Source organism: Ihubacter massiliensis (assembly GCF_024125305.1).
Taxonomy (GTDB): Bacteria; Bacillota; Clostridia; order Peptostreptococcales; family Anaerovoracaceae; genus Hominibacterium; species Hominibacterium faecale.
On sequence record NZ_JAMXVH010000001.1, the window covers coordinates 172,235 to 287,577 of the forward strand.

Here is a 115,343-nt window from a genome sequence, read left to right on the forward strand (position 1 = left end):
ACTGAAGCGGTGTACTGCGGGGTAAAGCCAACGAACCATGCGTCGAAGTTATCACTAGTGGTTCCAGTTTTGCCCGCTACCGGCTGTCCGCTGAAGGATGCGTTCGATCCCAGACCATTGGTGACAACGCTGCGCAGAATATCGGTCATAATGAATGCAACGCCTTTATCCAGTACCTGTTCTGTTTTCGGTGTCTTATCAAAGAGCACTTCGTCGTTGCTGTTGGTGATCTTGGTATAAGCAACTGGCTCTGTATAAGTTCCTTCATTAGGGAAGATGCCGTAGGCCGCAGCCATTTCAATTGGTTTGATTCCGCGAGTCATACCTCCAAGAGCAAGGGCGGCCGGATTCATATCATTGGTATTTCCATCTTCTACCAGAGTGGTAACACCCATCTTTTTCAGCTGTGAAGTTGGGAATTCCGGACCCATCTGCTGATAAACCTTAACCGCACACACGTTTACAGATTGCTGTACGGCTGTACGCAGCGTCATGTGTCCACGATATCCGGTATACCAGTTTTTCGGCCAGGTTCTGCCGTTTACCACCATCGGCGCATCGTTGATTACGCTGCCTGCGGTAATGTATTTTCCCCAGTTGCTTCCGTCCGAATTGGAAAGACTCATGCTCTCGCCTTTTTCAGCCGCATTATAGGAACTTTGCAGAGCGGATGAGTAAATGGCAATCGGTTTGATGGAGGAGCCCGGCTGACGAGGCTGTACAGCGCGGTTGTAAATCTGTTTTCCTTCGGTGCCCCGGCCGCCGACCATGGCTTTTACTCCGCCGGTCTTGTAATCCATAATAACGATTGCCGCCTGAGGCTGAACAACCTTTTGCTTTAAAGCACAGTTCTCGGAACTTACAATCAGCTTTCCATCTTTTTCTTTGAAAAATTTGGGATAATCCTTGAAGAACTTAGCGGAAATAATGCAGTTGCCGCTGGCGTCCTTGCTTTTGTATCCCTGCGGTACAGAGATGGCGCCGTCTTCGATAGTATAATACTTACCGTCCTTTTGCTGGTACATAGGCTTGAAGGTAAGACCGATGTCGCTCTTGCCGCTTACCGTTATATCGAAGAATTTTAACCGTTTATCTTTGTAGATGGTGATACTGCCGTCGCTGTTTTTCTTGTATTCATTCTTTTTGAGCACGAACTGATCTTTGCTGTTGAAATAATCGTCGTAATCATAAAGTACAATTTTTCCTGTTTTACTGTTGAGAATATTTCCGTCGCCGTCCTTTCGAACGTTGGTCACTCTCGGGAAATGAGAACTCTTTTCGAATTCCTTTTCAGCGATCTTTTGAGCACTCTTATTCATGGTCGTGTAGATCTTCAGGCCCCGTCGATAGATAAATTCTCTGGCTTCCGATTTGGGCCAACCATATTCTTCCATAATGTCAGCTGTAATCTGATCAATAGCATAATCGGTAAAATAGGAAGAGAAGCCGCTGCCTTTGTCAGCAGAGATTTTCATGCTCTTCTTTAAATTTTCATCCAATGCTTTGTCTGCTTCCGCCTGGGTTATGTATCCTTGATCCACCATATTGCGCAGAGTTGCCTTACGCCGGTCACTGGACAAATCTCCATTGTATGCGTAGACGATACTGTCCGTTTCGGCCAAGATATTTTTCTTCTCTACTTCTACGGTGCCTACAGGATAGGATTTCACTAAAGCAAAAGCATCCGGTGATTGGGGGAGAGAAGCTAGTGCCGCGCATTCCAGCAGATCGAGCTTTTTCACGCTCTTGCCAAAATAAGCCTGCGAAGCAGATTCTACACCATAGCAGTTGAAGCCCAGATAAATGGTGTTCAGGTACGCCTCCACAATCTGTTCTTTAGACATACTCTTTTCGATCAGTACGGTATAATACGCCTCCAGAATCTTTCGATTGAGAGATCGTTTGCTCTTGGTCTCACTCAAATATACGTTTCGGGCAAGCTGCTGGCTGAGAGTACTGGTACCGCTGATCTGGCCGCCTCCGAAAACGCTGTCTTTGATGGCGCCCATAATTCGCACGAAGTTGAAACCGTGATGCTTCCAGAAGGTCTTATCTTCGATAGCCACGATGGCATTGACCAGATTTTCAGGCAGGTCTTCGTAAGCCACATTAGCCCGGTTACCCTCTTCAGAGAACACACTTTCAATCTCTTTGCCTTCATCGTCGTAGATGGTAGAACGCTGATAGAGGCGCGTATAAATATTATCAGCATCAATGCTGTGTGTTCCTGCGGTCAAAATGAGTGCGCCCACATAAATCACGCCAATCAGGATCAGAGCAAGAATCGCCAGTCCAATGATAGTAAAGACTTTTTTCTTTTTGCTCATGGGCTTTTTCTCTTTTTTCTTTCCTTTTTTCTTGCTTTTCTTTGATGATGCTTCGGAAGCTGCTTTTTCTTTGCTCCTTTTCGCACGGGAATTTTCCGCGGCGCGAGCGGTGCGCGAGGGAGCCGGTGTCGGTTCGCTTTCCGGGTTTTTCGGTTTTTCTGGTGTCTGCGGCTTTTGCGGCTGGGGATCAGCGGCCTCATCTACCTTATCAAACTCGGCGAAAAACTCGTTTATATCATCAGAGCTTGAATTTTTATTGAATTTATCTGCCAAAATCTTATCCTCCTGTAACCAATATATTCAGTCTGAATTATAACATAGAAGAAGGGAAAAGTTAAACGTTTTATCCGATTCTTTCGATTTCCGTAAGAGAAAATTAAGTTTATTGGGTTGTGAATTTCCATATTTTGTAATATAATAGGTCCTGTGTTACCGTAAGCAAAGAGTGAAGCCGAATGTCTTTGGGGGGAGAGACATTTGAGAAGACCGATGATTTTTATTGCCATCGCCTTCGGCAGCGGGATTGCAGCTGCCTTTTTTTCGCAAGCCCATCAGGCGATTTGGATCGGCATACTGGCCGCGGCCGCAGCGCTTGGGCAGGTGGGAAACCGGCTGCAGGTCCGCTTGCAGCTGACAAAGGTTTGTTTGTTCGTATGTGTGTTTTCCATGGGCGGATGGTGGAATCAGACCTGTGCAGACCAGCCTGACTCCATGGTGCAGCAGGTGGGAAGACAGGTCCGGATAGAGGGGCTGGTGACGGATATTCAGCAAAAGGACCAGGGGTATGCTATGACAGTAAAAACAGAGGACAGCCGCACCTTGGTTCACTATTATGGAAAGCTGGATGATTATCGGGATTTGACCGGGTCCTGGGCTGCATTTTGCGGCACGCCTGAATTGGCGCAGGAACGGAGGAATCCGGGATGCTTCGATTATAGACTATATCTTCAAAGTTGCGGGATTGGCACGGTTATGACGACTTCCAGTGTGGAACTGCTTGCGATAAAGCCGGCGGCGTTCCTGCGCCTTACGAGCCGGATCAAAGGCGGATTGGAACATAAACTGGAGCGCTTTACTGACCAGGAAGTAAAAGCAATGGCATTGGCCATGCTCTTCGGCGATCGTTCGGCTATGTCTGAGGATACTTATGAAGATTTTCAGAGAAACGGTACTGCTCACATTTTGGCGGTCAGCGGTCTGCACATTGGAGTTGTCTATGGATTTTTTGCATTTTTGTGGCGGGGGAGAAAAGGTGCTCTTTTCTATATTGGAGCATTGTTTTTCTTACTGTCTTATATGGCGCTGGCTAGTTTTTCGCCTTCCGTGGTGCGGGCAGGCACGATGATTATCCTTCATTTGGGGGCCGGGCTCCTCCACCGCCGGTACGATCTGCTTTCTGCGGCGTCCTTTACCTTTGTGCTGATGCTTTGTTATAATCCGATCCAGCTTTTTCATGTAGGCTTTCAATTGTCCTTCCTGGCCGTTGCCTCTCTGGGGGTAATCCTTCCTTTTGTTCAGCGGTTTTATCAGGGAGTGTTCCTTTCCTCGCTGGCCATTCAAGCGGGAATGGCTCCCTTTACGGCATATGTGTTCAACTATGTGTCTCTGGGGGCCCTTTTAGCCAACCTGCCGATTATTTTTCTGGCGGGAATCCTGCTGCCTGTGGGGATCGTCATGCTGGTTTTATCGGGCGTTTCGGACCGCATATTTGAATTCTGCGCCTTTTTCTTTGAACAGGGGTGCCGTCTGCTGGTATGGATCAACGACTTTTTTTACGCCGGAGGAAAGACTTCCTTTGATGTAGCAAGCCCGCCGGTCTTTCTTCTGGCATTCTATTATGGGATTTTGTTTTTCTTTGTTTGTGAAAAGGGCAGGATTCTGTTTATTCGAAGAAAGAAAGCCCGTCTTATAGCAGGCGCTGCGGTAATTCTTATTACAGCCATGACAGCGGCGGCAGCAGTGGATGACGGCTTTTCAAAAGCGCAGATTGTTTTTGTTGATGTAGGGCAGGGAGATTGCATCCATGTCCGTACACCGGAAGGGAAGAACTACCTTTTTGATGGAGGCGGGAGCATCCGTTATGATGTGGGGAAGAAGATTTTAAAACCCTATCTTCTCAAAAACGGCGTCAAAAAGGTAGATGCAGCTTTTGTGACCCATCTCCATGAGGACCATTATGGGGGAATCCGTTCTCTGGCAAGAGAGGGGCTGGTGGAGACCATCGGCGTTTTTGAAGGCAATCGCTTAAAAGAAAAAGAACTCAAACATGAAACCGGCGCCCGGATGCTTTATCTCTATGAGGGTCAGAGTGTAAAATTAGGCGAAGGCGTGTATGTGGATATTTTGGCGCCGGAGCGGGCCAGCGGGAAAGAATATGAAAAGCTGGCCGCTGATGAGGAAGACGAAAATGCTTCCAGTCTGATTATGAAGCTGCGATGGGGTCAGGTTTCCCTTCTCATAACCGGGGATATCGATCAGGAGGGAGAGCGCCTTTTGCTGGACCGTTATTCCGGCAGCACCACCCTTACCGCCACCATTTTAAAAGTGGCCCATCATGGCAGCAAATACAGCTCATCGGGTGATTTTCTTCAGGCCGTATCTCCGCGGGCTGCCGTGATTCAAGTGGGGAAAAATAATTTCGGCCACCCTGCGAAGGCTGTTATTGAAAAATGCGGGGAAAAGGATATAATGGTATATAGGAACGATACCTCCGGCGCCATTGGCATTTGCCTGGAAAAAGGCGGCAGGGGTATTTCTATACAAAAAATGATTGAATAGAGGGTGAAATGGCATATCAGAATTATAAGAAAAAAGAGCATGCTTTCCAGACGATCGGCAAGGATTTGAAAACGGGGGATATCCCCAATCTGGTGCTGCTGTGCGGAGAGGAGCAGTATCTGGTGCATTGGGCGACGGAACAGCTGCTGGAAAAATATATAAATAAGGCCTGTCAAACGCTTGACTTTACCCGCCTGGAGCCGGAAAGCCTGACCATCGATTCGATTCGGGAAAGCTGCGAAACGCTGAGCATGATGTCTGAGCGGAGAGTGGTACTGATCCCGGAATTTCCGCCGGCCCTGGGGCAAAAGCTGAAGGGCTTTTCTGAAAGCGATGAAAAGGAACTGTTGGAATACCTGAAAAATATTCCCGATACCTGCCTGTTAATCATAACGGCAGGCGTACCCGACCCGAAGAATAAGAAAAAGAGCAAGCTTCTGACCGCTGCCGCTAAGCTGGGGCGGGTCTATGATTTCGGCCCTCTGAGCGGCGCCCAGCTCAAGTCGTTTATTGTGAAACGGTTCAAGGCGTCGGGAAAGCTTTGCCGCAATTCTGTGGTCGAGCTGCTGATCGAGGACAGCGGATACGGAAACAAAGAAATCGACTATAATTTATATAATCTAGAGAACGATATTAAAAAGATAATCGCCCACAGCAGCGGCGATGAGATTGTATCCGCAGATGTGGCCCTGACCATTTCCACCAATCTGGAGACCAATGTCTTTGCCATGCTGGATGCCATCAGCCGAAACCGCAAAGATGAAGCCTATCGCCTGCTGCACAATCTGCTGGTCAGCGGTGAAGGGGTCTATCGCTTGCTGGCTCTCATTTCTTCCCAGCTGGAGCTGATTTTGGAGGTGAAGGAAATGCGGGAGGAGGGCCTGGGCCTGGCTCAAATACAAAAACATCTGGGCATCCATGAATTTCGTATCAAGAAAGCCATGAGCGTGACAGAAAAGTATTCTACGGAAGGCCTGAAGCGGATTTTATCAAAGGCCTATGAGATCGATGGTAATATAAAAACCGGCCTTCTTGATCAGATGCTGGCTTTGGAGCTGTTTGTGGCTGAAATATGATGTATGGTGGGGAGTGGATATGACGAAGCAAGTAAAAGCGGACCTGATGCTGGTCCTGGTTACCCTGTGCTGGGGTGTTTCCTATTTTTTAATGGATCTGAGCCTGGGAGACTTAGGTCCTTTTACGTTGAACGCTTTTCGCTTTCTGGGCGCGTTTTTAATCGCCTTTGCCGCTGCGTTCCCGAGACTGAAAACGGTCAATAAAACGACATTGAAATACAGCTTGTTCATTGGGGTGGCGCTGGTGCTGGTTTACATAGGGGCAACTTTTGGTGTTATGCATACCAGTTTGTCCAACTCTGGCTTTCTGTGCGCGCTGACGGTGGTCTTTACTCCGGTTTTCGCTTTTTTCTTTAAAAAGCAGGTGCCGGATAAAAAGCTGGCGCTTGTGGTGGTCATGTGCCTCATCGGCATCGGCCTTTTGACGCTCAATGATCAGCTAAAGCCGGCGCTGGGCGATTTGCTGTGCATAATGTGCGCTGCCGCCTATGCGGTGGATCTGCTGCTCACGGAAACTGCTGTGGCAAAGGAAGAAGTAGATGCTTTTCAGCTGGGCGTCTTCCAACTGGGGTTTACGGGAATGTTTAATTTGATTCTGGCTTTTTTCGCAGAAGAACCCCATTTTCCCGCCAGCGGGAAGGTTTGGGGCGCGGTAATTTTCCTTTCGGTGTTTTGTACGGGCGTTGCTTTTATCGTGCAGGCCATCGCTCAGCAGTATACCAGCGCATCCCATGTGGGCGTCATCTTTGCCATGGAGCCGGTATTCGCCGGCGTCGTGGCTTTCCTTTTCGCGGGGGAAGTCCTCCTTCCGCGGGCTTATGCCGGAGCAATTCTTTTGGTCGGCTCCCTCTTTGTTATGGAGCTGGATTTGAAAAAGCTGTTTAAAAGAGATGAAGACTAAGGATTCTCATTGAGTACGGCTTCCCCGCAGAGTAGGCAGTGGTTCTTTGGGTCGTTTCCCAGTCCGCTTTGTCAAGTCGGGCATAACCTTGAAACAAATATCGGAAACAGTCCTTGCCCTGAGAAATTTTGATCGTTTACTGGCGCTAATACCGGATATTCCCGCAGGCTTCATACGGCAATGTCAGTACTGGAGAACCAAACTACCTTTTACCGATACTTTTTTATGCGAGTTTATGCGAGGCCGGGCCGCCGGGGAATGCCGCCCAAGAATGACATTCGGCACCTTTCCAAAGAGGCAGGAGCCGCACGCCGAAGAATCCCTCCGGCAGCGACAGACAGCCCACCAAATACTTTCCTTGTTAAAACCCTGTCACACCGCTCTTTTTTAGCTGGATTTCTCATACCTCAAATCCAATATCGTGCAGATTTGCACAGCATATTTCTTCCGATCAGTATTCCGTGTTTGATTCAATTTTCAACATTGTAACTGGTTTCTGAAAGAAAAGAGAAAAAATTGATATTTTTCTGACATTAATTCCAACTCTTCTAATTGCTTTTATGTCCTATCTTTGATACAATGACTATATTGCACGTTGTAAAGGTATGACGATGAAATTAATTAGGAGGTTACTAACATGAGTGAAAAAGGTTGCTGCTGTGGTCAGAATCAAGTCGACCAGTTTACGGAACTAGCACCGGTGCTGGACAAATACGCAAAAGTACCCGGCAGCTTAATCACAATTCTTCAGAAAGCTCAGGATATTTACGGGTATCTGTCTTTTGACGCTATCAATTACATATCCGAGGCAACAGGCATTAAACCGGCCAAAATTTACGGCGTTGCCACTTTCTATTCCCAGTTCAGGCTGAAGCCGATCGGAAAATATCTGATCATGCTCTGCAAGGGAACCGCCTGCCACGTAAATGGAGCGGATACCATTGAAGAATCGATCTGTGAATATTTAAATATCCAGGACGGAGAGACGACGGAGGACGGCTTGTTCACCCTGAACAACGTAGCCTGCCTGGGATGCTGCTCGCTGGCTCCTGTTATGATGGTAAAAAGTGCCGACGGCGACGAGACCTACGGCAATCTGACAAAGGATTCTGTCAAGGAAGTTCTGGCAGAGATTCGGGAAAGAGCATAGGAGGTGAAGAGTAGTATGAAGGTAATAATCGGACAGGGCAGCTGCGGCGTTGCTACAGGTGCCAAAAAGACAGCCGCTGAATTTGAAAAACAAATCGCGGATAAAAACCTGAAAGTAGACGTCGACATTACGGGCTGCGTAGGCACATGCTATTTGGAGCCGATCGTAGATGTATATGAAGATAACGGCGATTTGACCAGATACGTCCAGGTACAGCCGGACAAGGTAGAGGCTATCGTAGACAGCCACCTGGCAAAAGGCGAGCCTGTAAAGGACATGGCTATTTCCGACGAAGATAAACAGTTTGTGGAAAAACAGCAGAGAGTCGTGCTGCGCAACTGCGGTGTCATCAACCCGGAAAACATAGACGAATACATAGCGGTAGACGGATATAAAGCGATTGAAAAAGTCGTGACCTCCATGACACCGGATGAAGTAATCGAAGAAATCAAGATTTCAGGACTGCGGGGCAGAGGCGGCGCGGGATTCCCGACTTGGTTCAAGTGGAATGCTGCAAAACAGAGCCCTGGCACTGAGAAATATCTGGTCTGCAATGCAGACGAAGGCGACCCGGGCGCATTCATGGACCGCTCTGTTCTCGAAGGCGACCCCCACTCCCTACTGGAGGGGATGATCATTGCCGGGTACGCAATGGGCGCCAATGAAGGAGTTATTTACTGCCGTGCTGAGTATCCGCTGGCGATCAGAAGACTGGAAATCGCCATGGATCAGGCCAGAGAAAAGGGATATTTGGGCAAGAACCTCTTTGGAAGCGGTTTTGATTTCGACATCCGGATCAAAGCCGGAGCAGGAGCTTTCGTATGCGGTGAAGAAACTGCTTTGATCGCTTCCTTGGAAGGCGAAAGAGGTATGCCGAGACTGAAGCCTCCTTTCCCTGCCGCAAAGGGCTATTGGCAGAAACCGACCGATATTAATAATGTAGAGACTTTGGCCAACGTACCGTGGATCCTCTTTAACGGCGGAGCTGCTTTCGGCGCGATGGGCACGGAAAAATCCAAGGGTACCAAAGTATTTGCTCTGGCCGGAAAGATTAAAAAAGGCGGACTGGTGGAAGTTCCCATGGGACTGCCCCTCAGAGAAGTCATCTATGGAATCGGCGGCGGTATCAAAAACGATAAGGAATTCAAAGCAGTTCAGATGGGCGGACCATCCGGCGGCTGTATTCCCGCCAGCCTGATCGATACACCGGTAGATTATGAAAATATCACTAAGACAGGCGCCATCGTGGGATCCGGCGGTATGATCGTCATGGATGAAACCACCTGTATGGTCGATATGGCTAGATATTTCCTGGATTTCACCAGAAAAGAATCCTGCGGAAAGTGCAACTACTGCCGGATCGGAACCAAGAGAATGCTGGAGATTCTGGAAAGAATCACAAACGGCGAGGGACGCGACGGCGATATCGAGCTTCTGGAAGAACTGGCTGTTAAGATCAAAGACGGTTCACTGTGCGGTCTGGGACAGACTGCGCCCAATCCTGTATTGACAACCATTAAGTATTTCAGAAACGAATACGAAGACCATATTTACAAGAAAAAATGTACAGCAAAATCCTGCAAGGCACTGATCACTTACGAGATCACCGATGCCTGCAAAGGATGTACTCTCTGCTCCAAGAAATGTCCTGTGGACGCAATTTCCGGAGAAGTTAAAGGAAAACACGTTATTGATCAGGATAAGTGCGTGAAGTGCGGCAGATGTCTGGAAAGCTGCAAGTTTGACGCCATTACAGTAGAGTAAGAGAGGAGGAAAAGACCAATGAATAAATTCAGATTAAATATTGACGGTAAAGAAGTTTTGGGCCTTCCGGGTCAGACGATCCTGGAAGTTGCCAGAGAAAACGATATCTATATACCGACTCTGTGTTTTGACGAACGGACCAAGATTTACGGCTCCTGCGGTCTGTGTATGTGCGAGGCTGAGGGGAATCCCAAGCTTCTCAAGGCATGTGCCACCGAGATCGCGCCCAACATGGTCGTTCGCACCAATACCAAGAGAGTCATTGAATCGAGAAAGACCAACCTGGAGCTGCTGCTTTCCAATCACGTGGGCGACTGCAGACCTCCCTGCGTTCTGGCATGCCCGGCTCAGACCGACTGCCAGGGGTATGTGGGACTGATCGCCAACGGAGAATACGGCGAGGCGCTGGAACTGGTGAAGGATAAGATTCCTCTCCCAGCATCTCTGGGCAGAGTGTGCCCTCATCCTTGTGAGGAAGAATGCCGCAGAGGACTCATCGACGAGCCTATCTCCATTCAGATGCTCAAGCGTTTTGCCGCAGACCAGGATCTGATGGAGGATGAAATGTTCCTGCCGGAATGCGAACCAGCTACCGGAAAGAGCGTCGCTGTCATCGGCGGAGGCCCCATGGGCTTGTCAGCTGCGTATTTCCTAAAGCAGATGGGCCATGATGTGACTGTATTTGAATCCATGCCCAAAGCCGGCGGTATGCTCCGCTATGGCATCCCGGAATATCGTCTTCCCAAGGAAGTGCTCGATATGGAAATCTCCGCAATTGAAAAGCTGGGCGTGAACATCATAACCAATACCAAAATCGGCGTTGATATCCCCTTTGATACCGTTCGTGCAGATCACGACGCGGTACTGCTGGGAATCGGAGCCTGGATTTCCACAGGCGTCGGATGTAAGGGAGAAGATGCTGACGGTGTAATCGGCGGTATCGATTTCCTGAGAAAAGTAGTTCGAAACGAAGAAATTGAACTGGGCGAAAAGGTTGCCATCGTCGGCGGCGGAAACACGGCTATGGATGCCTGCAGAACCGCAGTCAGACTGGGAGCCAAGGAAGTTTATAATATCTACAGACGTACCAAGGATGAGATGCCGGCCGATATGCTGGAAATTGAAGAGGCGGAAGAAGAAGGCGTTATCTTTAAAAATCTGACCAATCCGCTGGAAGTCGTGGCTGATGAAAACGGACACGTAAAACAGGTTGTTCTGCAGATTATGGAACTGGGCGAACCGGATGAGTCCGGCAGAAGAAGGCCGATTCCGGTAGAAGGAAAGACTGAAACCATTGATATCGATACGATGATTCTGGCCATCGGCCAGGCGGTAGATGCTAGCATCTTTGACTGCGATAAGACGAGAAAGAATGCCATCGCATACGATGAAGACACCTTCATGACCAGCATGCCAGGCGTATTTGCAGGCGGCGACTGCGGAAACGACAAGATTTCCATCGCAGTTGAAGCCATCGCTGACGCGAAAAAGGCTTCCGCTGTGATCGACGCTTACCTGAACGGCGAGTCGGTGAAATATGAAAAGCCGTACGTTGTGACAAGGGACGATATCACAGAAAAGACCTTTGAAGACAGAGAGCGCCAGTGCAGACCTAAATATGACGTTCTGCCTGCGGAAGAAAGAAAAGACAACTTCACAGAAGTCGTTCCCGTCGGCTTTACGGAAGAACAGGCGGAAGAAGAAGCACACAGATGTCTGGAGTGCGGCTGCCACGATTATTTTGAATGTAAGTTGATCGATCTGGCCAACCAGTATGATGTAAAACCGGATCGTCTGTCGGGTGACATCAATAAAATTGATTTCGAAGACGACCATCCGTTTATTGTCCGTGATCCCAACAAGTGTATTCTCTGCGGCCTTTGCGTGAGAGTCTGCGATGAAGTAATGGGAATCGGCGCCCTTGGATTGGTACATAGAGGATTTGACACGGTTGTAAAACCAAATCTGGAAAAGCCGCTGGTTGAATCCGGCTGCGTATCCTGCGGCCAGTGCGTCAGCGTTTGTCCGACCGGAGCGCTGCAGGAGAGAACGACAATGGTTAAAGAAGTTCCTCTGGAAAACGACGTGACGGAAACCACATGTTCCTACTGCTCGGTAGGATGCAGCCTGCTGCTGGAAAGCTATGGCGACATGCTGATCAAGGCCAATCCGGACAAGGAAGGCCCTGTCAATCAGGGTCTGGCCTGCGGAAAAGGTAAATGGGGATTCGACTGCTCACTGCTGGAGGATAAACTGACCGATCCGCTGATCAAGGATGCGGAAGGCTTTAGAGAAACCGATTATCACGAAGCGCTGGTGCTGGTAGCTAAGAAATGCCAGTCCATTGCCGCAAAATACGGCAAGGATGCGGTAGCGGTAGCGATTTCAGACAGATATACCAATGAAGAAGCTTACGCAATGAAGAAGATGGCCTCGGTCATGGGCGCTAAAACCCTCTGCTTTAACAACAGAGCCAGCGGCCTTGCGCCGGTGCTGGGATTTGATGCTTCTCCCAACACCATCGATGAACTGCTGTCTACAGATGTCATTCTGGCGACCGGATTTGATACCGTATCCAATCCGGTAATGCAGCTGAAGCTGAAACAGGCGGCGGAAAATGGAGCCAAAGTGATTCTGGTAAATCCGCAGGGCTATGAACAGCATTTTGACTTTGCGGAAAAGGTGATTTATGTAGATAACGAGCTGACTTTCTTAAAGGGCGTCGCCAAATCTCTGCTGGATATGGGCAAGACTTCCGATGCAGAAGGGTTTGATGCCTTCGCAAAGAGCCTGGCAGATGCGCCGACCTGCGACCAGTGCGGCGGTGTTGCCGAGCTGTACGCAAATGCCAAGAAAGCGATGATCGTCTTTACTCAGAACTTTGTGACTACCGAAGCAGCATCGATGATCGCGAATATCGCGATGCTTTCTGGACACATTGGTGCGCCTCGTGACGGCATCGTTCAAGTCAAATCCAAGAACAACTCACAGGGCCTGATTGATCTGGGCGTTCGTGCAGGAGCGGAAGCACTGGATGGCGTGAAAGCACTGCTGATCTTCGGCGAAGAGCCGCAGGCCGATCTTTCCGGACTGGAATTCCTGATGGTTTCCGACACACATATGACGGAAACGGCGGCTAAGGCTGATGTGGTGATTCCTGCCACTGGATTTGCCAGCACAGAAGGTACTTATACCAACACTGAAAGAAGACTGCAGCCGGTTGATAAGGCGATCTTTGAGGATGTGGACTTCTCCAACTGGGAGATCGCAGCAGAAATCGCCCATGTCTATGAAGTGGATTTCGACTGGGATGATGAATACGATATTTCTGATGAAATGGACGATATGCTGCCCAAGTATAAATATGCGGAAGCGGGCGAAATTCTGGGCGGAGCGCTGGCTCCTACCGATGACGCGGCCTTTGCCGTAATCGGCGACGCCAAATTCGTTGATCCGCTGCCTTGCACAGACAGCTTGATGAACGTGATTGCTGAAAGACTGCCTAAAATGGCTGAATAAAAAAGTTTCCTTTGGAAACGTTATTCGCGCTTCGCGCTCACTTTCACAAGGTGAACTTTTTTGAAATACAGGAAATGCTGCGCAATCGATATTTCCTGTATTATAAAAAAGGTTAGGATGGATTGCCGGACTTGAAAAGGTCCGGCTTTCTTTTTGCCTGCAGATCCGGGGCGCGCAACTACAAGTGGAATCCGTGTCAGCTCCAGTTGGTGGAGAATCCGGGGAATTCGCGTATAATAGATGGTATGAAAGGTAGGAAAAATATGATAAGTGCGAATTTACAAAGGCTTAGAAAACTCAATCAATATACCCAGGAAGAACTGGCGGAAAAATTAAATGTATCCCGCCAGGCTGTGGCAAAGTGGGAAAGCGGCGAATCCATGCCGGATCTGAACACCTGCAGCAATATTGCCCGGCTGTTCAATGTCAGCCTGGATGATTTGGTGAATTATCGGGAAGAAGACTCGGGTGTTGTGATTCCGCCCAAAGGCAAGTACCTCTTTGGAAGCGTGACCGTTGGAGAGCGGGGTCAGATCGTGATTCCCAAAAAAGCAAGAGAAATCTTTCATATAAAAGCCGGCGATCAATTATTAATACTTGGCGACGAAGAGCGCGGCATCGCCATTGTCGCTCAAACGGATCTGCAAAAATTCTTTGATGCCATCGCGCTTGTTCCTGATTTTCCGGAAAAATAAAGGAGGAAAAACATGGATTCGACAATTCAAATCTGCAGGCTTACCAAGATCTATGACAAAAAAGTCGCGGTGGATCATCTAACCCTGTCAATCAGGCGGGGTGAAATTTTTGCGCTACTGGGGGTGAACGGCGCGGGAAAAACGACTACAATACGGATGCTTTCGTGCCTGACCAGACCCGACGACGGCGATGCGTATCTCCTGGGAAACAGCATTAAGACTGGGGAGAAAAGGGTGAAAGGCTGTATTGGCGTATCGCCGCAGGAAACGGCCATTGCCAGGAACCTGTCGGTCAGAGAAAACCTGGAGCTGATGGCAGGCGTTCACGGAATTGGTAGATCCGATGCAAAAGAAAAGGTATCGGAAATGATCCGGCTCTGCTCCTTAGAGGAAATGGAAAGAAAAAAGGCCAAAACGCTTTCCGGAGGCTGGCAGAGAAGGCTGAGCATCGCGATGGCCCTGATCGGCGATCCCCAGATTCTGTTTCTGGATGAGCCGACTTTAGGTCTGGATGTTCTTGCAAGACGGGAACTGTGGTCGGTGATCCGCGGGTTGAAAGGCCGGGCAACCATCATTTTGACAACTCATTACCTGGAAGAAGCCGAATCCCTTTCTGATCGAATCGGTATTATGAAGGATGGAAAATTGTGCGCGGTTGGTACGGATGTGGAGCTAAAACAAAAATCCGGAACTTCCAATTTTGAAGAGGCCTTTGTACGCCTGGCCAAAGGAGGTGATCTGCAATGAAAGCGAAAGTGTTTGCTGACCGAACGGCTAAGGAAATCCTGCGCGATCCCATTTCTCTTATCTTTGGAATCGGCTTTCCCGTGGTCCTGCTCTTGCTGCTGACCGCGATTAACCGCAGCACGCCGCAGCCAATTTTCCCCCTGGACCGTTTGGCCCCTGGGATCGCCGTATTCGGCCTTTCCTTTATGGCGCTTTTTTCAGCCCAGCTCGTTGCCCGCGACCGGGAAACTTCCATGCTGGACAGACTCCTGACGACTCCCATGTCAGCAGGGGATTTTATTATGGGTTATACCCTGCCGCTGCTTCCAATGGCATTGGCTCAAAGTGTGATTTGCTATCTTGTGGCATTTCTTCTGGGAATGGAGGTGACGATCTCAGCCTTTGTTTCCCTGATTATGATGCTGCCGGTATCGCTGACTTTCATTGGTATGGGGCTTTTGTGCGGCAGCATGTTCAATGAAAAAGCGGCTACCGGCATATGCGGCGCGCTGCTCACCAATCTGACCGCCTGGCTTTCAGGAACCTGGTTCAGTCTGGATTTGGTTGGAGGAGCCTTTAAAACAGCCGCTTACTGGCTGCCCTTCGCCCATGCGGTGGATATGGGGCAGGCTGCTGCCAACGGGACTTACAGCGCAATGCTGCCGCATATTTGGTGGGTGGCTGGGTATGGGATTATATTGGTGGCTGCGGCGATCGCTGTTTTCTGGCGGAAGATGAAGACCGCCTGAGCCTGCTTGGATGCAGGAAAACCGATAGGTGTTTGTGATTGCATGAATTTTGTGGCTCTGATCAAAATTCATGCAATTTTTTGTGCTGTAAAAGATTGCACACTTGATAGTTTACAAATAATGTAATATAATGTTAAAAAATGTTATATTATATTCAAAAGGGAGAACTATGAAAAAAGCAAAACAAACTTATAAAGACAGCGTATTCCGCAAGTTGTTCCATGACAAAGAAAAAATCCTAGAGCTATACAATGCCTTATCGGGCAGGAACTATTCTTCGGACACCGAAATACAAATCGTCACCTTAGAGGATGTGATTTTCGGTGACCGTAAGAACGACCTGGCCTTTATCATCGATGGGCGGCTGATCATCCTGATCGAACACCAATCGACGATCAACCCCAACATGCCGCTGAGGATGCTGGTGTACATCGCCAAAGAGTATGAAAAATTCTATTTTTCCAAGGCCATTTACAGTAAGCAGCTGGTCAAAATACCCACACCAGAGCTCTACGTTTTCTATAACGGAAAAGAAGACCTTCCGCTTGAAGAAAACTTAAAACTTTCCGACGCATTTCTTGAAAAATGTGCTACACTATCGGTAGAAGCAGTTGTAAAGGTCATCAATGTCAATTATAAACAGGGAGCTGAAATTCTGGAGCGCTGTAAGGTTTTGAACGAATACAGCAGATTCATATACCTGGTACGGAAAAACTGGGAGAAAACGAATGACCTGGAAGCTGCCATCAAACAATCCATAGACACCTGCATTAAAGAAGGAGTCTTACGAGATTTTCTAAAGAAGAACGGTGGTGATGTTATGAGTTTTTTGTATGATGAACTGAGCAGAGAAGAGTGCGAAACGATTCGGGAGCAGGACGGCTATCAGAAGGGGTTATCGGAAGGCATCGACAAGGGAATCAAACAAGGCATTGAACAGGGAATCGAACAGGGAATTGCAGCCCTGATAGAGCTCTGTCAGGATATGGAGCTTTCCAGAGCAGAAACGAAGGCCCGGATTGTGCGGAAATTTTCCCTTTCGGAAGAGAAGGCAGAAAGCTATATGCAGCAATATTGGAAATAACACCTGCGCAAAGGCTGCCCAGCCAAAGGGAGCTCTGCAGTTGACATTCAGGTTTTTGCGAAATAGACATGAAGGAGGCAGCAATGTTTGCCAGTTGTTTGGAACAAATGAGCGGTATCTACGATAATATGGATTCGATCCTGATTACAGACCGCAATGGAATCATCGAGTACTGCGCGCTGATCGATCTGGAGGACCATTCCATAACAAATGAAGGGTTCACGGGAAGGCCGCTGTTGGAGATTTACCCGGAGCTGACCGAAGAGGAGAGCACAATTTTTCGCGTTATGAAAACGGGAGAACCGATCATTGATGAAGTACAGACTCTTACGGACTGCAACGGGAAGACCTTGACTTTTTCCTGCAGCACCTATCCCATAGAGCTCAACGGCGAGATCATCGGCGCTGTGGAAGGGACCATTATGCTGAGCCCTGACGGCGAGCCGGCCAGCAAACGAATCAACAAGCGGGAAAAGCCGCAGGGCAGCGAGGATGGATACTACTGTCTGGATGACATGGTAACACAGGATCCCCATATGATAGAAGTTAAGGAGCAGATTCTGCGGGCAGCTGCCGGTGAATCCCCGGTCATGGTCATCGGCGATACGGGTACAGGCAAAGAACTGGCAGCTCAGGCCATTCACAGCCACAGCATGCGGGCAAAAGGACCCTTTGTTTCCCAAAACTGTTCGGCGATCCCTGCAGGACTTCTGGAAAGCACCTTGTTTGGGACGGTCAGAGGCAGTTATACAGGTGCGGAAAACAGAAAAGGGCTGTTGGAAACGGCCCACACCGGGACACTGTTTTTGGACGAACTCAATTCCATGGATATCGCCCTCCAGGGAAAAATTCTAAAGGCTGTGGAAGAACATAAGATTCGGCGGGTTGGAGAAGAAACAGAACGGCGAATCGACGTGCGCATTGTATCGGCGGTAAACCGGGAACCGAAAGATATTTTGGAAGCACAGGAGCTTCGCCGCGACCTCTATTACCGGCTGGGCGTAATTCAGATTCGCCTGCCGCTTCTGCGAGATCGGAAGAAAGATATCCCTCTGCTGGCGGATTATTATATAAACTATTACAACAGCCACAACGGCAAACAGATTCGAGGCTGCAGCGAGCTGGCGATGCAGATGTTGATGAGCTACCATTGGCCCGGTAACGTGCGGGAACTGCGCAATGTGATTGAATACGGTTTTCATATGGCAAAATCCGATGAGATTACGGTCCGGGATATTCCGGAACATCTCATCTATGATAAAAAAACGCCGGAAGCCGGAAGTGCGGAAACGAGCAAGTGGCGAAAAGAGCTGGCGCAAAACAGAAACATCAATGAGATTGTGGGCGATTTTGAGAAAGCCATTTTACATCAAATCCTCAGTGAGACATCCAGCGTAACCCAAGCGGCCAAGCAGCTCCATATCAGCAGGCAGGCGCTGAGATATAAAATGGAGAAATATCAAATTGAAAAGAATTCTTACTAAAACGAAAGAAATTTTGCGTTGATGCGCAAGATTTTTTTCGTTTTTGATCTTTCAAGATTTTGTTAAAGAGGAAAAAACCGCTATATTAGGGGAATTGGGGCTGTTTTGCAAGTGTGCGGAAGTTGGCATAGAACTTGTATATAGTATATAAAAAAACATTTGGAGGTATAAAAATGAAATACGGTTGTCAATCTATGGTAGGAAAAATAGAGTCGATTTTAATTAAGAAACCAGAACAAGCCTTTATCAGCCAGGAAAATCTCAACAAAACCTGGGAGGAGTTCAAGTATTTCGGCTGTCCCGATTATGAAACAGTGTTGAAAGAATATGCAGTATTTGAGAAATATATCAAAGAAAATGTAGAAAATGTCTACTACCTTCCCCAGGATGAGCGCACGGGATTGGATTCTATCTATACCCATGACCCGCTGAAGATCACCAAGAAAGGCGCCATTTATTTCCCGATGGGAAAAGCGCTCCGCAGCAAAGAATACCTGGCCACGAAGGCATATTTGGAGAGCATCGGCGTTCCCACTCTGGGCGAAATTAAAGCACCTGGAAAAATGGAGGGGGGAGATGTTCTGTGGATCGATGAAAAGACAGTCGCCATCGGCAGAGGCTATCGGACCAATGATGAAGGAATCCGCCAGTTCAAAGAACTGACAAAAGATATCGTCGATGAGTACATCATCGTTCCCATGCCTCATGGAGAAGGGGAAGATGCCTGTCTCCACCTGATGAGCATCATCAGCTTTGTAGACACGGATAAGGCCGTGGTATACTCCAAGTTCATGCCTGTTTTCTTCAGAGAATATCTGTTGGAAAAAGGATTCATGCTCATTGAAGCCGACGATGATGAATACGACTATCTGGGGACCAATTTGCTGGCTCTGGAACCGGGAAAAGTGATCCTCATCAAGGGCTGTTCCAAAATAGAGAAAAAGCTCAAGGATCTGGGTCTTACGGTTATGACCTATGAGGGAAAAGAACTTTCCTATCGGGGTACCGGCGGTCCGACCTGCCTGACCTGCCCGATTACAAGACTATAATAGAAAGGCAAAATTGCGTAATGGGAGATAAAAAAGACATTTTACAAGAAATCGATCAGGACATCCGCGATCTTCTGTATCGCTACATAAAGACACAAAGCTTTACTTGTACAGAGCGGGAAAAAGAGGCGGAACAATTCCTCATGGACCATCTATCGGAAATCCCATATTTTAAGACACATCCTAAGTATTTCGGCACCTGGCCCATACCGGGAGATTCCTTCGATCGTGCGGTATGCTACGGCATGGTCAAAGGAACGGGGGATGACACGGTTGTTTTCGTGCACCACAATGACGTGGTGGAGGTCGAGGATTTTAAATTGCTGAAATCCTATGCATTTTCCCCCGACGAGCTGGAACAGGAGCTGTATAAAATAAAGGATTCCCTGCCAAAGGATGCAAAAAAAGATCTGGAAGAAGGGACCTTCCTCTTTGGCCGGGGAACGGCTGATATGAAAGGCGGAGGCTCCATACAGCTTGCCCTTTTGCAGCGCTACAGCGAGATAAAGGACTTTAAAGGCAACGTGATTGTCATCGCAGTTCCTGATGAAGAAAACCTTTCCGCAGGGATGCGGGCTGCCGTAAAGCTTCTGGCTGAACTGAAGGAAACCTATCATCTCAATTATAAGATCATGATCAATTCAGAGCCCCATCAGCGGAAAGATTTCACAAAAGGGATTTTTTCCGAAGGCTCGGTAGGCAAGGTGATGCCTTTCGTTTATGTGCGGGGTTACCTTTCCCACATTGGAAAAGTATTCGAAGGCTTTAACCCATTGAACCTGATGAGCGAGATCGTAAGAAATACCGAATTGAATATGGACTTCAGCGATGTGGTAGGAAAAGAAAGCGCGCCGCCGCCGACCTGGCTCTACCTGAAAGACAGCAAGAAGCAGTACGACGTTTCCATGCCCCTTTCTGCATCTGGATGCTTCAGCATTCTCACGCTGAATCAGACTCCGGCGGAGGTGATGGAGAAAGTAGAGCATGTGTGTACGCAGGCGTTTTGCAAGGTTTTGGATGAGATGAACGAAAGCTATGCCCGCTTTTGCCAAGTGGCGGAGCCTGTAGCAAAAGAGCTGCCCTGGAACGTTCGGGTCATGGACTTTCACAGTCTGTGCGAAGAAGCGGCTGCCGCGTATGGCGACACATTCCGCGGTCATTATCAGAAAAAGGTCGCCCATCTTTCCCAGAGCATGCGGGAAGGAACGATAAATTTAATTGAAAGCAATTTCGCTCTGGTGGAATTCGTATTCGACTACATTGAAGATTTGTCCCCGCGGGTTGTATACGGCTTGATCCCCCCCTATTATCCCAATGTTTCCAACTTGTATTTTGACCGGCTGGACGAATCGGTGAAAAACCTGGCGGACGATCTGGACGATTACACCTGGAAGAACTATGGACAGCACTATACAAAAGAATATTTTTACACGGGAATATCCGATTTGAGTTATACCAGCATCAGAGAAGGCAGCAAAACATTGGAGGCCCTGGAGAATTCCATGCCCCTGCTGGGAGAATTCTACAGCATACCGGTGGCAGAGATTGAACAGATCTCCATGCCTTGCATGAACATCGGCCCCTGGGGCAAAGACTTTCACAAATTGACAGAGCGGGTCTGCAAAGAGGACCTGTTCCAGCGGACGCCGCGGATTCTCAATAAAGCGGTCTCGCTGATCCTGGATGATCCGTCCCTGGTGCAAGATGACGGGCTCTCACAGAAAGGAGAACTTATATGAGTGAGAACAAAGAAAACAACAAATTGCAGCGAAAGCTGAAGCCGAGGCAGATGAACATGATTGCCATCGGCGGAGCGATCGGGACCGGACTCTTTGTCGCCACCGGATCGTCCATCAGTACGGCCGGACCGGGAGGCAGCATGGTGGCTTATGCCATCATCGGAATCGCGGTCTACTTCGTAATGACGGCCCTGGGTGAGATGGCCACCTACCGGCCGGTTCCGGGAGCTTTTGAAACCTATTCCACGGATTACATCGACCCGGCCTTTGGCTTTGCCATGGGCTGGAATTATTGGTATTGCAGCGCAATGACGGTTGCAACCGAGCTGGTGGCTTCGGCGATCGTCATGAAATTCTGGTTCCCCAACAGCTCTTCTGTTATGTGGAGCGCAATCTTTATCGTTTTATTATTGGCGCTGAATATGTTTTCCGCCGGGATTTTCGGAGAAGCTGAATTTTGGTTCGCCGGAATCAAGGTAGTAACCATCATTATTTTCCTGGTCGTAGGCGTGCTGATGATCATCGGCGTATTTCAGTCTGAAAGCCCGGGCTTCAGCAACTGGACCCTGGATGAAGCACCCTTTGTTGGAGGAGGCTTTGCAGTATTCAGCATTTTCATGGTAGCCGGATTTTCTTTTGTCGGTGTAGAGGCTACGGCCATTGCAGCCGGAGAATGCGTCAACCCGGAAAAGACCGTTCCCAAAGCGATCAACAGTGTATTCTGGCGGATTCTGCTGTTTTACATAGGAGCAATTTTTGTCGTAGCGACATTGATTCCTTACACCAACCCGGATCTGCTCAATGCAGACATCGATAACGTAGCCGTAAGCCCCTTTACCATTATCTTTGAAAAGAGCGGCATCGCAATGGCGGCTTCAGTGATGAACGCAGTCATCCTCACATCGATCCTATCCTGCGGAAACTCCACGCTGTATTCGGCAAGCCGGCTGTTGTATTCCATGTCCGAGTCGGGCAAATCACCAAAGTTCCTGGGAAAGGTCAGCAAAAGCGGCGTGCCTGTATTTGCGGTGTTCTTTACTGCGCTTACCGCCTGCCTGTGTTTCCTCACTTCCCTGGACAGCGACAGCGCCGTATACACCTGGCTTTATAATGCCACCGGTCTGACCGGATTTTTAACCTGGTTCGGAGTCTGCATCTGCCACCTGAGGTTCAGGAAAGGATTCAAGGTGCAGGGAAAAGACCTGGCAGAACTGAAGTACAAGAGCAAATTATATCCTTTCGGAACCTGGTATTCGCTCATCATCTGCACGGCGGTTATTTTGGGTCAGGGCTACTATGCCTTTACTTCTTCCGGGGTCGATTGGTACGGAGTGCTGGTAGCTTATATCGGACTGCCGATCTTTATCGCCCTGTATGTGATCCGCAAGATCGTGAAAAAGACCAAGATTATACCTGCGGACAAGATGGATTTGTCAAAGAACCCGATTCAGCAGGATGGGCAGCCAAAAGTAGGGTGAAAACAAAAAAGACGTGCTTCTGGCTGAATTATACACTGCAAAAGAATTGACAATCCAGGTTCAGGGAATATATACTGAAAGGGTCGGAAAAAATATGATAGATTAAGTAAAAGGAGAACTTTGCATGTTTAATTCACTCGTAGAAGCAAAACGATTTATAGAAGAAAAGCGAATTCAGATGGTCGATTTTATGATGATCGACTTAAACGGCAGATGGAGGCACCTGACAATTCCTGTAGATCGTTTTACAGAAGATACCTTTAAAAACGGTATTGGGTTTGACGGAAGCAACTATGGTTTTGCGCCGGTAGAAAAGAGCGATATGGTATTTATCCCGGATCTTTCGACTTCTTATGTCGATCCTTTCATGGAAATCCCGACTCTGGCCATGATCGGCGATGTATATGTGATCGATGTGCCCAACAACCGGCCCTTTGACCAGGACCCAAGAAATGTAGCCAAACACGCAGAAAACTATCTGATGGAGTCGGGCATTGCTGATGAGATGAAAATCGGACCGGAATATGAGTTCCATGTATTTGACCACGTAAGCTATTCCACCGCGCCCAATGAATCCAGCTATTATATTGATACGGAGCAGGCCGAATGGAATAAAGAGGACCGGGACTTTAACCTGGGATACAAGATGCCCCACAAGGGCGGCTATCACATGGCGCCCCCGCAGGACGTGCTTTATGATTTCAGAAGCAGGGTCTGCATGCTGATGGAAAAGCAGGGAATCCGCGTCAAGTACCACCATCACGAAGTTGGAGGACCGGGACAACTTGAGATCGAAGTGGAATTCGGTTCTGTAACGGAAATGGCCGATAAGACAATGATGACCAAATATCTCATTAAAAATGAAGCCATTGCTGAGGGAAAAACAGCGACTTTCATGCCCAAGCCAATCTTTGATGAGGCCGGCAACGGTATGCACGTCCACATGCAGCTGTTCAAAGGAGGAGAACCGCTCTTCTACGATAAAGACGGGTATTCCCAGCTTTCCCAGGAAGCGCTCTATTTCATGGGTGGTATTTTAAGACATATTCGCGCGCTGTGCGCCTTCACCAACCCCAGCACCAACTCCTTCAAGCGTCTGGTACCGGGATATGAAGCTCCGGTTACCATCGGTTTTGCCACGGCCAACAGAAGCTCGGTCATCCGTGTTCCTGCATACGCCAAGGATCCGGACAAAAAGCGCTTTGAAATCCGCAACCCGGACGGCACCTGCAACCCGTATTACGCCTTCTCTGCCATTCTGATGGCGGGATGCGACGGAATCAAGAACAAAATCGATCCGGTAGCGGAAGGGTATGGTCCATATGACATCAACCTTTACAATCTGACCGAAGAAGAAAAGAAAAAGATCAAGAGCCTGCCGAGAACTCTGGACGAAGCACTGGATGCTCTGGAAGAAGACCACGCTTTCCTCACCGAAGGCGGCGTGTTCCCGGAAAAGCTCATCGAAATCTGGCTGATCAATAAGCGGGCGGAGACCAAAAAGCACAGCTTAATGCCGACACCGATGGAATTTGACATGTATTACGATCTTTAATTTATAATCCGATCAACCCAAGCAGGGCTGCCGCTGGCAGCCTTGTATTTTTTTTCACAAAATCCAGAGAAAAATAAAAATCACTCTTTACATGAAAGAAAAAAGAAGATATGATATAAAGCAATATATTCTGATAATTATGTATTTTGGGAATAATGCGAAAATGAAAGGAGTTTTGATGAGCAGACTTGATATTAAAACGAGAGACCAGTCACAAATGGTAATAGAGGGCCTGTATCAGGACCTGGAGCGGAGAATTGTTGCCAGTCCGCCGGGACAGTGCCCGGTGGATATGGCAGCATCTTTTTTAAAGCTGTGCCACGCACAAACCTGCGGCAAATGCGTTCCCTGCAGAGTGGGACTGGGGCAGATGCTGAACCTGATCGATGACCTTTTGGACTTGAGCGAAGAAACTTCTTTGGATACACTGGATTTAATTGAAAATACGGCTGTCGCCATACGCGATTCTGCTGACTGTGCCATCGGCACGGAGGCAGCCAATATGGTGCTGCGGGGACTTTCTGGTTTTCGGGACGACTATGAGGAGCACGCCCTGCGCAACCGCTGCACCGAAGACATACAGAAGGGAAAACAGCCGGTGCCCTGCGTGGCTCTCTGCCCGGCCGGCGTGGACGTTCCGGGATACAGCGCGCTGGTACTGGAAGGCCGATACGAGGACGCAGTGAGGCTGATTCGGAAAGACAATCCCTTTCCCACCGTATGCGCATTGATCTGCGAGCATCCGTGCGAAGCCAGATGCAGAAGAAATCTGATCGATGCGCCCATCAATATCAGGGGCTTGAAGCGTTATGCGGTTGATAACAGCGGACCGGTAGAAGTACCGGAAAAAATGGACGATACCGGAAAACGGGTGGCTATTATCGGCGGCGGACCCACAGGACTTTCGGCGGCATATTTTCTTTCCATCATGGGGCATAAAGCGACAGTGTTTGAAAAACGCAGTCAGCTGGGAGGGATGCTCCGATATGGAATTCCCAATTACCGGCTGCCGAGGGAGCGTCTCCAGTATGACATCGATGCGATCCTTTCTGCGGGCGTTGAAGTCAAGACAGATTTTGATGTAAATGACGCAGAAAACATTCAGGCCATCCGGGCAGAATATGATGCCGTATATATCGGAATCGGAGCACATACCTATAAGGAAATGGGAATTGAAGGCGAATTCTCAAAAGGAGTCATTCCGGCCGTGGAGATGCTGCGGGGCATCGGCGATGATGCGATGCCGGATTTTAAAAACAAAGCGGTCGCCGTAATCGGCGGCGGCAATGTAGCAATGGATGTGGCACGGACAGCAAAACGGCTGGGAGCATCAGAAGTGACTATTGTATATCGGCGCCGGCGAAACGATATGACCGCCTTGGATGAGGAGATCGAAGGCGCCATTGCCGAAGGCTGCGATCTTCTTCAGCTGAAAGCTCCGGCAAAAATCGAATCCACCCAGGAAGGCAGAGTCAAAGCCTTGTGGGTAAAACCCCAGCTTGCCGGGGAAGCGGACAACTCCGGGCGTCCCAGACCTATCGACGCGCAGGCGGAAGAGGAATGTATCCCCTGCCAGATTATCATTTCCGCCATTGGACAAGGAATTGAATCGCACAGTTTCGAAAACTGCGGCGTTCCAGTAGCGAAAGGCAGTATTTCCGCCAGCAGCTCCAGCCAGATCGAGACCATGGAAGGGGTCTTTGCCGGCGGGGACTGCGTAACAGGACCATCCACTGCGATCAATGCCATTGCCGCGGGAAAAGTCGCGGCAGCCAATATCGATAATTATCTGGGTTACCATCATGAGATCGAGGTAGATGTTCAGATTCCGGAACCGCGGATCATGGACAAAAAACCTTGCGGAAGAATGGAACTGAAGCTGCGCTATGCAAGAGAACGGGGCAATGACTTCCTGGCGATTGAACAGGGTATGACTGCGGAAGAAGCTGCCCAAGAGGCATCCCGCTGCCTGCGGTGCGATTACTTCGGCTTCGGATCTTTTAAAGGGGGGAGAGTGGAAAAATGGTAAAATTGACGATAAACGACCAAAAGGTAACCGTGCCGGAAGGTACTACCATCATGCAGGCTGCCCGGGAAGTGGGCATTGAGATTCCGCACCTGTGCTACCTGAAGGATATCAACGACATCGGAGCATGCAGAGTTTGCATCGTGGAGCTGGAAGGCATGGAAAAGCTGGTTACAGCATGCAATACACCGGCAGAAGAGGGAATGGTGATCTACACCAACAGCCCCAGAGTCCGCGCGACACGAAAAATCAATGTGCAGCTGATCCTTTCCGACCACGACGGCAAATGCGCGACTTGTGTCCGCAGCGGAAACTGTTCTTTGCAGACAATCGCCAATGATTTGGGAATTTTGGAAATCCCCTACGAATTGATTGCGGAGCGCAACCGGTGGGACAAGCGGTTCCCCATGATCCGGGAAGCTTCCAAATGTATCAAGTGCATGCGCTGCATCCAAGTATGCGATAAGATCCAGGACATGCAGGTGTGGAATGTGTCGGGAAGCGGCTTTCGGACTACCGTGGAAGTGAGCGGCAATATACCTATTCAGGAAGCGGATTGCTCTCTGTGCGGCCAATGCATTACCCATTGTCCGGTGGGCGCGCTGCGGGCAAGAGATGATGTGGATAAAGTCTTTGAAGCTCTGGCGGATCCTGAAAAAATCACCATGGTCCAGATTGCTCCGGCTGTGCGCACAGCCTGGGGAGAAGGAATCGGACTGGGCAAAGAGGAGAGTACCACTGGAAAATTGGTCAGTGCGCTGCGCCAAGTGGGATTTGATTACATATTCGATACCGTCTACACAGCCGATCTGACGATCATGGAAGAAGGAAGCGAATTTCTGGAAAAATTCCAAAATAAGAACGACAATAAATGGCCCATGTTCACTTCCTGCTGCCCGGGATGGCTGCGTTTCGTGCGCAGTCAGTATCCGGAATTCGTGGAATACTTGTCAACGGCCAAGTCGCCGCAGCAGATGTTCGGAGCTATGTCCAAGACGTACATCGCCCGAAAGCTGGGGCTGGATCCGGAGAAAATATTCTGCGTTTCCATCATGCCTTGTGTTTCGAAAAAATTCGAATGCGATGTAAGGCAGGTTAACGATACAGGAATGGAAAAAGATGTGGATCTGGTGCTGACAACAAGGGAGCTGAGCCGGATGATCCGCGCCGACCGAATCAAAGCAGAGGATCTGAAAGACGAAACCTTTGATGAAATGTTTGGACAGGGAACAGGCGCCGGTCTGATATTCGGAGCCAGCGGCGGAGTCATGGAAGCTGCTTTGCGCAGCGCCTATTATCTGATTACCGGCAAAAACTCAAAGCCGGATGCCTTTAAAAGAGTCCGAGGCCCGAAAGGATGGAAATCTTCCGTCTTTGAAATTGAAGGCGTGCCGGTGCATGTGGCTGTTGTCAGCGGTCTGGGCAATGCCAGAAAACTGCTGGAATCCATCAAGAGCGGCCAGGTCAGCTACGATTTTGTGGAAATCATGGCCTGCCCGGGCGGCTGCGCCGGCGGCGGCGGTCAGCCGATTCAAGACGGTGCGGACATGGCTGCGGACAGAGGAAAAATTCTTTACGGCCTGGACAGTGTGGCTGATAGCCGTTTTTCCCATGAGAACCCTGCAGTACAGATGACGTACGAGGAATATCTGGGCAAACCTCTATCCAAACGGTCCCATGAATTGCTCCATACAAGTTTGGAACAGTAGGAGATCGAGTAAAAAAACCAAAAATGAAAACCAGTATTCATAATAATGACAAAGCGAACCTTTCGCTTTGTCATATTTTTTGGTAAAATAAAGGGCGGAGGTGCCATAAATGAAACAATTTCTCAGGAATGAAATCCAAGGATTCATCGGTCGTTATGAAAAAAAGATCGAAACAAAATGGGGAGAGCCGCTTGCAGGCTTCGCGGATGCGGATCTGAGCCGGCTCAAGCAGGTAATTTCGCCGCAGCATGCCTCCGGAAGCGACGTGATCCCAAATCCGACGGTGATCCTGGCATATTTTGTTCCCTTTCAAAAGGAAATGGCAGAGACCAATATTGGACATGGAATCGCATCGCCCCAGTGGGCCCTTGCCTACGAAGAAACCAACGCCATGTTTGTGGAACTGAACCGCTATCTGATTAAAATTCTGGCGGATAAAGGCTATCGGGCCGCCGTTTCCCAGGAAGCGGGAGCATTCAACCGGGAGCAGCTGATCAGCAATTGGTCGCAGCGACATATCGCCTATGAGGCTGGCCTCGGTACCTTTGGGCTCAACAATATGCTGATCACCAAAAAAGGCTGCTGCGGCCGAATTAACACGATTGTCACCGACCTGGACGTCCCGCCTGACCGTCCGATGGAAGAAGAACTTTGCCTTTACAAACGATCTGGAAAATGCGGGCTTTGTGTGGACCGATGCCCGTCGGGAGCTCTGACCCGGGAAGGATTTGATCGGGAGCGGTGCTTTCAAGTCTGCCGGGAAAACGCCCAAATCTATACTGGATACGGAAATTCCTACGCTTCCGCCGCCGGACAGCCTGCTGAAGATACAGGCAGCGAAGTCTGTGGAAAATGCGTAGCAGGCATGCCTTGTGCGTTTCTCTAATGAGCGGCTTTACAGACTGAAAATAGAAAGGTTAGCAGTGTATGACCAAAAAAGCCATTGTCTTTAATATACAGCGTTTTACCATCCACGACGGCCCTGGAATTCGCACAGAACTGTTTCTGAAAGGCTGCCCGCTGTCCTGCAGATGGTGCGGCAACCCGGAAAGCCAGTCGGGATCCATTGTTCCGGGAGTCTATGCTTCCAAATGTCTGGGAGCTGACAAATGCGGGTTTTGTGAAAGGGTTTGTCCGGTTCCGGGCAGCCTGGTATTCAAAGAAAACAAACTGGTTTCCATTGACCGCACCAAGTGTATCAACTGTATGGAATGCGGCGGCCAGTGTCCAGCGGATGCCATCAAGCAATGGGGACAGGAAATGACCGTGGATGAAGCCATGGATATCATTCTGCGGGATGAAGAGTATTACCGCAGTTCCCGGGGCGGGGTGACGGTTTCCGGCGGCGAGCCCCTGCTCCATAGCCAATTTGTTGCCGAACTCTTTGAGCGCTGCCATGAAAATCAGATACATACCTGTCTGGAATCCACTTTTTGTACGGACTGGAGGGTGATCGAAAGGGTTCTGCCCCATACGGACCTGGTGATTACCGATCTCAAGCATATGGATGCCCGGATTCACGAGCAGCATACAGGAATTTCCAACGAAAGGATTCTGGAAAACTTAAAAAAATTGTCTCAGCAGGGAAAAGAACTGATAATTCGTATTCCGGTGATCCCGGGAGTCAATGACCATTGGGAGAATATTCGAGCAACCTGCGATTTTATACAAAATGAGCTGGGAAACCGGGTCATGCTGCTCCAACTGCTGGCCTTCATGCGCCTGGGAGAAGAAAAATACGCTTCCCTGGGCAGGCCTTATCCCATGAGCGGTGTGGATTTGGACCGGAATCAGTTCCAGCAGCATATAGAAGAATTAGCGAAGTATTTTAATGGCAGAGGCGTCAAATGTATGGTCGGAACGACTGCCAAAGAGATAGGAGAATGATAAAATGAACCAAGTGAAACCGTGCGGTACAGAGCGCTACGACCAGAGCTACGGAGTTGGCTACCGGGTAGGCCACGACGATTTTTCCCCTTACGGACGGGTAAACCGGCTCCGGAAACAATTCCTCGACCGGGAATTCAATATCGATATACAAAGGGCCCGGCTGATTACACAAGTATACAAAAACAACCCTGATATGTCCGCAAAGCTGAAAACCGCTTATGCGCTGGAAAATATACTGGAGCATGTGGCCATCGATCTTTACGATGAAGAACTGATCGTAGGGGAAGTAGCCGCTCCAGCCAAAGCAGCACCCATTTATCCGGAGTTTTCCGTAAAATGGATCATCGATGAATTGAAGCATCACCCCTTCGACCAGCGGGCCCACGATAAATTCTATATCACAGACGAGGACCGGGACGAGCTTCTGGAGATCTTAGAATTTTGGAGAGGCAAAACGGTAGAAGACTTGGTGAATGCCCGTCTGACCGAGGATGAGAAAAAGGGCAGCGAACTGGGCAAAAAGGTTTACATGACCAATCTTTACCACTTTGCGGGAGTAGGTCATTTTGTTCTGGATTATCCTCAGCTGCTGGAACAAGGTTATGACGGTTATCTGGCCCAGGTGCGGCAGAAACTGGAAACCCTGGACTCCGGCGATGCCGATTTTGAGGAAAAACGTGACTTTTACCAGGCCATGGAGATCGAGCTGAAGGCGGCCTGCGCATATATTAGGCGGTACGCCCAATTAGCCGCCTCACGTGCGGAAAGGGAGCAAAACCCCGGCAGAAAACAAGAGCTGCTGCAAATCGCGGAAAACTGCAATCAGATCGCGGGCGGACCGGCCAGGACCATGTGGCAGGCCGTCCAGCTGTGGCATTTTGCTACCACCATTACCCAGATCGAATCCAACGGCCATTCCATCTCCTATGGAAGAATGGACCAATGGCTGTATCCCTACTACAAAAAAGATATGGAGCAGGGTGTGATCACCAAGGAATTCGCCCAAGAGCTTTTGGAAACAGCCTATGTTAAGACCGGAAATCCGTCCAAGCTGAAGGATAAGATGACGGTAGAGGTGAGAAGCGGCCGCGGCTGGGGCGGAGAAAGCCTGACCATTGGAGGCGTAAACGAGGATGGAAACGACGCTTCCAACGACCTGACCTTCATGCTTTTGGAGGCATCGGCTCACACCAGAATGATGAACCCGTGGGTATGCGTTAGAATGCATGAAAACACACCGTATGAGTTGAAAGTAAAGGCTGTGGAATGCATCCGGGCCGGATACGGACATCCCAAGCTCTTCAATGACGTGCCTACCATTGAGGTCATGCTCAAAAAAGGCATGACTTTGAAAGAAGCGCGAAATTATGAAGTGGTTGGATGCGTGGAGCCGGATCTGCCCGGTTATGAATACGGATTCCATGATTCTGCCTATATGAATATCGCCAAAGTCATGGAGCTGGCTCTCAACGGCGGAGCCTGCATCGATTGCAGCGACCAGTGTCCCAGATATGCCAAATGCGCTGCCATAGGAAGGACCCTGGGGCCCGATACCGGCAGCCTGGCGGATTTCCAGAATATCGGCCAAGTGCTGGAGAGCTTTGATAAACAGATGAAATTCTGGACAGACCAGATGTGTCAGGGAATTAATGTGATCGACGAGGCCCACAGAGAGCGAAAGCCGCTTCCATACGCGTCGGCATTTTTCAATGATTGCATTGATAAGGGCAAAGACCTTTCCGAAGGGGGAGCCAGATATAATTTCACCGGACCCCAGGCCAGCGGAATCGCCACTTGCGCCGACACCCTGTCCGTAATCAGCCAGCTGGTCTTTGATGAAGGCAGATATACCGGCCAAGAGCTGCTGCAGGCAATCCGGGATAACTGGGACGGCCACGACGTGCTCTATGCCCTTGTTAACAGCAGCAAGGTTCATCACTATGGCAATGATGATGATTATGCGGATAACTTCTTTAAAGAAGTATTCAACTGCTACTGCCGCAACATTGAAGGGCGGAAAAATCCCAGAGGCGGAACCTTCTGCCCGGGCGTATATACGGTAAACGCCAACGTGGGACTGGGCCTGGATCTGGGAGCATCTCTGGACGGAAGAAAAAGCCGGGAACCTCTTTCCGACAATATGGGGCCGGTGCATACCAGCGCCGCTTCCCACGATATCTACGGACCCACCGCCATTTCCAACTCGGTGACAAAGGTAGACCACAGCAGAGCCACCAACGGGACGTTGCTCAACTGGAAGTTTCCGCCTGAATGCGTGGCGGGCAAAACAGGCCGGGAAAACCTGATCAGTTTTATTGATACCTATTTCGCCAAAAAAGCCATGCATTGCCAGTTCAATATCATGAGTACGGAAATGATGAGAGCGGCGATGAAAAAACCGGAGGACTACAAGGATATGCTGGTTCGGGTAGCCGGATACAGCGCATACTTCGTAGAGCTGGGAAAACCGCTTCAGATGGATTTGATCAATCGGACGGAGCTATCGTTTTAAGCCGGTGTGAAGGACAAAGTATGAGGAAATCGGAAACAGATCAAACCGCCGCCGGGGAAAGAGCAGCACTAAATCTTTTGGTGGTAGAAGATAATTACGATGATATGGAATATGTATGTGATAGTTTGAAAGAACTGGACACGGGGCTGAACATTTATAAAGCGGGAAAAGCCTTTAAAGCGCTGGAAATGATCCACGAAAGCCAGATCGACCTTGTTCTGCTGGATGTGGAACTTCCGGATATGAACGGATTTTCTCTGGCCAACCGAATCAGAAATATGGAAGAAGGTTCGCTGCTGCCAATCGTATTCATTACAGGGACCGACGCCAACCCGCTGATGGCCCACAGAAAATACCACTGCTATGATTATATTAAAAAACCCTTTATGCGGAGCACCTTCAATCAGGTGATGAAACCTCTGCTTAAAGGGCTCGCCCGGCAAAAGAACAGAAATAGTAGGCCGGCTTTGGAGAAAGAGAAAGTTGTTTTTCTCGAAACAAAAGAAGATATTTTTATCGTAAAATACGATGATATTTTATTCGCAGAAATAAGCGGGAGGACGATCACTGTCTATCTGGCGGATCGAACGATAAGCGGCGTCAAAATGAAATTTGACGCTTTTATCGAAACGGTAGATTCGCCTGATTTCCTGCGATGCCATAAATCCTATGCGGTGAATATCCGGAAAGTTGATCAAATTAAAAAGATCGATTACCGGTCCTGGGATATCCTTTTTAAAGATATCAAACAAACAGACAGCACGAAATGCATGCTGTCAAAGACTTATAAGGACAGTGTTTTTGCTGCAATAAATGACAGAAAGGATGATGAAGGATGATCGACCTTTCTGTCAGCTGGTGCATTTATTGGCTGCGCTCCTTTTTAGAAGTGTTGTCCATCTTCAGTTTCAGCAGCATCCTTGGCGGGGAAGGCCGGATAAAAGTCAGGACCCTGCTGCTAGGGAGCCTGTGCGTATCATTTCTTGTTTCTGTTTTGGACTATTTTGAAGCTTCTTTTATCCCTGTCATTTTTTTATTTCTATGCGTAGTTATGCTCAAACTATCATCACCGGCAAAGCTTTCTGAGCTGGTGGGCAATTTAATATTTGGGACTGCCGCCACCTTTTTACTGGAATTGATTGTTACAGGCATCCTCTGGCTCCTTGGCAGAAATTATGACATGGAGGGAATTTCCTATGTCATGTCGGGCCTTCTTGCCATAATAATCCTCTGCAACTTGATTCTGCATACGGATAACCGTCTTGCCAGGAAAGTCAGCGCCACCCTGCAGAACAAACGAAACTATGTCATGATCGTCTCCATAAGCATGGCTGTCCCCATCGTGATGCTGTCAAATATATTTTTAGACAACTCGATGATGTTCTGGGAAGGGTATTATAAAACCTCGTTTTTAGCTGTTCTCTACTTTATCATGAATTTGTTTTTGATCAAATATTTTGTGGATATTTTACATAAAGAGAAGGAAATCAAAGTCATTCGTGAGTACGGGGAGCATTTGAAAGACTTGGCGGAAGAGCTGAATAAACGGGAGCATGAGTACAAAAACCAACTCAATGCAATCATCGGCATCGCAGAAAGAAACGGCCCTGAATGCAGGGAGCAGATTATTGAATACGCGGAAAGCATCACTGAGGCAAATAAAAGCCGCAAAAGCCGAAGAAGCATTATCAGCGATAATTCCGTTGTTGCCGCGTATATTCTGAAAATGTCACGAATTGCCAAAGACCGCGATATCAAGTTTGATTACTATATAACAAGGCCTTTTCCCGTCTATGATCTGTCCGAAAGCGAGCTGAACCAACTGTTGGCAAACCTTTTAAACAACGCCTTTGAAGCGGCAGAAGAATTAACGGGATATAAAAGGTATGCAGCAATTTGTCTGGAAGAGGACTACCTAGAAGTAACCAACTATGTAAAGGATGATTTCAGCAAAAGCATGATAAAGAAAGCAACTAAACAGGGGTTCAGCACAAAGGGCCGCAATCGAGGCTACGGGATGGCCAATATTTGGAATATTGTGAAAAGGCGTAATCTTACGTTGGAATCTTACTTGGAGGATGATTTACTTACCTTTATGATCCGCATGAAATGATGTATTTATTGATGAAATGTGATTTTTAAATTAGAATCAACATTTAAAAGCGCAATGTATCATCATATGAAAGAAATATTGTCAAAAAATTTTGAAAGCTCTATAATCCTATTGTGTTTTAAATATATTGTCAGGAGGTTAGAGCTATGTCGGAAGTTCAAAAAAAGATGGCAGCTGAAGTGGGAGATCATGGGCTGAAGAAACATGACATAAAAGTTTCGACGGTGGTATTTATGATTTTTTGCTTAGTGGCTGCCGGGTGCTATGGAATTGAGGAAATCATTCCCGCCTGCGGTCCGGGCTTGACGATTGTAATCCTTTGTGTTCTGCCTTTGATTTGGGCGCTGCCCTTTAGTCTTGTGGCATCGGAGCTGGGTTCGGCCAGGCCCCAGGAAGGCGGGTATTACAAATGGGTACAGGAAGCCCTTGGAGAATTTTGGGGGTTTCAAGCAGGTTGGTGGAGGACGGTTTCGATTTATATTGATATGGTTTCTTATGTGGTGCTGGCCGGCGGCTATGCCTCTTCACAATGGAATTTCAGCAGGCCGGAAGAATTTTTATTGAAAGCCACAATCATTCTTGTTTTCGTTTATATCAATATCCGAGGTGTGAAAGATATCGGAGTTGTAAGCACGATCCTGTCCATTCTGGTCATGGCAGCCTTTGGACTGGTTGCGATCTGTGGATTCCTCCATTGGGGAGAGGGAACCGACGTTTCCTTCCAGATGACGGCCACAGAAACAAACGGTATCAGCGATTGGTTTTTCCTGATTGCCGGAGGCATTTCCATCGGCATGTGGATGTATTCGGGCTATGAATCCATGTCAACCATTGCGGGAGAAGTTTCCAATCCACAGGTCATTCCCAAGGCAACCTTGATTACAGTGCCGCTGATCGCGGCCGTTTATATCATCCCTACGATTGCCAGCCTGGGTTCGCTGGGACAGTGGCAAAACTGGACACCTGACGGCGACGGCGTCGGATACGGTGATGTGGTGGCGACTTTCTGGGGACCGGCCTTTGGTGTAATTTTCGTCATCATTGCCATTTTAGCCCAGTGTTCCATTTTCAATACATACATCGCATCCGGGTCGAGGGGATTTTTCTCTTTGGCAGATGACTATCTCGCCCCGCAGATACTGGTCAAATGTGACAAAAAGCATGGCGTTCCATATGTTGCGATCTCGACCGTTGCTGTTGTGTGCCTGCTTCTGTGCATGCTGCCCTTTGGTTTTATTATCATATTGGACGTGACCATGCTGGTAGCATCCTATATCCTGGTTTATATCTCTGCAATTGTATTGAGAAAGAAAATCCCCCAGGAAGACTATAAATTCAAGATTCCGGGCGGATCGGGATTATTGGCGGTCATCTGTATCGTGCCGATTTGCGTCGCTGTGTTCTCCTTCTTTATAAACGGGTCTGATTGTTATCTGGCCGGCGCCATTGGAATGGTGTCAGGAACGATTCTGTACTACATTTGGAGAAGGCGGTACGGCGGGCTCACCAAGAAAAATCCCCAGCTGTTCCCGGCAAACAAAAAGACCAAGCTGGCTGTCGGTGATACGAGAAAGATAACCTTTATGCTTCTGTTGTTATCCATCTTCAATGTGATTGCCTGTTTCTTCATGCCTTGGTATGAGAACGGCTGGGAAGCCGGCGACTATTTCGATGGAATGCTGCCGGATGCCAATGTGGATACGATTACCACGATTATCGATACAGGTCTTCACGTATTTACAGCAGTATGCGCCATTGCGACCGTAGTATTCTTCGTTATTTCTAAGAAGGTAGAGCCACAGAGAAAGTAAAGAGGGCAACAAATTTTTTTGAAAATTCAAAGACCATGAAGCTATATTAGAAAGCTCATGGTCTTTTTTACAAAAGAATGCTGGCATAAATGGGGATCGTTACCAAGCTGATCAGCGTGGACAGGCTCACCAGATTGGAAGCGTACTCTCCCTCCAGATCGTAATATTCCGCCATGATCGCGGTCTGTGCGTGGCATGGCAAGGAGGCGGTGAGAATGAACACCTTCAGCGGCAGCCCATAGATGCCCAGCAGGGAGAAGGCTCCCCAGATGATCAACGGGTGAAGGATGAATTTCCCCAACAGAATGACCACTTGGTCCTTGGTGACTTTGGCCACGCCCCGCGACACGGACTTGGCGAGATTGGAGCCGATGACCAAAAGGGAAAGGGGCACGCAGATATCTCCAAGATAGGTGAGGGACGTCTCCAGAATCACAGGAAGATGCCATTCCATTTCCACCAATAAGCATCCGATCAAAACGCCGATCAGGCCAGGGCTGAAAATCTTTTTTGCGGAAAAAGATTTTCCACCCATATTAGATGCTTTACATAATGTATAGGCGCCTAAGCTCCAGAAGAGAACGATGGTCACCAGATAAAAGGTGAACAGATAGGGCAGCCCCTCATGGCCGAAGACGATTTGGTTGATAGGCAGACCGATAAACATGGTATTGTTGAAGGTAAAGGTCGTTTCAAAGACTGCCCGTTTTTTTGGAGGCAGTTTTAACAATCTGGACAGAAGTTTCCCCAAAACGTACATAAAAAACAGGCTGGCGGCGATTATGAGCAGGTTCCAGAATGCCGCCCGCAGCATGTCGGGCGTAAAACGGTTCTCAATGCTGACAATAGCAAGGGAAGGGGCTGCGATCTGTACGACCGTGGTAGAGAATACTTTATTGGTGTTATCGGGCCACTTTTTTCTTTTTGTAAAATAAAAGCCCACGCCTAAAATAATAAATACAACTAATACACTGATAATTCCATTTAACAAAGTTGTCACCTCACAATTTGGGATACGGTATCATCTCATCTTTTTTTTGAATTTCTCGCATGAAAATCTTTTAAAACATTGTACATGGTTTTTTCCATCAATGGATCCAGCCCCATGGCGGAAGGATCCAGCTTATTTAAATTTTTTCCGATCAGTTCCGGGAAGGGAACCACTTTTGCAGGTTTGAAAATAAATGCGGCTTTCAGAATGCGGGCATCTACGATGGTGCCGGAATTTGTGGCCGCAGCAAAGGCGATTCTCCTGGTCCGCGGGAAGCCGGCGTTCTTTCCGCTGTACAGGCGGTCCGCTTTTTCTCCCAATTCGTGGACCACTTTGTTGAGTTTGATGGTCTGCATGTAGGTAAAGTATCCTGCTATAATCCAGATTACGCCGATAATAATTAAAATATTTGATAGTAGAGTAGTTGTCATGATCATCCATCCTTTCTTTCATCGATCACAAAATATTTATATGTATGTATTACAAGAGTCTGAAATCGTCAATGTTAATCTTATATTTCTTAATCCTTCGATATAGCGTTCTTTTGGGTATGCCCAGACGTATGGAAGGCTTGGAAACATTGCCCCGTTCAGCTCGAAGAGCCTCTACCAGCAGGTCGTAAGTTTTGTTTTCGCCGGGCGGCTGTTCCTTCTGAAGTTCAGTATCTGATGATACCTCAAGGGAAGGAGCATCTTCATAAGACGTAATGGCTGCCGGTAGATCATTGAGGGTGATCTCTCCCGTCTGTGTCAGATTGACCGCCCGCTCGATCACATTTTCCAGCTCCCGGATGTTCCCTGGCCAAGAGTAGCTTGTCAGCGCTTTTTTTACGTTGGAGTCCAGTATGACGGCCTGCTTTCCCAGAATCTTATTTTGCTGGTTTATGAAATGATCAGCCAATGGCAGAATGTCTTCCGGCCTTTTTCTCAGAGGGGGAATTTGAATGGACAGTACATCCAGACGATAATATAAATCATCGCGAAACTCTTTTTTCTGTACGGATTTATAGAGATCCACATTGGTTGCCGCGATAATCCGCACATCAATCTGTTTCTTTTGCTTTCCACCAATCCTTACAATTTCTTTGGTCTGCAGAACGCGGAGCAGCGAGGCCTGCAGGTCCAGCGGCATATCGCCAATCTCATCAAGAAAGATTGTGCCACCGTCAGCCAGTTCGAATTTTCCAGGATGACCTTCTCTGCTGGCTCCGGTGAAAGCGCCCTTTTCGTAGCCAAACAATTCGCTTTCCACTAAACCTTTCGGCAGGGAGCCGCAGTTGATGGCGATAAACGGTCCGTTGGCCCGCTGGCTGGCGTTGTGGATCGAGTGTGCCAAAAGTTCTTTCCCTGTACCGCTTTCTCCCAGGATCAGCACATTGGAAGTACTTCCTGCCGCCGCCTGGGCGACGCCTTTTACCGCTGTAATCGCTTGGGAATCACCCAGGATGGAATTAAAGGTGTAGGTTGCGGAAAAGCCGCTTATCTTATTTACCAATTTATGAATTCGTTTCAGCTCATCTATGACCAGTACAGTGCCGGTTCGTTCCTGCTGGTCGTTGTTGACACAGGATGCGGATAAGGATAAAGAAAGCTTTCTTCCGGCCTTGGTGATCAGTGTTACCTCATTGTTTTGAAAATCCCTCTCAATTCGTGTCAGATCAATGCCTGAACTCTCCATGTTTATGATATCTGAAATATTCTTGTGGGCAAGGGAACTGTATTCCAGGCCGAGGATATCGCAGGCGCGTTTGTTATTCTGTGTAATGATCCCCAGGTTATCGATCATGATGATTCCAGAGGAGATGGATTGTATGGTGCTGGACATCTGGTTATTGATGACTGCAATTTTTTCGTAAGCCTTTTTCATCTTAATTTCTTTTTCAATCCCATCGGTAGAAGCGCTGACCATGGCCAGTGTGTGGGTGTGGGGCAGGTCAAAGGGCCCCACCACATCCAGACATCCAATAATTTTCCCGGTTTCGTTTCGTATAGGCGCTGCGGAACAAAGATAATTGTGATGGGGTTTTATGTAATGCTCTGCGCCCCAGATCTGGATGGGATGACCGACGGTGAGACAGGTGCCGATGCCATTTGTACCCGCATATTGTTCGCTGCGGCAGCATCCCACAGTTAGTCCGCTCTTTTTTGTCCGGGCCTGGATCATGTTATCATCACCGACCAAGTCCAACACGTATCCGTTTGCATCGGTCAAGGCAAGGACAAAGTTTGTGCCTTTGACGAAGGTGTAGAGATGCTGGATATAGGGATGGGCGATTTGTATCAGATTGTCATTTTTCCTCAAAACCAAATTTAATTCTTCTGGAGAGAGTGTTTTGTTTTTTACTTCAAAGGGGTCAATTCCCTGCTTTTTTGACCGTTTCCACGACTCATAGATAAAATCACGAATCTGGGAGTCCGTATCCGGAAAAGGCACACCTTCTATTATATATTTGTGCCATTTTTGTTGTAACAGCGATTGATATTCCTTTGTAAATTCTGCCATGGCAATACCTCCATAAGCTCGCATTCAGTAGTATTCCAACGGTCCTCATTATACCATGCACAGCAGATAATAACAACGAAAATGTGTGTCATGAAAAGCATAATTTGGCACAAAAATTCAGTGTGGCACAAGGCGGCATGATTTGGCACAAATTGGCGTGGCGCACACCTACTGGAATTTTGAAAATTTAGAATGACAATCGGATATGGATACAAATATAGATAAAAGAAAAAATTTTGAAGAGCTTGAAATTTACAGAATTTAAAGCTCTTTTGGGTGCAGGGTAAACATTTTTTTCACAAATATGGCACGGCCTTTGCGTTACATAAGGGCGTGAACGGAAAACAAATACCGGCACAATTATATTCAATAACCATTATTTTAATAAAAAGGAGTGATAACAAATGCCAAGAGGAGGATACCAGGGTATCGACTGGGAATCTAACATCGATTATTCGAGAATGAAAAAAGAAAGGCTGGAAAGAGCCAAAAAGAGCATGAAAGAAAAAGGACTTTCCGCTATCATCTGCTACGACTTTGATAATATCCGCTACATTACAGGAACCCATATCGGGGAGTGGAATCGGGACAAGATGAACCGTTACTGCATCTTAATAGACGGCGTAGATCAGCCCTTCCTGTTCGACTCAGCGGCACCGTCCAAGCGGCTACGGGTAGACTGGCTGGACAAAGATCACATCATGCCGGCAGTGGGCTCTATGCGGGGCGGCATTCCCAAGGAAGTGGGCATGGTCGAGCAGGTGGTCGAAGAAGTGACCGGCTATCTGAGAGAGTATGGCGCTGATAAAGGCAAGGTGGGCATGGACATTACCGATATCCCGCTGATCCGCGGCTTTGAGTCAAAAGGCATCGAAATCGTAGACGGACAGGAGGCCATGGTGGATGCGAGAATCATCAAGACAGAAGATGAAATCCAGCTGCTCAAGCAGAGCGCGGCCATGGTGGATGCCGTATACTACGATATCGCAAAAGCCATCCGCCCGGGCGTTCTGGAAAACGAGCTGGTGGCCCTGGCCAACTACAAGCTGTTCAACTGGGGCGCGGAGCGAGTCATGTTTGTAAACAGCATCTCCGGAGAGCGGGGCAACCCCCATTCCCACACCTTCTCCAACCGTATGGTAAGACCGGGAGAAATTATCTACATGGATATCGGAAACTGTGTAAACGGATATATGACTTGTTACTACAGGACTTTCGTATGCGGCAAACCCAACGCGGACCAGAGAAAAGCTTACGAAAAAGCCCATAAGTGGATCTACGATGCCATCGGACAGATTAAAGCGGGAAATACAACAGCTGATGTGGCAAAGATGTTTCCGGCGGCAACCGACATGGGATTCAAGAACGAGGAAGAAGCCTTCCTGCTACAGTTCGCTCACGGAATCGGCCTGGGGCTTTGGGAAAAACCGGTCATCTCCAGACTGTTCTCACTGGACAAACCGTTTACATTGGAAGAAGGGATGACCTTCGCCATCGAGACCTGGTGCCCATCGGAAGACGGGTCAGGGTCGGCGAGAATTGAAGAAGAGATCGTAGTAAGAAAAGACGGAGCGGAAATCATCACCAAGTTCCCGTCGGAAGAGCTTACTTCCTGCGGACTTCCGGGATGTCAGTTCTTGTAAAACATTGTTAAATTAAAAAAAATAGATATAGGAGGATTTAAAAATGGCTAAAGTTGGTTGGATTGGACTGGGTAACATGGGTAACCCGATGAGCCAGAACCTGGTAAAGGCTGGACACGACGTAGTAGTATGGAACAGAACAAAATCAAAGGCTGATGAAGTTCTGGCAGCAGGTGCGACTTGGGCGGATTCCCCAAAAGAAGTTGCGGAAAAAGCGGATTTCATATTTACAATGGTAGCGGATGGACCTACGCTCCACGCAGTAGCATTTGGCGACAACGGCTATATCGCAGGTCTCTCGGCCGGAAAAATTGCCATTGATATGAGTACGGTATCCGTAGCGGAATCCGTAAAGGTAAACGAAGCAGTTGAAGCTGCAGGATGCAAACTGATCAGAGGACCTGTAACGGGAAGTACCGTTCTTGCTCAGAGCGCTACTTTAGGTATTCTGGCATCCGGAGACAAAGCTACATACGATAAGGTTCTGCCTTTGTTCGAATCTTTGGGCGCAAACCAGTTCTATGTTGGCGGCGCTGACGAAGCGAGAGTATTAAAGCTTGCAATCAATACCATGATCGCAACGACCATGCAGATGGAAGCTGAAGCAGTTGTACTCTGCGAAAAGGCTGGTCTGGACGTTGGGCAGGTTACAGAAGTAATCGCAGGTTCCGCGGTTGGTTCCGGCATCTGCAAATACAAAGCGTCTACCATCACCGAAGGTACATATCCTGCTGCCTTCAGCGTAAAACTGATGATGAAAGATTTGGACCTAGCTCTGGATGTGGCAAAACAGTACGGCGTTCCCATGCTCTCCACTTCTCTCACCAGACAGCAGCTGGCAGCGGCCGCGGCAACCGGAAGAGAAGAGAAAGACTTCGCGGTATTGACTGAGGTATTAGAAGACGCAAGCGGATATACAAGATAACGATTGGTTAATGAAAGAATTTTTATCGATTCAGGAGGTATTAAAATGTTTAAAGCTTATGTTCAGAATTACTATGATATGAGATCAATGTGTCCGGTACAGCACGTTGGAGCCCATTCCGCGCCTTTTGCAAATGCTGTAAAAATGGGATATGACCCAGCTGGTCCTGATTGGACATATCAATATTTCTCAACTTGTGAAATCGGCTATGGCGGAGCGGCCCTCAACGCGAACCACGGACCTGCGGACCACGTGTTCTACATCCTGGAAGGCGAAGGCTACTCCATGATCAACGGTAAGCGTTTTGCTTACAAAGCAGGGGATATCATGTGGACTCCGGGCAACGCTGACCACGAAATGTATCCTGATGGAACTGCAAACCTTAAGTTCCTGGTAACTCTTTGCCCCCGCGGATTTAAAGAATCTCAGCCATACATCAAGAACGTAAACGACGCGAAAGTTACAGAGCAGGAAGGCGTAACCTTCTTTACTCTGGCTGATGAAGAAATTACCGGATCTGCTACGCAGGAATTCCACATTGTCGATGTATACCCCGGCGCAAAGCTGACCCTGGACACTCCCAAGTCAGACGTGATCGCTTATATGTACAACGGTCAGTGCGTAGCTACAGTTAATGGCGAAAAGCTGGAAATGAACAGACAGGAAGATGCTGTTGTTATTCCCATGGGAGCAAAATGGGAGATTGAAAATGTCAGCAAGCAGTGCGTACGTTTCGCTCTGTCCCTGAGCCCTTGCCGTTAAGCGTCGAGTTGGGTTTGTAAACACAGAATAAATACATAGATATGGCGCATAAATGGAGATTCACGGCAAAACCTTTTGAAATTTATGCGCCTGCCTATGTTCGCAATTATACGATTCATTTAATTAGTGGGAGGATTTTTCATATGCAATATGGAGTAATCATTGCAGTAGTCATTTATGAATTAGCAGTAATACTTGGCTGTGCTGCATTTCTGAAGGTAAAAGAAAAAAAGGCTGCTGTTGCCGGCGCAAGTGAAGCGGATTTCGCGCTGGGCGGCAGAAATATGGGCGTGCTGACCCTGGCACCGACCATTGCGCTGACCGTATTGGGTTCTGCGCACATCACGGGTGTTTTCGAAATGTCTTACGGCATGGGCGCCATCGCCATCTGGTTCAGTCTGGCGCATGTAATCATGATCGTCGTGGCTTGCTTTGGTACTGGCCTTTGGGTACGCAGATTGGGTGTCACCACGGTTCCGCAGGCCATCAAAGATATGTACGGCCCCGGAGTTGCTATTGCCATCAGCTGTGTAATGGCCGGTCAGGTTTGGGGCGTGCTGACCCTGGAATGCCAGGGCCTGGGGATCGTTGTATCATCCCTCACCGGATGGTCCATTGAGAAGGCTGTAATCCTGGGCGGTGTTCTGGGTATCCTGTATGTAGTATTTGCTGGAATGAAACAGGTCGGCGCTGTCAATGTGATCAACGCCACCGTTATGTACATTGGCCTGATCATCGCTACCATTTTCGTGGCTGCGAAAATGCCGGGCGGAGACTTTGACTTTATCAAAGAAGCGCTGCCATCTTCCGAAGGAGGAGCTGATTTCATGCTCAGCATCTTTGGCAACGCTGACCTGATGATTACCTTTGCCGTGGGTAATATTATCGCCGTAACATTCTGTCAGTCCATTTCACAGATGCTGATGCAGACCATGATGTCAGCAAAGAATGAAAAAACCATCAAAAAGTCCGTATGGATCGCGGCTCCGTTAAATGGTATGTTCGGTGTATTTGCTGTAATCCTTGGCCTGGCTGCAAGATCCATTCCAGAATACGCCGAATACGGCGCAAAGCTGGCCGCTACCAACATGTTAGTAGACTTGCTGCCGATGTGGCTGGCCGCACTGCTTTTGGCCGCGCTGCTCGCTGCGATTCTGTCAACCTTTGCCATGACTTCTCTGACAACAGCTACAATCTGGGTACATGATATTTACAAAGGTTATATCAATCCGGATGCAAGCGAAAAGAAACTGGCAAATATGACAAGAGTCATGATCGTGGTTTTCGCCATCGCGGCACTCTGCATTTCCATCGCTCTGCCGACCATTCTGGATGCAATCAACTGGGTATTCGCATGGATCGTACCGGTATTCTTCATCGTAGTGTTCGGACTCTTCTGGAAGAGGAACAGCAAGGTTGCCGGCACTGCCCTGGCGGTATCCTGGATCCTCAACGTATTCTGGTCACTGACGCCTCTGCCTGTTGCAATTGGCGGTATTATCGGCGGCCTTACCAATCCGTATGTTACATTGATCGTATCCGTAGTAATCCTTGTGATCGGAAATCTGACTTGCAAGGGAGAACCGGGATATTTCAAAGCAAAAGGCATTGTGCCGGAGGACTAAGGAGGTATTAGAATATGTTTTTTCAGCTATTTATCAGTACGTTAATTACCATTCTGGTTTGCTGCGCAGTTGGGCAGATTGTCTCCACTGCGACTCATAAAGCCAGCAAAGCGAAGAAATAAAGGAGGAATATCATGGGTGTAGCTCAGGTATACATGTTAGGTGTTATGGGAGTTATGATTTTCTTTGGAATCAGCGCGTTCATCGGCTTCCAGAAAGCAAAAGAACGAAAAGAGAATAAGTAGTTACCATACATAGAAAAGGGGGGCTGTCACATTCGTGTGAACCGCCCCCTGTTAAGTAGACAGATAAAAAAAAGATTTCTATCTCCAGCCGTAGTTGTTCGGCTGGAGATATTTTTATGCAGCTATTGTTTGCAGGTAGTGCCTGTATTCTAAAGGCGTCATGCAGTTGAGTCGTTTTTGATATCGTGAGCCATTATAGTAATCTATATACTCGGTTACTACCTGTTTTAGTTCTTCATAGGTATGAAACGTTTTTAAGTAATACATTTCAGATTTTAGCATCCCCCAGAAGCCTTCCATTGGACCATTACCAATGCAGCGAGACACTCTGGACATACTCTGGGTTATACCGGCATTATCCAACTTTTTCTTAAATGATTTTGAGGTATACTGGTATCCACGATCACTGTGAAAAATCGGTTTTGCGTCCGGGTACTGCTCATGGGCAAGGTCAAAGGTCTCGAATACCAGCGCATGGTTATTAGAATGACCTATCACAAATGAACCAATGCTCTTATCACCCAAATCCAATCTAGCACTTAAATACGCCTTGCTGCTGACACCATATTTCATTTCCGTTACATCGGTAAGCCATTTCTCTCTGAAATTTTCAGACGTAAATTCCCGGTTCAACACATTTTCTGCAGTAACATGTGGCGTCGATTTAATATAATTTTTCCTGTTTCTGCGGCATATGGATCTCAAACCTAAAATCCCACTCTTTTCCTCATAAGCTTCTTTTATCAGTGGCAGAAGCTGCCCGTTAAACCGCTCGTTTTTGCTCTCCTTACGATTTAACCACTTATAATATGCGGAACGTGGAATGCCTGAAAAAACACATAATTCAGAAATAGAACAGCCTGTTTCGTCATGTGTCTCCTGCATTGCCAAATAAATCGTCTCATTCTGTATCTGGCTTAAAACCGCCTCCTTTCTATTTCGTCGAGTTTTTTAAGAATGCCATCTCTATTCCTGACGCTTATTTTGAGCCTTTAAAAGCCTGTTTTCCGCACGGAGTTTTTCCAGCTCTGTCATTTTCCGTTTCTGGCTTTGTTCGCCCACGTTTATCCGTCAATGCCTCTGCTCCCCGGGTCTCATATTTTTTTACCTAGGAATCGATTTGCTGATAGGTATCAACGGTCAACTGGTAATCCTTTTGATTCTCTATACAAAAAGAAACCTTTTCTATTCTTGCCTCATATGTTGTTTTGCGTCCCTTTGTCATGATTGTAGTTCCTCCCGTTCCAGCGCCTCGAATCGTACTACACTCATTATACTGCAAAACCCACTTTCTGATAGTATCAAAAGAAGGGATATTATAGCGGACACAAAGTTCTGCATAGCTGCCTTCACCAGCCAGATAACCGCATATCACTTCCTGTTTAAAAGATTTGCTATAATGCTTCTTTGTATGGTTTGGAAGAAGCGCCGCATCTCCTCCGGCGTTATATTTTGCAATCTACTTGCGGACACTGGTGTCTCCGACACCATACTTTCGTGCGATATCCCGTAAAGACATTGCTCCCTGTAAATGCTCATGGACAGCTCTGAGCTTCTCCTCCTGTGACAGGGAGGAGGTCAGAGGCTTTTTGTCAAAGGTCATTTCCCCATCTATCTTGTAACGATCAACCCATCTTCGGATACTGGTATCTGTAACTCCATATTTATCTGCAATGGAGTAGGTGCTGCCTTTCCCTGAAAGATATTCCTTTACCGCCCAAAGTTTTTGTTCTGGTAATAGTTCTTTTACTTTTTCAGACATAAAATATGCTCCCACCTAAGTGACAAGTTTTTGTTATTTCACTTGTCTACCTAGAAGGGAGCATATCAAACTACTGCGGCAGCCCACCCTTTTTTTCCTTCTAAATTATTAACTAACGATTTCGGTATTTTCCGTAATCGATGTTGTATTTATCCAGCTTTCTGTACAGCGTTCTTCGACTGACGCCTAAAAACTTGGCAGCTTCCGTAACATTACCGCCGCATTTTTCCAGGCCGTCCAGAATCACGTTTTCGCTATTGATATCTTTTGGACCATGGGGGCGGCTCAGACTGGATGCAGAAGCGGCCATACGCTCTGAAGATAAGGGCGATGCCGAGCCTTCGACAGGATCGGCCTGCTGTATTTCTAGTGGAAGATGGGCAGGTTCGATGAGATTTGTATCCGTAATATTGACTGCTCGTTCAATGACGTTTTCCAGCTGGCGGATATTTCCCGGCCAGTTGTATTTCCGTAGCAGCGTGTAGACAGATGGGTTGATTTTAATGCCCCTGTGTGAACCATAGAGCTTAACGAAATAATCCGCCAGCTGACACACATCATTGCCTCGTTCGGCCAGGGTAGGAACTTGGATATTGAGGACATTGAGGCGATAGTAAAGATCTTCCCGGAAGGTTTTTTCTTCGATAGCCTGGTTGAGATCTTTATTTGTCGCGGCAATAATGCGCACGTTGACCGCCTTGGGATATTTCCCCCCTACTCGGACAATCTCCTTGGTTTGGATAACCCGGAGCAGGGATACCTGCACATCCAAAGGCATATCACCGATTTCATCGAGGAAAATCGTTCCTCCGTCCGCCAGCTCAAATTTCCCGGGATTTCCAGATTTACCAGCACCGGTAAACGCCCCTTTTTCGTAGCCGAACAATTCGCTTTCTACCAAGCCTTTTGGCAAAGCCGCACAGTTAATCGCCACAAAAGGGCCTGAAGAGAAAGGACTCATATTGTGCATGGATTGGGCGATCAGTTCCTTTCCGGTACCGCTTTTGCCGATGATGAGAACGTTGGAGCTGCTCTGAGCCGCGCATTTGCAGGTTTCGATGAGTTCGCGGGTTACCGGCGAGTCGCCGATGATGGAGTCAAAGGTATATTTGGACTTATATCCGCTGATGGTATTTACCAGGTTATTGATCACCCTTGGCTGGTTAAAACGAATGACGGTGCCGCTGTACCTTCCATTGCTGTCTTTGACAAAATTGACAGACATGTTAAAGCGTATAGGCGGAGATGCCGAGCCTACCTGATGGATATTCATTTCCTTATTATACACTTCATTTTCAATCAATGAAAAGTTCCGATCGCGATCGTTATTCTCATCAAAACTGATAAAATCGAAGATACTTTTCCCGATGATATTATCGTATTTCAGATCCAGCATCTGCAACGCCGCATCGTTAACTTGAATAATACGGGCGGACTTGTTGAGCAGGAAGAGACCGAAGGTCATGGACTGGATAATGCTGTTTCTCTGCGCGCTGATCAATTCAATATCAGCGTAGGCCTTTCGAATTTTCACTTCTTTTGTAATTCCGTCAACTGCACTGATCACCAGTCCCAGCGTATGGGGATGCACGTTTTCAGAGAGGCCGGTGATATTCAGACAACCTAGTATATTTCCGCTGGAATCAAAAAAAGGCGCTCCGGAACAAACGTACCCCTTATGTGCCTCTAAGTAGTGTTCCGCGCCCCAAATCTGTATCGGTTTTTGCAGCGCAAGACAAGTGCCGATGGCATTGGTACCTGCAGAGCTTTCTTGACGGTTGGCCCCTACCACCAGCATAGATTTGTTCTTTCCATGCTCAATGATGCTGCGGTCGCCGATTAAATCCAAAATATATCCATCCTTGTCACAGAAAAGAAGATAAAAGCCGGAGCCCTGGACGATGGAATATAATTTTTCCATATAAGGACGGACTACTTCAATCAGATCCAAATTGGAATTAATGCGGATTGTTAATTCGTCACTGCTTAGAATCTTGGCCGCTGTGTTATGGGGAGAAACGCCCGCGGCGCGGGACCGATTCCAAGATTCCAGGATTTCAGGGCGAATCAAAGAATAATCGGCGTCTTCATAGTGAATGAATTTTTTCCAGGCATCGATTAACTGAGCCTGATATTCCGGTGTAAATTTTTTATACATAATGAATACCTCTTTTGCCAGAATAATTTGCACATGTGTCATATGTTGTGTAACTGCTCTTATTATATACGTTTTTTTCGTTACAGCAAACCTAAATTTGTGAAATATCTGTTTGGGATTGTGTCGGGTGACACATGCCATGACACGGAATGGCACGGTGCTTGTCACATTATGTGCCAAAAGAAAAAGGGTGGAGGCTATTTAAAAGGGGACCTATAAAAATAATATAAGTAAAAAAGGTTGAAATTTTAAAGCTTAAATCGGTTGAGTCAAAAGTTCGCGCCCATTTGGCACAAAGTTTGCTCTTAATACAAATGACCGTGAAAAAGTGTAATAGTATGCGCTTTCATCAATTTATAAAGTTAAATAAAAAATAAACATATCAGGGAGGTTATTATGAAAGTAAAGGATTACAGCAAAGAACAGCTCATGGCGTTCTACGAAACCATGTTCAAAATGAGACGATTTGAAGAAGAGACCTTTGAGTTTTATAAGAAGGGTATGATGGCAGGTCTTGCCCACTTGTATCTGGGTGAAGAAGCGGTGGCTACCGGCGTGTGCGCGGCATTAAAGGACGACGACTACATCGGAAGCACCCACAGAGGTCACGGACACCTGGTGGCAAGAGGCGCGGACATTGATCGAATGATGGCGGAGATCCTGGGCAAAGAGACGGGCTACTCCAACGGCAAGGGCGGCTCCATGCACATCATGGCCATGGATAAGGGTATTTTAGGGGCCAACGGTATTGTGGGCGGGGAGATTCCCATTGCCACAGGCGCGGCCTATACAATCAAGTATAAAGGAACCGACCAGGTAGCCGTTTCCTTCATGGGCGATTCGGCTACCAACGAAGGAACCTTCCACGAAAGCATTAATATGGCGGCAGCATGGGATCTGCCCTGTGTTTATGTCATTGAAAACAACCTCTACGGTATTTCCGTAGATATCCGCGATGTAACCAATACGCCGGACCTGGCCGTGAGAGCCAAGGCCTACGATATCCCGGGCGTGGTCGTGGACGGAATGGATGTTACCGCCGTTTATGAAGCAGCAAAGAAAGCGGTAAAACGCGCGAGAGACGGCAAAGGCCCGACCATCATCGAATGCAAGACCTACAGATGGCAGGGACATCACGTGGGCGATCCGGCGGTCTACAGACAGAGAAGAAGCAAAACAGAAAAAGAAGACTGGATGGCAAGATGCCCGGTAGCAAACCTGAGAATAGAAATGATCGAAGCGGGCAAGGCGGAAGAAGCAGAAATAGCAGCACTGGAAGAGCGGATCGAAGCAGAAATTCAGGAAGCAGTAAAATTTGCGGCAGACAGTCCATATCCTGACGCAGAAGAAGCATATACCGACGTATTTCAGCAGGGAACCCTGTAGAGGATTGTAGGAAGGAGAATAGAACCATGAGAGAAATAAGATACGCGCAGTTGATTGCGGAAACATTGGATAAAGAGATGGAGCGGGATGAAAATATCGTTATGCTGGGAGAGGATATCGGCTTCATCGGCGGAAACTTCAAATGTACAGAAGGACTTTTGGAAAAGTACGGCGACTTGAGAGTCAAGGACACCCCGATTTCGGAACAGGGATTCGTGGGAATGGGCGTTGGAATGGCGCTGACCGGCCTGCGGCCCGTTGTTGAGCTGATGTTTTCCGATTTTCTGCTGGTAGCGGCGGATCAGGTGATCAATCAGATGGCAAAAATTCGTTATATGTCGGGCGGACAGTGCAACGTACCCATGACCATCCGATGCCCCATCGGCGCCGGAAGATCTTCGGCCGCTCAGCATTCCCAGTCCATGCAGGCTATGGCGGCTCAGTTCCCGGGAACAAAGATCGCCATTCCTTCAACCGCGCAGGAAGCAGCAGGCCTTCTGATGACCGCAATCCGGGACGATGATCCTGTTTTATTCCTGGAGCACAAGATGGAATACAATAAGACGTTCAAGGTGGACGATGTCATCGAACCGATTCCTTTCGGCAAGGCCAGAATCGCCAGAGAAGGAAAGGATATCACCATCGCGGCCACATCCTCCATGGTCATGAAATCGGAGGAAGCGGCAGAAAAGCTTGCCAAGGAAGGCATTGACTGTGAAATCATCGATCTGCGGACCATCGTGCCTCTGGATACCCAGACCATCATTGAATCCGTGAAAAAAACAGGTAAGCTGATCGTAGCCGACGAAGCCCACGAACGCTGCGGAATCGGCGCGGAAGTAGCCGCTGCTGTAGCCGACGATATCTTCTATTATCTGGATGCTCCATGCGGCAGAGTAAGCAACCCCAACGTACCGCTGCCATTCAGCCCGGCTCTGGAGTTCCCGCTGATTCCATCGGCTGACAAGGTGTATGAAAAAGTAAAGACCTATTTCAAATAAGGAAGAGAGGAGCGGTAACATGGCAGAAATCATCATCATGCCCAAGCTTGGATTCAATATGAACGAAGGCAAGCTGGTAGAGTGGTATAAAAACGAAGGTGACTCCATCGCAAAAGGCGAGCCCCTTTTCTCGGTGGAGACAGACAAGACCAATATGGATATTGAAGCTACCGGAGACGGCATTGTAAAAGCCCTGCTCATCGAAGCGGGAGATGCGATCCCGGTAACCCTGCCCATCGCTGTGATCGGCGCGGAAGGAGAGGACGTTTCCGCGGCCATAGCCGATGCGAAGGCACAGCTTGCAGGCGGCGGAGCCGCGCCTGCGGAAAAAGAAGAAGCTGAGGCTCCTGTAGAAGAGAAGAAAGCAGCCGCGCCGGCGCCAAAGGCAGAAGGCGGCAGAATGAAGATCACGCCGAGAGCGAGAAGAACGGCCGCAGAAAGAGAACTGTCTCTAGAAGGACTGGATATTGTCGGTACCGGATGGCAGGGCGGTATCTGTGAGCAGGATATTCTCGATTATCTGGAATCCAGCAAGATCAAAGTTACACCAGTGGCAAAGGCTATGGCCGGCGCAGAAGGCATCGATCTGGAATCAGTAACCGGAAGTGGGGCAAACGGCAAGATCATGAAGGAAGATGTGGAAAAAGCCATCGCGGCCAAAGAAAAAACAGCAGCACAAGAAACGGCCTGCGCCTGCGAGGATGGCGAAAAGAAATTCTCGCCGGACGGAAAAGAAATTCTGGAAGAAATACCTTATGCAGGAGTGCGTAAAGTCATCGGCGACCGTTTGTCCGAAAGCAAATTCACAGCGCCCCATCTGTACTTTACACAGAAGGTCAACCTGGAAAAATTGCTGGAAATCAGAAAACAGGTCAATGAGGCACAGGATAAAAAGACTTCTGTAACCGATTATATTGCAAGAGCGACCATCATTGCCCTGCAAAAGTATCCGGAGATGAACTCCTCTCTGGTGGGAGACACCATTGTGAAATACAAGAGCGTCAATCTGGGGATCGCGGTGGCATCTCCGACTGGTTTGATCGTACCCAATATCAAAGACTCGCAGAACATGAGCGTGGTAGAGCTTTCCCAAGCTTCCTCGCCGCTGTTTGAAAAGGCAAGAGCAGGAAAACTGGCCATCCATGAATATACCGGAGGTACCTTCACCATCTCCAACCTGGGAATGTTCGGGATCGAAAACTTCACGGCGATCATCAATCCGCCGGAAGTGGGCATCTTGTCCATCAGCTCCACCAAGGACGAGCCGGTGGTTGTGACAAAGGCTGACGGCAGCAAAGAAGTAGCCATCAAGCCGATGATGAACATTCAGGTGTCGGTTGACCACAGAATCATCGACGGACTTTTGGCAGCCCAGTTTGTAACAGAAATCAAGAATCTGCTGGAAAGCCCGATCAGTTTGCTGGTATAAGTATGTATGATAGAAGTGTAGAAAGGAACAGATAAATGGCCGAACTAATCATTATGCCCAAATTGGGATTTAATATGAATGAAGGAAAACTGGTGGAGTGGTATAAAGCAGAAGGTGATACCGTTTCCAAGGGAGAACCCCTGTTTTCCGTAGAAACCGATAAAACAAACATGGATATTGAGGCGACAGGCGATGGAGTGGTAAGAAAGCTTTTCATCAATGCGGGAGATACCATTCCTGTAACCCTGCCCATCGCCATCATAGGCAGCAGGGAGGAGGATATAGCGGCAATGGAAGCGGACGCGCTGGCCCAGCTTAAAGGCAATGCTCCGGCCGCTGAGGCTGCCGCACCGGCCCAGGAAGCGGGTGAAACCAAAGAGACAGTTCCGGCAGCAGACAACGGCTCTGTCTATGACTATGAGATCGCAGTGATCGGCGGAGGCCCGGGAGGTTATGTTGCGGCCATCAAGGCCGCCCAGATGGGAAAAAAGACCGTAATCATTGAAAAAGAACATTTTGGCGGTACATGCCTCAACGTGGGATGTATCCCGACGAAGGCCCTGCTGAGAAGCGTAGAATCCCTCAAAGAAGTGAAAGAAAGCGCAGACTTCGGCGTCATGGGCGTGGACACAAGCAATGCTGCTTTGGACCTGAAAAAGGTGCAGGAGCGCAAAAAAGGCGTTGTGAGCCAGCTGGTAGGCGGAGTACAGGCTCTGCTCAAAGGCAACGGCGTTGTCATTGAAAACGGCCAAGGCATTTTGAAGGACAGCCATACCATCGAAGCGGCAGGAAAGACGATCACAGCGGAGAACATCATCATTGCCACCGGTTCCCAGGCCAAGAGCCTGCCCATCGACATCGATCCCAAAGCGACCGTGCTCACCAGCACAGAGATGCTGGATCTGGATGAAAAGCCCGAATCCATGGCAGTAATCGGCGGCGGAGTCATCGGTGTTGAATTTGCTTATTTCCTGGCAGCCATCGGTGTGAAGGTTACGGTGGTGGAATTCTTAGATCGCATTCTGCCAATGGTGGATGAAGAGATTACCGCGCAGGTTATCGGACATTTGACAGAAATGGGAATTGACATCCATACAAGTGCAAAAGTGACTGCAATTACAGCAGACGGCGTGAAGTTTGAAAAGGACGGCGCATCTGAGGAAGTTAAGGCGGATCAGGTACTGATGGCTGTCGGAAGAGGCCCCAGCCTTGACGGCATCGATACAGACGCTCTTGGAATCAAGACGGAGCGGGGAGCCATCGTAACCGACAACACGTTAAAGACATCGGTTCCCAACATCTATGCCATCGGCGATGTAAACGGCAAGGCAATGCTGGCCCACACCGCTTCTATGGAAGGGATCATAGCAGTGGAAACGATCTGCGGTAAAAAGGTATCCATGGATTACGACAAGATCCCCAGCGCGATCTACATCCAGCCGGAAATTGCCTGCGTCGGCCTGACGGAAAAGCAGGCGGCTGAAACGTACGGTAAGGTAAATGTGGGCAAGTTCCCTCTGCTGGCAAACGGTAAAGCAAAAGTCGCAGGGGAGGAGAGAGGCCTTGTGAAAGTGGTCGCAGAGCCCAAATACGGCGAGATCGTAGGCGTACATATGTACTGCATCCATGCGACCGATATGATTGCCGAGGCAGTCGCGGCCATGAAGCTGGAAAGCACGGCCGAGGAAATCGCAATGTCCGTCCATCCTCATCCGACTGTTTCCGAAGTTATGCATGAAGCGATGCATGCGGCAGGAGGCAGAGCGATCCACTTTTAATTCGGTTTAAGGCTCAGGAGGTGAAATATGATCAATCGGATTTCCCATATTGAAAGCGTATCAACGGATCCGCGGCAGAATCTGGCGCTGGAGGAAGCATTGTTTTTTCACTGTGCGGAGGATGAGTGCATCTTATATCTGTGGCAGAACCAAAATACGGTTGTGATCGGAAAGAATCAGAATGCCTGGAAAGAGTGCGATGTGAACAAGCTGGAGGCAGAGGGCGGTGTGCTGGTTCGCCGGATGTCCGGAGGCGGAGCGGTATACCATGATACGGGCAACCTGAATTTCACCTTTCTCTGCTGCAAGGAAAATTACGATGTGGATCGCCAGCTTGAGGTGATCATCTGCGCACTGAAAAAGTTCGGCATTGATGCAAAAAAGACGGGACGAAACGACATTACTGTCCATGGGCAGAAGATTTCGGGGAATGCTTTTTATGAGAGGGGCAGGCGCTGCTATCACCACGGCACCATCATGATGGATGTGGATATGGAAAAGCTTTCCCGCTACCTGACCGTTTCAAAACAGAAACTGCAGTCCAAAGGTATCGATTCGGTAAAGTCCAGAGTGACAAACTTGAAATCCCATGCCGCCGGCATTACAGCAGCGACGCTGAAGCTTCGTCTGATAGAGGCCTTTGAAGAGGTTTATGGGAAATCGGCAGAGCCTTTGGCGCAAGAGGCGCTGGATCAGGCGCAGATCGCAGAATTGACCCACAAATATGGCTCATGGGATTGGACTCTTGGACGAAAGATCGATTTTCAGTATGAGATTTCCAGAATGTTTGATCTGGGCCAGCTGGCGCTGCAGATCCGGGTGAACGGGGGAATGATCGAAGACATTAACGTGTTTTCAGATTTCATGGACCCCAACATCGCCGAGGGGATCGCGGCAGGTCTTACGGGTCTGCGGCATGATAAGCACCAGGTGGACGACGCGCTGAAAAAGATAAGCGCCGGAAGCAGAAGCGGCGTATACGGTGAGGCGGGGGAAGCTGTAATGGAAGAGATATTTTCATGGATCGCAGAAGCGGTCTGAATTTCAGAAGAAAGCAGCCCGCGCTGAAAAAATAGAACACCTCTTAATCAATTGGGGACATAGCCCGAATTTGGTTAAGAGGTGTTTTTCATTTAGAAATCGATTTCCTCAAATGATTTATTTATTCTGGAACTTGGCTTCTTTCTTTTCCAGGAAAGCGGTCATGCCTTCGGTCTTGTCCTGAGAAGCAAAGGTGGAGGCAAATGCTTCGATTTCCAGTGCGCTGGCAGCGCGCATATCCAGGTCATAGCCGTTATTGATGGTTGTCTTGGCGATACCAATGGCGATGGGAGCTTTGGACATGATCGTCTGAGCCAGCTTTTCGCAGGCAGGGATCAGTTCTTCCGGCGCGACCACTTTTTCCACCAGACCGATGCGGCATGCTTCTTCAGCGCCAATCATCTCTGCAGTCATGATCATGTATTTTGCCATTCCTTTTCCAACCAGGCGGGGCAGTCTCTGGGTTCCGCCAAAGCCCGGGATGATGCCCAGGTTTACTTCCGGCTGACCAAACTTGGCTTTTTCAGATGCAATACGGATATCACAGGCCATAGCCAGCTCGCAGCCTCCGCCCAGAGCAAATCCGTTTACTGCTGCGATAAAAGGCTTTTCGATGGATTCCATGTAGTTCATTACTTTGTGGCCCTTGGCGATCAAGGCTCGGCCTTCAATAGCATCCAGCTGGTTCATCTGCGCGATGTCGGCGCCGGCTACAAACGCTTTACCTTCTCCGGTGAGGATCACAGCTTTTACCTGCTCATCTGCGGCCGCTTCTGTGAATGCGGCGTAGAGTTCGTCCAGAACCTGGCCGTTGAGGGCGTTCATTGCTTTTGGTCGATTGATTGTTACGTATCCGATGTTTTCAGACACTTGGTATTTGATCGTTTCGTACATATCCTTTTTTCCTTTCTTTTAACAACATTCCATAAAATAATCATAACACTTTACTGTAAGAATTTCCATATCTACATTGTAATAAAATCGTTATTTTTCCGAAATGATTTGGTTACTTTTAGGCGGTAAAATGATGGAAGAAAGAAGGAAAGCGGGGGAATAGGCATGGAAAGAATGTGGACAGGGCAGGTGGAAACGAGGCAAAGTGTCTTGCTCTCGGTTCAAGTGTATTGTGCGATGTTTTTAATGTGTTCGGTGGTCGGCTGGATGTGTGAAGAAGTGTTTTGCAGGGCCATCGATGGGTATTGGGAAAACCGGGGCTTTCTCTATGGGCCCTATCTGCCGATTTACGGCGTCGGCGCGGTGATGATGAGCCTGCTCCTCAGACGTTACCGCCATCAGCCGGTAAAGCTGTTTTTTCTGGCCGGCGCATTTAGCTGTGTGTTGGAATACATAACGAGCTGGGCGATGGAAAGTATCTGGGGGAGAACCTGGTGGGATTACAGCCAGGCGTTTCTCAATATTCAGGGAAGAGTGTGCCTGAGGGGAGCGGTCCTCTTTGCCATTGCCGGCATCCTGCTGGTGTACCTGATCGAACCCGCTGCCAAAAGACTGATCCTTAAATGTATTGATACGAGGAAAGGGCAGATCATGTTGTATGTTCTATATGTGATCTTTACTGCGGATTTGATCTTGACAGTTGGGGGCAGGTATAGCTAGCAGCTCTGCTTCTAAATCCAAGGCCGGGAAATTTTTCATAAAAAATTGTACTTTTTACGCAAAGCTGTGGGTTTGCGGGGCCTCTTATTGAGAATAGGAGGCTTTTTTTGATTTGAGACCGGGTTGGGAGGGCGCAAGCGTTGGAAAACGCGTAAATTTTAGAAACTTTTCCTGATTTTTTCCCGTAGAGCGCCATTCTGCCCAAAGCCGTTAAACTTCAGTGCAGCCCATCCCGGCCATCGCCGCATGATCGGAAGGCGATATACCTTATACTAAAAAATACGAAAAAAAGGACGCCTGCACGAAGCGAAGCGTCCTTTAAAATAGTAATCAAACTTTTATGTAGGCTGTGTTTAGCAGATGCCCTGAGCCATCATAGCGTCAGCAACCTTCAGGAATCCAGCGATGTTAGCGCCGGCAACCAGATTGTAGCCGAATCCATATTCTTCAGCAGCTTCCTGACAAGCCTTGTGGATACCAACCATGATATCTTTCAGCTGAGCGTGAACCTGATCTGGAGTGAATACAGTCTTTCCAGCGTTCTGGCCCATTTCGATGCAAGAGCAAGCAACTCCGCCAGCGTTAGCAGCCTTGGAAGGTCCAACGATGATTCCGCCGTCCTGCATGATTTTGATCGCTTCGTTTGTGGAGGACATGTTGGATCCTTCGCATACGAACTTAACGCCTCTTTCTACGAAAGATTTTGCGTCGTCTTCTCTGATTTCATTCTGAGTAGCACATGGGATGTACAGATCCGCTTCAACTTCCCAAGGTTTCTTTCCAGCGTAGAAAGTAGCGCCAGGGAACTTGTCAGCATAAGGTGCGCAGATGTTCTTGCCGGATCCTCTCAGCTCGAGCATGTAATCAACTTTTTCGCCGGAAACGCCGTCTGGATCGTAGATATATCCGTCAGGACCGGAGATTGTGATAACTTTTGCGCCCAGCTCGTTCAGCTTCATTGCTGTACCCCAGGATACATTACCGAATCCGGAGATGGCAACCTTCTTATCCTTCAGAGATTCGCCGTTTGCTTCCAGCATGCACTGTGCATAGTAAACGATACCATATCCAGTAGCTTCTGTTCTTCCGTTCAGGCCGCCCCAGGACAGACCTTTACCAGTCAGTGTACCTTCAAATCTGTTAACGATTTTCTTGTACTGTCCGAACATGTAACCGATTTCTCTTCCGCCAACGCCCAGGTCACCGGCAGGAACGTCAGTAGAAGGTCCGATGTGTCTATATAATTCTGTAATAAATGCCTGGCAGAAACGCATAACTTCAGCATCGGATTTTCCGTTAGGGTCAAAGTTAGCTCCGCCTTTACCACCGCCGATAGGAAGACCAGTCAGACTGTTCTTGAAAATCTGCTCAAAGCCCAGGAATTTGATGATTCCAGGATATACGTTTGGAGCGAATCTCAGACCGCCTTTGTAAGGTCCAATTGCACTGTTGAACTGGTATCTGTATCCTTTGTTAACCTGTACTTTACCAGCATCGTCAACCCATGTTACCTTGAAAGTGATTCCTCTTTCAGGTTCAACCAGTCTTTCGAGAATAGCAGCTTCCTCGTATTCAGGATGCTTTGCGATTACTGGTTCCAGGGAATGAAGAACTTCCTCAACGGTCTGATGAAATTCAACTTCGCCAGGGTTGTTCTTTTTGCAGTTTTCAATTACTGTTTCGATGTAATTTGACATTTGATTTTCTCCTCTTTTTCTCTTATATTCTCGCAATAAATATAAAGCCTTTAACACCTTAAAATATAGCACTTTGGTAAATTGTAGTCAATATAATTCAATCTTTCCATGCAAAGTTTTAATTTTCTGAAAAATGAGCAAAAGGTTTCATATGTGAGAAACTGTTTCTCGAACACGAGAAAGCAAGAAAAACTTGTAAAAAAGTCACAAAAATAGCATAATAAACGTATATGGGAGGTGGAGCGTTTGGTGAACAAGACGGCGTTGCAGTTATACAAGAAATTAGAGAAGAATTTAACAGAGAAACAGTTTCTGAAAAGAATAAAACTTTCAAAAAAAACTATGAATAGCCTGCTGTCGCAGAACAATTGGAAAAAGAAGGCTGAGCAGATGGCGGAAAAGAAAGGAATCAGCTGCTTTAGCGTGCTTGTTCTGGCTGAAGCGACGATGGAAGAATTAAGCCCGAAGCCGGAAGAAGGGTGGCTTGCTTATGTATATGAAGATACCATAGCAGAGCTATTTCCCGGAAACGATTCTCAAAATAGAAAAAATGAAACCTACAAAGCGGCAAAATTGTTTTATCTGGAGGTGCTGCATACGGTTTTTTCTTACAGGAGAGACAAAGACGGCTTTTCCCCTCTTTTGCATATGGAGCTTTTAAATCCTGAGGAGGTGGATACCTGTCCGGCCAGGGAGGAATACTTGAATTTTCTGGCGTATTTTCGTTCTAATTACCTGCTGGAGTTCATGCGCATCGGCAAGGAAATCACGCCCTTTAATACCGTTGGGCATATTTGCGGGGTGCATCATGTGGCCCTGCATGTGGCAAGACAGCTGGCCGAGGCGGGATCACCTGTGGATCTGGCGCTGGTATCCGGGGCTGCGGCAGGCCATGATATTGGTAAATATGGCTGTAAGGGAGCAGACGCCAAGCGGATCCCATACTTGCATTATTATTATACGGATGAGTTCCTGAAAAGAAACGGCATGCCCTTAATCGCCCACATTGCCAGCAACCATTCTACCTGGGACTTGGAACTTGAAAACCTGTCCATTGAATCGCTGATCCTCATCTACGCAGATTTTCGGGTCAAGAGCAGCCGGGAGGAAGACGGTACTGAGAACGTTCATTTTTACACCCTCAAACAAGCCTTTCAAGTAATTCTGGGTAAGCTGGACAATGTGGACGAAGCTAAGACAGTCCGCTATAAACGGGTTTATGCCAAACTCAAGGACTTTGAAGAGTATATGATCAGCAGAGGCGTAAGCACAGATCTGGATTGCAGCCGCCTCAGTCCGCCGGAACGCAAGGATCCGGCGCTGCTGTCGCCGGTCGAAGTGATCGACCAGCTGAAATATCTGGCCATTGAGCATAACATTAGTCTTATGAACAAATTTAATAATCAGGCTGCTTTTGGAAATCTCATTGAAGCGGCTCGCAGTGAAAAACAGTGGAAAAATCTGCGGGCATATATCAATATTCTCGATGAATATTCCACTTATATGACACAGAAACAAAAACTAATGACCTTGCATTTTCTCTACGATCTTCTGACTCATAGAGAAGGAGATATTCGAAGGCAGGCTGCGTTTTTGATGGGCGAATTAATCGCCGGTTACGATGAAGAATACCGCAAGGAGCTGCCAGAAGGCGTAAAAAGCGGCCGCAGAGAGGCCGACAGTCTGGGCCTTTTTCGGACTTATCTGCAAAAAATTATCTTTCCCGACCATAAGGTTACTGATCAGCATAAGCGATGGATCGGCTATACCTTAAAAATTGTACTGCGTTCGGCACTGGACAACTGCAGAAAGGATGAATGCGAAGCATATCTGAAAATATTTTTGGACTTTTTCCGCAATCTATATATAGATGATTCGGCGATGTTTGTTCTTTTGGATTCTATGCTCAACATTCCCATGGACATGTGCGGCGAGGATGAGAAGGAGCGTCTCCTCAAATTTGTCCATCAAGCTTCCTTTCGTAAATCTTTAGAAATCAAGATCGCTGCCCTGCGATTTATAAATTACATGACGCAGACCGAACAAGATCAGCGGACTTGTGATCAAGCAGAAGCGATTATGAAGAATATGGAGCTCGAAAAAGTACCTTTGAGTGCTGTTTATCTGAAATTTAAAATCAAAGAAAATCTGCATATTTTTGATAAGGAAATGACAGAGTATGAAGAGCTTTTATATGAGAGCGAGGATGCGGCATCCGATATTTTTCTGGAAAATCTTAAGGTAGATACACCGTGGGTCATTAAAGAAGTAAATATTGAATTTTTGCTGGATGAGGTCAAAAAAGGCAATGTTAGCGAAGTCCTTCACGTGGCCACCCACCTGTCCAATCTGATTAAGGTCAGTGAACGGGTCACCGTGCGCCATATCGCCGGCAAAGGCTTGCAAGAAGTGATTCCTCTGCTGCCGCTGGACCAGAGGAACGAGTTGGTTATCGAATTGACCAAAGGGCTGGAAATCGGTGAATATCAATTTTCCAAGTATATCCCTGAATATTTGGGGGCATTGGCTCTCTATCTGCACCCCAATGAGCTGGATGAGCTTTTGGGAGATTTTAGAAAGCTTCTGGAAAACACCAATGAAAAGGTGGCATCTGTCACTTTGGATACGGTTGGAGAGATCATCAAAAGATTCCCGGAATATCAGAACCGGTTTCCACAGTCCGGTGAAGAATACAATCGCAGAAAACAGACGCTCTTGGGCATGCTTTTGCGCGGTCTTGCAAATTACAATGAAGTTGTCAGCCAAGAAGCGTTCATGGTCATTGGTCAGCATATTTTCGGCAGTCCCATGCTGGATTTGGAAAGAAAACATAATATTTTTCAGAGGATCAGCAAGAAAATGCTGACGCTGATCATCGATCAGAAAGAAAATGAACTGACCTTTTTCACCAGCGCTGCGGCCTTGAACCATATTTACCGTTTTATTTCCGAATATATTTTGGAAAATGGAAGCTTCAGCCCCATGGAGCGGAAAAAAGTGGCCTTTTTTCCAGGAACCTTCGATCCTTTTTCCCTCAGCCACAAGGGGATTGTCACATCCATCCGGGATCTGGATTTTGAAGTTTATCTGGCGCTGGATGAATTTTCCTGGTCTAAAAAAACACAGCCGAGAATGATCCGCAGGAAAATCATCACCATGTCTGTGGCGGATGAAGGAAATGTGTACATTTTTCCAGACGATGAACCGATTAACATCGCCAATCCCAAAGATTTGGAAAAGCTGCGACGAATGATGCCAGATAAAGAGCTGTATATCGTTGTCGGCAGCGACGTGGTTATCAACGCTTCTTCCTATAAAGCAGCTCCTTCAAAAAACTCCATTCATACCTTCAATCATGTGGTGTTCCGCAGGGAGAGCGCAGAAGAAGGAGAGGAGAAGAAAGAGGATTTGACGGAGGCTTATCGCATGATCTCAGGGAAAGTGGTAGAATTGACGCTGCCAGTTCATCTGGAGGATATCAGCTCTACCAGGATCCGTGAAAACATCGATTATAACCGGGATATTTCCAATTTGATCGATCCGGTGGCTCAAAACTATATTTACGACAACAGCCTCTATCTGAGAGAGCCTCAATATAAGAGTATTCTTCAGACGAAAATGATTCAATTCGAACCGCTGGATCACAGAGGGAGCGCGATCCTCCGGGATTTGGAAGCTGAGATCAAGGCGCGGGGACATAATTATTACAGACTAAAGGATTACCTCAACCGTCCGGAGGTGAGAACAGTCGCGATCCGTGACGGTGGAAAGAACGACCAGGTTTGCGCTATGGCAGCAGTGAAAGAAATTACCACCGCCCGCCTGTATGAAGAGTTTAAAAATGCAGAAATCGCTGCTTATCTGCGGGAAAAGGCCACAGGAAGAATTATTGTGATTGGCGGCATCTACTTTTCCCATGATACGACGATCCGCGATATTGTGCAGCTGGTCTTGACTGAAACAATCTCCCAGGCTCTGCAGGAAGATGTAACTTATGCGGTTTATCACCCAATCGTGGGGGAGGATAAAAACGATGCTATCCTTTCTGTTCTCAAGCGTCAGGGGTTTGAAGAAATTGTAATAAGCGGAACAGGAACCGGGATCTACGAAGTAGATATGAAGAGCCCGCTTTCGGTGTTCCAGAACATGGATACGGTTCTGAAAGATCCCTTTGATAAAAACGAGAAGATTTTGGAAGTCATGGGGCAAGCTCATATTGATCTGCAAATGGCTTTGACCAAGCTGTATCCCGGCAACTTGGTACTATCTTTCAATTCGGGCGTTATGCATCATAAGATCATCAACATGGTAACCGCAGACAACGGTGTTCCCTCGGAACCGACGAAAGTCAGAAAGCTGGGACCGTACATGTGCGTGCCTTTCGGGAAAATTCTCCGCGGCATGGCGGTACCCAATACCGTGACCAAGACGATTCATACGGAAAAACGGTTCGATCCGGATTTGAAGGATTTTAGCATTGAAGAATATCCTTATTATTCACCCATTGCCAATCAGGTTAAGACCATCAAATCTTTTGGGCGTCCGGTGATCCTGGTGGACGATCTGCTGCATAAGGGTTATCGAATGCAGGAACTGGACCCGGTGCTGAAAGATAACCAGGTGGAAGTGAGCAAACTGGTGGTGGGATTGCTGTCGGGCAGAGGAAAGGATCTGATGACCATCCAGGGAAGAAAGGTAGACAGCGCCTACTTTATTCCCAATCTAAAAAGCTGGTTTGTAGAATCCAGCCTCTATCCCTTCATCGGCGGAGACGGCGTGAAACGGGAATATGAGACCGAATCCAGCCTTCAGGCATCCATCAACCTGATCCTGCCTTACGGGGCGCCCACCTTTCTCTCGGATGCTTCCAGGGAAGCGGTCTATCAGTTTTCCATGGTTTGTCTTAAAAATGCCAGAAACATCTTCCTGGCTCTGGAAGAAGCTTATCAGAATGTGTTCGAACGCAAGCTGACGCTTCAAAGACTTTCGGAAGCTGTCATTTCGCCGAGAGTGCCCGATTTGGGAAGCTATATGAATTACGATATGAACCTGGCGCCGTCAGGATATCTGCTCAACGGAATTGAAAAACTCATCAGACTGGAGAGTGTAATAGTATGAAACGATTAAGTGAGTTGTTCGAGGAACCAGCGGTAATCAATGTGAAACAGGAAACCTTTTTTATCAGACCAGATGGGCAAAACCTATTTGCTGCAGATAGAAAAAAACGGGTCAATCTGCTGGCTTTGGGGGATGTGGGGAGCATGCTGCTGATCGGGCTTCGGCTCTTGGGCGGCGAACAAATCGCTTCCATCGGCATCTGCGATCTGGATCCCAAGGTAGCTGCACGTTTTGAAATGGAGATCAATCAGATCGACCAGCCTTTGGATCACAGTCATCTGCCGGAGGTTGAGGCGGTGGACGCGAGACATCTTTTCGATTGTGATGTAATGATTTTCTGCGCATCCAAAGGAGTGCCGCCTGTGGGAGGCGATACAGCCGATGTGCGGATGGCCCAGCTTTCCGCCAATGCAGAGCTGGTGGGACAGTTTGCCCGGCAGGCGGTGCAGTGCGGGTTCGGCGGCCTTTTTGCCGTTGTTTCCGATCCGGTGGATCCCCTCTGCAAAGCGGCACTTAGCACCGGGTTGAAAAGGGAACAGGTCCAGGGCTACGGCCTTGGTGTGATGAATGCGAGGGCCCTTTATTTTGCCCGCAGGGATGAGCGGTTTGCTTCCTTTTTGGCAGAGGGTCGGGCGTTTGGGCCCCACGGCGAAGATTTGGTGATTGCCAACAGTTTGGAGCACTACGATGATCTGCTTTCAAAAGAGCTGACCAGGCTGGCGGCAGAATCCAATCTCAAGACCAGAGAGCTGGGATTTAAACCATTTATCGCACCAGCGCTGTCATCAGGATCCCTTTCCATTCTGGCTGCGCTCAGTGGGAATTGGCATTACAGTTCGGTCTATTTCGGCAAGGAGGACAGGGGTGCTTTTTTGGGAGTGAAAAACAGAAGGACGCCTTATGGAATCGAGGTAGAGGATCTTCCTCTGCCGGAGGCGCTGTTTTCGCGTATCAAATACGCTTATGAACGTTTGAGCGAATTACTCTAACATTGGATCAGATTACAAGGAGGGATTTTTTGTGGGACAGTTTGTACTAGTCAACCCGCTGTGCAGTGAGACCAGGAAGGCGCAAAGGCTTCAATCTATTTTGGATGCCAGCTTGAAGGGATACAGCTATGATGAGATTGTAACGATGGAGGAATTCGAGAAGGCGGATCTGCGGAATAAAAAGATCTTGTTTTCCATTTCTCTGGGTGAGTCAGGAATCAATTTGGAATACTATAACATGCTCAAGCAGATTCGTCTGCGTCGGGATTGCTTTGAAGGCAGCGTAGGGGGCGTGATCATAGACGGCAACAGTGAATTATTCACAAAATCCATCTCCCGAGAATTTGTGTTCAGCGCCAACCGGTCAGGCTGCACCTTTCCGGGCCGGCCTCTTGTAGAGGGAACCCGATCTCTTAAAAATTTCAATATACGCGCCCAAAATCTGCATATGGATAATCTGGGGGCCTATATCGTGGCCGGTCGGCAGCTGGTATTTAACATCCTTGAATACGCGGAAAAAAAGAAGGAGCGGCCTAAGATTTTGATGCTTCATGCCAGCGATCGAAAAACTTCTAACAGCTTGAGTCTGTGGGAACTGGTCAAAGAGCATCTGGGCTGCTGCGATATTCAGGAGATTTCTCTGCGCAACGGAAAGGTTCTCGATTGCCAGGGCTGCCCTTATGAAACCTGCAAGCATTTTGCTGAAGAGGAAAAATGTTTTTACGGAGGGCCCATTGTGGAAGAGGTTTATCCGGCGATCCTGGAATCGGACGCGCTGGTTCTGGTCTGCCCCAATTACAATGATGCGGTGGGCGCCAATATTGCCGCGTTTATCAACCGTCTGACCGCTCTGGTGATGACCCACAAGTTTTACGACAAAAGCTTGTTCGGGATCGTCGTTTCCGGCTACAGCGGCGGCGACATCGTTGCTCAGCAGATGATCAGCGCCCTCAATATGAATAAGACGTTCCGCCTGCCGGGTCACTTCGCGCTGCTGGAAACGGCCAACGATCCCAGATCCATTCTCAAGTCCGATGGCATTGAAAAGCGGGCGCAAGCCTTTGCTGAAAACATTTTGAAAAACCTGAAAGGGACAGAGTGAGTTCGGGGTAGTCTCCTGGGTTTATTAAATACTGATATTCTCTATGATTGAAACCTGGCAGGGACCAAAAATTCCGATATGCAGCGGGGCTGAAAGATGCTCGACACAGCTCGCATCTTGTGGTAAAATGAAGCCGCTATTTCGTGAAGAAAGGAGGAACGCCTATGGACAGTGAAAAAGACTTTGACCAGGTCATAGAAGAAATTCTGGAATATATTGAAAACAAACAATATTTCAGGGCCAGAGATGAACTTTTAAAGAACAATGAAGTGGATATTGGGGAGATTCTGGAGGAAGTCCTGGAAAAGCTGGATGTGGAATCGACGATCATCGTTTTTCGAATGCTTCCCAAGGATGTCGCTGTCGAGGTGTTTTCTTATCTGCCTTCCGAAGACCAGGTGGAGATCATTCACGGGATTACGGACAAGGAAATCAGCTACATTATAAAAGAATTGGACTTTGATGATAAGATCGACGTTCTGGAAGAACTTCCGGCCAATCTGGTGGATAAAATTCTGGAAAAAACGCCGAAAGAAGAACGAAAGTTGATCAACACCTTTCTCAACTATCCGGAGAACAGCGCCGGCAGCCTGATGACGCCGGATTATATCAGCCTGCAGGATAATATGACCGTCGGTGAAGCGCTGGCTTATATCAAAAAAGAAGGAATGGACAGCGAGACGGTCTACACTTGTTATGTTAAAGAAAAAGGACGCAAACTGGAGGGAATCGTATCCCTGCGTTCACTGGTGATTAATGATGATGACGTGAAGATTTCCGAGCTGATGGGGACTGATTATGTCTATGTAAACGTATACGACGACCAGGAAGAGGTTTCGGAAGCCTTTAAAAAATACGGGTTTCTAGCCATACCGGTGGTGGATAAAGAACATCGGCTGGTGGGAATCATTACCGTAGACGATATTCTCGATGTAATCGAGGAAGAAACCACGGAAGATATCGAACGTATGGCCGGCGTCATGGATGATTCGGATACGGAGTATCTGGACATGAGCGTGCTGCGTCATGTGCGCAACCGCTTGCCCTGGCTGTTTATCTTGATGTGTTCCTATATTATAACTGGAGGTATTATCGCCAGCTTTGAAGCGACTCTGTCGCAGGTGATCTGTCTGGTGGCTTATATGCCCATGCTGATGGGAACGGGAGGCAATTCGGGTTCTCAGTCGGCGACTTTGATCATTCGAAGCCTGGCGTTGGATGACATTGATTTTTCCGATATCGGACGGGTAATCTGGAAGGAATTCCGAGTGAGCGTAATCATTGGAATCGTTTTGTCCTCGCTCAATTTTATCCGCATCTGCTGGCTGGATCCGGGCGGAGCTGGAGCCGGACCGGGGCCGGCAGGATGGGGCTACGGGCCGATGATCGCGGCTACGGTTTGCGGATCCATGCTGCTCATCGTCATTGCTGCGAAAATTATCGGCAGCGTGCTGCCGATGGTGGCGAAAAAGATCGGCATCGACCCTGCGCTGATGGCAACGCCAATGATTTCATCCCTGACCGATATGGTATCGGTGGTTACTTATATGCTGATGGCGACCGCTCTGGTTCTGTGACAGGATATCTATGAAGAAGATTTGCCTGGAAAAAAAGAATTGCAGAAAAAAAGCGATTCTCATATGGGTACTTTTACTTCTTGGATTTTGCGCCATCGAATTTCCGGGGATTCTATTTGTAAAAAATCGGGTATACCCTTTTATTCTGGGTATGCCTTTTCTTTATGGTTATGCAATCTGCTGCTGGGCCTATCTGGTTTGCGTATTTTTCTTTGCCTGGCGCACCAGATGGGGCAGACAGGCGTTTTTTAAAAAGAACCGCTAAAGGGACTGATTGAATTTATAACCGACTCCCCGCACACTGATGATGTATTTGGGGCTGTCCGGCCTTGCTTCCAATTTTTTTCTAAGGGTGCTGATGTAGACCATGACCGTCCTGGCGTCATTTTCCATACAGTTGGTCTTCCAGATCGTTTCAAAAATTTGCTGTGCGGAAAAGACCTTCCGCGGGTTTTCGATTAACAGCTTTAGTATTTCAAATTCCTTGGTAGTAACGCTGACCGGCTGGCCGTCCACAAAGAGTTCATGGGCATCCAGATCCACGGTCAACCCTTCAAACTCATAGAGACTGCTGTCCTGAGTCTGGAGCGTCTGGGCAGTGAGGGTGTTCTGCCTGCGCAGGTGGGCCTTGACCCTGGCAACCAGCTCACCGGGCATGAACGGTTTTGTCATATAATCGTCACCGCCTGCGGAAAGGGCAATAATCTTATCGATTTCCTGGGTTTTGCAGCTGAGGAAGATGATGGGAGCATTGCTGATCTTGCGGAGCTCCAGGCACAAATCCGTGCCGTCTGTGTCCGGGAGCATGATATCGAGAATGATCAGATCCGGATTTTCTTGTCTCAGAATATCCAGCGCCTGCCTGCCGTTATATGCGGAAAAAGCAGAAAACTGTTCTTTTGCCAAGTAGGAGCAGACCAATTTGTTGATCGGCTTTTCATCATCAACTACTAATATTTTTTCCCGTGCCATTTGAATCCTCCTTGTATAATGGAATCGTAAACGTAAATGTGGTGCTTTTTCCTTCTATGCTTTCTGCAAAGATCATGCCTCCGTGGGACTTGATGATTTCTTTCGAGATGGTCAGCCCCAATCCCCGTCCGGGACTTTTCTCTTCCGGAGCTGCCGGAGCTGCCCGATAAAAGCGGTCGAACACATAAGGCAGGTCCTTGCGGGAGATGCCTCTGCCGGTGTTGGTCACTGATGTTACAAAAACATCTTCGGTTTCATCGATCTTGAAAACGATGGACAGAGTGGAATCCTGATCTGAGTATTTGATGGCGTTGCTCAACAGGTTGGAAAATACCTGACTGATTCTGGCTTCATCAGCAACGAGCCAGTGCCCGTCCAATTCTCTGCGGCTATATTTGATGGAAGCGGAAAGTCCGGATGTCCGCAGCTGTAAAAAATATTCTGAGAGAAGATGGTCCACCAACTCTTTAACGGTACAGGTCATGAATTCAAAGGAAAACTGGTGGGTTTCCAACTTGGAGAGCTGGTCCAGATCATCGATCAGCTTTTTTAAAATCAGAGTCTTGGAAGTGATGATTTCCATAGCTTCCTTTACTTCACCCTCTTCATGAATCACCCCGTCCTCCAGTGCGGTCAGATAGCCGGCGATGGAAGTAACCGGCGTTCGCAGTTCGTGGGAGATATAGGAGAGCAGCAGATCGCGGGAATGCTTGGCCTGAATCTGCTCAAGCTGGGCGGATTTCATAACCGTGATGTCCCGCAGGATCCCTTCTACGGCTGCTGGTTTTTTGCTTGTACCGGTAATCACCGTGGCTTTGATTTCTCCCCAGAAGCTTTCGCCGTTTTTTTTAATGATTTCTACTACCTGGCCTTCATCGTGCTGGATCTTTCCATTAAAAATATCTTCAATTCCATCCAAATACTTTTCTTTCACCAGATGTACGTAAAGCCGGGGCGCTTCATAGAACATTTTCGGGCTGTAGCCGGTGATCGCTTCCACCGAAGGCGTTACATAGGCAAAGGCGTGATAGGGTGTTAAACGATAGTAAAAGATGGCGTCGGAAGCGTTTTCAACCACAGTTTGATAGAGATGTTCGGTCAGGCCGGCTTCTTGCCGAGTGTACTGAACGTAGATGGTCAATATACAGAAATTGAGAATATTAGATAGCATGATTTCCGTCATATAGAGGTTGAAGATGGGTGTGTAATACAATTCCATAATGGAAAGCAGCGCCTTTGCCACACCCCACATAAAAAAGACGACGGTTGCAACATATTTTTCGACGCTGGCTACACTCCAATAGCGGGCTACGTTGTAACAGATGACCATAGCTGTGGCAATTTGAAAAAGGCTGATCGGCAGGTAATAGGACAAAAGATCAAGCCGGTATATCATACAAATGCCTGCCAGCAGGATCATATAGAGGGAAAAGCGGTACCAGTAAGTGGGTATGGCTACATGCATAAATGCAAATACGCCAAAGAGCAGGAGGAGGATATTGAACATATCGACCACTTTGCGTATTTCCAGCAGAAAATCGCTGCCTGTGTTGATAAAAATGATCAGGAACAGCAGGCTGAATGAATAGGCAACCCAGGAAAACCCCCAGAATTTCATAAAGCGTTCCTGTCTGCGGGAAAACATATAAAAGTATGTAAAGGAAATCGCCAAGGTTACCAGGGCAAAGGCTAAAAGTATGCTGAAATACATCAAACTCCCCCAATCCCGCTTTTTACGCTCAAAATGCACATCTGCAAATCGAAGATCTATCTTTATTATAATCCATCTTTATGATAGAATAAAGGAAATTTTATCCAAGGAGGAGTTTTGCCTCATGGCTGCCAATTCAATGGTGATGCTGATGATCTGCATCTTTGCCTTTATTCCCCTGCTTTTAGCAGAAATCGCAAGGAACCGATCACTGCCGACAATCGCGGATTTTTTTCTTCAGGGACGAGGTCTGAATATATTTCCTATGTACGCGACTGTGTTTGCTACCTGGATGAGCGCCTTTGCTTTTATGGGGGCAATTTCCTATTTTTATGAACAGGGCCCCATCTATATGACTACCATTGGCTGGGACGCTCTTTTTGCGGTACTGTTTTATGGCTTGGGGAGGCGAATTTGGTTTTACGGAAAATGCCGCGGATATGTGACACCTGCGGATTTCTTCGACGATATCTACGGCTCCAGAGCGCTGAGCTTGACTGTGACCGGTATTACAATCGTCTTTACCATGATCTATGTTCAGGTGCAGATGGTAGGCGGCCTCTTTCTGATTCAGATCGCCACCGAGGGTTATATATCCTGGCAGGTGAGCGGACTGATCTTTTTCGCCATTCTCGTCATTTATCTTTGGGCGGGAGGTCTGCGGGCCGTGGCATTGACCGACATGTTTTACGGGGCGCTGATCATCATTACCATCCTTGGCTGTGGGGTCTTTTTAATGCGGACAGCCGGAGGGATGGAGGAGATGTTTTTGGCAGTGGTAGCCCACGACGTGAGCCATGTGACTCTGGGCGGGGAGGAAGGACCTGCCAGGATCGGCCTCTGGCTGACCTTGTTTCTGGTGGTGCCTGTGGGCGCGTTCATGGGCCCACAGATGTGGATTCGCAATTTTTCCGCCGGATCGGTAAAACATTTTGAGCTGCTTCCGCTGCTTCTGTGCGCATCGTCGATTATCTGCATCGGCACTCTTTTCGCGGGAAGCGCCAGTATTCTGCTCAACGAGAACAGCGCTGGAGGCGATACCCTGATCGCCAGCCTGATGCTCCGTTATGCGCCGCCCCTATTGTGCGCATTCGTTTTTATTGGTATTGCCGCGGCGATTTTATCCACGGCCAATTCCCAAATCCATGGGCTGGCTGCCATCTATACCATTGATATCCATAAAAAATATGTCAACCCCAAGGTAACGGAGCGCAACCTCCTTTCGGTAGCCAAATGGTCCGTCCTTTTGATCTCCATAGCCGCCTACATCTTGATTCTGGTTATCCCCCAAAGTGTTTTTTCCCTGGGCGTGGTTGCACTGGGCGGATCCATGCAGCTGATTGTTCCCGTCTTAGGCGCTCTTTTTTGGAAACGCTCTGCGGCCAGAGGGGCTCTCTTCGGCCTTTGGAGCGGGATCCTGGCTTTTTTCCTCACTGCGGCGCTGACCAGCTTTGAAACCAGCTATTGTGCAGTCTTGGGGCTGGTGGTCAACGGACTGGTGTTTATCACAATCAGTCTGCTCTGCCGGGGCGATAAGACGACGTCGGAGAAAATACAAGCCTATCGGGATTCTTTTTTTACCCACCTTAAATAAAGTTTAAATCTACTTAAAAGCCATCTTAAATTTCATTAAAATGCGACTGCTTTACCTCGACAAATTGTTTGAATATTATTACAATTACCTTGTAATTATTTCTACATGTGCAATTTTTACTGAGAGGAGGAGTGTTTTATGACCATCATAGGAATGCCTGCGTCGACGTTTTTCGCAACGCTGAGCTGGCCCTTCATTTTCATTATTCTGGCCTTTGTTGCATACGGAATCATGAAAAAGCAGGATGAACAGATCGATGATTCAGAATTTGAAAAAAGTGTCAAAGGAAGGGGAGGTGCGGCTAAATGAGAGTGGAAATCGTTGTGCTGGCCATTTACTTCATTGGTATGATCGGCATGGGGCTTTTCTGGAACCGCCGCGCCAAGAGTTCTGAGGACTATATGCTGGGCGGCAGGTCGATGGGGCCTCTGGTAACCGCACTGACGCTGCAGACGACGGCCATGAGCGGGTTCATGTTCATGGGAGGCCCGTCAAAGGCTTATCTGCTGGGCTATTTCGCTGTTTTCTACGCCGTAGGCGATGCCGGCGGCGGGTTGATCAATATATCGGTGCTGGGAAGAAGAATGAGAAGATTGTCCCAGCTGTTGGATTCCATTTCGCCCATCGAATATCTGGAAAAGCGGTACGAATCCATACCAGTTAAAGTCATCGCCTGTATTATCGCCGTATTCGGCCTGGGATGCTATGTGCTGGCCCAGTTCCTGGCAACGGGAAAAACGCTGGTGAGCTTATTCGGATTCCCGCTGTCCGTGGGCCTGATCGTAGGCTGCGCAGTTATTCTTTTTTATACATTTGTAGGCGGATATTTTGCAGTAGCGTGGACAGATGTGATCCAGGGCTTCATCATGATCGGTTCGCTGATTACGATTTTGATTCTTTCCCTGATCAAGGTGGGAGGCTTCACCGGGCTCAACCAGTCTCTGGCAGCCATCGATCCTACCTTCCTGAGCATATGGGGCAGAGGAGGCGAGTATGAAGGCGCCTGGGGCGTAATCGCAGGCGCGGTGCTGGTTTATCTGATCGGCTATATGGGCCTGCCCCACTGCGTTAACAAGCATATGGCCATGGCCAATCCGAAAACGGCCAAGACCACAGTGGTATACGCGACCATCTGGACACAGCTGTTCTGCTTTACGCCGTATATCCTGGGCCTGTGCGGAGTAGTTCTTTTGACCAAGGAAGTTGCGCCGGGGTTCAATGATCCGGAAATGGTCATTCCTACATTGGCTAACCTGATGTTCCCGGGCGTTGTATCAGCCATTGTTCTGACCGCTATCATGTCGGCGATTATGAGCACGGTGGCGGCGCTGCTGCTGCTGATCGGAACCATCGTTTCCGTCGACTTTTACAAGAGATGGCTGCGGCCGGATGCCAGCGATCGAAGCGTGGTATTCGTATCCAAAGCAGCGATCATCATTACCGGCGTGGTTGGAATCACGATTGCGATTCTTGAACCGCCAGGTGTGTTCGATCTGGTTGTAGACACCTTCAGCTTTATGGGCTGCGCCTTCCTTCCCAGCTATGTGTGTGCGGTTTGGTGGAAGAAGGCCAATGCCACCGGTTCGGTCGCTTCGATGATTGTGGGCGGGGCTACGGTACAGATCTGGTCCTACGGGGGATTGGAAGCTGTCACTGGTTTCCACCAGTTCTTTGCCGGCGTTATCCTTTCCTGGATTGCGATGATCATCGGCAGCCAGTTCGGAAAGCCCACCAGCAAGGAGATGCGCGATCTGATGGAACGGGCCAAAGGAAAGAAGGCCAATGTATCGAAGAAGGTGCAGGTGGCCACATCCAAACACCTTTCAACAGAGAGCAAGGCAATTTCACAGTTTGTTTTTCAGGGAACTTATGCAAAGGAACTTAGTGCCACATGTTAAACAGTCAAATTGTTAAAAATGGATACACGGCCGAGGATGCCAAGACCATTCTCTGGAACTGCGACGGCGACGCCAATATCGTAGATGTGCGGGAGGTTTATTATCCTTACGTGTTTCTCCGGTATCAGATCAACGTCGGCAGGAGATCCTGGTCAAAGCTGAATAAGCTGTGCGACTGCATCATTGATCTTATTTCCGGTTCTGCGGCCGAAGGAAAAGGCACTCCGGAATTTGAGAAGGTCATGATCCAGGAGGAACTGACTTTGGATGAACAGATCACAGAGAAGGATTGGCAGCGGATCGGCCACGATTTTGTGCTGAAGCAGCAGCTGAGCAAGGCCAAACTGCTGACTCCGCCGGAATTCTCCATCATGGAAAAGGAGTACTTTCACAAACAGTTTTACATTCTTCATTGTCTGGATGATGAGGAGAACGATTATTATATCATGGTGGACGCAATCGACGGAGGCATCTCCATTTTGGATCATTAAGCTGAAAAGCTGCTGGTAAAGCAGGGGCTGCCGCATCGGCGATCTGCTCGGTGGGGCAGTCCCCAAGCTTAAAGGAGGAACATTATGAGCCGCAATAAATTTATCTTATTGTTTGCAACGATTATCGCTTTGTATTTCTTGCTGCCCAATGAAGGCTTCGGGCTTGTGGTGAAGGCCAATATGATGGCGGCAGCGCCTTTTATCATGGCCTTTGTCATCATATATCTGGTCATCACCATCAATGTGCTCAAACGGTCGTTGAAAAAACTGGATGCCCAGTTGTCCGACGAGACGGTCATCAATGCGGCAAAGATTATGAACATCACGTTCGATGTCAAGCGGATGATGGGACCGGATAGTTTGCAGGCGATGTATAACCGGGTAAACTTTTCCCGTTCTGTGTCTCTGCACGCCAAGACCGTGCTTTACGACGCGCTGCGGAAAAAGCGCCTCGATGTTCCGCCGCCATCTTCCGGCAAATCGGCCAAAGACTTGTATGCGAGAAGCGCAGAGGAAGTCAAAGCTGACAGAATCGGCATGAATAAGAAAAACCGCAAGAAAAAAAGGGCCAGAGCCTGAGAAGGGAAAGCGGACCCGTCGGGGCCGGAGGACCTTTTATACACATGCTGGGAACTCCGCACAGAACAAAATATCAGGATTAATCCTTAAACCATTGGATCCTGATATTTTTTTCATTGGTTTTCAAAAAACGTATCAGAAATGATGCCGTTTTGTTTAGATACCGATATTCCTGTTTTCGGCCCTCCAGGAAACCCGCCGGCTTTTGCTGGAATGCAAGGGCAGCGGACTGCGGAAAATTTTCGAAAGAATTTAATGTTTTTTCGCAAAGCAGTGGGTTTGCGGGACCTCATCTGGAGGAAAGGAGCAGCTGACTGCTGCAAAGCAAATTTGTGAAGGCTCGATCATTGAAAAATGCGTAAATTCCATATATTTTTTTAGTTTTTACACAAACCCGCCCATTCCCTTCAAAACGCCCATCTTTGCCCCCGCCGGACAGGATACTATCTATCGTCAGTCAGGGACTGAACCCGTTCCATTTCAGCCTGCCCCCAATCTTTGATCACTTCCAGAGCGGGAATCAGCGCTCTGCCATGGTCGGTCAGGGCATATTCCACATGAGGCGGTATATGTTGGAGCTCTTTTCGGATCACCAGCCGGTGCTCTTCCAAGGACTGGAGGGAGCGGGTCAGCATGACATTGGTGATGCCCTCCAGCTCCCGCTTTAACTCGTTGTAACGCAGCGATTCTTTTTTTGAAAGCTTCCATATAATCGGTAGTTTCCATTTTCCGCCGATCACTTCTAAAGCATAGATAACTGAACATTTTTCGCCGGCCAGCTGGGGGATTTCTTTTCCCGAATAGGTGGTTTGCATGAAAACGCCTTTCTAAAATCTAAGGTACAAAAATGTGCGTACTTGTATATTTGTTTCTTACGATTATAATATAAGAAAACGGGAAATGCAATTTGAAAGGAGCAGCTATATGAAAATTGAAACGGTAATGGAGGCACTGATTAAGAATGGTTATTCTGTGCGTTATTTTGCTTCCGGCAAAGAAGCGGCCGATTATCTGGATGTCAGTCTGGACGGCCGAATCATTGGCTTTGGTGATTCTGCTACCATGAGCAAGATGGAGCTTTATCAAAAGCTGTCTGCTCATAATACGGTCTACGATCCCAACCAAAGCAAAGATAATGATGCATTTTTGGAAATCGCACAAAAATGTCTGACGACCGATATCTATCTGACCTCCGTCAATGCCATGTCTGAAACAGGCGAACTGGTCAATATCGACGGTACCGGCAACCGGATCGCCGGATCCTTATTCGGACATAAAAAGATTTATTTCATCATCAGCACCAATAAGATCGAGTCGACTTTGGAAAAAGCTGTGTGGCGGGCCCGTAACATCGCAGCGCCCAAGAATGCGATGCGCTATAACCTGAGAACTCCATGTGCGGTCAGAGGCGACCGTTGTTACGATTGTTCCAGCCCCGACCGAATCTGCAACGCACTGACAATTTACATGAAAAAGATGAACGACATTGAAGATGTGGAAATCGTTTTGATCGGTGAAGAACTTGGTTTCTAAAAGCCCCAATGTCCCCGGCTTTCCGGCTGCTGTAGAAAGGTTCATCTTGAAAAACCTCTTCAACCTGTGAGATAATAACAGATAATTGAAAAAACAAAGGAGGCACGGCTATGATCGAAACGAACCTGACGGAAGAAAAGGCACTGGAAAGTTACATGAACGGGATTGATTGTTCCCAAGTTGTTTTAGCAGAAACAGCTCCCCAACTGGGGTTGGATGAAACTACGGCCCTGAAAATCGCGGCAGCTTTCGGTGGCGGTATGTGGAATGGGGAGCGGTGCGGATGTGTCACGGGCGCACTGATGGCCTTGGGACTTCGATACGGGCACTGCGAGCCGGGCGATACGAAAGCGAAGAACCTGCTGTTGGAAAAAAAGAATGAGTTTGAAGCGGCTTTTAAGGAAGCCCATGGCTCTTTGCTCTGCAAGGAACTGCTAGGATATGATCTCACAGTTCCCGAGGAAAGGGATAAGGTTATGGAAGAAAACTTATTCGCAACCCTCTGTTCAAAGCTGGCCTGTACAGCGTGCGAGATACTGGAAGATATCATCGATTAGCAGCCCTGGCGTTAATTTGGAAAAGCGGAAAAGGGCTGATTGCTGGAGCAAATTGCTTTTCATGCAGCAGCCCTGTATTTCTGGAGTGCGTCCAGCAGCGTATGTTTCGTTCAAATCCTAAACGCCATAGGTTTTTCGGAAAAAACTCAAAATGGATTTAAGTTTTTACGCAATTTTCAACGATTGCGCCCTCTTAAAATCAGCCAGAAGCAGCAAAGTCTGCTTCTTTTCAATATCAGGCCCTGCAAACCCACAAGATTGCGTAAAAAATAAAATCTTTCAATAGAATTTTCCCGATTTGAGTCAATACGCCGCAGAGGTGGTTGGAGGAGAGGCAGGAGCTTCTCGGGGCGGCCGGTCCGCGCATCGAAAAAAAGCAAGATAGTAAAAAATAAGTATGGTACAATAACAAATGAGTAAAAAACAGTTTATGGCAAATATGGGCGGCTTAACCACCTGCTTATTGTGCCGTTTGTTTAATCAAGTTTGTTTTATATGGTAAAGAAGGGAAGAAGCGATGCATTTGATAAAGGATTATGTGCAGGATTTGAAAACGGAATTTACAGGGTATAACGGGAAGCGGCTGGGCCGGGATTTGATGGCCGGAATTACTGTTGCGGCCGTTGCGCTGCCCCTGGCACTGGCCTTTGGAGTCAGTTCGGGAGCAACAGCAGCAGCCGGCCTGGTGACGGCGATCATCAGCGGTGTGGCCATCAGCCTGCTTTCCGGAGCATCCTTTCAAATTTCCGGACCTACCGGAGCCATGACCGCCATATTGGTAACCCTGGCAGCCAAATACGGCATGCAGGGGATTTTGATCTCCTGTTTTTTTGCTGGAATTATCCTCATTGCTGCCGGCGTGCTCAAGCTGGGTAGAATCATCTACTATATTCCGTCCTCTGTGATTACCGGATTTACATCCGGGATTGCAATCATCATCGCATTGGGACAGCTGGACAATTTCTTCGGCGTCACATCCAAGGGGGATCTGGCGATTATGAAAGTTCTTTCTTACTTCACCTCTGGATTTTCCCCTAATTTCGCAGCTATGGGCATCGGCTTGGCGGTGATTCTGATCATGATTGTGTGGCCGGCCAAATGGAACAGCAAAGTGCCGTCCTCTTTGGCGGCTTTGATCCTGGTCTTGCTTTTCAACCATTTTGCAGGACTGAACGTGGCTGTGGTGGGAGAAATTCCAAAGACTTTGTTTTTAGATGAACGTTTGACACTGGCCGGCCTGGACTTTGCACAATTTTGGGATTTTTTTGTACCGGCTCTTTCCATCGCGGCTTTGGCAATGATCGAATCTTTGCTCTGCGGCGCTTCGGCCGGAAAGATGAAAAAGGAGACGATCAACGGCGACCGGGAGCTGGTCGCACAGGGTGTGGGAAATATTTTGATTCCGCTTTTCGGCGGAGTACCGGCGACTGCGGCCATCGCCAGGACCAGCGTAGCCATCAAAGCCGGGTGCGAAACCAGATTGACCGGTGTTTTCCATGCGGTGATCCTTCTTCTTTCCATGTTCATCCTCTCACCGGTCATGTCGGAAGTGCCGCTGTCCGCATTGGCGGGAATTTTGATCGTTACGGCATGGAGGATGAATGACTGGGAAAACATTCGTTTTATTTTCAGCCACAAATTTAAGACCGGAATGCTGAAGTTTTTCATCACAATGGCGGCTACTGTTGTGCTGGATTTAACCCAGGCGATTATCATCGGCGTAGCGTTTTCCGCCTTTATGATCGTGGTAAAGCTGACGGACATCGACATTACAATCGCGGACATAGAAAACGATCGGCTGGAGGAAATCGGCATTCACATTCCCAAAGTATCCAAGACCATCCGCATGGCCTATCTGACGGGAACGATTTTTTTCGCGGTTACGGATAAATTGAAAAAACAGCTTACGGAGCTGGGTAATACAGAAGTTCTGATTTTATCCATGCGAGGCGTTCCGGCCATTGATTTATCAGGGATACAGGCGCTGCTGGAATTGGAACAGGAGCTGGCCGAGGAAGGGGTCACCGTTATGCTGTCCAGCGCCCAGCCTAAGGTCCTGGAGGGACTGAGACGAGGCGGGCTGATCGACAGAATCGGTGCGGAGCATGTATTTGACAGTGCGGAGCATGCCATTGTCCGTGCGCAGAAGGAAGTGGAAGCATAGGTTCTCCGGGTTGCGGCAAAAGACCGGGCCTCAGGTAGAAATATGATGAAATTCGGTTTATTTGGTTATAATCGTTTCAAAGATACCGATCAAATATTTACGAAAAGACTATGGCGCGCCACGGTAAAATCCCTTAAAACTTACTGCGACGCAGCCTGGAAGTTGTGGTATAATAGTTTTCGTGGATATGTGAAAGCCATGGCAGATTGCAGACTTTCATACGAGGAGCGAGATAACCGGAGGAAATCGATGTATTGCAACCAATGCGGAAGCGAGATGAAGGAAGGGGTTAATTTTTGCAAGCGATGCGGAGCCCCTGCTGATAAGGTGGACGAGCCCGTTTCAGAGCGGAAACGCCGAATCGTTCGTTTTTTGTACACATACAGGAAGCGGATTTTGCTGTCAGTGCTGATCGGCCTCATTCTATGTGGAGCCGCTGTTTGGGCCGCTGTTTTCTTTATGGGCAGCAGCAACACCGGCGATGGAAAAGATAAACCGGCGACCGCAATAAAGTCGGCTCGTGAAGTAGACCTCAAGGATGATTATGAGATTGAAGACGGCAGATTGGTGCTGGATCCCCTGCATGCTACTTATGAAGACGGGTCTGTTCAAGAACTGACAAATTACGCCGTATATATTGATACGGCAAACTACGAGATAAAGGACGGCGCTGTCAATGCGGCGGAGCTGTACGACGGCAAGCATCTTTTCAAGCTGGAATGGACCAAAGACGGTAAAAAATATCAATATGAAAAGACGGTAGGAACGGAACATAAGAAAGATACCTGGGAAAAATACGTGGACCTGGTGGGGATGACAGGAAAAGCCATCGCGGATGCCTATGGTTCGTTGGGAACGCCTGAGTTTGGTTCTCTGGGGTCCGGAGATTGGGGTGTGGCATATGTGAATGTGGAATCGGTGTCTTTGCAGGCCGTCTTTCCGGCGGGTCTTTTGGACAGGCCGGACGACTATTCCACTTCCGATGCAGTCTGCATGGAGATGTCGGGTACGCTCAATACCCTGTTTTACAACATGGAGCCAGAAATGACCCGGGATGATCTGGCAAACACCCTTGGAATTTCGCTCACCGACAGTGAGGGCGGAGGCTGCATGGGGACTTTGGAAAACGGAAAACTCATCTATATCGGCAGCGGCCAGGTGCAGGACGGTACCTATACGCCGGATACAGCCGTCCGGGTTACCGTCAGTGAAGAAGAAAAGGGCAGCCTTTTGGAGCGGTTGTTTTAGAAGATAAAAATATGAAGGAACAAAGCAGGCTTCGCGATTCTTAAAAGAAGTAGACTTTGTTGATATGCAGGAATATTGCCGGCGATATTTCCTACGTAATAAGAAAAGAGTCTCTTATATGGTGATAAGGGGCTCTTTTGCTATTTGGGGGCAGCGGGAGAAGATGTCGGTTTGAGGGGAATAAGGTTTTTACGAAAAAGGGGAGTAAAGTGTTTTGCGAAAAAATTGAAAAAAATATACGGAATTTACGCAGTTTTCAACGATTGGGACCTCTCAAACTTGTTCGCCGGAAGGCAAGCGCCATTTTTCTCAACATGAAGCCCCGCAATCCCATAACTTTGCGTAAAAATTACGAAAACTTTTAGAAATTTTTCGGATACCAGGTCACGCAGCAGTCAGGTCCATGATCATTGGATGCCGGATGCCCAGCCCGGCAAGAGGTACTGGTGCCTGGCTCTGCACAGATGCATCGCAGGCCGAAAACTGTTTTCAAAAAATACAAATAGTTACCAGTTGAAAAAAGAACATATGTTCGGTACAATGAAGACAGATGGAGGAGGTGAAAAAAGTGGTTGTCTTTCATGTGGATGCCAACAGCGCTTATTTAAGCTGGACTGCGGCAGCGATGCTGGAACAAGGTTATAAGACGGATATTAGAACGATTCCCGCAGTAATAGCAGGTGATCCTGAAAACAGGCATGGTATCATTTTGGCAAAATCCCAGAAAGCAAAAGCCTGCGGCATACGGACCGGCGAAAGTTTGATGGAAGCAAAGGGGAAATGCCCAAATGTTTCTATCTTCCCGGCGGACTACGATCTCTATTTGTTGTGCAGCGATGCCCTGTATCGAATTCTCCGCCAGTATACGCCATTGGTGCAAAGATATAGCATCGATGAATGTTTTATGGACTGCACGGGCTCTGCGCAGGTCGTTGAAAATCCGGTAAAGTGGGCCTCTCACATAAAAGGCCGGATTGAAAAAGAATTGGGATTTACCGTAAACATCGGCATCGGACAAAACAAGCTGTGTGCGAAAATGGCCGGAGAGCTGGAAAAACCCAACAAGGTCATAACCCTATGGCCCCATGAAATCAAACAAAAGCTGTGGCCGCTGCCAGTAAGGGAGTTGTTTATGGTCGGCCGGGCTACGGAAAAAAAGCTTCACAAAATGAATATTTATACCGTTGGAGAACTGGCCAATGCAGATCGGGATCTGCTCAGAGGCGTGCTTAAAAGCCATGGCGCTTTAATTTGCGATTATGCCAATGGCATTGATTCAGAGCCGATTTTCATCAATGAAGATATTTTGCAAAAGGGAATCAGCAATAGCCTCACGCTTCCGTTTGATGCGGAAAAAAGAGAAGAGCTGCTGCAGGAATTGTTGTCTTTATGTGAAAGGGTGGGCATGCGTTTAAGACAGCTGAAAAAGCGGGCCTCACTGGTTTGCGTCACCCTAAAGAGCAGCAGCTTTTTTTCCCGCAGACATCAGGTGCAGATGCAGGGATACATCAATACAACGAGTGAAATATACAGGATCGCATCCCAACTGGTGGACGAAATTTGGACGGGAGAACCGATCCGGCAGATCGGGGTAAGGGTATCCAATTTTATAGATGAAGAGGAGGTGCAGCTGAGCTTTTTTGATCCTGTGGATCAGATGCGGCAGGAAGAGCTGGAGCAAGCAGTGGATAAAATACGCACCCGGTTTGGTACCCGAAGCATCATCAGGGGCTGCTTCGCAGGGAGTGCCATCGATCCGGTGCAAGGGGGAATCAATGATGGAAATTATTTGACGATGGGAGGTTACGGCCATGAAGATCGTTGCTAAGAAAATTCGGATGATTGCCGTATTCTGGCCGGATCAGAAGCCAATCCCTTATAAATTTAAAATGGAAGAGGACGGCGAGATGGTAACGGTCAAGGTGGATCGGATTTTGTATGCGCACAAATCGAAAATAGCGGGAATTGAAACCATTATCTATGCCTGTCAGAGTGTCATCAGAGGAAAAGAGACTCGCTATGAGTTGAAATATACAGTGACGAATTGTCAGTGGCAGTTGTATAAGATATGACGGCAAAGGCGAAAGTCAAAGCATTCGGGTCCCGGGAATAAAAATAGGATAATCTGATCTCCTTTTTAGAAAAATGAAAATATTATAGTGAGTAAGGATGGTAAGGAGAAAATAAAATTTGAAATTATAATGATTATGGCTCGTATTCTTGATATAATCAGGGAAGAGGATCCTGATTGGGAGGAGAAAGCGGCTTTTCTTTATTCTGGTGCGAAAGGTAAGCACACATAGAATCTCCGAATCTTTCGCACCAATAAAAGACTGGCTTTGGTCATAAACGTAGGACGAATTAAGAGTATGGCACAAACACTAGCAGGTGAATAGCAAACTAGTGATCAAAAATAGGGATTTTTTTTAATAGGTTTGCAGTCGCATCCCTGTATGGGGTGCGTGGATTGAAATTGCAGGATGTCGTGATTGCCCTCATAGTAGCGCACGTCGCATCCCTGTATGGGGTGCGTGGATTGAAATTGCTAGGCGCTTAGACAAAGCGCCCGATGAAAAGTCGCATCCCTGTATGGGGTGCGTGGATTGAAATAATAGCCTTTACCCAGCGGGCAATAACGCTATACGTCGCATCCCTGTATGGGGTGCGTGGATTGAAATCGACGATTTGTATCTGTCCAACCTGCCGACCAGACGTCGCATCCCTGTATGGGGTGCGTGGATTGAAATATCTGCCATTTTGTTGTACAAGTGCGCATATTCAGTCGCATCCCTGTATGGGGTGCGTGGATTGAAATAATGCGTGCGTGTCGGTCAAAGATTTTAAAGGAGTCGCATCCCTGTATGGGGTGCGTGGATTGAAATACGGTCGCCTTCTGGCTTACTCCATCATCGCTATGTCGCATCCCTGTATGGGGTGCGTGGATTGAAATTCTATACTGAATCGTTTATCGTATGCTTCTTTGAGTCGCATCCCTGTATGGGGTGCGTGGATTGAAATCAGGGAAAGCACGGTCCCATATGCCATTTATCCGCGTCGCATCCCTGTATGGGGTGCGTGGATTGAAATCAACTCGATTTAGGACGGTCATAGATCGAAACATGTCGCATCCCTGTATGGGGTGCGTGGATTGAAATTACAATCTTTCTTGCTTCTTCCTTGCTGTGAGCTTTGTCGCATCCCTGTATGGAGTGCGTAGATTGAAATCGCCTTTTTCCACAAGGAAACCCCGAAATGACCCACTTATCGGTCCTTTTTGCTGCATCCTATATGAGGACGCTGTAATGTCGCCGAGACATTCAATCCTTCGATCGGTTATTGCTGATTCCATACCAGATTGGAATTTAAAGTTGTTAATGCTGAAGGTTTTGGTGAGAAATCTTTTGATTAAATAAGTACCAGATTGGAATTTAAATGTGCGTAGCTGCGAGGATGTGGATGAAGCAGCGCTTTATTAAATAAATACCAGACTGGAATATAAAGGTTTATAGCACCATAACAGTGTGGTTTTTCTCTATTCATTAAATAAGCACCAATTGCAATATACCGCTGCTCCGCGGTAGTCAGATCAGGACAGCAGGGCGAATGAAATAAAACCGATTGGTAGATTTGAAAAAATATCTGCCATCATTCCGTAGCACGATGGCAGATCAATGAGGACCGCATACTTTTACAACGGCTATATGAGATGTGAACAAAGATTTATTTATGCAATGGCAGTGTTTTCTTGATCGGATCGGGAAGACCTGTCTTTTCGTAATGCTCGATGGCGTTCTTCATGCGATTCATGCACTCTTCGATGATACATCTGGGGGCGGCCACGTTAATTCGTTCATAGCCTGCGCCTTCTTCGCCAAAGATATATCCTTCATCAAAAGCCAGCCCGGCCTCCTTTTGCATTAACGTTTTCAGCTGTTTGGCATCCGAGCAATAGCCACGAAGGTCGATCCAAACCAGATAAGTAGCTTGGCAATTGATCACTTGGGCTTTTGGAAGATGCTCAGCCACAAAAGCTTCGATATACTGAATATTGCTGTCAATGTATGCTTTGACCTGGGTGAGCCAATCGTCACCCTGGGTATAGGCGGCGAGAATGGCTGTCAGCCCAAAGGGGTTGCAGAATCCAAGAGAAAAACGGTTGGAAACAAAATGGTTCCACTTTTTCTGGTATTCTTTATTGGGAATAATGATATTGCTGAACTGTATTCCGGCCAGATTGAACGTTTTGCTGGGGGCCGTGCAGGCAATAATACGGTGGCTGTATTCCGGCGCCAGTTTTAGAAGAGGCGTGTGGACAATATTGCTTCTGGTGAGGTCGGAATGAATTTCGTCGGAAATAATCCACTTGTCATATTTCTTAGCGATTTCCACAACCTTGCAAAGCTCATCCTCGGTCCAAACGCGGCCCACAGGATTATGGGGGCTGCATAGGATCATACCTTTGTTCTTTTCCTCAGCAAATTTTTCATCAAGATCAGCGAAATCCATTACATACGTGTTTCCGCTGCGGAGCAGGGGGCTGTTGACAACTTTGCGGCTGTTTGCCTCAATGGTGTCGGTGAATGGATAATAGACAGGCCGCTGAATAATGATGCCGTCTCCCTCTTCAGTCAGACAATTGATAAGAAAAGCGATGGCAGGAACCACACCAGGGCTGTAAAAAAGATCGCTTTTATCGATGATCCAGCCGAAATGCCGCTGATACCAACCGGTAACAGCATCTTTTAATTCGTCGTTTTCGTAAAGGGTATAGCCAAAGATTTTGCGGTCAATTCGTTGATGAAGGGCATCGAGAATCGGCTGCGCACAGGGCAGATCCATATCCGCTACCCACAGGGACAACGCGTCCTGCGGTACGCCCGAAGGCATTGCATCGCATTTCACTGAATGAGTGCCCGTACGGTCTATTGGCTTATCAAAATCGTATTTCATGATTGAAACCTCCTTGTTTTCATCGTTGTGCTGCATTTTACACGTATGCCACAGGATAAGAATAATTGGTTTTGCTTTTTTCGTCAATAGACTCGCTGCATTGCCAGTTGAATATCTTTGTAAATGTTGCCAAAGTAACCCTAGGAAACGGATTCTGATTGCGATATAATAGATTCAATTAAACGTAGCATATGCCAAGGAATGATTGGTTTTACATGTAGAGGAGGTGCTTTTGTTTTTGGAAAAAAAGACGAAATATAAAAAGTCAATCGTATGCTTTATCGATATTTTAGGTTTTAAGGAATTTGTTCACGATGAAAACAACATTTCCGCTTTTGCAACCATATTAGGGAGCGTGAACCAGCTAAATCAGTTCGATTTGCCGAGTATGCATTTGAAGGATATGCGATTTACGTCTTTTTCGGATAGCATTGTAGTATCTGTTCCTTGTAAAAAAGCAGCCTTTGGAAAAATCATCAGGACCATGGCGGTAATCAGTCATATCTTATTGGAGGATAAAATTTTGTTTCGTGGGGCGCTTACTTGCGGATCCTTGTTTCATGAAAATAATATTGTCTTTGGCCCAGCACTAGTAGAAGCTTATTTATTAGAAGAAAGCGCGGTATACCCGAGGATTGTTATGAAAGAAGAGACTTTGAACGCTTGTCTAAAGACTTGCGGTGTCTGTGACCAGGAACTATATCCCAAACGATTTCATCAAGATGAGGACGGCTTACTGTCGTATGATTACTTATATGACTATTTTAAGTTTTTTTACCATCAGGATGCGGAACATTTCGAGGCGCTGATCAATAGTCTGAAACATATCAAAGGGTTTCTCCGACAGGAGGAAATCAAAGAATATCCATCTAATATCATGATGAAATATCGATGGATGAAAAGCTATTATAACCGTACTTTGGACAAGTTGGGGGAGTATGAAACCTTTGATACTGCTTCCTATAAGCTTGTATAATCGATTGACCGATCCATACAAATATTCCTAATCTGATTATAACTTCCTCTGGCATCAGGTATGTGTTTATGGAAAGAATCAGGATCAAAAAACATCTGCTGTGCAGATGTTTTTTGATGATGTTAATCGTCGTTTCTCTTTCAGAAGGCATTTACATGATCATTTCCATTAAGCACAGCGCTGCCGAGGGGTATCGATCATCAGCCGGAGATGCCTATAAACAAGTGCATTAGTCTTTTTTTACAACCGGAATCCAGACTTCGCTGCGAGTGTCCGCCTTTGTTCCATCTTCATCATAGTAGACCTCGATATCCGGCGCGCTGCCGTATTCGTATCCGGAACTTGGAAGCCATTCAGTGGCAATGCGCTTTTGCATTTCCTGAATTGCACCTGGCATGGGGCCTATGCATTCAAAGATTGCCCAAGCAGCCGCAGGCACGATGAATTCTTCCATCCCTTCTGAGACAGCCTGATCGGTCGGCGCGGCAATATAATAATCGAAATCAAAGTTGCTGTCATTGGAAAACGGATCAGGACAAACGCTAAGACCAAGCATTCCAAAGGGCTCCTTGTTGATCATGGGCCCCAGTGCCCCGATCTTCCCGCTCATCGCGAGCTCCTTCCAGAACAAAGGAATCTCCCGATAGCAGGCATCGTCCTTTAAAGTGGTGGAAAGTTTAAAACCAACAATCCGAAACGCTTCTTTTTCTTCAATTTTGTAATTCATAACAGTTGCTCCCTTAATAGATACTTGAAAAGTGATCGGCGGGTAGGCTTTCAGCGAGGCGCCCTGCTTGCGGGCAGCGGCCGGCGTAATGCCGTGCAGCTTTTGAAAAGCCCGTGTAAAAGACGTCGGCGAATCATAACTGTACTTGAAGGCGATATCGATGACCTTATCCTCTGTGTTCTGCAGATCGTAAGCAGCTTTCGTCAGCCGTCTGCGGCGGATATATTCGGACAGCGGTACCTCTGCCATGTATGAAAACATCCGCTGGAAGTGATAAGAGGAGCAGCACGCTTTCTGCGCCAAGAGCCCGTAATTAATCTTTCCATCCAGATTGTTTTCAATATATTCAAGTGCTTCGTTCATTCGTTTCAGCCAGTCCATGTGATCTCCTTTTCTGTAAAAACAGCTTATCATGAATCTACCCAGGGTTCCTCTCAATTGATGCCCGATTTTGAGAGGTGAGACTCTTATTTTAACAGATTTTTTACAAACATACTTACCATTACATAAAAATTTTGTTGGCAGTAACGTTTGATGGTATACTAAATATATTGGAAAATACGATCCGGGGGGAATTTTAATGAAAGAGATTTTGATCATTGACGACGATGTAAATATTGGAAATATGCTCGAAGAAGTTTTGCGAGGGGAAGGGTACGGAATATCCAGGGCGTATTCCGGTACGGAAGCGCTGCTCGTACTTGAGTCCCAAAAGCCGGACCTAATCCTTCTCGACCTGATGCTTCCGGGAATCAGCGGCGATGAAGTGCTGACGAAGATCAAGGGTATTCCTGTGATTGTGGTCAGCGCCAAAGTGGATGTGGACGACAAGGTCAAGCTGCTGCTTGGGGGAGCCGCGGATTATGTAACCAAACCCTTTGACACAAAAGAACTTTTGGCGAGAATTGCCGTTCAGTTTAGATGGAATGAATCACCAGCGGCTGCGGAGATTTTGACTTTTGACGATATCAGGATGAACACGCAAAGCCATACCGTGCATGTGAGCGAGCGCCCGGTCAAGCTGACTAAGACCGAATATGCGATCTTAAAGCTTTTGATGAGCAATCCGTCCCAGGTAATCACCAAGTCCTCCATGCTGGACCGGATCAGTGAAGACACCATGGATTGCATGGAAAGCTCTTTAAAGGTACATATGAGCAATTTAAGAAAAAAGCTGCGGGACGCCGGGAAAAAAGATTATATCGAAGCAGTTTGGGGAATCGGCTTTAAAATGAAAGAAGATTAAATCTTTACGCTTTCTTAACTTTTTTCTTAACCGCTTTCTTAACCTTTCCTGTTTAAAATGTCCGTATTAAAGAAAAGGAGGTTTGTGTTTATGGATTATATTTTGACCGCCAACGCATTGAGCAAACATTACGGACATTTTAAGGCGCTGGATGGGTGCACAATGCACGTTCCTAAGGGGGCGATTTACGGTTTTGTCGGAAAAAACGGCGCAGGTAAGACAACGCTGATTCGATTAATCTGCGGGCTTCAGGAACCGACAGCAGGAACATATCAGCTGTATGGGATTGGAAATGATGACGAAGACATTAAGAAATCCAGAAGAAGGATGGGGGCTGTCGTGGAAATGCCGTCAATTTATTTGGATATGACGGCGGAAGACAACCTGAAGGAGCAATATCAGATTTTAGGTCTGCCGTCTTTTGCGGGTATTCCGGAACTGCTGGAGCTGGTTGGTTTGGATAGAACTGGAAAAAAGAAGGCCAAAAACTTTTCCCTTGGTATGCGTCAAAGACTGGGGATTGCCATCGCTCTGGCCGGTGATCCGGATTTCTTAGTTCTGGATGAGCCGGCTAATGGGCTGGATCCGCAGGGAATTATAGAAATGCGGGAATTGATCATTGAGCTGAACCGCAAGCGGCAGATAACCGTGCTCATATCCAGCCATATACTGGATGAGCTGTCCCGTCTGGCGACGCATTACGGTTTTATTGACAACGGACGTATGGTGAAGGAAATCAGCGCCGGGGAATTGGAATCCGCCTGCAGGAAATGTACCCGTTTAGAAGTTACGGATGTAAAAGCGCTGGCGCGGATACTGGACCGCATGAATATCAAATATCAGATCCTTTCCGATCAGCAAGCGGATGTATTTGATAAGATTCATATTACGGATCTGACCTTGGCTTTGGCTGAAGAGCATTGTGAAGTGCGTTCGATCGATCAGCGGGAGGCAAGCTTGGAGAGCTATTACATGAATTTGATGGGAGGCGGGGAGCATGAATAAATTGATGGCGGCCAATTTGGCGCGTTTGAAAAAGGATAAAGTTTTTTGGCTGGGAATAGCGTTCTTGTTTGTGTTCTGCGTAATCATTCTGATTAAAAATTATCAAGATTCAGCCGGTTCAGTGGCAGTTGATAATTTTTTCTTTGGATATACCATGTTTGTTAGTATTGTTTCAGCAATTTTTTGCAGCCTGTATCTGGGGACGGAGTACAGCGACGGAACTATACGCAACAAACTGATAGTTGGTCATCCAAGAGGAAGCATTTATCTGTCCAATTTAATCGTATGCATCGTGGCTAATCTGCTTATGATGCTGGCATGGCTGATCCCGGCCGTAGCATTGGGATTTCCGCTGTTTGGCTCGTTGACCATAGATATTAAGACATTTTTGCTGATGTTTACCGGAAGTTTGATCATGATTGCCGCACTGGCAGCTGTTTTTACCCTGATATCCATGTTGGTTCAAAACAAGGCATTTGCTGCTGTAGCGGCAGTGGTTGGAATCTTTGTGCTTATCTTTGCAGCGACCTATATCGCCAATGCGCTTGATGAGCCTGCGAGCTATCCAGGGTATGAAATGGGTGCTGACTCCAGTGTGGTGAGCAGCGAAGAAGTCCCCAATCCAAACTATTTATCGGGAACAAAACGGACGGTTTATGAGACGATCCTGGATATTATACCAACCGGACAAGCCTTGCAGTATATGAGTTTAACTGCTATTCACCTATGGCGGATGCCGCTTTACTCACTGGCTATTTTGATAATAACGACAAGTGCTGGGATTTTTGTTTTTCGGAAAAAGGATATTAAATAGAGGAGCTGATTATGGAACTTTGGTTATGGGCCCTGATCGGGCTGCTTGCATTGATCATCCTATGTCTGGTCATTAAAATCTATTTGCTGCGCAAATCGGCAAAGGAAATTAGAGAAGCGTTCGCAGACAGGCTCATGACGGAAACCAACACGCTCATCGATCTATCCAGCAGGGATAAGGCTTTGCGCCAGCTGGCGGACAGTATGAATGACCAGCTTCGCCAGCTGCGAAAAGACAGGCTTCGTTTTCAGCAGGGCGACTTGGAGCTGAAGGAAGCGATCACAAATATTTCCCACGATCTGAGAACACCCCTTACAGCCATCTGCGGCTATCTGGAGCTTTTGAAACGGGAAGAAACAACGGATGCGGCCGCCCGCTATCTAGATGTCATTGAAAACCGAACGCAGGTTTTGAAGCAATTGACAGAGGAACTTTTTCGCTATTCCATCGCAGCCTCTGCTTTTGATGATATGGCCTGCGAAGAAATCGCGTTGAACGATGTGCTGGAAGAGAGCGTAAGTGTTTATTATGCTGCATTGAAGGGCTGCCAAATCTGTCCACAGATTTCGATGCCAAAGCAGAAGGTGAGACGGACTCTTAATAAAAATGCCTTGTCTCGCATTTTTGGAAATATCGTTAGCAATGCTATTAAATACAGCAACGGAGATCTGCAAATTGTTTTGCAGGAGACTGGGGAACTGGTATTTTCCAATCATGCGTCAGCTCTGGACGAAATTCAAGTAGGGAAGATGTTTGATCGGTTTTATACAGTAGAAACCGCCAATAAATCTACAGGCTTGGGGCTTGCGATCGCCAAAATGCTTACAGAACAAATGAACGGGAGTATTCGTGCCGTGTATCAAGATAATATATTGAGTATTTTTATCTTTTTTCCAAAATAGAAAAAAGGTAACATAGAGTTTTGCATTCTGCTTAAACTGGGTGCATCGAACGATTTAGGGCACCAGGGGTGAATAACGGAGTGATTACTGGTTTGTAATACACATAGCAGCTGCCAATTTAGTGAAGATAATAGAAAGACTGATAAGAAGCGGCTTTTAAATTAGCCACAGCTTATCAGTCTGTTTACTTCAACTATTAAAAGTGCCAGATACGCGCACCATATTTCTGGTGCTATGAGAGAAGGTAGTTAGTCGCTCCCCCTACTCGATTAAATTACTTAAATGGTTGATAATAGACTATTTGTCAAATTCAGGATTAAAGGCATAAAAGTTCTTGCAGTCCAAATTATCCTGAACCACTCTCAGCGACTCTCCAAATCGCTGGAAATGAACGACCTCACGCTCTCTCAGGTAGCGGATCGGATCGATAACGTCAGGATCGTCTACCATTCTTAAAATATTGTCATAAGTCGTTCTGGCTTTCTGTTCAGCAGCCATATCCTCTACCAAGTCCGTAATCGCATCGCCTTTGGATGCAAACGAGAGGGCGTCAAATGGGAAACCGGCTGCAGCCTGCGGATATACTCCGGCTGTATGATCTACGAAATACGTTTCAAATCCGGCTTCTTTGATCTGCTCAATTGTCATGTTTCTGGTCAGCTGATGAATGATTGTGCTGACCATCTCAAGGTGTGCCAGTTCGTCAGTACATCGAAGGTATACATAAAGCCTATCAAAACGTCTTGCGTGGGTAAATTTCAAGGGTGAAGGCCCTTTCTTTCCCCTTATATCTGCCGCCTTCCGGCTTTGTATAGATCACTTTTTCGATTCCACTTTTTAACAGTTCATTGCGCTCCTTTGGGGTTTCGAGCGTCCAGTAAGTATCCAAGATATTCTCAAAGACCGGGATCAATTTTTCAGGAGAGGACTCCGCCTCTTTCTGCTTCAGCTCACTTTTCAATCGGGCAATCTGAGCGGCGGCGTCCTGCTGCCGCGCTTCCAACTTTTCAGATCGAGCAAGAAAGGTTTCTGTAGTATAAACGCCCTGTTCTAAAAAATCGTGAAGAGAATCGAACTGTTTATCAAGCGTCTGGAGCTCCGACTCGTAACGTGCGATTGCCTGTTGTAATTGCGCTTTTTCACCTTCGCGTGAAGAGGGTAGGTCGGCAAGCTGCAGGCGAAAGGCAGAGAGGTATTGGTCAATCGCTTTCAGCAGTTCCTCCTCAACAATCCACAAATATGATGACACATTAGGACAATGTGAATCCTGACAGAGCAAAGTATCCTTTGTTTTATCCGGATATGGCCGTCTGCTCATATTGTGGCCGCATACGCCGCAGACAATCAATCCAGCGAGTGGATTTTTTATTGCGGTACCTTTGCAGCGGGGCCGCGAATTTGCGATCCGGATTTTTTGAGCAGCGTAATAGATATCTTCTGATATGATTGCGTCATGGAGCCCATCGCACAGCGTAGCGTTTTGATTACGCGGCCGACTGACCTGGAGTTTGCCGTCGTGCATACTCTTTGCACACGCCCGTCCGCCCCAGCGGACCTTGCCAATATAGACGGGGTTTTCCAGCAGGCCGCGGATGGTGTGAGGGGACCAGCGATCAACAGAGATCGGTTTATATCCGAGGCGGTCCAGTTCCTCAGCGATGAGATTCGGACCCATGCCACGATTCACGTAGAGATCATAGGCCAGCTTCACCGCTTCGGCCTGATCGGGGACGATCTCAAGCGTATAACCTTTATCACCATCAATTTTTTTGCGAGCGTAGCCATACGGCGGTTTATTGCCGACATATTTACCCTCATTCACGCTTGCCAGCCTGCCGCTCTGCAAGCGCCGGTTAATTGTCTTATACTCCCGCCTGGACATGAAGAGGCCAAACTCGAAATATTCGGAGTCAAACTCGTTATTCGGATCGTAAGTTTTGAGGGGAGTATATATTTTCGTACAAGAATATTGAAAAGCCTGGGAGACAAGTCCCTGATCCAATGTGTTGCCCCTGGCAAGACGTTCTACTTCCACGACTAAGACCCCATCCCACGCACCATCTTCCACTTCCGCAAGGAGCTGCTGCATAACAGGACGGACAGCGATCGTTTCTCCGGATACGATTTCCTTATATACTTTTGTCACATTGAGTTTCTGGCGGCGCGCTAAATCCATCAGCATTTTTTCGTGCCGGGCCAGCGTCTCGCCCTCGCCACGGGCCTCTGCTTCTGCATCGGCGCGGGACTTTCTCAGATACATGCAATATGCCATGCTATCACCCCATAATCAATTTGCCTGGTTTTTATATTTTATTACAAGCTTAGCTCCATAAAGGCAAGGAGTATGGTCGAGATCATCCATATCAGCAAAATTTCCATCACTGCAAATCACCTTATCCTGCTTTCCGTCAATAATATTTATATCAGCCCATTTTATGTAATCGATAATGTCAATGACTTGCTCTGCATGTGAGGGTGGTACATTTCCAATCTTTCTGTCATCAACAAATACTGCGACAGCGATTTCACCATCATCGTTTGCATAATCTTTCAGTTTTGTGTCTGGGATATATTCGTCATCGCTGGAAATCTTTTTATTAATAGCTCCTAATAGTTTTTGCCCTTTCGGATTCGCAATGCCGTCTACGCGAGTTTCGAAAATGAGCCATTTTTTTTGCTTTGCGGGTTTGGATGACTTTGGCTTCGCTACGTAATTAAGCCCTTTTTTGAAGAGGACAATTCCAATAATAACAAGGATGATACCTAACGGGATATAGGCAAGGCTTTTGGACGATTCCACAATACCGTAAATGCCGGAAATCGCAAGCAAAACGCCTAAAATTGTAAATGCATTGACCTTCATAACTTTCCTCCTAACAAATACTGCTTTTATAAAACCCCTAAATTACATAATATTACCAAACCATAAAATGCCAGTATAGAGTTACAATAATCGAGCGCCCTTTTTACAGAAAGAAGGCGAGATAATGGTTATACTCTATATTTATTTAGAAAACCCACAGGTGCATGGTGTTTTTGTAAGGGAGACACGTACGTTATACCTGTCAACCAATGAACGATCCAGCAGGGGGGTGATCTACATAAAATATAAGATATAGCACACCTTAGAGGGCGCGCTTATCTGTTTTCAGTTTCTCTCGTATTTCGTCTAAAGCCTCATCACCCGGATCCCGGGCATACTTGCCGCTGGCAATTAAATCTTCAGCATATTCTAGCACTTTTTCTTTTCCGTCATCATTAAGTTTGGAGAGCAGATCGGCAACTTGATTAGATGGTGTAGGCAACGTCGAAACATCATCCCATCCCATGAGACATGACGGAGACACATTAAGCGCATTGGATAAGGCGATGATTTTATCATATCTTAAATTTTTTATATTGCCACTCTCCCAGCGTTGCACTGTTGCTTCGGATACGCCAACCATCTTTGCAATATCAAGCAGCGTGTAGTCCAATTCCTTCCTTCTATGTCTCAATGTTTTAGATACGCTCATTTTAATGACCTCCTTATAATGGATAATAGCACAAAAATTTAGGCGGTGCAATCAAAAACTTGCAAAATGCGAAAGTTTTTCATCAAAACCTATTGACATAAAATAAAAGTGATGGTATTTTAAACTTACGAAAAACGCAAGGAAGGAGAAAAGGTAATGGAATATGAAATTGATATTAAGGCAATCAAAGAAATTATGGGCGGAAAAGATATGAGCAATATTGCATTAGCAAACAAAATTGGAGTCAACAGAAACACATTACGCACATACTTCAAAAATCCAGAAAAAATGCCTTATGAAATTATACTTAAAATTGCTCTAGTTCTGGATATTCCAGACAATAGGATTAGAGGAATTTTTTTTAAACAAAAACTTACGAAAAACGCAAGTTGAAGGAGTGGGGTGAAGAGGATATGGAAGTAAAAAAAGAATCTTTAATCTGTATGCTTAATCATTTGGAGTCATTAAGGCTACAGGCCCTAGCAGAAGAAAGAGCCAATTTTGGAAAACCATGTGCTACTTGCGAACTGTGGGACAATTGCAAAGGAGACTGGTTTTCCAAAATAGAAGTGCCGTTGGATATAACGGGGAAAATCATAGATTTGGGTCATCAGGTGCCGCAAGAAAAATTGGGCAACGATGAAACCGATCTAAGTGCGGACAGCCATTAATATCAGGACAATCATAACCCATCTTTTTGTATCCAGGCTTACGGCCACCGGACATTAAGACCTCTTGATATTCAACAACAATAGATTTAGCTGCTTCGAATCTAGGGCAATGTCCAGAACAGGGTTTAAAAATCATAAAGGCTCCTTTCAGTAAAATAATAGTATCTAAATTATAAGCTATAAGATAACGGAAAACAAGTTAAGAAAGTGAGGTAAAGGGAAATGCCAAAACAGATATTAGAAACAATCAATTATAAGAACTCGATAGCTGATCGAATGTTTGCAATTGAAAATAATGAATCCCTGGATCATGAAGAAAGAAGGATCGCAATGTGTGAGGTGCTTCTAGAATTAATCAAAGACAAGAAAGGCAAGGAGTTAGAGCCTCACCTTTCGGAAGTTTCAATTAATACGAATGACGGAGCACTCGTTATAAGTTTAAAGTTTCCGCCAGATAAAGTCCACTATCGGTAAGTTTGAACTGATAAGTAGCGGCAAAATAGAAAAAAAGCATAGTACAACTCTTCATCAAAATACCATATAGGGAAGGAGGGCAGCATATGTCATTCGATAAAAATGATTACATATTAAAAACTGAATATACGACTGATACAGGTACAACAATAAAGCTTTATATGCCCTCTGATGATCAGGATGGAGAGAGAACCAAGGAGGGAATGACGAAAGCAATGCAAGAAACGGCTGCAAAGCTGCTATCAAAATATTACTAAAGGAGGGAACATGAATAGCTATTATAAGACCTGCCCATACCCAAAGCCACCAACGAAGAAAAAGAAGAAAAAACAGAACGGATGGAAGGACAAGCCTAAACGACATTGTTACTATACCGGCCGTCCATACGCCGAGCGGCATGAGTTGTTTTACGGCAATCCATTGCGGCAGATCAGCATTAATCATGGTTTCCAAATAGATTTATGTCAGCCGATCCACGCCCTATTCCACGGGAAGGTAAAACTGGACGATCTAAAGAAATTACATATACCCGGCATGTTTCCCGAACCACTGGCCTGGGCAGCGGGTGAACTAGAAAAACTCAGACAGCAATGTCAACAAGAATACGAACTCAGGGAGCAGATCGAACTTAATCTCACGCCAGAACAGGCAAGGCAGAGCTGGATGAACCTAATAGGGAGGAGTTACCTTGATTAATCTGGAAGTAATATTAACCGCCGATCCAGCGAAGCTGGCAATGATGATGTGCTACCTTGCACATGACTGCGTGACATGCCCGGCCTGCGGGCCAGATGGACCTGATATCAGTCAGGAAGCATGCCGACGAAGATTATACAGCTGGATCATGAATCAAAAAGATGAGGAGTTTTGGAGGTACATAGAAGGAGGATAAGATGAATTTCGAGAGACTGGAAGAAAAGCTTGATATGGTATACGAAGACAAGCTGAAAGCAGAACGGGACTTTGCGCAGGGCTCTATAAGCGGACTCGAACGGGGATATTATGCCGGGATGCGGCTAGCTATTACCTCTCTTGGGTTACAGGTAGAAGAGAAGAATGGAAAGCATACGATTGTGAGGTGATTAGACATGGAAAAAGGGCTGCTATATTGCACCGCAAGAAACACGGACTGCATGGAAATCTATGCAGGGAAAGGACAATGCCGGTTAAGCACATGCGTCTTAGATGATCCGGCATACATAGCAAAAGAAGAGGAAAAAGAACAGCGGCGGAATGAGTTGTTGAAAAAAGAAAGGCGGTGCCGACAAGAGGAACAGGTTGCGGCTACGAAGATACGAAGGCAGACAAAAACACTCTCCATACAGGAGGAAATCGAAAGGAAGAAACGAAAAATGGAAAGGCTGTATACCCGTGGAATGACCAGGGCCGCGGACAAGCTGTCAATGGAGATCGGGCAGTTAGAAAGGAGAAAGAAAGCATGAGCTGTACAAAAAAAGTATGTCCGGAGGGACTGTCGACATGTTGTGGAGCATGTATCCGTAAAGCGGTTGGAGCCTGTGATGGCGTATGTGACCGTGCTACTAAACCGGATGCCTGTGTAAACTACGTAGATCAAACAGAAAAAAGAGCAATCCGGCGAGCCGAAAAAAAGAAAGAACGCCGGACTCTGATCTGGATGATTACCTTATTTATCATCATCCTTGCAATTTTGGCAGTGGGAATCTATCAAAGTTACAAGAATGCAGAATATATCGCGACAATAGAAAGCGGACTGCCGGTTGCCGCCGATCAGTCCGCATGCACCTATAAAGGTACTATCATCACTTATAGTATACCAGATCCGGGGGTGAGCTGCAATGATCGATAAAGCAATCGCCCAGATCACAGATGAAATGATGATCATAAATCAACCACTCATACAATTGATAGAGGAACATCTTACAAGTATCTGCACGACAGAAGCAGTTGCGGAAAAGTTACTTGCGAAGGATAAAAGCTTGAGAGAGTTAAACGATGCAATATGGTCCGAAGCTGAAAAAAGGAAATCAGGAAAAGGAGCATATATTCCGGAACCTGAAATCTTCACAATGGCAGAAGCGTATTATGGCATTACAAAGGCAGACAAAAACACGTCAGGCAGTGCTGATGTGATTGACATCTTGGATTTGATATAGGTGAAGAATATGGACGTTAATAAAAAAGTGGAAGAACTATTAAAAAGGCTTCCACTTGCTCCTCCAGGCGTGGAAAAATGGGTGCGTCGAGAGGTTGTAAGCAATGCGTATATCATTTACAGCAACTATGAGGACAGAGCTGTCTGCACACGTTGTGGGCGCAAATTTAAAATGAAGCGGTTTCCGTATGCGTCACATAATACGAAATGCACCTGTCCGAATTGTAAAGCGGAAGCAAAGTTTAAGGCGGCAGGAATTGGAAGAAAAAAGCTGACTGAACAGTTCAGAATCCTAATTCTAACGCATAGAGGAAAAACCGTTTACGGAACATTGTTTGAGATTGATATGGATTTTACAGCATTCGGAGTCCCGACACTCTATACGTGGCTATCCGCGCTGTATGTATTTACGGAAAAAGAACAAAGATATTTCAAACATCATCCTCCCGATTATTATAACGGCGAATATTGGACGGAACCAAAAGCCTTTAAATTACCACATCCACCAACCGGGTATAACTGGGGAAGCTGGTGCAAGTATGAGCGGACGGAAATCTACAAAGGTAACCTGGAGGCGGTATTTACAAAAAGCTGCCTAAAATATCTCTGGCAGCCGGAATTTTTTGAGAAAGAATATTTTAACGCATACGATTATATCCGATATATACAGCAGGGCTTGAAATATCAGAGTATAGAATTGCTGCTAAAAGCTGGATTCCGGCAGCTGGTATTAAACCGGATCAACGGGATGACAACCAGAGCGATTAACTGGAAGGGAAGAAATTTAAAACAGATTCTTCGGCTTCCGAAGCGATGGCATAAAAAAGTAAGAGAACAGGACATGGGATTCCGCGAACTTCTCTTTTTTCAAAAGTTAACAGAACGGGAAAAAGCGATGCCATGGCAAGTGATAGAGACGGCTATGCAATATGACTACCTGCAAGACGATATTGCTAACCATATATCGTTCATAGAAGCGGCGAAATATATGGAAGAAGTGCAGGATACAGAGACAGGACACATGAGCCTACCAGACTACCGGGATTATCTTGTGGCCTGCGAAAAGAACGGCGAAGATATGCGGCGCAAAGCAATTCTTTTTCCGAACAATTTTGGATGGGCGCACGATCAAGCAATCGAAAAGTATGAACAGCAGCGGGATGAACACCTCAACGAATTAATCCGGAAACAGGGCGAAAAAATAACGGGAATGAAAGAGCCATATTATGCAGATGGATTATTGATCCGGCCCGCAGCATCACAAACGGAGCTGAATCGTGAGAGCCAAAAGCTGAATCATTGCGTCAAAACCTACGGGAGTCAGATGGCAGATGGAGGGTGTGCGATCCTGTTTGTCCGGAAGGAATCGGAGCCGGACAAGCCCTATTATACGCTGGAGATTTCGCCAGACAGAGAATTTCGGCAATGTCGCGGCGATCACAATTGCAGCATGACGGAAGAGGTGAAAGCCTTTGTTCGTAAATGGCTGAAATCAATACAGAAAAAGACAAAGAAAAATAAAGAGGAGGCAGCATAATGGAAAATATCATAAATGCAGATTACCAGGTGGTCCAGGAGCGGACACTGCCGGTCATCATATCAGAAATCAAAACAATTGAGGCCCAGGTATATAAAACGGCCATCGACGGAGCGGCGGAGATCGGCGCAAGGCTCCTGGAAGCGAAGGAGCAAGTTGGACACGGAAACTGGATCACATGGTGTGAAGAAAACCTGAATTACACCCCAAGACAGGCACAGAATTTTATAAAAATCCACGAAAATTACAGGGACGAAAACAGCCCCTACGCAAATACGAAGATGTCTTCGCATTTAAGCATTTCCAAGGCCTTAGCCCTTTTACAAGTACCGGAAGAGGAAGTGAAAGAATTCGTAGAAGATCATGATCTCGAGAATATGACAGTGAAAAAGCTAGAAGCAGAAATAAAAAAATGGAAACAGCAAACAGAAAAAATGAAAGAGGAGACGAACATTGCCAGAGTGGACAAAGAAATTGTGGAAACTGCGCTGCAAGAATTAAAACAACGTGATGAGGAAAAACAAGCGGCCATAGAAGAAAAAGAAGCAATGATTGAGGAACTAAACGAGAAACTACAGAACCTGAAGAAGAACCCGGAGGAGAGTGTGCGGATCATGGCGCTGGAAAAGCAGATACAGGAAGAAAAGGAATCTGCGAAAATAGCCAAAGAAGAACTGGAAAAGGAGAGGGAGGCAAAAGAACAGGCGATCCAAGCGGCGATTGCAGAAAAAGAAGAGATACTCAGAAAAGAAGCAGAGCAGGCCCAGGCCGAAATAGAAGAAAGCAAGCAGGCACTGGAAGAGAAGCTGACCGAAACGCAGAAAAAACTGGCGCTCTCCAATAATGCCGATATCACTGCCGTAAAGATAAAAATGGACTTGATACAAAAAACCTTTATGGAAGTGGACATTGCGATTGAAAATATCGGATTAGAGGACAAAGAGCAAGAAAGCAAACTACGTGATGCAACAAAACAGATCCTGCAAGGTCTGATAGATCGACTGTAAAGGTGAGAGATATGTCAAAACCAAAGATCACAGATACCCAGCTCAAAAAGGAGTTGAACTCCGGTACTACGGTACCGGCAATAGCCGAAAAATATGGCCTTACTCCGAAGGGAGTGAGGAATCATATCACAAGGTTACATAAAAAAGAACGAGAAGAACCAGCCTATCGATCCTACGGCCAGCAGCAGGGCGAGAAACTAAAGGAACAGGCAAGGGTAAACCCAAACAACTGCCTGCAAACACTCTTGGAGAGTGAAAAAATTAAAACCAAACAGCTCTTACAAGAAATGAAGAAACTAGAAGAGGAAAATACCATTCTCCGAACCGAAGAGCTCCGATGGATACAAACAAAAGTGGCGCTGCCGCCGGAAACGCCAGAAGGAACTCCAGATGAAGACTGTCCAGAGTATATTGTGACAATTGCAGGGGCAGCCAATTCCAATGTTTTAAAATACAGTCCGGATGGCACGTGGTTTGATGATAACGGCTTTGTATATAAAGTTATCGCATGGCAACCGCTACCAGAACCATACAGGGAGGGATAAAACGGAGGAATGGAAATTAGACCAATAACTTTTAGGCAAGCCTGTGATTTTGTAAGTCAACACCATCGTCACCATAAGCCTACGGTTGGTTGTAAGTTCAGCATTGGGATATTTAAGAACAATACTATCGTAGGCGTAGCGATTTGTGGTAGACCAGTCAGCCGCTACCTTGATGACGGGACGGTATGTGAGATAAACCGATGCTGCACGGATGGTACACGTAACGCATGCTCTGCGTTATATGGAGCTTGCTGCCGAATAGCAAAAGCGATGGGATACAAAAAAATAATCACATATACCTTACAGTCAGAGCCTGGCACGAGCCTTAGGGCAAGCGGGTTTACATGCGAAGGTACTGCTGGAGGTAAACATTGGACCGGCGTACGCAAAGGCGGAGGGCCCCCGGAAATGAAAAATCGGTGGACAAAGCTATTAGGAGGCAATAAAAAATGAATGAATTCGTGAAGCTGTGGGCTGCAAAGTATTTATGGGATATCGGTATCGGCCTTAGTGTAGCAGCTGCAGCTGGAATCGTATATATAATACTTTTCCTGATAAAACGGTTTAAAAAGTAAAGAAGGAGAATCAAATGAAAGGTAAATGGAAAGTAACTTTTAATCCGGCTATGGAAAACTCACCCTATGGAGTCGTGAGAATAATCGATTTAGATAAACCTGAACATTCCGGTAATCGAGAATATTATGTTGAAGGTTTTTTTAAAAGCAAAGCGCAAGCAGAAGAAATTGCCAATAGATTGAATGGTGATATTGATCCGTATGAAATACCACCATACCTAGATGAACGAGAGGAAAGCATATGAAAGAAAATCAGGAATTAGAACAGTTGGTTGCAAATGCTGCAAAGCGGTTTATGACAACATTTAGAGACATGGTTAAAGGCGTAACAAAAATGGCACAAGACATAAAAAAGGATTTTAAAATAAGCATGGCCATACAACTAGCGGATCCCAAAATTCGTAAGCTGGCCTTATATCATCCAAAAGCCCGAGTGCGCAAAAAGAATCTAAACAGAATAATCCGAGAGTATGAAGAAAGAGGCCGAAAATGATGAGGAATAAGATGGGAATTGATAAACCATGAAACTGATAGTTAGTAGCGAAAAAGAAGCGGTTGATATTTGTAACGCTCTTGCACACGCCATGATTGAGATTACTCAGATAGGCCAATAAGGAGGAAAAAATGGGATACGATGTACCGTATGAAATTAAACGGCATATAGGAATATTAAGTAAGAATAAAAGTGGTTGGAGAAAAGAACTGACACTAACAAGTTGGAACCATGAACAACCCAAATTAGATATCCGAAACTGGAATGAAGACTATACAAAGCATAATAAACAAGGAACTTTCACAGATGAAGAAATGAGAACCTTGAAAGATATATTAAACAAACTCGACATTTAACTACATTATATATAGGAAAGAAAAAGCCTGGGACAAGTTCCCAGGCACAGCTATAGGAAAAAAGAATCTACATTATATATATGCGCCAAGCGACTGAAAGCAGGTCGCATTAAAACTTGATAAGAGTATTAAACTTAGAATAAGGAAAAGCCATGAAATATTATAGAGATACGATCGTAGCAGGCAAAACGGTGATGACGAAAATTTTTGCCAGTGCTAGAGTTAAAAATAAAAAAGGTGAAAAAAGAGAACCGAAGATCAGCCCAACACGGGAGAGTGTCCAGAAAGTGAATCTCAGAAATGCAGTATGGACACTTTGCGCTCTGCTGAACGAATATTTCGGAAAAGGAGATATGTGGATAACTTTTACATACGCATCTGCACCCGACAAGGAACAGGCAAAAAAAGATTTGGATAACCTAATCAAAAATCTTAGGAAGCATCATAAAAAAAACAATCGTATTTTTCGATGGATTGCGGCGACAGAATATAAAAACAGCCGAATCCATCACCATTTTGTTTGCAGTCGAACCGATCTGGAAATAATCGAAAAATATTGGCCACACGGCTGGGTGACGCCAAAGCCGCTGGACGCTTCAGGAAATTATCTAAAGTTGGCAGAATACATCATAAAAGAGACGGATAAGACATTCAGGGAAAACGATTCTCCGACGAAGGCGCGATACAGACGGAGCCGGAACATGCCGATGCCGGAGGCAAGTCGGGAGGTGGTGACAGACAGAGTAATGCGTAATGGTCCAGTCGCACCGAAAGGATACGATGTCGACAAAGATACAGTACATAGATATGAACACGGGATTCTCGAAATTGATTGCATGCAATACATTGCAATCAGCAGGACGGAAGAGCCACGACTCAAGAGATGGTATCGCGGGAAAAAAGTTAAATTGGAAGGCGAGTATAAAGTGCCAGAGGAAAGACAGCTCACATTTAGTGAGCTTATTTGGGATGGAGTGATAGCGTGAATAGGAAAGTAATCAAACGAGTGTTAGAAGAAATGAAAGTTGCAAGGTTGCAAGTTATGAGTATCGAACAAAGTTTAGAAAATATTATTCCGGGATTTGCAAAGGACACAGTGGTGGGCTCATCTCCAGAATTTCCATATACAGCACATCCTATTACGATAGAAGGGCATAATGATCTGGAATATGAGAAGCTGGTAGCGGATTTAAAACAGAAGCAAACCGAATGGTATCATAAAATCCGTTTAGCTGAAAGGGCATTGAGAGAGGCGGAACCGGAAATGCAGGATATGTTGCGCAGATATTATGAGAACGGACAAACAATGGAACAGATCGGAGAAGCTACAGGGTATACAAAGGGAAGAGTATCCCAGAAGCTAAAAGAATTCTTTGAATGATAAAAGATTAAACACATTAAACAAAAAGGTATGTTATTATGGTATTGAGTAAAAAAGCAAACAGCCATGTGTCCAGGCTGTGAAACTTTATGTTAACGCCAACAGAGGACGTCCGAAAGGGCGTCTTTTGTATTATTAAAAAAGAGGGTGAGGCAGTGTTAAAAGCGTGTCAGTACTGCGGCAGGATTCACGCAAAGGATTATGACTGCGGGCAGAAGCCGAAAAAAATATATAAGAACTATAAGAAGAACACTGATCCGAGCCAGGCTGATCGGTTCCGTTGGTGCGGTGCATGGAAGCGTAAGGTGGAGCAGATCAAACAGCGGGACATATATCTCTGTCGTGCTTGCCTTGCAGAACTGGAAGGGACTGATCGGAAGTATAACGGCAATGACCTGTCGGTCCATCATATTGAACCGCTTGAAGAGGCGTACGACCTCAGGCTGATGGACAGCAACCTGATCACGCTCTGCTCGATGCATCATAGGCAGGCGGAGGACGGGAGCATAGACAAAGCAACACTCAAAAGACTTGCTGCGGAAGCACCAACAGAACCATGATATCCCCCCCGCCAAAAAAATCAGGAAAAATATAAGCTCCTATACACCGACAGCCCCACCACCGAATATAACAAATTCCCACAACGGAAAACTGAAAGGAGGAAGCCATGCCGGCAACAAAGCCCTATTTAGTATTAGAACAAGAAAAGAAAAGTCATCGAACAAAGGATGAAATCATGCAGCGCAGGGAAGCCGAAAAAGCGACAATTACAGGCCAAAAAATGAAAGAATGGCCCGAAATTCGAGAAAATAAAGTTGCCCACAAGGAATTTCTCCGGACAAAGAAAGTGCTGGAAGCAATCGATAAATTCGATGAAATCTTCGCACCGGTTGTTAATCGGTATTGCCTCCTTCAGGCGGAGTGTAAAGACTTCAAGGAAAAGCGAGAGCATTTTTATCAAAACATACAGAAGCTTGAAGAGGACTATGAGAATGATCCGGGCTGTATGAAGCCAAAAGAATATCATCAACTCCAGGCACAGATGGAAACCGTACTCATCAGCTGCGACAAGCAGGTGCAAGCAAAAAGAAAGATGCTCCTGGATTTGGAAAAAGAAATGTGCCTGACGGTTGCCTCTGCGCTGCGGAGCATCCCAAAAAAAGCTAAAAAAGAAGAAGATCCGCTGAAAGGGATTTTGAAACGATGATCAAAGATACACAGGCATACAAATATGCAAAATGGGCAGCAAGGAAGAACAATAAAAAAACTCCAAAATACGTGAAGAAACAGGCCAAAGCTTGGCTTGACATTATTGCAGGGAAAAATCGGGAAGCTTATTTCGATAGTGAGGAATACGAAACAGTTTACGGACTGCTTGATCTGATGCAGCATCCGGATTTGAATTGTAAGCTGTCTGATGGGTTGGAAGACTATGCTCACTTTCTGATCACGGCAACACTGTGCACAAAGCTAAAAAATAAGCGAGACTTGGATATTCGATATTACAATAACGTGGTATTGGAAATTGCAAGGAAAAATTTTAAGACCTTCAATGCGGGGGTCATTTTTATTTTGCTGCTTCTGACAGCGCCGGACTTTGCCAGACTGTTTTCCGTAGCACCGGACTTAAAGCTGTCACAGGAATTACAGCTTGCCATTAAGCGGATCATCAAATCATCGCCAGCGCTCCAGACATGTGGCAAAAGCGCATTCAATATTCTGCGTAGCGAGATTCGATGCGAAATTAACGATAACACATATATTCCTCTAGCCTATTCGCGGGATAATATGGACGCGAAAACGGTAACGGCCTTCCTGGCCGATGAAGCTGGGAACTTAGATGAATATCCCATTGAGGCCATGCGCTCCGGGCAAATCACGCTGATCAATAAGCTTGGTATTATCATTTCGACACAATATCCAAACGACGATAACGCTTTTATTGATGAAATTGACCGAGCCAAGAAGGTATTGGATGGTCTGACCGAAAATAAGCGAACTTTTGCACTTTTATATGAACCAGATGATTACTTAAAACAGAAAGATCGCTGGAAAACAGACGATACAATCATCTATCAAGCGAACCCAGTGGCAATCAACAACCAGGATGTGAGGCAGAACATACTGGAAAAAAGAGAATTGGCAGTGCTTTATGAAAATAAGCGGGAGAATTTTCTTTGCAAACACTGCAATATCAAGTATAAAGGGCTGGGCGTTGAGGGATATATTGACGTCAACAAGGTACGGGAATGTCAAGCAGAAGAGAATGATGCCTTCTGGAAAGGGAAGCGAGTTTTTCTTGGAATGGATTTATCTCAATCCGATGACAATACGGCGGTAGCCATGTGTTGCATCGATGATGAGGATAACATACACGCGAAAGTTTTTGGCTTTGTCCCAGAGGAGCGCATAAAAGAAAAAACGATGAAAGAAAAAGTCGACTACAAAAAGATGATTCGGGAAGGCTGCTGTTTTGCTTGTGGTGATGAAGTAATCGACTATCAATTTGTCGAAGAATTTATTTTAAGTCTCCCGGAGCGGTACGGGGTGGAGATCGTGAACCTGGGATATGACAAATGGAACGCAATCAGTACCGTACAGCACTTGGAAAGCGCAGATCCGGGAGTCGAGTGCATCGAAATTAAACAACATAGTTCCGTATTGCATTCGCCGACAAAATTGCTGCGGGAGAGAATTTTGCAGAAAAGATTTGCATATGAGGATAATCTGCTTCTGGAAATCAACTTTTCCAACGCAAAATGTACCGAAGACACAAACAAAAATAAATACGTGAACAAAAAACGGTCATCAGGAAAAGTAGATATGGTTGTCTCGCTGATCAATGCGATGTACTTGGTCGAACAGGAAATCTTATATGGTGATGATTTTGTTGTACAAACAGCGTAAGGAGGAATAAATGGGAAAGATATCGGATTGGTGGGAGCGACTAACGGAAAAGCGGGCCGGAACAGATGAAACCGTGCTGGAAGAGGTTGAGCCGCCGATTGAAGAACCACTATTGCGGGCACTACTCGGAAACGAAATACTTTCGCGATCAGATGCTCTAAAAATACCAGCTGTGAATAGCAGCGTAAATATCATTGCGGATACAGTTGCGTCAATACCGCTGAAATTGTACAAACGAATGGCAGATGGATCAGCGGAAGAAATCAGAGACGATCCACGATTGCGAATACTAAATGAAGAGACTGGAGACACCCTTACCGCGAAACAGATGTGGAAGGCGGCAGTTACAGATCGGTTCCTTGGAAAAGGCGGATATATCTACATCAATCGAGTGCGCGGAGAACCAAAATCTTTGCATTATGTCAAAGAAGAATATGTGCAGATCATACGCAGCCCGGATGTTATTTTCAAGGACTACGATATTATTGTCCAAGGGAAGCGATATTATCCGTTTGACTTTATTAAAGTTCTACGGAATACAAGGGATGGAGCTGCAGGAGAAGGGCTGACCAATGACAGCGACCTAATCTTGCAGGTCCTTTTTAGTTCCTTAAAATTTGAACAGGGACTCGTAGAACGTGGTGGGAATAAAAAAGGCTTCGTTCAAGCAGTAAGAAAACTATCGAAAGCGGCCATTGATGAGCTGAAAGCTGCATGGAGAAAAATGTATACCACAAGTTCGGATAACGTCGTGATCCTAAACGATGGATTAACGTTTAAGGAAGCGTCGAATACGTCTGTGGAGATGCAGCTCAATGAGAACAAGTTGACAAACTCGAAAGAAATCTATGGACTGACAAGAGTGCCGGAAAAGATCATAACCGGATCTGCATCCAGCCAGGACTCGGCAAACTTCATAAAATCCGCCGTCAATCCTGTTTTGGAGGAAATCGCAGCAGCAGTAAACAGAGAACTATTACTTGAGAGTGAAAAAGATTTGCTATTCTTTGCGCATGATACAACGGATGTTTTAAAGGGAGATATAAAGAGTCGATATGAAGCGTATAAACAGGCAATCGACGGTCATTTCCTTACAGTCGACGAAGTTCGTATAAAGGAAAAATTACCGCCTACGGGTATGGATTTTATCAAGTTAGGACTAGATTCTGTGCTGTTTGACACGGACGCAAAGGAGTTTTATGTACCAAACACAGATAAAACCTATTCGTTAGGGGAAGCAAGGAAGGTGAGAAAAGAAGATGAAAGCGGAGATTAGGGCTGACGGCCTGCACGTATCCGGCTATGTCAATGTACCGGGCCGGGCAAGTAGGCCAATTTTTACAAAACGCGGAAAGGTAATTGAAATCATTGAGCAGCGCGCTTTTCAAAAAGCAATTGACCGGGCGCAAAGCATTCAGCTGCTGCTGGATCACAGAAAGGATAAGGTGCTGGCATCAACAAAAGACAAAACATTAGCTGTGCGCGAGGATGAAGTCGGGTTAAGAGCCGAGGCAACCGTAACGGATCAAGAGACGATTGCAGCCGCAAAAGCCGGCCGACTGAAGGGTTGGTCGTTCAACATGCTTAATCCGGTGGATGAATTAGAAGAACGCGCTGACCAGCTGCCGATCCGAAGAGTGAAGGATTTTGACATGACGGAGATTACACTTGCTCTGGATCGGATACCTGCTTATTCTTCCTCAACAATCGAGTTAAGAGCAGATGAAGAGGTTGAAACAGAGGCACGGGCGATGGAGACAGAGGTTATCCTGTCAGAAGTGGAATCAGAAGAAGTGGACAATTCGGTGTATCGGAACCGGGCATATAAAGCAAGAATTTGAGAAACGAGAAAAGGAGATTAAAAATGGGTTTAAAAGAATTACTGGAAAAAAAGAAAGAAAAACAAAATGAAATGCTGAAGCTTGTTAATAAGGCAGATGGAGAAGAGCGTGCCATGACAGAAGACGAAATCAAGCAGTTTGAGGATGCGGAAGCAGAAGTAAGGGCCTTGGATGCAAATATTGAGGCTGTGAAAAAGGCAAGAGAGATAGAATTTGAGGATCCTGAAGATAAAGGGGAAGGCGAAAAGAGAACGCAGGAAGAAGCCGAAGAAAGAGCATTTGAGCGGTTTATAAGATCAGAGTCAGCAGAAGAACGGGCGGACGTCAATTGGACAAAGGGAAGCAACGGTGCCCTAATCCCAACAACCATTGCGAACCGCATCATCGAGACCGTTAAGGATGTTTGCCCGATCTGGGAACGGTGTGAGCATTTTAACATAGGCGGAGATCTGACGTTCCCAGTATACGATGAATCGGAGCAGAAAATCACAATGGAATATGCGGAAGAGTTCAGTACACTGGTATCCACTTCCGGGAAGTTTACAAGCAAAACATTGAAAGGCTATCTGGCCGGATGCTTAACAAAGATTTCGCGCTCCCTGATTAATAACTCGGCTTTTCCAATTGTGAATTATGTAATTGGGAAAATAGCAGAGGCGGTCAGCCTGTGGCTAGAGCGGGAAATGCTGATCGGAACAGCAGGGAAAATTGAAGGAATGAGCACAATTTCACAAACGGTAACAACGGAGTCATCAGTAGCCGTACACGCAGATGAACTGATTGATCTACAGGAGGAGATCCCGGATCTCTTTCAGGCAAATGCAATTTGGATCATGAATAAGAGCACAAGAAAGGCCATCCGAAAGCTGAAAGATGGAGACGGGAATTATCTCTTGAATAAGGATCTGACATCAACATGGGGATACACGCTTTTGGGAAAACCGGTATATTGTTCCGACGCTATGCCAGAAATCGAGGCAGGAAAAACGACAATTATTTATGGGGATCCGACAGGCCTGTATGCAAAAATTTCGGAGGACGTTGAAATCCAGATGCTGCTGGAAAAATTTGCGGATGAACATGCGATTGGCGTGGTAGCCTGGATGGAAGCTGATGCAAAGGTAATTGAGCCACAGAAATTGGCAAATATGAAAATGAAAGTGGCATAAGAAAGGAGCAAATAATGAAAATTAAAGCATTAACAAGCTTCGCTGGTAAAGTATCTATGTATGAGGGGCAGGTGCGGGTCTGCGAACAGACAGAAACGATCAAAGCACTGATCCGTGATGGATACGTCGAAGTGTTAAAGGAAGACGAAGACACTGAATCCAAGAAAACAGAAAATATTGAGGCCACACCCGAAGAGGAGGAAAAACCACAGAAAGCCGGTAAAAAGAAATGAAACCAAGCGAGTTAGATGTAGCATACATAGCGAACTACCTCAGAATTGATGAGCCGGACGAAAATACCATAAAAGAGCTGCAGGAAATCTTGTCCGCGGCTCTTAATTTTGCAAAATCCTATACAGGGTTAAACGATAAGGCCGTGGACGAAATACCGGAAATGACGATTGCGGTGCTGACTCTTATAGGGGATATGTATGATAATCGTCAATTTCAAATCGATAAAACAATGCCGATTAACAGGACTACCGACATGATCCTGTCAATGCACTCTGTAAATCTTTTGTGAGGTAAGCGTTATGAAACCATTGAATGTTGGAAAGCTGAATAAGCGAATTACATTTGTGCTTTTGGAAGACGGAATTGATGAGTTTGGCCAGAATTGCCAAGCGTGGAAAGAATACAAAACTGTATGGGCTACTGTAAAAGCTCTCCGAGGTGGGGAATATTATGAAGCACAGAAAATCAGGCCAGAACAGACATATAAAATCACAACGCGCTATCATCCTGGCATTACTCCAGACATGAAAATTCAGTATTGCGAAAAGCTGCTCGAAATTATTTCGTGTAATAACGTTGAAGAAGCTGATTATATGCTGGAGATTCAAGCGGTCGAATATGTTGAAAGAGAGGAATGAAATGGATATTTCGCTGGACGGAGTGGATGAGCTGGTTGCGGATTTAGAGAGAGCGGTTAAATTACACCCGGATGCTGCAGAAAAAGGATTGCGCCGGTCCGCATTTCGATTCAAGGCCTTTCTTGCAAAAATCGTAAAATCGAAAGTGAAGGAGCATACCGGGAATCTGACCAAAGGGTTTTGGGTTTCACCGGTAAAGGGGTTTCGCATGGATATGGAAGTAGATTTTTCGGCAGAAACAAAAAAGAAAAATCCTCACTTCCACCTTATTGAAAATGGCCATGACATTATACTGCCTTTAAGGAGAAACGGAGTTAAGCGTAAACGAGGCGGTGAAAAAGTGGGATACAAGCCAGGAATAAAAGTGCTGCCAGGAGCCCGAAAAAGTTTTGAACCAAAGCTTGAAGAAGATCTTGCAAAAGTAAGAGATCAGATTTTGAAGGAGGCTGGACTGTTATGATAACGGGACAAGATCTAAAAAAAGAAATCGTGAGATTACTAAAGTCAAAATATGACTATATGGTATACGGAAAAGAGGTTACGGAAGGTTATAAAAAGCCTTCTTTTTTTGTAGACTTAAGGCTTCTATCGCAGGAAGATGAAAGCGTCAATATTGTTTCAAAAAGTTTCCATTGTACCATCACATATTTTCAAAAGAAAACCAGCGAATCCGACATCCTAAAAACGCTTGAAAGTATCTTAGGAGTCTTAACTTTACAGCATCCACGCAGCAAGAAGAAAAAATTGATGTTAAAGGTAGGTGAACGCTATCTTCCCGTGTCAAATTTTGAACAAGGATTCACTGGCAAAAACAATAATATTATGACGATCGATTTTGACGTGGAGTTTTATGACTTCTCTACCGTAAAAGAGGACATAGAAACAATGAAAGATGTAATAATCAATAAGAAATTGGAGGGATAAAGATGGGACTGCCAAGTATAACAATTACATTTACAGAAAAAGCAAAAACGGCAATTACCAGGCTGGATAAGGGAATTGTTGGACTGATTTTAAAGGGAAACATACCGAGTGTGAACCCGATTGTTGCTACAACGGATGAGGACATACCAAATTCTCTATCTGCTGCAAATCAAGAGTATATAAAACAAACTCTATTAGGAAACGGCCGATCACCTAAAAAAGTGGTTGCGTATTGTATTGAGGAATCAGCAGAAGATTACACAGAAGCCCTTGCGTATTTTGAAACGAACAGAATCAACTATCTTGCGGTGCCTACCGTGGAAACGGATCTTGCAATGGATTCCATCAAATCGTGGATAAAGAAAGAACGTAAGGAAGGGCGGACAGTGAAAGCCGTACTCCCAAAATGCGAAGCGGATGATGAAGGAATCATTAATTTTGCTACAGACAATATTGTTTGTGGTGAGAAAACATATTCGACAGAGGCATTTTGCTGTAGGATTGCGGGAGTTATTGCAGCGACAGAAGCAAAAGCAAGCTGCACCTATACGGCGCTTCCGGACGTGGATTCTGTAGAAAAAATGACACGTGCGGAAATGGATGATGCAATAGACAAAGGGAAGCTGCTACTTTTTCACGATGGAGAAAAGGTAAAAATTGCGCGCGGAGTCAACTCATTAACAACCACCGGGCTGGGAAAAGGGTACCAATTCAAAAAAATTAAGAATGTTGAGACCATGGACACGATCCGAGACGATATCACCAAGACAATAGAGGACGTCTATATTGGAAAATACCCGAACACCTATGATAACAAATGCTTGTTGATCTCTGCAATCAGCGACTATCTCTCGACGCTTGAGCAAATTCAAATCATAGAAAACCAAGTTGTGGAGATTGACGTGCAGGCCGTAAAGCAATATCTGAAAGAAAATGGAGAAGATGTATCCGCAATGACAGATGATGAGATAAAAATGGCGAACACATCGGATAAAGTGTTTATTCGAATTTCGTTGAATCTAATTGATGTCATCGAAGAAATCGTTATTCCGATTACAGTATAGGGAGGATTAGAATGGACAGTTATACACCTGAAAAAGTTATAAACGGAACTTATGGAGAAGTATGGTTTGATGATCAATATATGGCAGAAACGACAGCTTGCAAAGGAGAAATTGACATTGACAACCAGGAGGTTACTCAGACAGGAACCAGGGGAACGGGCTATAAATTCATGGGATACAAAGGAACCGGAGAATTGAAAATGAATAAAGTCAGTTCCTTTACGATTAAAAAAATAACGGAGCAATTAAAGCAGGGGAAAACGCCAACTGCGACGATCATATCAAAGTTGGATGACCCAGATGCGTATGGTTCGGAACGAGTTAAGTTTGTTGGCTGCACGTTCAACAAACTTACGATCACGGATTGGGAGGCCAAAAAGTTGACTGAAGAAACAATACCGTTTAACTTTCAAGATTATGAATTGATTGACACGATTTAAGGAGGAAAACAATGAATTTAGTTGAAAAATTAATGCAGGCAGATATTACAAAATGTGCAGAAAAGGAAAAGGATACAATACAAAGCAGGCGTTTAGCCAAAATACTGGGCCAGGGCGAGCCTGTAGAAGTTGAAGTAACAGAGGTGGACCAGCGGCTGCTGAATGAGATTTTAGCAGATCAATTTGATCGGAAAGGTCGGTTTGAACCAGCAAAAGCCTACGACGCGCAGCTAAGGTGTTTGGTGGAAGGCGTCACTTCCCCTTCGATGAAAGATAAGAAATTGATGGAGCACTTTGGATGCCATACGCCAAAAGAACTCGCAGAAAAACTCTTCAAAGGGGAAGCAAAGAAGATTGCAGACAGAATTGCTGAATTAAGCGGTGTAGAGTCAGAAAATGAAGAGGATGAAGCAATAAAAAACTAATTGAGACAGACGCAGATGTGCAAATAGCATATCTGCTGTTCTGTCATAAACATTGGGAACCGCAGCGGTACTTTTCAATGGGCCATGGAGCTAGAAAAGTTGTTGCGGTTTTCTTATACCAATATTTAAATGAAAAAGCAGAAGCCATTGAGGAAATGAAAAAATGAGCGAAAGATATATTGATGCGACACTGCGCTTTAAAGATCGATTTACTGGACCGATGGCGAGCGCAACAAAAAAGATACAAAATAGCTCTCAAGAAATAAAGCGGATGGGAAGAACCTTTATTAATGCCGGCAAGGATATGGAGCGCACCGGGAAAAATTTGACCTCAAAGGTTACTGTTCCAATAGTAGGACTAGGTGCGATAGCAGTGAAAACTGCTGCCGACTTTGAGTCTGGAATGAGTAAGGTTCAGGCGATTTCCGGCGCATCAGGTTCCGATATGGAAGCTCTTACAGCAAAAGCGAAAGAAATGGGCATCAAAACAAAGTTTTCGGCTTCTGAGAGCGCGGAGGCATTTCAGTACATGGCCATGGCCGGCTGGAAGACAGAAGACATGTTAAACGGAATAGAAGGAGTCATGTACCTAGCAGGATCCAGCGGCGAAGACTTGGCGACCGTGTCTGATATCGTTACAGATTCTTTGACAGCCTTCGGGCTAAAGGCAAAGGACAGTTCACACTTCGCAGATGTCCTGGCAGCGGCGGCAAGCAACTCGAATACAAACGTCGCAATGATGGGAGAAACGTTCAAGTACGCTGCCCCGGTTGCCGGTGCATTGGGTTACTCAGTAGAAGATACGGCAACCGCGATTGGGCTTATGGCCAATGCCGGTATCAAGAGCAGCCAGGCGGGGACGGCTCTGCGCAGCTGGATGACACGGATGGCAAAACCGACAAAAGAATCACAGAAAGCGATGCAGGACCTGGGGATCTCGCTTACGGACAGCAGTGGGAAGATGCGGCCGTTCGGAAACATAATGGGAGACCTGAGGGGGAGCTTCGCGGGCTTAACCGAAGAACAGAAGGCGCAATATGCCGCCATGCTTGCAGGAAAAGAGGGAATGAGCGGGTTGCTAGCAATAACCAACGCAACGGAGGCGGACTACAAGAAACTGACTGGGGCGATTGGGGATTGCAATGGCATGTCAAAAAAGCAGTATGACATCATGCAAAACAACCTTCGGGGCGCATTTGACATGATGAAGTCGGCGGTGGAAGGCGTGGCAATCAGTATAGGCGGCGCCTTGACCCCTACAATAAAAAATGCAGCGAAATTTATTCAGGGTCTTGCGGAACGGTTCAACAATCTTTCTCCGGAAACGCAAAGGATGATCATAAAAATTGCAGGATTTGCCGCAGCAATAGGACCGGCAATGATGATAATCGGAAAACTTAACAAAAGTGTTGGCGGCATTATTTTGAAATTTGGGAAGTTTGGAGAAGCGGCGAAAAAAGGTGGCAGTTTAGTTAAGCTGGCATTAAAAATATTTATCGGACCTGCAGGTATTGCCATACTTGCGATAGGAGGAATCATAGCAATTGGTGTGTTGCTATATAAGAATTGGGACAAAATCAAGCAGATAGCAGAAAAGCTCAAAACGACTATCGCAAATGTATTCAAATCATGCGGGCTGGACGTGAGCAAATTCAAATCAATCTTTGCAAACGCAGGAACGATCATAAAACAAATTGCAACATTAATTGGAATGGCAATCAAAGGAATACTTAAAGTTCTAAAACCGGTTGTAATGTTTGTAGCAGGGGTTTTCGTAAAACGTTTCAAGACAGCATTCCGCTTAGTGGCCGGCGTAGCGTCAGGGTTGCTTACTAGTATCAGCGAAACGATTGGCGGGATTAAAACTTTTCTTGGCGGAGTGATTAAATTCATTAGCGGCGTATTTACAGGAAACTGGAGCAAAGCGTGGGAAGGTGTAAAAGAAATCTTCAAGGGGGCATTTGGTGCTCTTGCAGGAATTGCGAAGGCCCCGCTGAATGCAGTGATAGGCCTTGTAAATGGAGCAATTTCGGGAATTAATAAAATTAGCTTTGATATACCGGATTCGAAATGGGTACCATCCAAGTTCAGAGGGGCGCATTTCGGAATGAATATACCGACGATTCCATACTTATATCGAGGCACGGACAGCTGGCCAGGAGGGCG

107 protein-coding genes, 1 pseudogene and 1 CRISPR repeat array (2 of these 109 running past the window's edge) are annotated in these 115,343 nt (G+C 46.7%); of the genes and pseudogenes, 90 read left to right on the forward strand and 18 right to left on the reverse strand.

Features of this window, described 5'->3' with window-relative positions; all coding sequences use genetic code 11:
- On the reverse strand, positions 1 to 2,600 hold the 5' portion of the coding sequence (locus NIA71_RS00795) for a transglycosylase domain-containing protein (protein WP_253019375.1). Its footprint begins 373 nt before the window's first position; only the first 2,600 of its 2,973 coding nucleotides appear in the window; its start codon is at positions 2,598 to 2,600; its stop codon lies off the left edge, out of view.
- 204 nt (positions 2,601 to 2,804) lie between these two features.
- Here NIA71_RS00795 and NIA71_RS00800 point away from each other — a divergent pair, with 204 nt between their 5' ends.
- The 23 genes from NIA71_RS00800 to NIA71_RS00910 all read left to right on the forward strand — a co-directional run bounded on the left by NIA71_RS00800 (position 2,805) and on the right by NIA71_RS00910 (position 36,135).
- A complete protein-coding gene (locus NIA71_RS00800) occupies positions 2,805 to 5,105 on the forward strand; it encodes a DNA internalization-related competence protein ComEC/Rec2 (protein WP_253019376.1) in 2,301 nt (766 codons plus the stop codon).
- Positions 5,106 to 5,113: 8 nt separating this feature from the next.
- The gene (gene holA, locus NIA71_RS00805) at positions 5,114 to 6,181 is read left to right on the forward strand and encodes a DNA polymerase III subunit delta (RefSeq protein ID WP_148396656.1); all 1,068 of its coding nucleotides are present in this window, start codon (positions 5,114 to 5,116) and stop codon (positions 6,179 to 6,181) included.
- 19 nt (positions 6,182 to 6,200) lie between these two features.
- Positions 6,201 to 7,082, forward strand: coding sequence for a DMT family transporter (locus tag NIA71_RS00810; RefSeq protein WP_148396655.1), 882 nt, complete (start codon positions 6,201 to 6,203; stop codon positions 7,080 to 7,082).
- A gap of 637 nt (positions 7,083 to 7,719) precedes the next feature.
- Positions 7,720 to 8,232, forward strand: a complete 513-nt coding sequence (gene nuoE / locus NIA71_RS00815) for an NADH-quinone oxidoreductase subunit NuoE (RefSeq protein WP_148396654.1) — start codon at positions 7,720 to 7,722, stop codon at positions 8,230 to 8,232.
- 15 nt (positions 8,233 to 8,247) lie between these two features.
- On the forward strand, positions 8,248 to 9,996 hold the full coding sequence (nuoF, locus tag NIA71_RS00820; RefSeq protein WP_227754889.1) for an NADH-quinone oxidoreductase subunit NuoF: 1,749 nt from the start codon (positions 8,248 to 8,250) through the stop codon (positions 9,994 to 9,996).
- Between the two features lie 18 nt (positions 9,997 to 10,014).
- Positions 10,015 to 13,515 carry an FAD-dependent oxidoreductase gene (locus NIA71_RS00825; protein WP_148396652.1) on the forward strand — a complete coding sequence of 1,167 codons (3,501 nt, stop codon included), beginning with the start codon at positions 10,015 to 10,017 and terminating at the stop codon, positions 13,513 to 13,515.
- Positions 13,516 to 13,778: 263 nt separating this feature from the next.
- Positions 13,779 to 14,210 carry a helix-turn-helix transcriptional regulator gene (locus tag NIA71_RS00830; RefSeq protein ID WP_148396651.1) on the forward strand — a complete coding sequence of 144 codons (432 nt, stop codon included), beginning with the start codon at positions 13,779 to 13,781 and terminating at the stop codon, positions 14,208 to 14,210.
- 12 nt (positions 14,211 to 14,222) lie between these two features.
- Positions 14,223 to 14,957 (forward strand): ABC transporter ATP-binding protein, encoded by a 735-nt coding sequence (locus tag NIA71_RS00835; RefSeq protein ID WP_253019377.1) that lies wholly within the window; start codon positions 14,223 to 14,225, stop codon positions 14,955 to 14,957.
- The gene (locus tag NIA71_RS00840) at positions 14,954 to 15,685 is read left to right on the forward strand and encodes an ABC transporter permease (protein ID WP_148396649.1); all 732 of its coding nucleotides are present in this window, start codon (positions 14,954 to 14,956) and stop codon (positions 15,683 to 15,685) included. The genes NIA71_RS00835 and NIA71_RS00840 overlap by 4 nt, the downstream gene beginning before the upstream one ends.
- A 169-nt stretch (positions 15,686 to 15,854) precedes the next feature.
- On the forward strand, positions 15,855 to 16,769 hold the full coding sequence (locus NIA71_RS00845) for an Rpn family recombination-promoting nuclease/putative transposase (protein ID WP_253019378.1): 915 nt from the start codon (positions 15,855 to 15,857) through the stop codon (positions 16,767 to 16,769).
- A gap of 83 nt (positions 16,770 to 16,852) precedes the next feature.
- The gene (locus NIA71_RS00850; protein ID WP_253019379.1) at positions 16,853 to 18,253 is read left to right on the forward strand and encodes a sigma-54 interaction domain-containing protein; all 1,401 of its coding nucleotides are present in this window, start codon (positions 16,853 to 16,855) and stop codon (positions 18,251 to 18,253) included.
- A gap of 173 nt (positions 18,254 to 18,426) precedes the next feature.
- Positions 18,427 to 19,302: a dimethylarginine dimethylaminohydrolase family protein gene (locus NIA71_RS00855; RefSeq protein ID WP_148396646.1), complete on the forward strand. Its 876-nt coding sequence runs from the start codon at positions 18,427 to 18,429 to the stop codon at positions 19,300 to 19,302.
- Between the two features lie 20 nt (positions 19,303 to 19,322).
- A complete protein-coding gene (locus tag NIA71_RS00860) occupies positions 19,323 to 21,041 on the forward strand; it encodes a M20/M25/M40 family metallo-hydrolase (protein ID WP_148396645.1) in 1,719 nt (572 codons plus the stop codon).
- Positions 21,038 to 22,519: an amino acid permease gene (locus NIA71_RS00865; RefSeq protein ID WP_148396644.1), complete on the forward strand. Its 1,482-nt coding sequence runs from the start codon at positions 21,038 to 21,040 to the stop codon at positions 22,517 to 22,519. The genes NIA71_RS00860 and NIA71_RS00865 overlap by 4 nt, the downstream gene beginning before the upstream one ends.
- A gap of 124 nt (positions 22,520 to 22,643) precedes the next feature.
- Complete coding sequence (gene glnA, locus NIA71_RS00870) at positions 22,644 to 24,074, forward strand: type I glutamate--ammonia ligase (protein ID WP_227754895.1); 1,431 nt, start codon at positions 22,644 to 22,646, stop codon at positions 24,072 to 24,074.
- A 178-nt stretch (positions 24,075 to 24,252) separates the two neighbouring features.
- Complete coding sequence (locus NIA71_RS00875; RefSeq protein WP_148396642.1) at positions 24,253 to 26,103, forward strand: NAD(P)-binding protein; 1,851 nt, start codon at positions 24,253 to 24,255, stop codon at positions 26,101 to 26,103.
- Positions 26,097 to 27,809 carry an NADH-dependent [FeFe] hydrogenase, group A6 gene (locus NIA71_RS00880; RefSeq protein WP_253019380.1) on the forward strand — a complete coding sequence of 571 codons (1,713 nt, stop codon included), beginning with the start codon at positions 26,097 to 26,099 and terminating at the stop codon, positions 27,807 to 27,809. The genes NIA71_RS00875 and NIA71_RS00880 overlap by 7 nt, the downstream gene beginning before the upstream one ends.
- Before the next feature lie 109 nt (positions 27,810 to 27,918).
- On the forward strand, positions 27,919 to 28,695 hold the full coding sequence (locus NIA71_RS00885) for an epoxyqueuosine reductase (protein WP_253019381.1): 777 nt from the start codon (positions 27,919 to 27,921) through the stop codon (positions 28,693 to 28,695).
- 41 nt (positions 28,696 to 28,736) lie between these two features.
- Positions 28,737 to 29,696, forward strand: a complete 960-nt coding sequence (gene hpfH / locus NIA71_RS00890) for a (2S)-3-sulfopropanediol dehydratase activating enzyme (protein ID WP_148396639.1) — start codon at positions 28,737 to 28,739, stop codon at positions 29,694 to 29,696.
- 4 nt (positions 29,697 to 29,700) lie between these two features.
- Complete coding sequence (hpfG, locus tag NIA71_RS00895; RefSeq protein WP_253019382.1) at positions 29,701 to 32,211, forward strand: (2S)-3-sulfopropanediol dehydratase; 2,511 nt, start codon at positions 29,701 to 29,703, stop codon at positions 32,209 to 32,211.
- A 20-nt stretch (positions 32,212 to 32,231) separates the two neighbouring features.
- Complete coding sequence (locus tag NIA71_RS00900) at positions 32,232 to 33,050, forward strand: LytR/AlgR family response regulator transcription factor (protein ID WP_148396638.1); 819 nt, start codon at positions 32,232 to 32,234, stop codon at positions 33,048 to 33,050.
- The gene (locus NIA71_RS00905) at positions 33,047 to 34,324 is read left to right on the forward strand and encodes a GHKL domain-containing protein (protein WP_253019383.1); all 1,278 of its coding nucleotides are present in this window, start codon (positions 33,047 to 33,049) and stop codon (positions 34,322 to 34,324) included. Before NIA71_RS00900 ends, NIA71_RS00905 begins: the two co-directional genes overlap by 4 nt.
- Positions 34,325 to 34,470: 146 nt before the next feature.
- Positions 34,471 to 36,135, forward strand: coding sequence for an APC family permease (locus NIA71_RS00910; protein WP_253019384.1), 1,665 nt, complete (start codon positions 34,471 to 34,473; stop codon positions 36,133 to 36,135).
- A gap of 67 nt (positions 36,136 to 36,202) precedes the next feature.
- Here the strand turns inward: NIA71_RS00910 and NIA71_RS00915 are convergent, their stop codons facing one another.
- The 3 genes from NIA71_RS00915 to NIA71_RS00925 are packed head-to-tail and all read right to left on the reverse strand — an operon-like array spanning position 36,203 to position 39,628.
- Positions 36,203 to 37,126, reverse strand: a complete 924-nt coding sequence (locus tag NIA71_RS00915; RefSeq protein ID WP_253019385.1) for an AEC family transporter — start codon at positions 37,124 to 37,126, stop codon at positions 36,203 to 36,205.
- A 35-nt stretch (positions 37,127 to 37,161) separates the two neighbouring features.
- Positions 37,162 to 37,557, reverse strand: a complete 396-nt coding sequence (locus tag NIA71_RS00920; RefSeq protein ID WP_253019386.1) for a transcriptional regulator GutM — start codon at positions 37,555 to 37,557, stop codon at positions 37,162 to 37,164.
- A gap of 49 nt (positions 37,558 to 37,606) precedes the next feature.
- Positions 37,607 to 39,628, reverse strand: coding sequence for a sigma-54-dependent Fis family transcriptional regulator (locus tag NIA71_RS00925; protein WP_253019387.1), 2,022 nt, complete (start codon positions 39,626 to 39,628; stop codon positions 37,607 to 37,609).
- A 404-nt stretch (positions 39,629 to 40,032) separates the two neighbouring features.
- On the opposite strand from NIA71_RS00925, the gene NIA71_RS00930 reads away from it, so the two are divergent.
- From NIA71_RS00930 to NIA71_RS00945, 4 genes are all read left to right on the forward strand, one after another.
- Positions 40,033 to 41,271 carry a M24 family metallopeptidase gene (locus NIA71_RS00930; protein ID WP_253019388.1) on the forward strand — a complete coding sequence of 413 codons (1,239 nt, stop codon included), beginning with the start codon at positions 40,033 to 40,035 and terminating at the stop codon, positions 41,269 to 41,271.
- A gap of 43 nt (positions 41,272 to 41,314) precedes the next feature.
- The gene (locus NIA71_RS00935) at positions 41,315 to 42,196 is read left to right on the forward strand and encodes an NAD(P)-dependent oxidoreductase (RefSeq protein WP_253019389.1); all 882 of its coding nucleotides are present in this window, start codon (positions 41,315 to 41,317) and stop codon (positions 42,194 to 42,196) included.
- Between the two features lie 45 nt (positions 42,197 to 42,241).
- Positions 42,242 to 42,958, forward strand: coding sequence for a cupin domain-containing protein (locus NIA71_RS00940; RefSeq protein ID WP_253019390.1), 717 nt, complete (start codon positions 42,242 to 42,244; stop codon positions 42,956 to 42,958).
- Between the two features lie 143 nt (positions 42,959 to 43,101).
- A complete protein-coding gene (locus NIA71_RS00945; protein WP_253019391.1) occupies positions 43,102 to 44,583 on the forward strand; it encodes a sodium:solute symporter family protein in 1,482 nt (493 codons plus the stop codon).
- A gap of 359 nt (positions 44,584 to 44,942) precedes the next feature.
- Here the strand turns inward: NIA71_RS00945 and NIA71_RS00950 are convergent, their stop codons facing one another.
- From NIA71_RS00950 to NIA71_RS00960, 3 genes are all read right to left on the reverse strand, one after another.
- Entirely contained in the window at positions 44,943 to 45,713 is a 771-nt protein-coding gene (locus NIA71_RS00950) for an IS3 family transposase (protein WP_253021264.1), read from the reverse strand.
- 574 nt (positions 45,714 to 46,287) lie between these two features.
- The gene (locus tag NIA71_RS00955; RefSeq protein ID WP_253019392.1) at positions 46,288 to 46,590 is read right to left on the reverse strand and encodes a transposase; all 303 of its coding nucleotides are present in this window, start codon (positions 46,588 to 46,590) and stop codon (positions 46,288 to 46,290) included.
- Between the two features lie 112 nt (positions 46,591 to 46,702).
- A complete protein-coding gene (locus tag NIA71_RS00960) occupies positions 46,703 to 48,748 on the reverse strand; it encodes a sigma-54-dependent Fis family transcriptional regulator (RefSeq protein ID WP_253019393.1) in 2,046 nt (681 codons plus the stop codon).
- A 396-nt stretch (positions 48,749 to 49,144) separates the two neighbouring features.
- On the opposite strand from NIA71_RS00960, the gene NIA71_RS00965 reads away from it, so the two are divergent.
- From NIA71_RS00965 to NIA71_RS00985, 5 genes are read left to right on the forward strand one after another with little or no spacing between them, the layout of a single operon-like run.
- Entirely contained in the window at positions 49,145 to 50,134 is a 990-nt protein-coding gene (locus NIA71_RS00965; RefSeq protein ID WP_253019394.1) for a thiamine pyrophosphate-dependent dehydrogenase E1 component subunit alpha, read from the forward strand.
- A gap of 26 nt (positions 50,135 to 50,160) precedes the next feature.
- Entirely contained in the window at positions 50,161 to 51,135 is a 975-nt protein-coding gene (locus tag NIA71_RS00970) for an alpha-ketoacid dehydrogenase subunit beta (RefSeq protein WP_253019395.1), read from the forward strand.
- Between the two features lie 19 nt (positions 51,136 to 51,154).
- Entirely contained in the window at positions 51,155 to 52,564 is a 1,410-nt protein-coding gene (locus NIA71_RS00975; protein WP_253019396.1) for a dihydrolipoamide acetyltransferase family protein, read from the forward strand.
- A 35-nt stretch (positions 52,565 to 52,599) separates the two neighbouring features.
- Positions 52,600 to 54,342 carry a dihydrolipoyl dehydrogenase gene (gene lpdA / locus NIA71_RS00980; protein ID WP_253019397.1) on the forward strand — a complete coding sequence of 581 codons (1,743 nt, stop codon included), beginning with the start codon at positions 52,600 to 52,602 and terminating at the stop codon, positions 54,340 to 54,342.
- 27 nt (positions 54,343 to 54,369) lie between these two features.
- On the forward strand, positions 54,370 to 55,383 hold the full coding sequence (locus NIA71_RS00985) for a lipoate--protein ligase (RefSeq protein ID WP_253019398.1): 1,014 nt from the start codon (positions 54,370 to 54,372) through the stop codon (positions 55,381 to 55,383).
- Between the two features lie 117 nt (positions 55,384 to 55,500).
- On the opposite strand, the gene NIA71_RS00990 is transcribed toward NIA71_RS00985, so the two are convergent.
- On the reverse strand, positions 55,501 to 56,277 hold the full coding sequence (locus NIA71_RS00990; RefSeq protein WP_148396620.1) for an enoyl-CoA hydratase-related protein: 777 nt from the start codon (positions 56,275 to 56,277) through the stop codon (positions 55,501 to 55,503).
- Between the two features lie 165 nt (positions 56,278 to 56,442).
- On the opposite strand from NIA71_RS00990, the gene NIA71_RS00995 reads away from it, so the two are divergent.
- Positions 56,443 to 56,997, forward strand: a complete 555-nt coding sequence (locus NIA71_RS00995) for a putative ABC transporter permease (RefSeq protein ID WP_148396619.1) — start codon at positions 56,443 to 56,445, stop codon at positions 56,995 to 56,997.
- A 353-nt stretch (positions 56,998 to 57,350) separates the two neighbouring features.
- On the opposite strand, the gene gdhA is transcribed toward NIA71_RS00995, so the two are convergent.
- The gene (gdhA, locus tag NIA71_RS01000; protein ID WP_148396618.1) at positions 57,351 to 58,694 is read right to left on the reverse strand and encodes an NADP-specific glutamate dehydrogenase; all 1,344 of its coding nucleotides are present in this window, start codon (positions 58,692 to 58,694) and stop codon (positions 57,351 to 57,353) included.
- Positions 58,695 to 59,084: 390 nt separating this feature from the next.
- Here gdhA and NIA71_RS01005 point away from each other — a divergent pair, with 390 nt between their 5' ends.
- The 5 genes from NIA71_RS01005 to NIA71_RS01025 all read left to right on the forward strand — a co-directional run bounded on the left by NIA71_RS01005 (position 59,085) and on the right by NIA71_RS01025 (position 67,745).
- Positions 59,085 to 63,812, forward strand: coding sequence for a hypothetical protein (locus tag NIA71_RS01005; protein ID WP_253019399.1), 4,728 nt, complete (start codon positions 59,085 to 59,087; stop codon positions 63,810 to 63,812).
- Complete coding sequence (locus NIA71_RS01010; RefSeq protein ID WP_148396616.1) at positions 63,809 to 64,801, forward strand: lactate dehydrogenase; 993 nt, start codon at positions 63,809 to 63,811, stop codon at positions 64,799 to 64,801. Before NIA71_RS01005 ends, NIA71_RS01010 begins: the two co-directional genes overlap by 4 nt.
- Positions 64,802 to 64,832: 31 nt before the next feature.
- Positions 64,833 to 65,903 carry a flavodoxin family protein gene (locus NIA71_RS01015; RefSeq protein WP_227754910.1) on the forward strand — a complete coding sequence of 357 codons (1,071 nt, stop codon included), beginning with the start codon at positions 64,833 to 64,835 and terminating at the stop codon, positions 65,901 to 65,903.
- A gap of 164 nt (positions 65,904 to 66,067) precedes the next feature.
- Positions 66,068 to 67,480, forward strand: coding sequence for a magnesium transporter (gene mgtE, locus NIA71_RS01020; RefSeq protein WP_148396615.1), 1,413 nt, complete (start codon positions 66,068 to 66,070; stop codon positions 67,478 to 67,480).
- Between the two features lie 10 nt (positions 67,481 to 67,490).
- On the forward strand, positions 67,491 to 67,745 hold the full coding sequence (locus tag NIA71_RS01025) for a hypothetical protein (protein WP_148396614.1): 255 nt from the start codon (positions 67,491 to 67,493) through the stop codon (positions 67,743 to 67,745).
- Here the strand turns inward: NIA71_RS01025 and NIA71_RS01030 are convergent.
- Positions 67,742 to 68,452 carry a response regulator transcription factor gene (locus tag NIA71_RS01030; RefSeq protein WP_148396613.1) on the reverse strand — a complete coding sequence of 237 codons (711 nt, stop codon included), beginning with the start codon at positions 68,450 to 68,452 and terminating at the stop codon, positions 67,742 to 67,744. The two genes, NIA71_RS01025 and NIA71_RS01030, sit on opposite strands and share 4 nt — an antisense overlap.
- Complete coding sequence (locus NIA71_RS01035; RefSeq protein ID WP_148396612.1) at positions 68,424 to 70,163, reverse strand: sensor histidine kinase; 1,740 nt, start codon at positions 70,161 to 70,163, stop codon at positions 68,424 to 68,426. The genes NIA71_RS01030 and NIA71_RS01035 overlap by 29 nt, the downstream gene beginning before the upstream one ends.
- A 124-nt stretch (positions 70,164 to 70,287) precedes the next feature.
- Here NIA71_RS01035 and NIA71_RS01040 point away from each other — a divergent pair, with 124 nt between their 5' ends.
- The 5 genes from NIA71_RS01040 (at position 70,288) to NIA71_RS01060 (ending at position 74,725) form a co-directional block, all read left to right on the forward strand.
- Positions 70,288 to 71,757, forward strand: coding sequence for a sodium:solute symporter family protein (locus NIA71_RS01040; RefSeq protein ID WP_227754913.1), 1,470 nt, complete (start codon positions 70,288 to 70,290; stop codon positions 71,755 to 71,757).
- A gap of 138 nt (positions 71,758 to 71,895) precedes the next feature.
- On the forward strand, positions 71,896 to 72,066 hold the full coding sequence (locus NIA71_RS01045; protein WP_227754914.1) for a hypothetical protein: 171 nt from the start codon (positions 71,896 to 71,898) through the stop codon (positions 72,064 to 72,066).
- Positions 72,063 to 73,655: a sodium/proline symporter gene (locus NIA71_RS01050; protein ID WP_148396610.1), complete on the forward strand. Its 1,593-nt coding sequence runs from the start codon at positions 72,063 to 72,065 to the stop codon at positions 73,653 to 73,655. Before NIA71_RS01045 ends, NIA71_RS01050 begins: the two co-directional genes overlap by 4 nt.
- Entirely contained in the window at positions 73,649 to 74,146 is a 498-nt protein-coding gene (locus tag NIA71_RS01055) for a hypothetical protein (protein ID WP_148396609.1), read from the forward strand. The genes NIA71_RS01050 and NIA71_RS01055 overlap by 7 nt, the downstream gene beginning before the upstream one ends.
- A gap of 84 nt (positions 74,147 to 74,230) precedes the next feature.
- Positions 74,231 to 74,725 (forward strand): hypothetical protein, encoded by a 495-nt coding sequence (locus tag NIA71_RS01060; RefSeq protein ID WP_148396608.1) that lies wholly within the window; start codon positions 74,231 to 74,233, stop codon positions 74,723 to 74,725.
- Between the two features lie 443 nt (positions 74,726 to 75,168).
- Here NIA71_RS01060 and NIA71_RS01065 read toward each other — a convergent pair whose 3' ends face one another.
- Positions 75,169 to 75,540, reverse strand: a complete 372-nt coding sequence (locus tag NIA71_RS01065; protein ID WP_148396607.1) for a winged helix-turn-helix transcriptional regulator — start codon at positions 75,538 to 75,540, stop codon at positions 75,169 to 75,171.
- Between the two features lie 109 nt (positions 75,541 to 75,649).
- Between NIA71_RS01065 and NIA71_RS01070 the strand changes: the two genes are divergently transcribed.
- From NIA71_RS01070 to NIA71_RS01095, 6 genes are all read left to right on the forward strand, one after another.
- Positions 75,650 to 76,258, forward strand: a complete 609-nt coding sequence (locus tag NIA71_RS01070; protein ID WP_227754916.1) for a lactate utilization protein — start codon at positions 75,650 to 75,652, stop codon at positions 76,256 to 76,258.
- A 110-nt stretch (positions 76,259 to 76,368) separates the two neighbouring features.
- Positions 76,369 to 76,815, forward strand: a complete 447-nt coding sequence (locus NIA71_RS01075; RefSeq protein WP_148396605.1) for a C-GCAxxG-C-C family protein — start codon at positions 76,369 to 76,371, stop codon at positions 76,813 to 76,815.
- A gap of 517 nt (positions 76,816 to 77,332) precedes the next feature.
- Positions 77,333 to 78,979 (forward strand): SulP family inorganic anion transporter, encoded by a 1,647-nt coding sequence (locus NIA71_RS01080; protein WP_227754917.1) that lies wholly within the window; start codon positions 77,333 to 77,335, stop codon positions 78,977 to 78,979.
- A 249-nt stretch (positions 78,980 to 79,228) separates the two neighbouring features.
- Positions 79,229 to 80,227, forward strand: a complete 999-nt coding sequence (locus NIA71_RS01085) for a zinc ribbon domain-containing protein (RefSeq protein ID WP_227754918.1) — start codon at positions 79,229 to 79,231, stop codon at positions 80,225 to 80,227.
- 568 nt (positions 80,228 to 80,795) lie between these two features.
- The gene (locus tag NIA71_RS01090; RefSeq protein WP_253019400.1) at positions 80,796 to 82,055 is read left to right on the forward strand and encodes a DNA polymerase Y family protein; all 1,260 of its coding nucleotides are present in this window, start codon (positions 80,796 to 80,798) and stop codon (positions 82,053 to 82,055) included.
- Complete coding sequence (locus NIA71_RS01095; protein ID WP_148396602.1) at positions 82,039 to 82,299, forward strand: hypothetical protein; 261 nt, start codon at positions 82,039 to 82,041, stop codon at positions 82,297 to 82,299. Before NIA71_RS01090 ends, NIA71_RS01095 begins: the two co-directional genes overlap by 17 nt.
- 368 nt (positions 82,300 to 82,667) lie before the next feature.
- Positions 82,668 to 83,452: direct repeats of the CRISPR family, unit length 34 nt; unit sequence GTCGCATCCCTGTATGGGGTGCGTGGATTGAAAT.
- 495 nt (positions 83,453 to 83,947) lie between these two features.
- On the opposite strand, the gene NIA71_RS01100 is transcribed toward NIA71_RS01095, so the two are convergent.
- Positions 83,948 to 85,177, reverse strand: coding sequence for a MalY/PatB family protein (locus NIA71_RS01100; protein ID WP_253019401.1), 1,230 nt, complete (start codon positions 85,175 to 85,177; stop codon positions 83,948 to 83,950).
- A gap of 238 nt (positions 85,178 to 85,415) precedes the next feature.
- Between NIA71_RS01100 and NIA71_RS01105 the strand changes: the two genes are divergently transcribed.
- Together NIA71_RS01105 and NIA71_RS01110 are read left to right on the forward strand one after the other, a co-directional pair.
- Positions 85,416 to 86,153, forward strand: a complete 738-nt coding sequence (locus NIA71_RS01105; protein WP_253019402.1) for a hypothetical protein — start codon at positions 85,416 to 85,418, stop codon at positions 86,151 to 86,153.
- Between the two features lie 68 nt (positions 86,154 to 86,221).
- Positions 86,222 to 86,386 (forward strand): hypothetical protein, encoded by a 165-nt coding sequence (locus tag NIA71_RS01110; RefSeq protein ID WP_227754922.1) that lies wholly within the window; start codon positions 86,222 to 86,224, stop codon positions 86,384 to 86,386.
- Here the strand turns inward: NIA71_RS01110 and NIA71_RS01115 are convergent.
- Positions 86,383 to 87,261 carry an AraC family transcriptional regulator gene (locus NIA71_RS01115; protein ID WP_253019403.1) on the reverse strand — a complete coding sequence of 293 codons (879 nt, stop codon included), beginning with the start codon at positions 87,259 to 87,261 and terminating at the stop codon, positions 86,383 to 86,385. The two genes, NIA71_RS01110 and NIA71_RS01115, sit on opposite strands and share 4 nt — an antisense overlap.
- A gap of 199 nt (positions 87,262 to 87,460) precedes the next feature.
- Between NIA71_RS01115 and NIA71_RS01120 the strand changes: the two genes are divergently transcribed.
- From NIA71_RS01120 to NIA71_RS01135, 4 genes are all read left to right on the forward strand, one after another.
- Complete coding sequence (locus NIA71_RS01120) at positions 87,461 to 88,126, forward strand: response regulator transcription factor (RefSeq protein ID WP_253019404.1); 666 nt, start codon at positions 87,461 to 87,463, stop codon at positions 88,124 to 88,126.
- Positions 88,127 to 88,216: 90 nt separating this feature from the next.
- Positions 88,217 to 89,131 carry an ABC transporter ATP-binding protein gene (locus NIA71_RS01125; protein ID WP_148396597.1) on the forward strand — a complete coding sequence of 305 codons (915 nt, stop codon included), beginning with the start codon at positions 88,217 to 88,219 and terminating at the stop codon, positions 89,129 to 89,131.
- Positions 89,124 to 89,945: an ABC transporter permease subunit gene (locus NIA71_RS01130; protein ID WP_148396596.1), complete on the forward strand. Its 822-nt coding sequence runs from the start codon at positions 89,124 to 89,126 to the stop codon at positions 89,943 to 89,945. Before NIA71_RS01125 ends, NIA71_RS01130 begins: the two co-directional genes overlap by 8 nt.
- Positions 89,946 to 89,956: 11 nt before the next feature.
- On the forward strand, positions 89,957 to 90,847 hold the full coding sequence (locus NIA71_RS01135) for a sensor histidine kinase (RefSeq protein WP_253019405.1): 891 nt from the start codon (positions 89,957 to 89,959) through the stop codon (positions 90,845 to 90,847).
- Between the two features lie 297 nt (positions 90,848 to 91,144).
- On the opposite strand, the pseudogene NIA71_RS01140 reads toward NIA71_RS01135, so the two are convergent.
- From NIA71_RS01140 to NIA71_RS01155, 4 genes and pseudogenes are all read right to left on the reverse strand, one after another.
- Positions 91,145 to 91,555, reverse strand: a pseudogene (locus NIA71_RS01140) (manganese catalase family protein); the annotation flags it as partial.
- 25 nt (positions 91,556 to 91,580) lie between these two features.
- On the reverse strand, positions 91,581 to 93,119 hold the full coding sequence (locus NIA71_RS01145; RefSeq protein WP_253019407.1) for a recombinase family protein: 1,539 nt from the start codon (positions 93,117 to 93,119) through the stop codon (positions 91,581 to 91,583).
- Between the two features lie 15 nt (positions 93,120 to 93,134).
- A complete protein-coding gene (locus tag NIA71_RS01150; RefSeq protein WP_253019408.1) occupies positions 93,135 to 93,710 on the reverse strand; it encodes a hypothetical protein in 576 nt (191 codons plus the stop codon).
- 262 nt (positions 93,711 to 93,972) lie between these two features.
- Positions 93,973 to 94,362 (reverse strand): helix-turn-helix domain-containing protein, encoded by a 390-nt coding sequence (locus tag NIA71_RS01155; RefSeq protein WP_253019409.1) that lies wholly within the window; start codon positions 94,360 to 94,362, stop codon positions 93,973 to 93,975.
- A 156-nt stretch (positions 94,363 to 94,518) separates the two neighbouring features.
- Here NIA71_RS01155 and NIA71_RS01160 point away from each other — a divergent pair, with 156 nt between their 5' ends.
- From NIA71_RS01160 to NIA71_RS01325, 35 genes are all read left to right on the forward strand, one after another.
- A complete protein-coding gene (locus NIA71_RS01160) occupies positions 94,519 to 94,755 on the forward strand; it encodes a helix-turn-helix domain-containing protein (protein ID WP_253019410.1) in 237 nt (78 codons plus the stop codon).
- A 20-nt stretch (positions 94,756 to 94,775) separates the two neighbouring features.
- Positions 94,776 to 95,033, forward strand: a complete 258-nt coding sequence (locus tag NIA71_RS01165; protein ID WP_253019411.1) for a hypothetical protein — start codon at positions 94,776 to 94,778, stop codon at positions 95,031 to 95,033.
- A 222-nt stretch (positions 95,034 to 95,255) separates the two neighbouring features.
- The gene (locus tag NIA71_RS01170; protein ID WP_253019412.1) at positions 95,256 to 95,507 is read left to right on the forward strand and encodes a hypothetical protein; all 252 of its coding nucleotides are present in this window, start codon (positions 95,256 to 95,258) and stop codon (positions 95,505 to 95,507) included.
- Positions 95,508 to 95,593: 86 nt separating this feature from the next.
- The gene (locus NIA71_RS01175) at positions 95,594 to 95,764 is read left to right on the forward strand and encodes a hypothetical protein (RefSeq protein WP_253019413.1); all 171 of its coding nucleotides are present in this window, start codon (positions 95,594 to 95,596) and stop codon (positions 95,762 to 95,764) included.
- A gap of 10 nt (positions 95,765 to 95,774) precedes the next feature.
- A complete protein-coding gene (locus tag NIA71_RS01180) occupies positions 95,775 to 96,203 on the forward strand; it encodes a hypothetical protein (protein ID WP_253019414.1) in 429 nt (142 codons plus the stop codon).
- Entirely contained in the window at positions 96,196 to 96,399 is a 204-nt protein-coding gene (locus tag NIA71_RS01185) for a hypothetical protein (RefSeq protein ID WP_253019415.1), read from the forward strand. Before NIA71_RS01180 ends, NIA71_RS01185 begins: the two co-directional genes overlap by 8 nt.
- A gap of 1 nt (position 96,400) precedes the next feature.
- The gene (locus NIA71_RS01190; RefSeq protein ID WP_253019416.1) at positions 96,401 to 96,589 is read left to right on the forward strand and encodes a hypothetical protein; all 189 of its coding nucleotides are present in this window, start codon (positions 96,401 to 96,403) and stop codon (positions 96,587 to 96,589) included.
- Positions 96,590 to 96,595: 6 nt separating this feature from the next.
- Positions 96,596 to 96,949, forward strand: a complete 354-nt coding sequence (locus tag NIA71_RS01195) for a hypothetical protein (protein ID WP_253019417.1) — start codon at positions 96,596 to 96,598, stop codon at positions 96,947 to 96,949.
- Entirely contained in the window at positions 96,946 to 97,335 is a 390-nt protein-coding gene (locus NIA71_RS01200; RefSeq protein WP_253019418.1) for a hypothetical protein, read from the forward strand. Before NIA71_RS01195 ends, NIA71_RS01200 begins: the two co-directional genes overlap by 4 nt.
- The gene (locus NIA71_RS01205) at positions 97,325 to 97,642 is read left to right on the forward strand and encodes a Cas9 inhibitor AcrIIA9 family protein (protein ID WP_253019419.1); all 318 of its coding nucleotides are present in this window, start codon (positions 97,325 to 97,327) and stop codon (positions 97,640 to 97,642) included. Before NIA71_RS01200 ends, NIA71_RS01205 begins: the two co-directional genes overlap by 11 nt.
- 9 nt (positions 97,643 to 97,651) lie before the next feature.
- Positions 97,652 to 99,178: a PcfJ domain-containing protein gene (locus NIA71_RS01210; protein WP_253019420.1), complete on the forward strand. Its 1,527-nt coding sequence runs from the start codon at positions 97,652 to 97,654 to the stop codon at positions 99,176 to 99,178.
- Positions 99,178 to 100,185 carry a DUF3102 domain-containing protein gene (locus NIA71_RS01215; protein ID WP_253019421.1) on the forward strand — a complete coding sequence of 336 codons (1,008 nt, stop codon included), beginning with the start codon at positions 99,178 to 99,180 and terminating at the stop codon, positions 100,183 to 100,185. The genes NIA71_RS01210 and NIA71_RS01215 overlap by 1 nt, the downstream gene beginning before the upstream one ends.
- Positions 100,186 to 100,196: 11 nt before the next feature.
- Positions 100,197 to 100,730: a hypothetical protein gene (locus NIA71_RS01220; protein WP_253019422.1), complete on the forward strand. Its 534-nt coding sequence runs from the start codon at positions 100,197 to 100,199 to the stop codon at positions 100,728 to 100,730.
- Positions 100,731 to 100,739: 9 nt separating this feature from the next.
- On the forward strand, positions 100,740 to 101,183 hold the full coding sequence (locus tag NIA71_RS01225; RefSeq protein ID WP_253019423.1) for an XF1762 family protein: 444 nt from the start codon (positions 100,740 to 100,742) through the stop codon (positions 101,181 to 101,183).
- Positions 101,180 to 101,305, forward strand: coding sequence for a hypothetical protein (locus tag NIA71_RS19835; protein WP_290445957.1), 126 nt, complete (start codon positions 101,180 to 101,182; stop codon positions 101,303 to 101,305). The genes NIA71_RS01225 and NIA71_RS19835 overlap by 4 nt, the downstream gene beginning before the upstream one ends.
- A gap of 14 nt (positions 101,306 to 101,319) precedes the next feature.
- Positions 101,320 to 101,550 (forward strand): hypothetical protein, encoded by a 231-nt coding sequence (locus NIA71_RS01230; RefSeq protein WP_253019424.1) that lies wholly within the window; start codon positions 101,320 to 101,322, stop codon positions 101,548 to 101,550.
- Positions 101,547 to 101,798, forward strand: coding sequence for a hypothetical protein (locus NIA71_RS01235; protein ID WP_253019425.1), 252 nt, complete (start codon positions 101,547 to 101,549; stop codon positions 101,796 to 101,798). Before NIA71_RS01230 ends, NIA71_RS01235 begins: the two co-directional genes overlap by 4 nt.
- Positions 101,799 to 101,929: 131 nt before the next feature.
- The gene (locus tag NIA71_RS01240) at positions 101,930 to 102,154 is read left to right on the forward strand and encodes a YdbC family protein (RefSeq protein WP_253019426.1); all 225 of its coding nucleotides are present in this window, start codon (positions 101,930 to 101,932) and stop codon (positions 102,152 to 102,154) included.
- A 152-nt stretch (positions 102,155 to 102,306) separates the two neighbouring features.
- On the forward strand, positions 102,307 to 103,140 hold the full coding sequence (locus NIA71_RS01245) for a rolling circle replication-associated protein (RefSeq protein WP_253019427.1): 834 nt from the start codon (positions 102,307 to 102,309) through the stop codon (positions 103,138 to 103,140).
- Positions 103,137 to 103,535: a sigma factor-like helix-turn-helix DNA-binding protein gene (locus tag NIA71_RS20025; protein WP_253019428.1), complete on the forward strand. Its 399-nt coding sequence runs from the start codon at positions 103,137 to 103,139 to the stop codon at positions 103,533 to 103,535. The genes NIA71_RS01245 and NIA71_RS20025 overlap by 4 nt, the downstream gene beginning before the upstream one ends.
- Positions 103,536 to 103,624: 89 nt before the next feature.
- Positions 103,625 to 104,095: an HNH endonuclease gene (locus NIA71_RS01255; protein ID WP_253019429.1), complete on the forward strand. Its 471-nt coding sequence runs from the start codon at positions 103,625 to 103,627 to the stop codon at positions 104,093 to 104,095.
- Between the two features lie 107 nt (positions 104,096 to 104,202).
- The gene (locus NIA71_RS01260; protein WP_253019430.1) at positions 104,203 to 104,742 is read left to right on the forward strand and encodes a hypothetical protein; all 540 of its coding nucleotides are present in this window, start codon (positions 104,203 to 104,205) and stop codon (positions 104,740 to 104,742) included.
- The gene (locus tag NIA71_RS01265) at positions 104,739 to 106,442 is read left to right on the forward strand and encodes a terminase TerL endonuclease subunit (protein WP_253019431.1); all 1,704 of its coding nucleotides are present in this window, start codon (positions 104,739 to 104,741) and stop codon (positions 106,440 to 106,442) included. The genes NIA71_RS01260 and NIA71_RS01265 overlap by 4 nt, the downstream gene beginning before the upstream one ends.
- A gap of 10 nt (positions 106,443 to 106,452) precedes the next feature.
- Positions 106,453 to 107,718, forward strand: coding sequence for a phage portal protein (locus NIA71_RS01270; RefSeq protein WP_253019432.1), 1,266 nt, complete (start codon positions 106,453 to 106,455; stop codon positions 107,716 to 107,718).
- On the forward strand, positions 107,702 to 108,283 hold the full coding sequence (locus NIA71_RS01275; protein WP_253019433.1) for an HK97 family phage prohead protease: 582 nt from the start codon (positions 107,702 to 107,704) through the stop codon (positions 108,281 to 108,283). Before NIA71_RS01270 ends, NIA71_RS01275 begins: the two co-directional genes overlap by 17 nt.
- A gap of 23 nt (positions 108,284 to 108,306) precedes the next feature.
- The gene (locus NIA71_RS01280) at positions 108,307 to 109,452 is read left to right on the forward strand and encodes a phage major capsid protein (RefSeq protein WP_253019434.1); all 1,146 of its coding nucleotides are present in this window, start codon (positions 108,307 to 108,309) and stop codon (positions 109,450 to 109,452) included.
- 14 nt (positions 109,453 to 109,466) lie between these two features.
- On the forward strand, positions 109,467 to 109,685 hold the full coding sequence (locus tag NIA71_RS01285) for a hypothetical protein (protein WP_253019435.1): 219 nt from the start codon (positions 109,467 to 109,469) through the stop codon (positions 109,683 to 109,685).
- The gene (locus NIA71_RS01290; protein ID WP_253019436.1) at positions 109,682 to 109,975 is read left to right on the forward strand and encodes a head-tail connector protein; all 294 of its coding nucleotides are present in this window, start codon (positions 109,682 to 109,684) and stop codon (positions 109,973 to 109,975) included. Before NIA71_RS01285 ends, NIA71_RS01290 begins: the two co-directional genes overlap by 4 nt.
- 10 nt (positions 109,976 to 109,985) lie before the next feature.
- On the forward strand, positions 109,986 to 110,324 hold the full coding sequence (locus tag NIA71_RS01295; protein ID WP_253019438.1) for a phage head closure protein: 339 nt from the start codon (positions 109,986 to 109,988) through the stop codon (positions 110,322 to 110,324).
- Between the two features lie 22 nt (positions 110,325 to 110,346).
- On the forward strand, positions 110,347 to 110,784 hold the full coding sequence (locus NIA71_RS01300; RefSeq protein ID WP_253019440.1) for an HK97 gp10 family phage protein: 438 nt from the start codon (positions 110,347 to 110,349) through the stop codon (positions 110,782 to 110,784).
- Positions 110,781 to 111,248 (forward strand): phage tail terminator family protein, encoded by a 468-nt coding sequence (locus NIA71_RS01305; protein ID WP_253019452.1) that lies wholly within the window; start codon positions 110,781 to 110,783, stop codon positions 111,246 to 111,248. Before NIA71_RS01300 ends, NIA71_RS01305 begins: the two co-directional genes overlap by 4 nt.
- A 2-nt stretch (positions 111,249 to 111,250) precedes the next feature.
- Positions 111,251 to 112,312: a phage tail sheath subtilisin-like domain-containing protein gene (locus NIA71_RS01310; protein ID WP_253019454.1), complete on the forward strand. Its 1,062-nt coding sequence runs from the start codon at positions 111,251 to 111,253 to the stop codon at positions 112,310 to 112,312.
- 11 nt (positions 112,313 to 112,323) lie between these two features.
- Positions 112,324 to 112,752: a phage tail tube protein gene (locus tag NIA71_RS01315; protein ID WP_253019464.1), complete on the forward strand. Its 429-nt coding sequence runs from the start codon at positions 112,324 to 112,326 to the stop codon at positions 112,750 to 112,752.
- An 11-nt stretch (positions 112,753 to 112,763) separates the two neighbouring features.
- Positions 112,764 to 113,177, forward strand: a complete 414-nt coding sequence (locus NIA71_RS01320) for a phage tail assembly chaperone (protein WP_253019466.1) — start codon at positions 112,764 to 112,766, stop codon at positions 113,175 to 113,177.
- Between the two features lie 163 nt (positions 113,178 to 113,340).
- On the forward strand, positions 113,341 to 115,343 hold the 5' portion of the coding sequence (locus tag NIA71_RS01325) for a phage tail tape measure protein (protein ID WP_253019468.1). 232 nt of this gene lie beyond the right edge of the window; 2,003 of the gene's 2,235 nt are visible here — the first part of the coding sequence; it begins with the start codon at positions 113,341 to 113,343; the stop codon falls past the right edge of the window.

Bases quoted from the DNA above. Each gene is read 5' to 3' on its own strand.
- holA (WP_148396656.1), top strand. From the start codon at position 5,114: ATGGCATATCAGAATTATAAGAAAAAAGAGCATGCTTTCCAGACGATC.
- NIA71_RS00810 (WP_148396655.1), top strand. From the start codon at position 6,201: ATGACGAAGCAAGTAAAAGCGGACCTGATGCTGGTCCTGGTTACCCTG.
- nuoE (WP_148396654.1), top strand. From the start codon at position 7,720: ATGAGTGAAAAAGGTTGCTGCTGTGGTCAGAATCAAGTCGACCAGTTT.
- nuoF (WP_227754889.1), top strand. From the start codon at position 8,248: ATGAAGGTAATAATCGGACAGGGCAGCTGCGGCGTTGCTACAGGTGCC.
- NIA71_RS00825 (WP_148396652.1), top strand. From the start codon at position 10,015: ATGAATAAATTCAGATTAAATATTGACGGTAAAGAAGTTTTGGGCCTT.
- NIA71_RS00830 (WP_148396651.1), top strand. From the start codon at position 13,779: ATGATAAGTGCGAATTTACAAAGGCTTAGAAAACTCAATCAATATACC.
- NIA71_RS00835 (WP_253019377.1), top strand. From the start codon at position 14,223: ATGGATTCGACAATTCAAATCTGCAGGCTTACCAAGATCTATGACAAA.
- NIA71_RS00840 (WP_148396649.1), top strand. From the start codon at position 14,954: ATGAAAGCGAAAGTGTTTGCTGACCGAACGGCTAAGGAAATCCTGCGC.
- NIA71_RS00845 (WP_253019378.1), top strand. From the start codon at position 15,855: ATGAAAAAAGCAAAACAAACTTATAAAGACAGCGTATTCCGCAAGTTG.
- NIA71_RS00850 (WP_253019379.1), top strand. From the start codon at position 16,853: ATGTTTGCCAGTTGTTTGGAACAAATGAGCGGTATCTACGATAATATG.
- NIA71_RS00855 (WP_148396646.1), top strand. From the start codon at position 18,427: ATGAAATACGGTTGTCAATCTATGGTAGGAAAAATAGAGTCGATTTTA.
- NIA71_RS00860 (WP_148396645.1), top strand. From the start codon at position 19,323: ATGGGAGATAAAAAAGACATTTTACAAGAAATCGATCAGGACATCCGC.
- NIA71_RS00865 (WP_148396644.1), top strand. From the start codon at position 21,038: ATGAGTGAGAACAAAGAAAACAACAAATTGCAGCGAAAGCTGAAGCCG.
- glnA (WP_227754895.1), top strand. From the start codon at position 22,644: ATGTTTAATTCACTCGTAGAAGCAAAACGATTTATAGAAGAAAAGCGA.
- NIA71_RS00875 (WP_148396642.1), top strand. From the start codon at position 24,253: ATGAGCAGACTTGATATTAAAACGAGAGACCAGTCACAAATGGTAATA.
- NIA71_RS00880 (WP_253019380.1), top strand. From the start codon at position 26,097: ATGGTAAAATTGACGATAAACGACCAAAAGGTAACCGTGCCGGAAGGT.
- NIA71_RS00885 (WP_253019381.1), top strand. From the start codon at position 27,919: ATGAAACAATTTCTCAGGAATGAAATCCAAGGATTCATCGGTCGTTAT.
- hpfH (WP_148396639.1), top strand. From the start codon at position 28,737: ATGACCAAAAAAGCCATTGTCTTTAATATACAGCGTTTTACCATCCAC.
- hpfG (WP_253019382.1), top strand. From the start codon at position 29,701: ATGAACCAAGTGAAACCGTGCGGTACAGAGCGCTACGACCAGAGCTAC.
- NIA71_RS00900 (WP_148396638.1), top strand. From the start codon at position 32,232: ATGAGGAAATCGGAAACAGATCAAACCGCCGCCGGGGAAAGAGCAGCA.
- NIA71_RS00905 (WP_253019383.1), top strand. From the start codon at position 33,047: ATGATCGACCTTTCTGTCAGCTGGTGCATTTATTGGCTGCGCTCCTTT.
- NIA71_RS00910 (WP_253019384.1), top strand. From the start codon at position 34,471: ATGTCGGAAGTTCAAAAAAAGATGGCAGCTGAAGTGGGAGATCATGGG.
- NIA71_RS00920 (WP_253019386.1), bottom strand. From the start codon at position 37,557: ATGACAACTACTCTACTATCAAATATTTTAATTATTATCGGCGTAATC.
- NIA71_RS00925 (WP_253019387.1), bottom strand. From the start codon at position 39,628: ATGGCAGAATTTACAAAGGAATATCAATCGCTGTTACAACAAAAATGG.
- NIA71_RS00930 (WP_253019388.1), top strand. From the start codon at position 40,033: ATGCCAAGAGGAGGATACCAGGGTATCGACTGGGAATCTAACATCGAT.
- NIA71_RS00935 (WP_253019389.1), top strand. From the start codon at position 41,315: ATGGCTAAAGTTGGTTGGATTGGACTGGGTAACATGGGTAACCCGATG.
- NIA71_RS00940 (WP_253019390.1), top strand. From the start codon at position 42,242: ATGTTTAAAGCTTATGTTCAGAATTACTATGATATGAGATCAATGTGT.
- NIA71_RS00945 (WP_253019391.1), top strand. From the start codon at position 43,102: ATGCAATATGGAGTAATCATTGCAGTAGTCATTTATGAATTAGCAGTA.
- NIA71_RS00950 (WP_253021264.1), bottom strand. From the start codon at position 45,713: ATGCAGGAGACACATGACGAAACAGGCTGTTCTATTTCTGAATTATGT.
- NIA71_RS00955 (WP_253019392.1), bottom strand. From the start codon at position 46,590: ATGTCTGAAAAAGTAAAAGAACTATTACCAGAACAAAAACTTTGGGCG.
- NIA71_RS00960 (WP_253019393.1), bottom strand. From the start codon at position 48,748: ATGTATAAAAAATTTACACCGGAATATCAGGCTCAGTTAATCGATGCC.
- NIA71_RS00965 (WP_253019394.1), top strand. From the start codon at position 49,145: ATGAAAGTAAAGGATTACAGCAAAGAACAGCTCATGGCGTTCTACGAA.
- NIA71_RS00970 (WP_253019395.1), top strand. From the start codon at position 50,161: ATGAGAGAAATAAGATACGCGCAGTTGATTGCGGAAACATTGGATAAA.
- NIA71_RS00975 (WP_253019396.1), top strand. From the start codon at position 51,155: ATGGCAGAAATCATCATCATGCCCAAGCTTGGATTCAATATGAACGAA.
- lpdA (WP_253019397.1), top strand. From the start codon at position 52,600: ATGGCCGAACTAATCATTATGCCCAAATTGGGATTTAATATGAATGAA.
- NIA71_RS00985 (WP_253019398.1), top strand. From the start codon at position 54,370: ATGATCAATCGGATTTCCCATATTGAAAGCGTATCAACGGATCCGCGG.
- NIA71_RS00990 (WP_148396620.1), bottom strand. From the start codon at position 56,277: ATGTACGAAACGATCAAATACCAAGTGTCTGAAAACATCGGATACGTA.
- NIA71_RS00995 (WP_148396619.1), top strand. From the start codon at position 56,443: ATGGAAAGAATGTGGACAGGGCAGGTGGAAACGAGGCAAAGTGTCTTG.
- gdhA (WP_148396618.1), bottom strand. From the start codon at position 58,694: ATGTCAAATTACATCGAAACAGTAATTGAAAACTGCAAAAAGAACAAC.
- NIA71_RS01005 (WP_253019399.1), top strand. From the start codon at position 59,085: ATGGCGGAAAAGAAAGGAATCAGCTGCTTTAGCGTGCTTGTTCTGGCT.
- NIA71_RS01010 (WP_148396616.1), top strand. From the start codon at position 63,809: ATGAAACGATTAAGTGAGTTGTTCGAGGAACCAGCGGTAATCAATGTG.
- mgtE (WP_148396615.1), top strand. From the start codon at position 66,068: ATGGACAGTGAAAAAGACTTTGACCAGGTCATAGAAGAAATTCTGGAA.
- NIA71_RS01025 (WP_148396614.1), top strand. From the start codon at position 67,491: ATGAAGAAGATTTGCCTGGAAAAAAAGAATTGCAGAAAAAAAGCGATT.
- NIA71_RS01030 (WP_148396613.1), bottom strand. From the start codon at position 68,452: ATGGCACGGGAAAAAATATTAGTAGTTGATGATGAAAAGCCGATCAAC.
- NIA71_RS01035 (WP_148396612.1), bottom strand. From the start codon at position 70,163: ATGTATTTCAGCATACTTTTAGCCTTTGCCCTGGTAACCTTGGCGATT.
- NIA71_RS01040 (WP_227754913.1), top strand. From the start codon at position 70,288: ATGGCTGCCAATTCAATGGTGATGCTGATGATCTGCATCTTTGCCTTT.
- NIA71_RS01045 (WP_227754914.1), top strand. From the start codon at position 71,896: ATGACCATCATAGGAATGCCTGCGTCGACGTTTTTCGCAACGCTGAGC.
- NIA71_RS01050 (WP_148396610.1), top strand. From the start codon at position 72,063: ATGAGAGTGGAAATCGTTGTGCTGGCCATTTACTTCATTGGTATGATC.
- NIA71_RS01055 (WP_148396609.1), top strand. From the start codon at position 73,649: ATGTTAAACAGTCAAATTGTTAAAAATGGATACACGGCCGAGGATGCC.
- NIA71_RS01060 (WP_148396608.1), top strand. From the start codon at position 74,231: ATGAGCCGCAATAAATTTATCTTATTGTTTGCAACGATTATCGCTTTG.
- NIA71_RS01065 (WP_148396607.1), bottom strand. From the start codon at position 75,540: ATGCAAACCACCTATTCGGGAAAAGAAATCCCCCAGCTGGCCGGCGAA.
- NIA71_RS01070 (WP_227754916.1), top strand. From the start codon at position 75,650: ATGAAAATTGAAACGGTAATGGAGGCACTGATTAAGAATGGTTATTCT.
- NIA71_RS01075 (WP_148396605.1), top strand. From the start codon at position 76,369: ATGATCGAAACGAACCTGACGGAAGAAAAGGCACTGGAAAGTTACATG.
- NIA71_RS01080 (WP_227754917.1), top strand. From the start codon at position 77,333: ATGCATTTGATAAAGGATTATGTGCAGGATTTGAAAACGGAATTTACA.
- NIA71_RS01085 (WP_227754918.1), top strand. From the start codon at position 79,229: ATGTATTGCAACCAATGCGGAAGCGAGATGAAGGAAGGGGTTAATTTT.
- NIA71_RS01095 (WP_148396602.1), top strand. From the start codon at position 82,039: ATGAAGATCGTTGCTAAGAAAATTCGGATGATTGCCGTATTCTGGCCG.
- NIA71_RS01100 (WP_253019401.1), bottom strand. From the start codon at position 85,177: ATGAAATACGATTTTGATAAGCCAATAGACCGTACGGGCACTCATTCA.
- NIA71_RS01110 (WP_227754922.1), top strand. From the start codon at position 86,222: ATGGAAAGAATCAGGATCAAAAAACATCTGCTGTGCAGATGTTTTTTG.
- NIA71_RS01115 (WP_253019403.1), bottom strand. From the start codon at position 87,261: ATGGACTGGCTGAAACGAATGAACGAAGCACTTGAATATATTGAAAAC.
- NIA71_RS01120 (WP_253019404.1), top strand. From the start codon at position 87,461: ATGAAAGAGATTTTGATCATTGACGACGATGTAAATATTGGAAATATG.
- NIA71_RS01125 (WP_148396597.1), top strand. From the start codon at position 88,217: ATGGATTATATTTTGACCGCCAACGCATTGAGCAAACATTACGGACAT.
- NIA71_RS01130 (WP_148396596.1), top strand. From the start codon at position 89,124: ATGAATAAATTGATGGCGGCCAATTTGGCGCGTTTGAAAAAGGATAAA.
- NIA71_RS01135 (WP_253019405.1), top strand. From the start codon at position 89,957: ATGGAACTTTGGTTATGGGCCCTGATCGGGCTGCTTGCATTGATCATC.
- NIA71_RS01145 (WP_253019407.1), bottom strand. From the start codon at position 93,119: ATGGCATATTGCATGTATCTGAGAAAGTCCCGCGCCGATGCAGAAGCA.
- NIA71_RS01150 (WP_253019408.1), bottom strand. From the start codon at position 93,710: ATGAAGGTCAATGCATTTACAATTTTAGGCGTTTTGCTTGCGATTTCC.
- NIA71_RS01155 (WP_253019409.1), bottom strand. From the start codon at position 94,362: ATGAGCGTATCTAAAACATTGAGACATAGAAGGAAGGAATTGGACTAC.
- NIA71_RS01160 (WP_253019410.1), top strand. From the start codon at position 94,519: ATGGAATATGAAATTGATATTAAGGCAATCAAAGAAATTATGGGCGGA.
- NIA71_RS01165 (WP_253019411.1), top strand. From the start codon at position 94,776: ATGGAAGTAAAAAAAGAATCTTTAATCTGTATGCTTAATCATTTGGAG.
- NIA71_RS01170 (WP_253019412.1), top strand. From the start codon at position 95,256: ATGCCAAAACAGATATTAGAAACAATCAATTATAAGAACTCGATAGCT.
- NIA71_RS01175 (WP_253019413.1), top strand. From the start codon at position 95,594: ATGTCATTCGATAAAAATGATTACATATTAAAAACTGAATATACGACT.
- NIA71_RS01180 (WP_253019414.1), top strand. From the start codon at position 95,775: ATGAATAGCTATTATAAGACCTGCCCATACCCAAAGCCACCAACGAAG.
- NIA71_RS01190 (WP_253019416.1), top strand. From the start codon at position 96,401: ATGAATTTCGAGAGACTGGAAGAAAAGCTTGATATGGTATACGAAGAC.
- NIA71_RS01195 (WP_253019417.1), top strand. From the start codon at position 96,596: ATGGAAAAAGGGCTGCTATATTGCACCGCAAGAAACACGGACTGCATG.
- NIA71_RS01200 (WP_253019418.1), top strand. From the start codon at position 96,946: ATGAGCTGTACAAAAAAAGTATGTCCGGAGGGACTGTCGACATGTTGT.
- NIA71_RS01205 (WP_253019419.1), top strand. From the start codon at position 97,325: ATGATCGATAAAGCAATCGCCCAGATCACAGATGAAATGATGATCATA.
- NIA71_RS01210 (WP_253019420.1), top strand. From the start codon at position 97,652: ATGGACGTTAATAAAAAAGTGGAAGAACTATTAAAAAGGCTTCCACTT.
- NIA71_RS01215 (WP_253019421.1), top strand. From the start codon at position 99,178: ATGGAAAATATCATAAATGCAGATTACCAGGTGGTCCAGGAGCGGACA.
- NIA71_RS01220 (WP_253019422.1), top strand. From the start codon at position 100,197: ATGTCAAAACCAAAGATCACAGATACCCAGCTCAAAAAGGAGTTGAAC.
- NIA71_RS01225 (WP_253019423.1), top strand. From the start codon at position 100,740: ATGGAAATTAGACCAATAACTTTTAGGCAAGCCTGTGATTTTGTAAGT.
- NIA71_RS19835 (WP_290445957.1), top strand. From the start codon at position 101,180: ATGAATGAATTCGTGAAGCTGTGGGCTGCAAAGTATTTATGGGATATC.
- NIA71_RS01230 (WP_253019424.1), top strand. From the start codon at position 101,320: ATGAAAGGTAAATGGAAAGTAACTTTTAATCCGGCTATGGAAAACTCA.
- NIA71_RS01235 (WP_253019425.1), top strand. From the start codon at position 101,547: ATGAAAGAAAATCAGGAATTAGAACAGTTGGTTGCAAATGCTGCAAAG.
- NIA71_RS01240 (WP_253019426.1), top strand. From the start codon at position 101,930: ATGGGATACGATGTACCGTATGAAATTAAACGGCATATAGGAATATTA.
- NIA71_RS01245 (WP_253019427.1), top strand. From the start codon at position 102,307: ATGAAATATTATAGAGATACGATCGTAGCAGGCAAAACGGTGATGACG.
- NIA71_RS01255 (WP_253019429.1), top strand. From the start codon at position 103,625: ATGTTAACGCCAACAGAGGACGTCCGAAAGGGCGTCTTTTGTATTATT.
- NIA71_RS01260 (WP_253019430.1), top strand. From the start codon at position 104,203: ATGCCGGCAACAAAGCCCTATTTAGTATTAGAACAAGAAAAGAAAAGT.
- NIA71_RS01265 (WP_253019431.1), top strand. From the start codon at position 104,739: ATGATCAAAGATACACAGGCATACAAATATGCAAAATGGGCAGCAAGG.
- NIA71_RS01270 (WP_253019432.1), top strand. From the start codon at position 106,453: ATGGGAAAGATATCGGATTGGTGGGAGCGACTAACGGAAAAGCGGGCC.
- NIA71_RS01275 (WP_253019433.1), top strand. From the start codon at position 107,702: ATGAAAGCGGAGATTAGGGCTGACGGCCTGCACGTATCCGGCTATGTC.
- NIA71_RS01280 (WP_253019434.1), top strand. From the start codon at position 108,307: ATGGGTTTAAAAGAATTACTGGAAAAAAAGAAAGAAAAACAAAATGAA.
- NIA71_RS01285 (WP_253019435.1), top strand. From the start codon at position 109,467: ATGAAAATTAAAGCATTAACAAGCTTCGCTGGTAAAGTATCTATGTAT.
- NIA71_RS01290 (WP_253019436.1), top strand. From the start codon at position 109,682: ATGAAACCAAGCGAGTTAGATGTAGCATACATAGCGAACTACCTCAGA.
- NIA71_RS01295 (WP_253019438.1), top strand. From the start codon at position 109,986: ATGAAACCATTGAATGTTGGAAAGCTGAATAAGCGAATTACATTTGTG.
- NIA71_RS01305 (WP_253019452.1), top strand. From the start codon at position 110,781: ATGATAACGGGACAAGATCTAAAAAAAGAAATCGTGAGATTACTAAAG.
- NIA71_RS01310 (WP_253019454.1), top strand. From the start codon at position 111,251: ATGGGACTGCCAAGTATAACAATTACATTTACAGAAAAAGCAAAAACG.
- NIA71_RS01315 (WP_253019464.1), top strand. From the start codon at position 112,324: ATGGACAGTTATACACCTGAAAAAGTTATAAACGGAACTTATGGAGAA.
- NIA71_RS01320 (WP_253019466.1), top strand. From the start codon at position 112,764: ATGAATTTAGTTGAAAAATTAATGCAGGCAGATATTACAAAATGTGCA.